The sequence below is a fragment of the Devosia sp. FKR38 genome (genome assembly GCF_005222805.1).
Taxonomy (GTDB): Bacteria; Pseudomonadota; Alphaproteobacteria; order Rhizobiales; family Devosiaceae; genus Devosia.
This window is the reverse complement of record NZ_STGC01000005.1, coordinates 2,127,256-2,236,422: the sequence shown is the minus strand read 5'-3', so window position 1 is coordinate 2,236,422 and position 109,167 is coordinate 2,127,256. Positions and strand designations below refer to the sequence as shown.

Sequence of the window (109,167 nt, the reverse complement as noted above, 5' to 3'; positions counted from 1 at the left end):
CGGCCAGCATGGCTCGTGGAACCGCAGCAAGCTGAGCGGCTACAAGGTGATCCTGGTGCCCTTCGCCAATGGCATGCCGAGCGGCCAGCCGATCGACCTGCTCGGCGGCTTCCTGGCCGAGGACGAAAAGTTCTCGCGCGGCCGCCCGGTGGGTGTCGCCGTCGCCAAGGATGGTGCGCTGCTGGCGGTGGACGACGTGGGCGACGCCGTCTGGCGCGTCACGGTCGCCTAAGCCGATGATCGCGACCACAATTTATGGCCCGGGTTCCCAAATGGGAGCCCGGGCCTTTTTTTGTCTGGTTGATGCATCGCCGACGAGGGCGTCAGTCGTCCTTGCCCAGGAGCTTTTTGAGCATGTCGGCCATGGGGCCAGTCTTGGGTACTTCGGCCTGCGGCTTGGCGGGGCGGGCCTGCCTGATATGGCTCTGGGCCTTGGGCGCGGGCTTGGCTTCTGGTTCGTCCGAACCTTTGGTGGCCAGCGCCAGCTTGTTCATGAAGCCGCTGTCATCGCCGGCCAGCAGCAGGCCAATATGCCGAGCAATGCCGTCCAGCAGGGGCTCGAGCCAGGACTGGTCGGCCTTGGCGAAGTCGCCCAGCACATGGTTGGTGACGTATTCCTTGCCCGGATGGCCAATGCCGAGGCGCACGCGCTTGTAGTCGAGCCCGATCTGCGGATCGATGGAGCGCAGGCCATTGTGGCCGCCATTGCCGCCACCGACCTTGACCCGCACCTTGCCGGGGGCGAGGTCGAGTTCGTCGTAGAGCACGATGATGTCTGATGGCGCGATCTTGTAGAACTGGGCGACCTGCTGCACGCTGTCGCCAGAGCGGTTCATGAAGGTCTGCGGCTTGAGCAGCAGCACCTTCTCACCATCGATGGTGCCTTCGGCCAATTGGCCGGCATGCTTGGCGCGAAACTGGGTGATGCCATGCTGGCGCGCCACGGCATCGAGCGCCATGAAGCCGATGTTGTGGCGGTTGCCCGCATATTGGCTGCCCGGATTGCCCAGGCCGACAAGCAGTTTCATGACCCACTCCGCAAACGAAAGAGGCGGCCCGAAGGCCGCCTCGAACTTGTAGCATAAACCGGCGGCGCGATTACTCGGCCGAGGCTTCGCCTTCGCCAGCCGACTTGAGGGCGGACGGGGCCACGATGGTGGCGATCGTCACGTCTTCTTCGTGGCTGTGGTCGACAGCGCCGGAGGGCAGCTTGATCGAAGAAATGTGGATGGTGTCGCCGATGTCCAGACCCGTCAGGTCGACGATGACTTCCTCGGGGATATTGTCGGCCGAGACGGTCAGGTCGAGCGTGTGGTGCACAACGTTGAGCGTGCCGCCGCGCTTGATGCCCGGGGAGGCTTCTTCATTGATGAAGTTCACATGCACCTGGACGTTGAGCTTGGTGCTCTTGCCGACGCGCAGGAAGTCGATGTGGATCGGGAAATCCTTGACGGGATCAAGCTGGTAATCACGGGGGATCACGCGGTGCTTGGTGCCGTCAACATCGAGCTCGATGATGTGGCTGAGGAAGCCGCCAGCGTAGATGTGCTTGTGCGCATCCTTGTAGGCGAGGGCGATGGTGACGGGGGCCTTCTTGTCACCGTAGATAACAGCAGGAACGAGTCCCTGACGACGCAGTTCGCGAGCGGCCCCCTTGCCAACTCCGTCACGCGCCTGTGCACTGAGCACCTTAGTCGTTGCAGCCATGGAAATATCCATTCTGGTTGGTGTATGCGTCACTACAACAGCATACGCGCCCGTCCTCCAGGGGTGACGAGCGCTTCATGGCGCGGGCTATAGCCCAAACGCAGGCGGTGGGCAAGCCAGAAGGCCTAGCCATCCTGCAGCGCGCTTCGCCGGGCAATCAGGTAGCGCCGCTCGGCCTCGTCAGTGGAGAGGCCCACGGCAATGTTGAACGCCTCCAACGCATCCTGGCGCTGGCCGGCGCGGGCTGCCAGATGGCCACGCGTAGCCCAATAGGGCTGATAGTCGGCCATGCGCGGGTCCGCGGCAAGACTATCGAGACTGGCGAGTGCAGCGTCCGCGCCCAAGGTTTCCGCCAGCGCGGCGGCGCGGTTGAGCACGACGACGGGCGAGTGGGTCAGTTCGAGCAACACCTCGTAGAGCGCGACGACGGCGTCCCAATGCGGCCGGCCAGAGAGACGGCCGGCAACATGGGCGGACTGGATGGCCGCCTCGATCTGGTAGCGGCCGGTGGGACCGGCACGGTTGGCGGCATGCAGCAGCGATTCTGCCGTCCGGATCGCGGCGCGGTCCCACAGGGCGGTATCCTGCGCATCGAGGGGCACAAAGGCGCCGTGGGCGTCGCGCCGGGCCGGGCGGCGGGCCTCGGCATAGAGCATCAGCGCCAGCATGCCCTTGGCTTCGGGCTCGTCAGGCGCCAGGGTCACCACCAGCTGGCCCAGCCAGATGGCCTCACCGGCGAGACGATCAGCGGCCAGCTCGCCGATCTGCGTCCAGCCCTTGGCATAGGCGGCATAGATGGCCTCGAGCACGGCATCGAGCCGCCCGGCCAGATCCTGCCGGTCGGGGATGGCGAAGGCGGCGCCGGCCTCGCGCAACCGCGCCTTGGCGCGGACGAGGCGCTGGCCCATGGTGGCCGGGGGAATGAGAAAGGCCGCCGCGATGTCGGTGGCGGTCAGGCCCAATATGGTCTGCAGGATCAGCGGCGCGCGCATGCCCGGCTCGATAGCCGGGTGGGCGCAGGCGAACATCAGGGCGAGGCGCCTGTCGGGAATGCTGTCCTCCTCCAGGGCGGCGTCATCGAGCTCTTCCCGCATGAGCTGGATATGCGCCTCGCCGGCGCGACGGGTCTGCCGGCGGCGGACGGCATCGGTCTGGCGGCGGCGCGCAACGGTCAGCAGCCAGGCGTCGGGATTGTCGGGGACGCCATCGCTCGGCCAGGACTGCAGGGCGCTGGCGAAGGCCTCCGCCAGCGCATCTTCGGCACCCGCGACATCGCGGGTGCGGGCGGCCAGATAGGCCAGGAGCCGACCATAGCTGTCGCGGGCAACCCGCTCGGCTGTCTGGCGCGCCGCCTCCAGGCTCATTGCGGCCGCGTCGGCCAGATCGGACGCACCTCGACCGTGCCATACTGCGCGCTGGGGCAGCGCGCCGCCCATTGCACAGCCTGCTCGATATCGGGCAGGTCCATCATGAAATAGCCGGCGAACTGCTCCTTGCTCTCCATATAGGGACCATCAAACAGTTCGGTGGTGCCATTGCGCTGGGTGACGGCGCGGCCCTTGCTGGCGTGTTCGAGCCGCAGGCCCGAGGTGCCGCCGGCCTTGGCCAGTGCCTGGTTAAAGGCGGCATAGTCGCCCCAGAGCGATGGCGGGGCGGCTGCCAGAAGGTCGTCGTCGTGGTGGATCAACATCATGAACTGCATGGCTTTTCTCCTCAGCTCTGGACCACGGGGCGCACTTCGATGGTGCCATGGCGGGACGCCGGGCACTGCAGCGCCCAATCCATGGCCGCGTCGAAGTCGGGCGCCTCGATGATGTAGAAACCGCCGAACTGTTCCTTGGTGTCGGCATAGGGGCCGTCGAGCACTTCGGTGCGGCCGTTGCGGATGCGGACGCTGGCGGCATCGGCGGTGGGGCGCAGGCGTTCGCCTGCCACCATGGCGCCAGCCTTGACCAGGGCCATGTTAAAGGCGGCATAGTCGGGCGTCATGCCGGTGGCGTCGGTGGGTGTCGCCTCCATCATGGCGCGTTCATTGCCGTGGATCAGCAGCATAAATTGCATAGGAAAGTCTCCTGTGGTGGCTCGGGTGCTCTCACTCCGATGCAACAATGTCGGAGAGTGCCCGAGCCTTTCGACTCTTCCAGCAGAAAAATGTCAGTCGGGACCAAATTACGGGTGATAGGGGCGAATTTCGATGTGGCCCCAGGTGGCGGCCGGGCACTGGGCGGCCAGAGCCGTGGCCGTATCCATGTCGGGCGCCGAGATGATGAAATAGCCACCGAACTGTTCGCGGGTGTCGGCATAGGGGCCGTCATGCACCTGCAACTCGCCGCCCTGGGTGGTGATGGTGCGGGCCGTATTGGTCATCTGCAGCGCGGCGGTGCCGACAAAGGCACCGGCCTTTTCGAGCACGCCCTGATAGGCCGCCATCTGGGCCATGAAGCCGGCCATCTGGTCAGGCGGGATGGCGCTGCCAGCCTTTTCGTCGGCGAAGAGCATCAGCAGGTAGTTCATGGTCGCGCTCCTTTGTGGGCAACATAGCCCGTCAGGGCAATGTCGCGCGAGATGGAGCGATTTCGACAGTTGGCTAGTCGAACAGACTGGAAACGCTCTGCTCGCTGGCCGTGCGGGCGATGGCTTCGCCGATCAGCGGGGCAATGGCCAGGCGGCGGATATTGCCGGCCAGGCGCTGGGCGTCGGTTTCCTCGATGGAATCGGTGACCACCAGCTCCTTGAGCTTGCTGGCAGCGATGCGCTGAGAGGCGCCTTCGGACAGCACGCCATGGGTAATATAGGCCGAGACCTGCTTGGCGCCGGCCTTGAGCAGGGCTTCGGCGGCGTTCACCAGGGTGCCGCCGCTATCAACGATATCGTCGATCAGGATGCAGGACTGGCCAGAGACATCGCCGATGATGTTCATGACTTCGGACACGCCGGCGCGGGGGCGGCGCTTGTCGACGATCGCGAGATTGGCGCCGATGCGGCTGGCGACATTGCGGGCACGGATCACACCGCCGACGTCGGGCGACACGATCATGACGTTCTTGACGTCGTAATTGTCCTGGATGTCGCGCACCATCACGGGGGCGGCAGTCAGATTGTCGGTTGGGATATCGAAAAAGCCCTGGATCTGGCTGGCATGCAGATCGAGCGTCAGCACGCGGTTGGCGCCGGCCTGGGTGATGAGATTGGCCACCAGCTTCGCCGAAATGGGGGTGCGCGGCGCCGATTTGCGATCCTGCCGGGCATAGCCGAAATAGGGCAGCACGGCGGTGATGCGACGGGCGGAGGAGCGACGGAGCGCATCGGTGAGGATGAGCAGCTCCATCAGATTGTCATTGGCCGGGAAGCTGGTCGACTGCAGGATGAAGGCATCCTCGCCGCGCACATTCTCATGCACTTCGACGTAGACTTCCTTGTCTGCGAAGCGCTTGACCGTGCAATCTGTCAGAGGGAGCTCAAGATAGCTGGCAATAGCCTGGGCAAGGGCCCGGTTGGAGTTGCCGGTCACCAGCTTCATGGGCGCGATCCTGTCTCAACCGGCCTCCGGGATCGAGGCCTTCCAGTTTCGCGGGCAGCTTTAGCGAGTCCCTATCAGACTCGCAACGCCGCAATTGGTCGATAGGTAAAGAATTATGTCAGCCCGATGATGGCGATCTGCCGGCCGGTGCGGGCGTGCTGGTGCGTGGCGCGGCGATGGGAGAAATAGTGCTCGGCATGGGCATAGGTGCAGGCGCCGGCGCGCTCGACTTGTCTGATGCCTGCGGCGTACAGCTGTTCGACGACAAAGCCGGGCAGATCGAAATGCGCCTGCCCGCCGGGCGGCACCGAGAAGTGGTGGGCCCCGCCGGGATGAAGGGCGAGAAAATCGCGCTCGAACTGGGCGCCGACTTCGTAATTGTCGGGATAGATGGTGGGGCCGATGGCAGCGACGATGCGGGCGGGGTCGGCGCCCAGTGCAACCATGGCGTCGATAGTGGTGCCGCAGATGCCGTCGACAGCGCCGCGCCAGCCGGCGTGGGCTGCGCCGATGACGCCGGCTTGCGGGTCGGCCAGCAGGATGGGCGTGCAGTCGGCCGTCAGAATGCCCAACGCCAGGCCCCGGCGATTGGTGACCATGGCGTCAGCGTCGATCAGGGGCTGCGGGGCGGTTGGGCCATCGAGTGTCAGCACGGTGGCGGAGTGGATCTGCCGGGCAAGGCAGAGGGTTGCCGTGTCAAAGCCGAGCTGAGTGGCCACCTCGGCGCGATTGGCGGCAACGGTCTCGGCCAGATCCCCGACAGTGAGCGACATGTTGTTGCCAGCGAAGTCGCCGGTCGAGTGGCCACCCTGGCGACCAAAGAAGCCGTGGTGCAGCCCGGCGATGGCGGCCAGCGCAGGCGATTGTTCAACGGGCGCGCTCATCATTCGAACCCCGGCGGCTGCAGGCCCGGGCTGGCGGCGCAGAAGGCCTTGAACAGATTGCCCATCTGTTCGGGCGCGATCAGGCGCGCCTTGGCGGCGGCGAGCTCGTCAGCCATGCCGGGATTGGCCGCGATCAGGGCGCTGGCGCGCTGGTTGATGCCCATGCGGGTGAGGAATTGGCCCTGCGTGGCCAATGGCTGCACGACAAGGCCTGCACCCTTGGCGACCGTGCCTAGCGCCTCGAAATCGACATGGGCGGACAGGTCCACCTCGCCGGGGGCGTCCAGCACGTCGGCATATTGATGGCGGCGGACGCCCTGGAGGGTTTCGCCGGTCTGGGTGCGGGCATAGCCATAGTCGATGGCCAGGATCGCGCCGCCCTGGGTGGAGATGGTGGTGGCCAGCCGGTTCATCACCTCGCCACTGGCCAGGCCCACTTCGAGCACGGCATTGGGCTCGGCATCGGCAACCACCTCGGGCATGGCCGACGCCGGAATCGGCGTGGGGTTGAGGCCGAAGCGGCGCTGGCCATCGGTGAGCCCCACCATGCGCTCGTGCCAGCCGTGTTCGCCGCGGACGAACTGGCGAATGGGCAGGGCATCGAAGAACTCATTGGCCACCACCAGCAACGGGCCGGGGCCGACCTTGTCGAAGCCGTCAATCCATTTGGCGCCATAGGCTTCAAGGCGGGCATTCTGCTCGGCGATGAGGGCCAGATTGGTTTCAAACAGGCGCAGGTCGAGGGCGTCGCGAAAGCCTTCGGCGCGGCAGGCCACGCGCAGGATATCGGCCATCAGCGTGCCGCGACCGGGGCCGAGCTCGAGCAGCGTGAATGCCTTGGGGCTGCCCATCTGCTGCCAGAGATTGACGAAGAAGAAGCCGATCAGCTCGCCGAACATCTGGCTGATCTCGGGCGCGGTGACGAAATCACCCGCCGCGCCGAGCGGGTCGGCATTGCGATAATAGCCCTTGGTGGGGTGTGTGAGGCACAGGCCCATATAAGTGGCCACCGACATGGGGCCGGTGGTGCGGATCTGCATGTCGATCAGCTCGGGCAGGCTGGGCTTTGGGTCAGTCATGAGCACCTTGATCAGTCACTTGCCGGGTCTGACCCCGGGCCGTCAGAAACCCCATCCGCGGGCCAAAGGGGCATGGACGGGCTTTCTGACAACAGTGGGGCACGCGCCGGTATTATCCCCGCAGGGCGCTTTGCTTGCGGGTGGCAGCATAGACAACAAGGCCCAGGCCGCCCAGTACCAGCGGCAGGCTGAGCACCATGCCCATGGTCAGCCAGCCGCCCCAGAGATAGCCGAGCTGGACATCGGGCAGGCGGACGAACTCGACGGCGATGCGGCTCAGGCCATAGCCGATGCCGAAGATGCCGGCGACGAGGCCCGGGCGACGCAGGCTGTAAAAGACATGGGTGAACACCCGGATCACCAGGAAGAGCAGCAGGCCTTCGAGCGCTGCTTCGTAGAGCTGGCTGGGATGGCGCGGCACCTGATCGGGGTCGGTGGGGAAAATGACGCCCCAGGGCAGGGCGGTGGGCGCGCCATAGAGCTCGGCATTGATGAAATTGGCGATGCGGACCAGGAAAATGCCGATGGTGGCAACCGAGGCAATCAGGTCGAGCGCGCTCAGCCAATTGCCGCCCTTGGAACGGGTGAACAGGATCGCCGCGAGCATCAGCCCGAGCATGCCACCATGGTAGGACATGCCGCCATCGAGTGTATTGATGATCTGGCTGGGATTGGCCAGGTAGAACGGCAGATTGTAGAACAGCACATAGCCGGCGCGGCCGCCGATGACGATGGCCAGCATGGTCCAGAAGGCAAAATCCCAGATGTCGGGCGCCTTGAAGGGCGGCTCGCCCTTGTGCCAGAGACGGGTATTGGCCAGAAGCAGATAGCCATAGGCCGCGCCCAGGCCGACGCCGAACAGATAGCCCAGCGCATACCAGCGGACGGCGAGGGGACCGATGGCAAAGGCGATCGGACTGATATCGGGAAAGGGCACGCTCAGGCTCCTGCGGCAATCGGGCGGACCATTGCCGCTTCGGCCTCTCTGGTCAAGTCGGCAGCCATCCCCTAAGTATCAAGACAACAATGCGAACCATACGGGGTATGCGATGAACCAGAGCAACAGGATCTTTGACGGGCTTGGCCGCGTCATGAACGAGGCCGCTGGCGTCGCCGATGGGGTGCGCCGCGAGGTGGAGACCGTGGTCAAGGGCCAGGCCCAGCGCCTGGTGGTGGACATGGACCTGGTCAAGCGCGAGGATTTCGACGCGCTGCGCGAACTGGTGCAGGTGCAGGGCGAGGAGATCGACGCGCTGCGCCGTGAACTCGCCGAACTCAAGAGCAAGCCCGCCACCGCTCAATAGGGCATGCGGCTCGCCATCATCTCGGATGTGCATGGCAATGTGCTGGCGCTCGATGCAGTGCTGGCAGACATCGCGCATATGGGCGTGGATGCCACGCTGTGCCTTGGCGACCACGTCAGCGGACCGCTCGATCCGGCCGGCGCAGCCGATCGGCTGATGGCGCTCGATGGTCCGGTGATCCGCGGCAATCATGACCGCTGGCTGATTGATCCGCAGGACAAGGGCCTGGACCCAGTGGATCGCTTTGCGCTGATGCGCATGAAGCAGGCGCACCGGGCCTGGCTGGCGGCGCTGCCGGCGACGGCTGTGTTCAATGGCGAGGTTTTCCTCTGCCACGGCACGCCAAAATCGGATGTGATGGCCTGGGTCGATGGCTGGTTTGAAGACCGCCAGACCATTCTGCCGGCGCTGGAAACGGTGACGCGGCTGGCCGAGGGGGTCGACTACCCGATCCTGCTGTGTGGCCACACCCATGTCGCCCGCTCGGTGCGGCTGCTCGACGGGCGGCGGATTATCAATCCCGGCGCGGTGGGGCTGCAATTGGTGCATGGGTCGCCCGATGCGCGCTATGCCATCATCGAGCGGCGCAATGGCGCCTGGTTCACCGATCTGCGCGTCGTGCCCTATGACCACATGGCAGCGGGCGAGCAGGCGCTGGCCAATGGCTTTGCGCCCTGGAAAGCCGCCCTGCAGACCGGCTGGGTCGACGCAACTGGCCTGTTTTGACGCATAAAGGCCTGTTGAGCGACAGTTTGCGTTAACGCTTCGTTAACCCTTCGGCCCCGATCATCATCCACAAGAGAATGGCGTTCCGGCTCTGCGTCGCGTCCCCTGAATCAGAAGGGACGTGTACGGTCTGAGCATTGGGACGATTCGTAAGCCCTTGTGCGGGCATTGAGTTCCCTGAGTACCCGACAGTTGCGCGGCCCATTGGGTCGCATCACTTCAAATACGCGTTGCCAGGACACAATACGTCTATGTCACTTATTCAAGTCGAGATTGATCGCAATGTTCACCCTGTGGACATTATTGAGCACATTGCCTCGATCAATGACTGGACATTCGAGCGCCAGGACGCCGACGAGATTTCCATCTCGGTTCGTGGCGGCTGGAGTGACTATCACGTGTCTTTCAACTGGATGGAAGATCTGGAGAGCCTGCACATCGCCAGCGCTTTCGATCTGAAGGTTCCCGAGGGCCGCCGGGCCGAGATCAAACAGCTGATCAGCCTGATCAACGAGCAGTTGTGGATCGGCCATTTCGACATCTGGAACAAGGAAGGCGTGGTGCTGTTCCGCAACTCCCACCTGCTGACCGGTGGCGCCGATGTGTCGCCGCAGCAATGCGAGGCGCTGCTGCGCTCGGCGACCGACAGTTGCGATCTCTATTATCAGGCATTCCAGTTCGTGGTCTGGGCCGGCAAGACGGCGGCGGATGCGCTGAGCCATGTGATGTTTGAAACCGTGGGTGAAGCATGAGCACCGCCCTCAATTCCATCGGCCCCGTCATGTTGGTGGGCGCCGGCAAGATGGGCCTGGCGCTGGCGAGTGGCTGGCTTGAAGCCGGCCTGTCACCCAACAATTTCATTCTGGTCGATCCATCGCCCGGCCCGGCCGCGCTGGAGCTGGCGGAGGACTATGGCCTGACGCTGAGCCATCAGGCGAGCGGTCTGATGCCCAATGTGCTGGTGCTGGCCGTCAAGCCGCAGATCATCGACGGGGTGATGCAATCGCTGCGCCCGGTGATCGGCCCACATACGCTGGCCATTTCCATCGCCGCGGGCATCGATATTGCCCGGCTGGGTCGCGGGCTGGAAACAGCCCGGATCGTGCGCGCCATGCCCAATACGCCGGCGCAAGTGGGCAAGGGGATTACGGGGCTGGTTGCCGGCGGCGATGTCAGCGCCGCCGACCGCGACACCGCCAATGCGCTGTTGCAGGCGGCCGGGCAGGTGGTTTGGCTGGACAATGAAGGGCAGATTGATGCGGTGACGGCCGTGTCCGGGTCCGGGCCGGCCTATGTGTTCCACATGGTGGAGGCTTTGGCGGCGGCGGCGCGGGCGCAGGGCCTGTCGGACGCAGTAGCCGAGCAGCTGGCGCGCCAGACGGTGATCGGTTCAGCTGCGCTGCTCGACGCCGATGCGACGGCGCCCTCGGTGCTGCGCCAGAATGTGACCTCGCCCAATGGCACGACGGCAGCGGGGCTGGCCGTGCTGATGGGTGAGCCCGGTCTCACCGAGCTCATCGGGCGGACCGTGGATGCAGCGCGAGTGCGCAGCGAAGAGCTGGGCCGCAGCTAGGGCAAGAAAAAGGGCGCGTTCCCTCCTACCGGACGCGCCCCAATTCCGTTTTCGGTCTCGTCAGCTCAAGCAGGCGTGAGATTGTCTGCAGCCGACTTGCCGGTCCGCTTGTCCTTGACGATCTCGTAGTTGATCTTCTGACCTTCATCGAGGCCGTTCAGGCCGGACCGCTGAATGGCGGAGATGTGGACGAAGACGTCCGCCCCGCCTTCGTCGGGCTGAATGAAGCCGTAGCCTTTTTGACCGTTAAACCATTTTACGGTGCCAGTTGCCATGATGCGCGTTCCCTCGTGCAGTCTGCTGGTAGGCAGCCAGGGCCACTATTGGTCCCGGCCAGTAGTGATATCGAAATATCGGAAATTGACGTCAGCAGAGGCGAATGGACGTTCGCAGGTTCAGATCGGTCGGCCGCAATATTCGATCTGGTAACTTTAGCGTCAAAAACTTCGCCGTTCAATACTCCGCCGGATCGAGACGATAGGGGCGGTTCGAACACAGTGCGCAGGCGTCCGGCGCCTGTCAGACATCAAGTAATCGCGCCTGATGGGCAAGACAAGGCGGGATTTGTGACAAGACGATGCCACCTATTGTGCCGTAGTTGTGCAGGGCCGGGCCTGAGGTGACAGACTAGCGGGAGAAACCGTAGCAGGCGCGGCAATGCTGCGCAGTGCGCCGTGCGGATGCGCCGGGGCGGCGGGGCCATCGCAAGCCCCTTGCGTTCCGCTGGATTTTCAGTCAAATCCGCGCGCCGGGCGATTGGGCCCGTTGCTCCCCGAGATCTTTCGTCTTGACCAAGGCGTTTCATTCTTCCGGCGATGTGATTGCCGACCGCCGCGCGGGCTATGCCAAGATGCTGGCTGAGAGCGGCGACCACACTGCCGCAGCCGAACTGATCTCGCAGGCTCTTGAAATTGTTCCGGACTGGGCGGCCGGATGGGACATGTTGGGCCTGTATTGCGACAAGGCCGGCAATGTGGCCGGGGCCATCTCGGCGTGGCGTCATGTCGAGGCGCTTGATGACCTCTGCGTGTTCGGGGCCAGCCTCAAACTAGCCTCGCACGGCGCTGGCCCAGCCGGTGTCGGAACAGCCGTTGGCTATGTCGAGGCGCTGTTCGATCAATATGCGCCCCAGTTCGAGGCGGCGCTGGTGGACCGGCTCGGCTACCAAGTCCCCGAATTGCTGGACGCCCGGTTGAGTACAGTGATGGCCAGCCTGGGGGTTGAGAGATTTGCCACCATGCTCGATCTTGGTTGTGGCACGGGTCTGATGGGCGCGCGCATGCGCGACCGCGTCGATTTTCTTGAGGGAATCGATCTGAGTGCCGCCATGATTGCGGAAGCTGCCCGGCAGCAGCGTTATGATCGGCTCGAAAAGGCGGAACTGGTTGCCTTTCTTGCCGGGCGTGAAGCGCAAACCGACCTGATTACCGCGGCCGATGTGTTCATCTATTGTGGTGCTCTGCCCCCGGTCCTGCGCGCGGCCGTTGGGGCCATGCGCCCGGGTGGTTTGCTGGCATTCTCGCTTGAGGCCCATGATGGGGAGGAGGCAGTGTTTCTGCGCCCCTCGCTGCGCTATGCCCATGGGATCGAAGCGACGCGACAGGCTCTGACGGATGCCGGGCTGGACATATTGCTGTTTGATACGGCAACCCTGCGAATGGATAGGGGCGCGCCGATCACCGGCCTGCTGATTGTCGCTCAACGTCCGGCGGACCGGGGCAATCTGATTTAAATTCTACCGCAAGTGTTATTCGAGTTGCGTTGATCTGGTTCCATGCTGGGTTTAGGCGACGCGGTATGAATGCGTTGCCGGCCGGGGAGCGTGCCGCTGCTGCTGCCGATGCCCCGTCTGGGAGAAACGGACATGGGTGTAGCTTCGATTGACAATGGCGCCTCTGCAATTCCAGTGACGGTCAACATGGCCCTGGCGCGGCTCAAGCACGAGCAGGCCGCGCGCAAGGTGGCAGAGCAGTTTGCCGAGAGCAAGAATCGGGAACTCTCGATTGCGCTCAAGGCGCAGGAGCAACTGCTACGGGGCGGGGTCAAGCTGATGACCGATATTCTGGCAACTGCCCGGCCAGAAGTGTTCCAGAAGGCGGCCAAGGTGCAGCGCTGGACACGACAAATCTCCCGTCACATGACAATCGACAAGGCTTGGGAACTCGATTTGGCGGCGCTGCTGTATCCGATGGGCGTCATCTCATTGCCCGATGATCTCGCGGCAAAGTATGCCGCCGATATTGCGCTGGACGAAGAGGAAGCTCTGCGCATCGAGGAAAGCGCTTTGGTGGCATCGCGACTGATCGCCAATATACCCAGGATGGATGGGGTGGCGCGCGCCGTGTTCTATGCGCGAAAGGGCTATGATGGCTCTGGTTGGCCGATCGACGGCCCCAGCGGCAACGAACTGCCGCAGGCAGCGCGGATTCTGAAGGTTCTGATCGACCTGGCCGATGCCGCAACAGGCGCATCGCGCACGCGTGACGATGCGTTCCGCAAGCTGGCGCAAAGTCATGCCCGCTATGATCCGGAGATATTTGCGGTAGCGCGCACCGTATTGATGGTCATTGAGCCGACACCCAGCGAAGGCATGGTTTCCATTCGGCCGATGCTGGCGCGCACCGGCGACGTGCTCGTCAAGGATCTGACCGATCAGGACGGGCGGCTGCTGCTCTCGGCCGGCACTGAACTGACCGAGCTGAGCGCACACCGGCTCTTGTCTCTGGCCCAGTCCCATGCCTTGCCCGCGAGCATTCTGGTTCTGCGCAACACCAAATCGAGCAATGTGTCGGAGGATCTGCCAAGCGAGGAGCTCTTCTAGGGCTGTCTAGCTACCATCGGTCGGTGGTTCAGCTATGGTTGCGCCATGTCACCTGCCGAAAGCCGCACCATGAACGCCATCCGCTTCGACTTCCGCTCCGATACCGTCACCCAGCCATCCCCCGGCATGCGCAAGGCCATGGGCGAGGCGGAAGTGGGCGATGATGTGTTTGGCGATGACCCGACGGTCAAGCGGCTGGAACAGCGGATGGCGACGATGCTGGGCAAGGATGCGGCCCTGTTCGTGCCATCGGGCACGCAGTCGAACCTGTTGGCCCTGATGAGCCATTGCGGGCGGGGCGATGAATATATCGCCGGGCAGCAGGCCCATCTCTATCACCACGAGGCCGGGGGCGCGGCGGTGCTGGGCTCGATCCAGCCACAGCCGATTGCGCATCAGCCTGACGGGACGCTGGCGCTGGCCGATATCGAGGCGGCCATCAAGCCCGATGACAGCCACTATGCCCGCACGCGGGTGATCGCGCTGGAGAACACCTTTGGCGGGCGGGCGCTGCCGATGGCCTATATGACCAGCGTTGCCGAGATTGCCCGGCGCCATGGCCTGGGCCTGCATCTGGATGGGGCACGGGCCTTCAATGCCTGTACGGCGCTGGGCGTCGGCATTGCCGAATTCACGGCGGCCTTCGACACGGTATCGATCTGCCTCTCCAAGGGCCTGGGGGCGCCGGTGGGTTCGGTGCTGGTTGGTCGGCAGGATCTGATTGATGCCGCGCGTCGCACCCGCAAGATGCTGGGCGGTGGCATGCGGCAGTCCGGCATTCTTGCGGCAGCCGGGCTCTATGCCCTGGACCACAACATTGCCCGACTGGGCGATGACCATCGTCGCGCCAAGCGCTTGGCCGAGGGGCTGTCGGCTCATCCGGCCATACGCCTCGCCATGCCGGACACCAATATCATCTTCGTGGACATGGACCCCGAGGTCGGCCAGCGCTTCATGGCCTTCCTCAAGGCGCGGGGCGTGGGCATCACCGGCACTTATGGCCAGCAGCGCTGGGTGACCCATCTCGATGTCGATGATGCCACGGTCGAGGGTGCGCTGGAGCAGGTCGCCGCCTTCTTCGCGGCTTAGGATGGCGGCCTGATCGCGGCGGGGCTTCAGCGCGGTTTTGTGGCCTGCATCAGCCAGACCTGGCCGATTACACCGATATAGCGGTAGGCCAGTTCGGACATGGAATCGTCGTTGAGCAGGGTTTCGTGCCAGTCCGTCGCGATGCTGTCGTCCTGACCCAGATTGCGATCGATGCCGATAAAGCGATAGGGCGTTGCGTCGCGTGCAGCCTCGGGGTGTTCGCCGCCGGTCCACTGATAGCTGCCCGATTCAGCGCTGGCCCAATAGCCCAGCACCGCAATCTGGGCGATCGTCGCGGCTGGGGTGGCAATCCCCGTCCCATCAGACGGGTAGAGTTCGGGCCAGCTTGGGAGTGTCCCGTCTATCTCCGTCCAGTCCATCGGGTGGTTGTCTTCGGCATCCAGCGCGAGGCAGGGCTGGCCAAGGCAATCATCCTTGGCCGCTTCCTCGGGCGAGATGACCCGCACGCTCGCCTCGACGAGTACAGCGACATTGTTCATCATCGGCTGGAACACGAAGCGCCAGGCCTTGTGTTCGCCTTCGCCGAAATCGGCGACATCAGCAGTGTCTTCCACACCATAGGCGTCGACGGTCTCGGCGTGGAGGGGCGCTGCCATATTATAGTGGCGCACTTCAATGAAGCTGACCGGCGTGCCGTCCTCGGCGATCACTTCGCCATAGCTGATGGCGCTGCGGGTCCGCGTGGAGCCGATGCCGGTTTCGGCGATCAGCATCGCCTTTTCCAGCGGTCCCACCGCGCCGCCCGGCGAGACGCTATCCTGATCGAGCCAGTTTTGGTCGAGCCGGTTATTCAGACCGGCGACATCCTGCGTCGCAAACCCGGGGGCGCCCACGAAGTTGACAATCTGCTCGTCCAGCGTCTGCGCGGCAGCCACAGCGGTGGTGGTGAGCAGCAGGCCCAGTGCGGCTGCGTATCGGATCATCGGATCGCCCTCGTCGTCTGAAAAGCTGCACGATGGCGAGATGCTCGCAAAAAAGCAACGGCCGCGGGGACTAAACACCGCGGCCGCGCTGCGCGTTCCAAGTGGTGGGCCGATGCGCCCGACCGCCGGACTGCTAGCCCTGGTCCAGAGCCAGGCGGATGGCGCGCTCGACCGGTGCATAGCGACCGTCGGCCCGCTTGATCGCAAGTGGCGCCTTGGGCAGCAGTGCCGGCTGAGCCATGAACTTGACTCGTGTGCCGCGGTTCATCTGAGCGGCATGAACAAGGAACGGGTGGCAGAGATAGACCGTGCCGGCCACCCCTGTTGCAAGCACCTCCCGCCCGGTGTCGAACCAGTCCGGGCGGTCCGTGATCATGTCGCGCAGCGAGCGTCCGGCATTGCCAGCCGGGGCCAGATAGCGCGCCACCTCGATGTGAGAGCCGACCCTGATACGGGTTGGCGCATCGTCCTCACCCACATCGGAGAACAGGAACAGCATCAGCAGAGCCCGCCCCCGGGAATGGACGTTCACACGCCAATCGAGAAAGTCTGGCGCCTCATAGCCAAAGCTGACATCGACGTGCCAGCCGGTGTCCCCGGCATCGATGGGTGATGGGAAGCGGATGGGGAAAGTGCCAAGGCTACCGCGGGGCAGCCAGCGGCCAGGGCCGACCAACTGGTTATAGGCCTGATGCAGGAGCGGGGTATTGGCGATCTGCTGAAAGATCGGCTGGGCGAGGTCACCCAGGCGCACGACGGGCTTGGTCCAGGTGCTGCGATCATCAGGATTGCAGCCGCTGGCGGACCAGAGGATGGCTCGGGCCTGGGCAGCCTGCTCCGGTGAAAAGGCATTGTCGAGGCGGACGAAGCCGTCAGCAATAAAGCGATCGATCTGCGCTGGCGTGAGCGCGGGCAAAGTATCAGGCATTTGAAGAGTCCATGAGTTCGCATGGTCGCAAAAGCGACCGGGCGAGCAGCGCTGCTGCTCAGCGGGCTGCGCTCGATAGCGCCGATCAGGCGCGCAAGTAGACGGCGAACATCATCATGGTCGGTGCAGTATCGATGCGACTGGTGGGGGTGTCAATTGCCATGCACCTGGCTATGACACGGCGGGCCGGGCGGCATTGCGGCCGCCTAGAACAGGCCGTCCTCGTCGGAGCGGAGGGCCTTGGCGATGAAGTCCTCGGGATCAACCGTGAAGGCCTTATAGAGCTGGAAATGATCGGTCCGGTCATATTGGGTTTCGAGCAAGCCCCTGCGCGTGATCTCCAGCAGGCGCGCGCCCGGTACGGCCATCAAGATGGGCGAGTGGGTGGCCATGATGACTTGCGAGACAGCGCCCTGCTGAACGCCATGGAGGATGCGCAACAGTTCAAGTTGGCGCTTCGGCGATAATGCGCTTTCTGGTTCGTCCATGAAGTAGATGCCCTGGCGGGCCAAGCGCTCTTCGAAGAATTTGAGGAAGCCTTCTCCGTGGCTCCATGACAGGTAGTCGGGCGGTGCTGCATGGGCATCCAGTGCGGCCTGGTCGAGATAGCGCGCGACAGAAAAGAAGGACTCTGCCTTGAAGAACCAGCCATTGGTCAGCTTGGGTAGCCAGGCCCCGCGCAGGGCCCGGGCCAGTTCGGCGCCGCTCTTATCCACAGCACCGGAATGGTCGATTGGCCGATAGCCCTTGCCGCCACCGGCCTCATCATAGCCGCTCAGCGCGGCGATAGCCTCAATCAGGGTGGATTTGCCGCTGCCGTTCTCGCCGATGAGAATGGTGACCGGGGTGGTAAAGCGCAGCTCGAACTCGGGGTCCTGCAACCAGGGCAGATCGAAGGGATAGGCGGTTGGCGCCTCGGGCAAATCGTGCCGTAGTGTGATGCAGCGCAGGAACGGGGCCGGCAGGCGGCTGGTGTGGGGCTTTCGCATCGGGCAAGTGTCCCTACTGGTGCCGCTCCAGTTGGCGCATGTCGTGCGATGGCGTCAAGGCAGGGATGGGCCATCGGCGCGGAACAGGCGCCGATGGCAAGGCTTATCACTCAGGCTGCGAAATAGCTCTGCAGCGAGTTGACGGTCAGGCTGCCCTTTTGCAGGGCGACGATGCCTTCCACTGCGGCCAGGGCGCCGTCGATGGTGGTGTAATAGGGGATCTTGGCCAGCAGGGCCGTGCGGCGGATGTCGCGGCTGTCGCTGATCGACTTCATGCCATCGGTGGTGTTGATCACCAGTTGCACGCCGCCGTTCTTCATGGAGTCCACGATGTGCGGACGGCCTTCGAGCACCTTGTTGATCTTGATGGCAGCAATGCCGTTGTCGACCAGATAGCGCTGCGTGCCGCCCGTGGCGATGATCTTGAAGCCGCCCTCGACCAGATGGCGGGCCATGTCGACGATGTATTTCTTGTCTTCATCGCGCACGGAGATGAACACCGCGCCGCTGGTCGGCACCTTGGAGCCGGCGCCCATCTGCGACTTGGCGAAGGCCATGGCGAAATCGGTATCGAGACCGATGACTTCGCCAGTCGACTTCATTTCGGGGCCCAGCACCGTGTCGACGCCGGGGAAGCGGTTGAAGGGGAACACGGCTTCCTTGACGGCGACGTGGCGGAAGGTCTTTTCCACCAGGCCAAAGCTGGCCAGAGACTCGCCGGCCATGATGCGCGACGCGATCTTGGCGATGGGCTGGCCGATGACCTTGGCGACGAAGGGCACCGTGCGGCTGGCGCGCGGGTTGACTTCGAGCAGGTAGATGACGCCGTCCTTGAGCGCATATTGCACGTTCATCAGTCCGCCCACCTTGAGGGCAAAGGCCAGTTCGCGCGTCTGACGCTTGAGTTCGGCCATGACCTCGGGGGAGAGGTTCTGCGGGGGCAGCGAGCAGGCGCTGTCGCCGGAGTGAATGCCGGCTTCCTCGATGTGTTCCATGATGCCAGCGACAAAGACGTCCTTGCCGTCGCAGAGGGCATCGACGTCGATTTCGGTGGCGCCCGAGAGATAGGCATCAAACAGCAGCGGATTGTCGGACAGGACCGAGTTGATCTGGCCGGTCTTGTCGTTGGGATAGCGCAGCATGATGTGCGGCGGGACCAGACCCGTCAGCGTATCCTGCACATAGCGCTCGAACTCGCTGGAAGAATGGACGATCGCCATGGCGCGGCCACCCAGCACATAGCTGGGGCGGATCACCAGGGGATAGCCCAGGCGCTCGGCGACCAGTCGGGCCTGTTCCAGGCTATAGGCAATGCCGTTCTTGGGCTGGGTCAGTTCAAGACGGTTGAGCAGCTTGGAGAAGAGGTCGCGGTCTTCGGCCAGGTCGATGGCGTCGGGCTGGGTGCCCAGGATGGTGACACCGGCCTTCTGCACGGCTTCGGCCAGGTTCAGCGGGGTCTGGCCACCGAACTGCACGATCACGCCATGCAGCGTGCCGTTCTGCTTCTCGCGCTCGAGAATCTCGATGACGTCCTCTTCGGTCAGCGGCTCGAAATAGAGCCGGTCCGAGGTGTCATAGTCGGTCGAGACCGTCTCGGGGTTGCAGTTGATCATGATGGTTTCGTAGCCGGCGTCAGCCAGAGCGAAAGCGGCATGGCAGCAGCAATAGTCGAACTCGATGCCCTGGCCGATGCGGTTGGGGCCGCCACCGAGGATCACCACCTTCTTGCGGTCGGACGGGCGCGCCTCGTCGGCAACGGTGCCGGCAAAGGGCGTCTCATAGGTGGAGTACATATAGGCGGTCGGCGAAGCGAATTCGGCAGCCGAGGTGTCGATGCGCTTGTAGGCCGGGCGGACCGCGAGGCTGTGGCGCAGGGCGCGCACATCGCTGGTCTTGATATTGGCCAGCTGGGCCAGGCGGGCGTCCGAGAAGCCCATGGCCTTCAGGCTCCGCAGATTGGCGGCGTCCTGGGGCAGGCCGAATTCGCGCACCTTGGCTTCGGTATCGATGATGCCCTGCATCTGCTCGAGGAACCAGGGGTCGATCTTGCAGGCCTCGTGGATGTCCTCAAGGCTCATGCCCAGGCGCATGGCCTCGGCGACATGCAGCAGACGGTCGGGCGTCGGGGTGCCGAGCGCGGCCTTGATGGCATTCTTGTCTTCGCCTTCACCGAGGCCGGGAATGCCGATCTCATTGAGACCGGTGAGGCCAGTTTCGAGCGAGCGCAGGGCCTTCTGCAGGCTTTCCTGGAAGGTGCGACCGATGGCCATGGCTTCGCCGACCGACTTCATCGAGGTGGTCAGGCGGTTGTCGGCGCCGGGGAACTTCTCGAAGGCAAAGCGCGGGATCTTGACCACGACATAGTCGATGGTGGGTTCGAAGGACGCCGGGGTCATGCCGCCGGTGATGTCATTATCCAGCTCGTCGAGCGTGTAGCCGACGGCCAGGCGCGCCGCGACCTTGGCGATGGGGAAGCCGGTGGCCTTGGACGCCAGTGCGGACGAGCGCGACACGCGCGGGTTCATCTCGATGACGACCATGCGGCCATCGGCGGGGTTGATGCCGAACTGCACGTTGGAGCCGCCAGTCTCGACGCCGATCTCGCGCAGCACAGCCAGGCTGGCGTCGCGCATGATCTGGTATTCCTTGTCGGTCAGCGTCAGGGCCGGGGCGACCGTGATGGAATCGCCGGTGTGGACGCCCATGGGATCGATGTTCTCGATCGAGCAGACGATGATGCAGTTGTCCTTCTTGTCGCGGACAACTTCCATTTCATATTCTTTCCAGCCAAGGACGCTTTCCTCGACCAGCACTTCGTTGGTCGGGCTGGCATCGACGCCGCTCTCGACGATGGCCAGATATTCCTCGCGGTTATAGGCAATGCCGCCGCCGGTGCCGCCCAGGGTGAAGCTGGGGCGGATGATGCAGGGCAGGCCGATCACTTCGAGCGCCTGCAGCGCCTCGATGGTGTTGTGCGCCAGCATGGAGCGCGGGGTTTCCAGCCCGATCTTCTTCATGGCGTCGCGGAACAGCTCGCGATCCTCGGCCTTGTCGATGGCCTCGGCAGTGGCGCCGATCATCTCGACGCCAAACTTCTCCAGCACGCCCATCTTGCGCAGGCTGAGGGCGCAATTCAGCGCCGTCTGGCCGCCCATGGTGGGGAGCAGCGCGTCGGGACGTTCCTTCTCGATGATCTTGGCGACCACTTCGGGGGTGATCGGCTCCATATAGGTGGCATCTGCCAGATCCGGATCAGTCATGATCGTGGCCGGATTGGAGTTCACCAGGATGATGCGGTAGCCCTCTTCCTTGAGCGCCTTGCAGGCCTGGGTGCCGGAATAGTCAAACTCGCAGGCCTGGCCGATGATGATCGGACCCGCACCGATGATGAGGATCGATTTGATGTCGGTACGTTTTGGCATGGTGCTCGCTCAACTGTGTCAATCTGTGTCGCACTTCCGAACCGGAACAGTGGGACCCACTTTTCCTGGAAGCACTCAGAGTGCCAGGGCGAGACGTCGGAATCGCCCGGACAGCACCTGTCTCGTGGCAAACCCGCGCTGCAACTGAGCGCTGCGGCGCGGTGGTAGGATCAGACATGGTGGTTAAGTGGGCTCTCTAGCGGAGATGGTCCGGAAAGGGAAGGGGGGCCGGCAATTGAGTTGCGGGCTTCCCCATGGTGTTGCCGATCCGGCGCAATGTGGCCGGAGCCGGGTCTCGGGGCGATACACGCCGGGGCATTATGGAGTGGGCGGCAAGTGTCTGATTTCCCGCGGTTTCGCTGCAAGGGTGCGACAATCGCGCGTCTCAATATGAGGCTCGGAGTTACGCGCTGTTAAGGCAAAGGGCTGATAGTGACGGCTGCGGGGCGCCAGGAGGCGCTTTGCGGCAAGTCGAATGGATCGACGTGGTGGATGGGGCGGCAAGCCCTTGACCGGCATCGTTCCGTCAGAAACTGGAAGCCCTAGGTATGCGTCTCATCGTCGGAATCCTGGTGATCTTTGGCTGCGTGTTCGGCGGCTACTCCGCAATGGGCGGACACCTTGAAGTTCTCTGGCAACCTTGGGAATACGTCATCATTCTTGGGGCGGCGATTGGTGCATTCATCATCGGCAATACCGGCCCGGTCATCAAAGGCACGCTGGGCGTGTTCGGGACGCTGGTAAAGGGCCCCAAGTACAACAAGGCTGCCTATATCGAACTGCTCGCCATGCAGTTCAGCCTCTACAAGCTGGTTCAGTCCAAGGGCATTCTTGCGCTGGAACAGCACATCGAGAATCCGCATGAGTCCACGCTGTTCTCGCGCTTCCCCACATTTGCCAAGAACCACCACGCGGTGGAATTCGTTTGCGACTATCTGCGCATGGTGACCCTGGGGTCCAATAATGTGCATGAGATGGAAGCGCTGATGGACGAGGAGCTCGAGACGCACCACCAGGAACAGCACCGTCTCGTGGCAGCCGTTCAGGCGCTGGCCGATGGTACGCCTGCCCTGGGTATCGTGGCCGCGGTGCTGGGTGTGATCAAGACGATGGGCGCCATTGCTGAACCCCCCGAAGTTCTCGGTCACATGATCGGCGGCGCGCTCGTGGGTACGTTCTTTGGCGTGTTCATCGCCTATGGCTTTTTTGGTCCTATGGCCCAGTCTCTGGGCAACATCTATCAGGCCGAATCCAAGTACTACTCATCACTCAAGGCTGGTCTTCTGGCGCACATTGGCGGGCAAGTGCCTGTGATGGCAGTCGAATTTGCCCGCAAGGCGCTGTTTGCCGAAGATCGTCCCACCTTCCTTGAAGTGGACGAAGCCACGTCCAACCTCCCAGCTGCCACCTAGAACTCCGGACAGATATAACCATGGCCGGATACGACCAGCCGATCATTATCAAGAAGGTCAAGAAGGGCGGCCATGGTCACCATGGCGGCGCCTGGAAGATCGCCTATGCCGACTTCGTGACCGCCATGATGGCCTTCTTCCTGCTGATGTGGCTGCTGGCCATGACGACGCCGGAACAGAAGGAAGGTCTGGCCAATTATTTCGCGCCGCCCAATGTGACGCTATCGACCAATGGTTCAGGCGGCATGATGGCGGGCACGGCCCTCGACACGACGGGCGCGCAGATGGCCGGTTCGGCCGTCGAAGCCCTGCGCGACGTGGCGATCTCGCCCGAGAACACCAGCAATGGCCAGCCTGAGGCGCAGAGTGGCGGCCGCGAGGGGGATTTGGGTGATACCCAGAGCGCGGTGGGCGCGTCCAATGCCGAGCTGCAGTCCAAGAGCGACGAGGCCTTCCATAGTGCCGCAGCGAGCATCCGCCAGGCCTGGCAGGCGCTGCCGGATATCACCCAGATGCAGGACAGCCTGCTGCTCGATGTGACAGACGAAGGGCTCGACATCCAGATCGTGGACCAGACGGGGCGACCGATGTTCCCTGAAGGCTCGAAATATCCCACTGAGGACGCCCGACTGGCGCTGGCCACGCTGGCGCCGATCCTGCAGTCCCTGGGCGCCCAGATCACGATTTCCGGTCATACCGCGGCCGGCGGCACCTATAGCAATCCGCGCTACGGCCCGTGGGAGCTCTCAAGCGACCGCGCCAATGTCGTGCGGGCGCTGCTGGGCGAATTCGGCCTGGCCGACGATCGCATCAAGTCGGTAAGCGGCCGAGCCAGCTCGGACCCGTTCTTCCCCAATGACCCCTACCAGGCGGCCAATGAGCGCATCAAGATTACAGTGGTGAGCGAACCACCACCGGTGCCGGCCGATCTGGGCCTATAAGGCCTATTCCTCCGGCTCGGTGGTAAAGAGCAGCGGGAATCCCATGCTGCGCGCCAGATCGGTGGCGCGCCCGGCCTTCTCCTCGGCGATCTCGCGGGTGAACACGGCCACGACACAAGACCCCTTGGTGTGGGCGGTCAGCATGATACCCATGGCCTGCGACTCGGGCACGCGGAACTCGGCCTTGAGCACGCGCACAACGAAGTCGCGCGGGGTGAAATCGTCATTGACCAGAATAACCTTGTGCAGCGGTGGCCGGGCGGTCTTGAGCGCGGTCTTGCTACGGGTCTTGGTGCCAGTGTCTGCCATGGGGCGTCCCCTGCCGTTTGGTCTGTGCAGCCCCGTGGAATGGGGGCGACGACAATATCGGCCAGTCTAGCGCCGCGGTCCGTCGGGGACCAGCGCCCTCTGTGGCGCCGGTCTAGAGATAGAGCTTGAAACCTTCGTGACTCTTGGCAAAGCCCAGACGCTCGTAGAAGCGGTGCGCATCGAGCCGCACCTTGTTGGAGGTCAGCTGCACCACGCCGCAGCCCGCCTCACGGCACTGCTCGATCGCCCAGGTGACCATCTGCGTGCCCAGACCTGAGCCGCGCTGGTCGGCGCGGATATGGACGTTCTCCAGCATGCCGCGTTTCATGCCGAAGTTCGGCATGCCAGGAACAAAGCTGAGCTGGATGGTGCCGACCACCTCGCCCTGCCGCTCGGCGACGACCAGCCGATGGTTGCGATCAGCGGCTATCTCATCGAAGGCCGCCCGATAGCGCGGGTCATCCAGGCTCGCCGGGTCTAGGGGCGGGGTGTCCTTGCCACGGGCGTCGCCGGCATGGCTGAGGCGGACGATGGTGGCGATATCGGCGGGCGTGGCATCGCGAAAAGTCAAGGCAGACGTCAGGTCGGACATGGAAGGTTTCCGGCAGAAAGGGCGCGGCAGCTCAGCTGCGGCGCGGGCTGAGCAGACGCGCCAGACCCAGAACGATTATAGCCATGACCGCAGGGGGCAGGGCAAGCCATGAGCCGGACGCCCAGATCGCGCCAGTCGCGGCCCACATGATGGAGGCGAAAGCTTCGCTGAGCGTTGCGGCGCGCGAAGCCACCTGGCGGCGGCGGAACATGGCGCGCCGCGCCACTGTGCGGAACCAGAGCTGGATGGCTGTGGCCGAGCCGGCCGAGAGGGTGACGCAGATGGCCGACACCAGGGCCATGCTGGGCGAGGCGAGGGCGAGGACGATCAGCAACGGCGCCAGGATGACGACAATGACGGCGAGGACCGCCTCGATCTTGGCCAGCAGCACGGTGCGCGGCGTCAGTGGCGCGGTCACCACCAAATCATGGGCGTCTTCGCCGGAAATAGCCAGCCAGGCCAGGCCGCCCGCCAATTGCCCTGCGGCCATCACCAGCACCGGGACGACCACGACATAGGCGCCGGCGCTGTTGCCGAAGTTCAGCCAGAGCAGCAGGGCCGGGGGCAGCAGATAGAGGATCTGCATCAGGGTCTGCGACAGCAGCCAGGGATCGCGCTGCAGCAGGCGCCATTCCTTTACCCGCAGCACCTGGCGCTGCGAGGCCGGGCGGAAGCTGTGGCGCGCCGGGCGGCGCTGGCTGCTGATGTGGCTCAGGCCAGCTGCGGATATGGCGTGGCGGCCATAGCTGGAAGCGGAGAGGGCAATGGCCAGCAGCAGGGCGCCGAGGCCGGTGGCCAGTATCAGCGCAAGCGCGGCAGCATCGCCCATCAGCGCCTTGGCCGGCAGCCAGAGTGGGCTGAAGGGATCGGGCGCTGCGGCGATGATGGCCGGCGACTGCAGCAGGGCAAAGCGGGACATATTGCCATAGTAGATGATGGCGGCAGCCTGGATGCCAATGACAAAGCCGGCGCCAACAATGGCCGCAACGATCTGCGCCACCAGCCGCGTCCGCCTTGGACCAACCAGGCGGAACAGGGCCATGGTGACGCCCAGGGCAAGGGCGGTGGCAAGCGAGCCCATGGCCAGAACCACGCCATAGCCCGCCAGCCAGCGAGGCCCGTCGAGAATGGTCAGCATGTTGAGCAAGGGGCTGGCGAGCAACCCGGCCAGCAGCACGGTGGTTATGCCCACTGCGGCCGTGCGTACGGCAAACAGCCGGCGCGACGAGGCGGGGGACGAGAGGATGAGGTCTAGGTCCGAGCGGGCGTAGTAGACGCGGGTGATTGATTCGAGCGCCTGCGAGAGCATCACCGTCCAGAACAGCAGGCCGCTGCCGGTGAGAAGGACCAGGGTGGCCTTGTCCGGGCGGATGCCGCGCTGCACCCAGGGGGCCAGAAGGCCATAGGCGAGCAGGTGGATCAGGGCGGCGGCCACGAGCAGGAACAGCACGATGGCAATGCGTCGACTGGTGCGCCCGCCTGTCATCATGGCCAGCCATTCGCGCCAGGCCAGGCGCAGCTCATGGCGGGCAAACCAGACCAGGCTGGCTGTGGGACGGGGGTGGTCCAGGGCCGTCATGCTGCCGGCTCGCCCTGGGCAACCAGATCAAGGAAGATGTCTTCGAGGCTCGATTGGCGGCCGAGGCGGTGGCGCAACTCGTCCAGCGTACCCTCAGCGATCAGGCGGCCATTGGCGATCACGCCGATGCGTTCGGCCATGCGTTCGGCGACTTCAAGAATATGGGTGGTCATGATGACGGTGACGCCGTCGCGCACCTTGCCGAGCAGCACATCCTTGACCTGGCGGGCCGAGCCGGCGTCGAGACCGGTCAGCGGCTCGTCAAGGATGATCAGGCGGGGATCATGCACCAGGGCTCCGGCCAGCGCGACCTTCTGCAGCATGCCCTTGGAGAAGCCGCCGCAGAGCTGGTTGGCATGCGGGGCCAGGCCCAGCCAGTCGATGAGCTCATGCGCCCGGGCGCTGGCGGTTGTGGCATCGACCTGCCAGAGGCCGGCGACAAATTCGAGATATTCCAGCGGTGTCAGGCGATCATAGACCATGGGTTCGTCGGACACCCAGGCGATCAGGCGCTTGGCGGCCACGGGATCGGCCAGGGCATTGATGCCGAAGATGGTGATGTCGCCGGCGTCGGGCTGCAGCAGGCCCGCGACCATGCGCAGAATGGTGGTCTTGCCGGCGCCATTGGGGCCGAGCAGAGCATAGAACTCGCCGGCGCGCACGGTCAGGTCCAGATTCTCGACCACCTTGCGGTCAAAGCTCTTGGAGAGGTGGGAAATGGTGAGGGCGGGGGCCGACATGTAATGCTCCGACGCGAGGGCGCGGAAAGTCTAGGCGCCGCGCCTTTCGGGGGCATGAATGGGCAGGCTTAAGAATTCCTGAGAGTCAGGCCAGGCGATCAACAATCTGCCGGGACGGCTGCGATGGGCTGACCGTGGATCTGTCGGCCAGGCTGCCGCCGAAGCTGACGGCTGCGCTGGTGGTCTTGCTACTATCGGTGGCCGAGGCTTCAAGCGGCGAGAGGGCGGGGTCGATGAAGCGCTTGGCCTTGGAGACGTCGTCGCAGTTGCGGCAGACATAGCCGTTGACGTTGATCGGACGGGGATAGTCGGAGCTGATGGCCATAACGGGTCTCGCGGCGGCTGTGCCCTGTCATTCGGTGTAACGCCAAAATAGTTACAGCCGCCTGCTGGATTGGCAGGCGGCTGTATCATCGTGGTTAATGAATGGTTTAGGCGACGGTCAGCTTGACGTCGACATTGCCGCGCGTGGCGTTGGAATAGGGGCAGACCTTATGGGCCTTTTCCACCAGGGCGACGGCTGCGTCGTGCTCGAAGCCGGGCAGGGTTACCTTGAGCTCGACGGCGATGTTGAAGCCGATGGCACCTTCATTGGCGTTCTCACCGAAGGAAACGCTGGCGTCGATGGTGGTTTCGTCGGGAACCTTGATCTTGTCGCCGCGGGCGACGGCCTTGATGGCGCCCAGGAAACAGGCGGAGTAGCCGGCGGCAAACAGCTGCTCGGGATTGGTGCCCGGACCATCATTGCCGCCCATTGCCTTGGGGGTATCCAGGGTCACCGCCAGGCGGCCATCGTCGGTCTTGCTGGTGCCGGTGCGGCCACCGGTGGTGTGGGCGTGGGCGGTATAGACTGCCGATTTGATCATGGTGTTGGTCCTTGGTCAGACGTTGCGGTGAAAATTACATAGCGCGCAATTCAATTGTGCGCAAGCAAAAATTGTGTCATAGAGTGGCAGTGGTGAGGAGAAGGCGGTGGAGACCATGACGGCACAGGATGACTCGCTGAAGCTGGATTCCATGTTGTGCTTCGCCGTCTATGCGGCGGGGCATGCGTTTACGCGGTTCTACAAGCCGCGGCTGGATGCGCTGGGGCTGACTTATCCGCAGTACCTGGTGTTTCTGGTGCTGTGGGAGGCCGATGGGCTGACAGTCAAATCCTTGGGAGACAGGCTATTTCTTGATTCGGGCACGATTACGCCGCTGATCAAACGGCTCGAAGCGCGGGGTCTGGTGCGGCGGCAGCGCGACGAGGAGGATGAGCGGCAGGTGCTGGTGTTCCTGACCCCTGACGGGCGGGGACTGCGCGAGAAGGCGCTGGCTGTGCCGCTGGCGGTCAAGACAGCGTTGGCCGGCGAGCGCGAGGCGGTCGATGCGCTGCGGCTGGGGCTGCATCAACTGCGGGAGAGCCTGGACGGCCAGGGGCAGCGCTAGCGCAGGCCGACCGGGTCGACCATGCCGGACGTACAGCCGCCATCGACCGGTGAGGCGTTTAGGATCAAGGCGTTGAAGTCGTCGGGGCCAATTATGGTGCCGGTGAGGCCGATGGTCAGCTCGGTGATGATCTGACGATTGCCATCGGGCTCGCAGGCCATGGCGACACGCAGGCCGGCGCCGGTGCCGAAGCTGGCGTCAAAGGCTGCGCGGACCTGGGTCAGGGTGATCTTGCGGCCGATGTTTTCGGCAAATAGTTCGGCCACGGCTGAGGTGTTGACCGCCAGCAGCATGTCCAGGGAACTCTTGAAATAGTGATCCGCGCTGGTGCCGAAACAGGTGCCGTGTTTGGTCCATTCGTGCCGCTCAAGGTTCGACAAAGTGCCGGGCATGGCCACCGAAAGGTCCGCTTCTACCGCCCTGCTGAGGGACAAAGGGGGCAAGTTGCGCCAATTGCCGGTCTCGCTGTCGCGCTGCTGCTCGGACGGCACATTGCAATAGGCGTTGGAGCGCGGCTGCGGCCAGAGGCCATGCAGGGTGAAATGTGTGGCCTCGAAACTGTCCGGACGCTGGCTGCGGCATTCGGGCTTGTTCGGACTGGCCTCGCAAAAGGCGGGCTGCCAGTTGATGGCAAGCACATATTGCGTGCCACGGAAGGTTGAGGGCGGCGCGGTGGGCGTGGGATCGGCGCGGCGACCTTCGGCGTCGGTGGACCGCTCGCCGCAGTCGACCGCGACCCAGCGACGGTCCGGCTCGGCGCCGGGAATGACGATCCAGTAGTGGCTGGCGCGGTCGGCATTGCCCGCCAAAAGATCATAGGCCGTGCCGGGACGCGTCATGACGTTGCCGGGATTGGTCTCGCGCCGGATGGACTGGAGGGCCGGGCAGGCCATGCTGGCGGTGAAATAGCCGGTGAGGGGAACTTCCGCTCGAGCGGGCAGCGCGGTCAGGGTCAGGACGATGGCGAGTAACAAACGGCGCATGCGATGGTCCCCCACGTAAACAATGAGGGAGCCATAATGGCCCCCTCATCGCAAGACCAGTGTTGGTAGTGGTTACAGCGTGATGCGGTAGAGGCCGAAGCCGTCGGCATTGGTGTCGCCGGTGGCTTCGATCTTGATGGCGGTGACATCGGCGACATGCTCGGCGGCCTTGGGCCCGGTGGCGAACAGCACGGTGGTGTCGCCGATGGGGGCGAGGGACCAATTGCTGTCAGCCTTGGGGTCGATCGTGCCCTGTTCAACAATGTAGCGCACGATCAGGTCGCGATTGGTATCGGGCCCCTTGAAGACGATGACGCTGGAATTGATGCCCGGGAAATTGCCGCCGCCGCCGGCGCGGTAGTTGTTGGTGGCGACGACGAACTTGGCGGCCGGGTCGATGGGCTTGCCGTCATACATCAGCTCGACGATGCGGTTGGCATCGGGATTGGTCTCTTCCTTGCCATCGGGCGAATAGCGCGAGGGCTGGGTGAGATCGATCTTGTAGGTCACGCCGTCGATGACGTCGTAATTATAGGACGGGAAGTCGGGGTTGATCAGCTCGGCGTCAACCGCGCCCTTTTCGATCTGGTTGAAGATACCGGCCGAGCGCTCCAGCCAGTTCTTGACGTCAGCGCCGGTGATGACCACGGCCTGGATGGTATTGGGATAGAGGTAGAGATCGGCGACATTCTTGATGGCGACCGGGCCGACGGGAACGTCGGTGTAATAGTCCGGACCACCACGACCGCCGGCCTTGAAGGGGGCAGCGGCCGAGAGGATCGGCAGGGCTTCGAACTCGGTGCCCTTCATCATCTGGGCGATGTACCAGGTCTGCGCCTGGCTGACGATCTGCACGGACGGATCATCGGCCACCAGGGCGAAGTAGGAGTAGAGCGGTGCCGCGGTTTCGCCGACCGGGCGGCGGATATAGTCGAGGGTTTCCTTGTGCTCTGCTTCGGCGGCGGCAATGATCCCGGCCTCGTCAGCGACCAACGGGTTCACCTTGCGCTCGACGCGCTCGAAGATCGGGCGGGCTTCGGAGGTATGCGAGACAATGGTCCACTTGCCGCTGGCATCCTGCTCGAGCAGCAGGTCGATCAGGCCCATGTGGCTGCCCCAGAAGCCGGCCATGACAGCAGGCTTGCCATTGAGCGTGCCGGCGGTGATGTCGGCGCCTTCAACGCCCTCATAATCGGGGCCGGGGAAGACCAGATGCTGGTGGCCGGTGAGCACGACGTCGATACCGTCAACGGCGGCCAGCTGCAGCGAAGCGTTCTCGGCGCCGGTGGTCTGGTCAGCGGCAATGCCGGAGTGCGACAGGGCGATGATGAGCTCGGCGCCCTCGGCCTTCATCTTGGGCACATAGGCGGTCGCGGTTTCGACGATGTCGCGGGTGTTGACCTTGCCTTCGAGGTTGGTGGCATCCCAGGTCATGATCTGGGGCGGCAGGAAGCCGATCAGGCCGATCTTGATGGTCTTGGTGACGCCCTGGCCGTCGACCAGTTCCTTTTCGACGATGATATAGGGCTTGATATAGGTGGTGTCGCTCAGCGGATCGGCGGCCAGTTCACCCTTGACCAGATTGGACGAGACGAAGGGGAAGGTGGCGCCCGAGATGGCCTTGTCGAGATAGTCCAGGCCGTAGTTGAACTCGTGGTTGCCCAGGGTGGCGGCCTCGTAGCCCAGGGTGTTCATGGCGGCGATGATGGGATGGATGTTGCCATCCAGACCCTTTTCATAGGCCATGTAGTCACCCATGGGATTGCCCTGGATGATGTCGCCATTGTCGATCAGCATGGAATTGCCGGCCTCGGCGCGGATGGAATCAATGATCGAGGCCGTGCGGGCCAGGCCCATGGTGTCGTTGGGCGCATCGGCATAATAATCATAGGCAAATACGGCCACGTGCAGATCGGTGGTCTCGAGGATGCGCAGATGGGCCTGATTGGCCTGGGCCATGGCGGCGAAGGGGTGCATGGCGGCCATGGCGCCAACACTGGCCGAGCCGACCAGGAAGCTGCGGCGGGAAAGCTTGGGCAGGAAGTTCATCAATCATCTCCGGGATGCGTTCAATAGGACAATCAAACGTCGGGGGGCATGGCGCTCCCGGACAGCCGAATCCGCTTCGGCTCATAACACCGCTGACGGGAGCGACAGTGTCATGCTGCACTGTCTTGCCGCCGCGAAGTGACGCCTGCGTGACAGCAGGCGACCGCAGGCTAGGATTTTCTGACCAGCTGGTCAAATTATGACAGTCGTCCTGTCAGCAAAGGCGCAACGGACCATATCGTCGGGCTGGCAGGCGTGATCCGGCGCGGTGCCGCGGTGCAGGAAGCAATTTCCATCGCGCCAGCGAGTTGCTAGGAGTGGAACAAAGCGGAGTACAGACTCAATGAAGTGGCGCGGTCGCGAACAGAGTTCAAACATCGAGGACCGGCGTTCCCAGGGAGGGTTCAGCGGCCGGTCCGGCGGTAGCCCGTTCGGTCAGGGTGGCGGCAATTTCCGCATTCCCAGCGGCGGCGGGCGCGGTTCGCGCGGCGGCATGGGCACGCTGATCGGCATCGTGGTGGTGCTGGGCATTATCTGGTTTGTCACCGGGCAGAACCCCATCGACATCCTGTCCGGCAATTCCAGCAGCGGCGGCTCGTCGGTGAGCTCGTCCAGCAGTGCGCCGGCGAGCGGCGATCAGGCCGAGCTGCGTGACTTTGTCGGCGTGGTGATCAAGGAGACCGAGGATCTGTGGGGCGAGGTGTTTGCCCAGCAGAATGAGCGCTATCCGGCACCCAAGGTGGTGCTGTTCAGCGGCCAGACCGATACGGCCTGCGGCGCAGCGGATTCCTCGACGGGGCCGTTCTACTGTCCGGGCGACCAGAAGGTCTATATCGACCTCAGCTTCTACGATCAGCTGCGCAACCAGTTCGGTGCGCCGGGCGATTTCGCCCAGGCCTATGTGTTGGCCCATGAAGTGGGCCACCATATCCAGAACATTACCGGCGTGCTGCCTGAGTTCAACCGCCGCCGCCAGTCGATGAGCCAGGAACAGGCCAATGCCTATTCGGTGCGGGTCGAGCTGCAGGCCGATTGCTATGCTGGCGTGTGGGCCAATTACGCCGGACAGGAAGACCTGCTCGACAATGGCGATATCGAGGAAGCCCTCAATGCCGCCAACCAGATCGGCGACGACACGCTGCAAAAGAAGATGCAGGGCTTTGCCGTGCCCAAGACGTTCAACCATGGCACGTCGGCGCAGCGCAAAGACTGGTTCGAGCGCGGCTACACGTCGGGCAATCCGGGCGACTGCGACACCTTTTCGGGCAGTATCTAGTGACGGGGCCCTATCGCGTGGCCGCAGACTTGGGATGGGCCCGTGCTCGGAATACCTGACAATGTAATGGTCCATATCCGGCGTTTCGGCTTTTCTGGAGCGCTGGCGGTGTCGCTGGTGGTGGTGATGCTGTTCGGGATCAACCCGATCACCGTGCTGACCGGACAGGTGGCCAAGCCGCTGCCCTACACGCCGCTGACAGCGCTGGCTGCCCTTGCGGCAGGCGAGGGGCAGCCAGCGGACCTGGTGGGTGCGCTGGAGCGCGAGACCGACGGCTTCTGGGCGCGCGGCTTCCGCAATGGGGCGACCTATTATCCGCCGAGCAGGTTGACCATGGTGGCGTCGCACGATGGCCTGGGCTGCGGGCTGGCGGGGTCGGATATCGGGACATTCTATTGCCCGGAAGACAGCACGATCTATGTCGACATGTCGGCCTATGCGGCGCTTGTGGCGGCCCATCCGCAGACGGGCCATCTGGCCGAGGCCTATCTGATCGGGCTGGCCTATGGCCATCATGTGCAGAATGCGCAGAAGCTCTATGACCCGGCGACGGAAGAGACTGCGAGTCTGCCCCAAGGTGAGCGCGAGCAGAGGCTCAGCGCGCAGGCGGCCTGCTATGCCGGGGCGTCGAGCAAATGGGCGGGGCTGCCGCAGATGCTGGATTCGCCCGACATCGTAGCCGCGATCACGGCTGGGCTCGCGGGCGGTGGGGATGTGACGCGGGCAACATCCCGGACCAATGTGCCGGTGCCGCGCGATTTCGCACCGGCGAGTGCCGAATTGACGCGGCAGTGGTTCAATGCGGGCTATGGCATTCCGGCGATCGGCACCTGCCGGTTCGACAGGATCACGCTGGCGCCGTAAGCAGCAGGCAGCGCCGCTGCCTGCACAAGCCTGAAGCACAGGCGGCTGGGCCGCCTGTGGGCGACCGAACGATCAGGCGGCGGGAGCGGCCTGTTCGGGACGCTGCTCGAGACCCTTCTGGGCGCGGACATGGTTGAGGAAGCGCGTGAACAGATAGTGGCTGTCGCGCGGGCCGGGGCTGGCCTCGGGGTGATATTGCACCGAAAAGATCGGCTTGCCATCAACGCTGAGGCCGGCATTTGACTGATCGAACAGCGAGATATGCGTCTCGGTGACGCCGGCGGGCAGGCTGGCCTTGTCCACGGCAAAGCCATGGTTCATCGAGGTGATCTCGACCTTGCCGGTGGTCAGATCCTTGACCGGATGATTGGCGCCGTGATGGCCCTGGTGCATCTTGGAGGTGGTGGCGCCCAGCGCCAGGCCAAGCAGCTGGTGGCCAAGGCAGATGCCGAACAGCGGCTTGCCGGTTTCCATCAGCTTCTGGATGGTCGGCACGGCATATTTGCCGGTGGCGGCCGGGTCGCCGGGGCCATTGGAGAGGAAGATACCGTCAGGGTTGTGCGACAGCACATCGGCCGCCGTGGCGGTGGCGGGCACGACGGTCACCTTGGCGCCCTGATCGGCCAGGCAGCGCAAGATATTGCGCTTGGCGCCAAAATCGATGGCCACGATGTGAAATTGCGGATCGGTGAGCGTGCCATAGCCCTCGTTCCAGGCCCACCCGGTCTGGTCCCAGTGATAGGTCTGGGCGGTGGTCACTTCCTTGGCGAGGTCAAGGCCTTCCAGGCCGGGGAAGGCCTTGAGCTCGGCCATGATCGAGGGCAGGTCGAAATGACCATCCTCGGCATGGGCGATGACGCCATTGGGCATGCCGTTCTCGCGGATCTGCGCAGTCAGGGCGCGGGTGTCGATACCGGTGATGCCGATGATATTGCGCTTCTTGAGCCAGGCATCGAGCTTTTCGACGGCGCGGTAGTTGGACGGATTGGTGATGTCGGCCTTGAGCACGACGCCACGGACGCCCGAGAGCGCGGCCATGTTGACCGTCTCGATGTCTTCGTCATTGGCGCCGACATTGCCGATATGGGGGAAGGTGAAAGTGATGATCTGGCCGGCATAGGACGGATCGGTCAGCACTTCCTGATAGCCGGTCATGGCGGTGTTGAAGCACACTTCGCCGGCCGCGTGGCCGAGGGCGCCGATTCCGCGGCCTTCCAGGCGCGTACCGTCTGCCAGGATCAGAACTGCGGTCGCGGGGGATTGCTGCCAGCCGGTCACGGTGGGCCTCCAGAATTGGTTTCAGATGGTCGCGCAGGTCGAGCGAAAAGGCCTGCACCTTTTCGCACTGCGCTCCGACAATGTCGATTGAGGCCTCGTCATAGAAGCCTGTTCCCGGCTGCGCAAGTGGCGGAACGGGATGATTGTGCCTATATGGGGCGACAAAATTGCATAGCCAGAGGAAACCAGCCCATGCGCGAACAGTTCAGCGAAGGTCTCAAGACGGCCCTGAAAGCCCGGGATCAGCGGCGCACGGCCACCCTGCGCGCCATTACATCGGCGATCAAGGACAAGGACATCGCCATCCGCCAGGAGAATCGCGGGCCGGCGACGAACGAGGAAATCCTCGCCATCGTGCAGAAGATGGTGAAACAGCGCGAAGAGAGCTTTGCCATCTATGCCCAGGCCGGTCGCGCCGACCTCGCCACCGTGGAAAAAGAAGAGATCGACATTCTCAACGAGTTCCTGCCCAAGGGGCTGAGCGAGGCGGAGGTGGATGCCGCCATCCAGGCCGCGATATCAAGCACGGGCGCTGAAGGGGCCAAGGACATGGGCAAGGTCATCGCCCAGCTCAAGGCGGATTATCCGGGGCGGATCGACTTCGGCAAGGCGAGCGCGCGGGTGCGGGCGGCGCTGGCAGGCTGAGCCAGGGCCTAGGCGATCTGCCGGAGCGGCATGGAGACCACCTGGTTGCGGCCGGCGTGCTTGGCCTTGTAGAGCGCGGCGTCGGCGCGGTTGAGCACGGATGAGAAGGTCTCGGCCGGGCCGCTGGTGGCAACACCGATACTGATCGTGGCCGGTATGGTTTCGCCCAGGGAACGGGCGGGCTGGGCCTCGAACTGGCCGCGGATATGCTCGGCGATAGCGCGTGCCACCTCGATGGGGGCATCGGGCAGGACGGCGCAAAATTCCTCTCCGCCCAGTCGCGCGACGATGTCGGACCGGCGGACCAGGCTGGTCAGCAGGGTGCCGAAATGGGCGATGACGGCGTCGCCGGCTGCATGGCCGTTGCGATCATTGATCTGCTTGAAGTGATCGATATCAAACATCAGTACGGCGGTGCCCGGCGCCAGATTGTCGGGGCCGAGGTGGTCAAAGATGGCGCGGCGGTTGAGCAGGCCACTCAGGGAATCAGTCTGGGCCTCGCGGCGGTGGCGGCGCGTGGCGCGCGACTGGCTCAACGTCAGTGAGATGGCGCCCAGACCGCTGAGGCCGGCGATGGCCATGATGGAGTTGAACTGCTCGGCCCAGTTGGTGGGCGGCGCGTAGAGCACCATCTGGCCCGAAGCGGCCAATACAGCGGCGCAGGCGAAAAATGAGATGGCTGTGAGCAGGAAAATGAGTGCGCCGGTGACCATGAGCACAGGCGATTCGTTGCGGCCGCTGAAGAAGTGGTAGCCGGACATGAGCATGAACACGGCACAGCCCAGGTTGAGCATGATGGCACCCAGGCCGGAATAGCCCAGGCCATAGGGAATGGCCACGCTGGCGAGCGCCAGGAGCCAGAGCCCGACCATCAGCTTGCGCCGGGGCGGCGCACCGCGGAACTGGCCTGAGCCATAGACAATCAGCGCCGTGCCGGTGAGCAGGGCCGAATAGGCCATAACCATGACGGCATTGTTGTAGCTGCCATCGCGCAGGGCCATGGCACCCAGGGCCAGGACAACAAAACCCATGCCGGTGGCCCAGCTGACCAGATAGCTGTCCTGTCGCGCATTGAGCCAGGCGATGATCAGCGTGCCCATCAGCGCGGCGCTGGAAGTGGCTATGGCTACCAGAAGGGTTGGATTGTCGATCGCTGCCATGCGCTGCTGTCCCCAATTGGCCAGCCGGCAGCGCGAGCCACTGATCTCAGCCGGCTCGGGCCACCGGAACCCTGACAGCAGCAATTGCCCCAAGATAATGACCAAATCGTTCCTGCGCGGCGTTTTTTTCGATCAACTATGTCGCAGGGCTGGGCAGTGGGCGAGGTGTGCGCAATTCGAGCATATAGGAGACGACGGCGACAGCGACCGCCAAGGCCAATGAAACGCAGCCGATCAATGGCAGGGCTCCATAGCCGAAGCCCCGCTCAAGCACGCTGGCGCCCAGAAGCGCGCCGATGGCGATGCCGATGTTAAAGCCGGTGGGAATGAGCGATGAGGCCAGGTTGGGCGCATCGCCGGCCCAGGCCAAGACGCGGGATTGCACGGGCGAGCCAAAGGCGAAGTTGACGCCACCCCACAGAAAGATGGAGACGGCCATGACAATGGGGAAGGGGCTGACCAGATAGATCAGGGCGAAGGCCAGGGTCTGGGCGCTGAGAATGCCGATGAGCGAGGGCATCAGGCGCCAGTCAGCCAGGCGCCCGCCGATGAACACGCCAATGGTGGAGCCCACGCCATAGAGCAGCAGCACCCAGGGGACGATATTGACATCGAGCCCAGTGACCTCGCGCAGCAGCGGAGCGATGTAGGTGAACAGGCTGTATTGCCCGATCATGGCCAGCACGACGATCAGCAGGGAGGTGACGATCTGCTGGCGGGCAAGAGCCTTGAACTCGCGTACAAAGCTGCCGGTGGTGGAGGCGGCGCCGGCCGAGCGGGGCAAAAAAAGCGCGATGGCGATGGTGGCAACAAGGCCCAGGGCGCCAACGGCCCAGAAGGTGGCGCGCCAGCCAAAGGCATTGCCGATGGCGGTGCCGCCGGGCACGCCCAGGATATTGGACACCGTCAGGCCAGAAAGAATGAGGGCGACGGCAAAGCCACGGCGGTCGACGGGGACCAGGCTCACGGCCACCACGGCGGCGATACCGAAATAGGTGCCGTGCACGACGGCGACTAGGATGCGGGCTGCAAGCAGGAACTCGAAACTGGGGGCTGTGGCGCAGAGCACCTGGCCAAGCGTGTAGATGGCCGCCAGCACCAGTATGACCGTCTTGCGCGGGTATTTCTTGGTGGCGACGGCGAGCAGCGGACCGCCGATGGCGATGCCCACCGCATAGGCGGTGACCAGATAGCCGGCAACAGGAACGGTGACACCCAGGCCCTGGGCGACTTCGGGCAGGACGCCGGCAATGACGAATTCGGCGGTGCCGAAGGCAAAGGCGGCCAGGAACAGGGCGAACAGGGGCAGGGTCATGACATGTTTCGCCAGCGGCGAGCCTCGCGTTGAGAGGTTCTCAAACCATGGGGCGCGATCGACTGCAATCAACAAAAACGCGCGGCGCTGCAGAAAAGCTAAAGCCAAGGTGGCTTGGCATTTTTTCTGTCTGGGCTAGTCTGTGCGCATGCGGCGCTGCGCCGCCAAGGAGAACGGTCGATGTCAGTTTCTGTTCAAACAAAACGGCGCTTTGCACTGGCGACGGCGCTGCGCGGAGCCTTCATGCTGCTGGCAGGGCTGTATGCGGTGATCTGGCCCGACCAGGCGCTGCTGGTCATGGTGCTGGCCGGTGGCATACTGCTGGCCGTTGACGGCGCACTGGGGCTGTGGAGCTTGACCTTTGGCGGCGGCAAGAGCGGCAATTTCTGGTTTGACGTGGCGGCCAATGCGCTGTCGCTGCTGCTGGGCATCTTGTTCCTGCTGCAACCCCTGATTGCCACCGTACTGACCGTCACGGTGCTCTCGACCATGGTCGGCATCGCGGCGCTGGTGGTCGGGGTGATGCAGATCGTGGTGATCACCCGCGAACGCGAGCTCTATGCGCGTATCTGGCCGGTGGTGCTGTCGGGCCTGTCCTATGTGCTGCTGGGCCTGGTGTTCCTGTTCTTCCCGCTGCTGAGCGCCTCGATTGGCGTGATCTTCGGTGGCGTGCTGCTGATCCTGTTCTCGTTCGGCCTGTTCGGGTGGGCCTGGCGGCTATACCAGCGCAGCAAGCAGGCCTGAGCGGGCAAGGGGCAGCACACGATGACCGCGATTTCGGCTCCCGGCCGCTGGAGCGCAGCGCGCGCCAATGCCTGGTATGACAAGCTGCCCTGGCTGGTGGGTGCCAATTTCGTGCCCTCCACCGCCTCCAACCAGCTCGAGATGTGGCAGCCAGAGAGCTTCCGGCCCGATGTGATCGCGCGGGAGCTCGACTGGGCGGCTGCTGTTGGAATGAACACCATGCGGGTGTTTCTGCACGACCTGCTATGGGCGGCCGATCCGGTCGGCTTCCGGCTGCGGATTGAGCAGTATTTGGACATCGCGGCCAGCAGGGGCATCCGCACCATGCTGGTGCTGTTCGACTCGGTGTGGAACCCCGATGTGGCGCTCGGGCCGCAGCCTGAGCCGCGGCCGGGCGTGCACAATTCGCAATGGGTGCAGGGGCCGGGCCGGGCGCTGGCCGACCCGAGCCAGTATGAGCGGTTACGCGAGTATGTGCAGGGCGTGGTCGGCGCCTTTGGCCAGGACGAGCGCGTGCTGGCCTGGGACATCTGGAATGAGCCAAGCAATCTCAATGGCGGCCGGTTCAAGGAGCTCGACAACAAGGTGGCGCTGGTGTCGGCGCTGCTGCCACAGGCCTTTGCCTGGGCACGAGCGGTGGCGCCAAGCCAGCCGCTGACCGCCGGGGTCTGGGCCGGCGCGACACTCTATGACGACCCGCATGCACGCATCCAGATCGAGAATTCCGACGTCATCAGTTTTCACGATTACCAGACGCCGGAGCGGTTCCTGGCGAAGTTGGCCGATATGCCGCGTGACCGGCCGCTGCTGCTGACCGAATATATGGCGCGCACGCCGGGCAGCACGTTCGAGGGCATTCTGCCGATCGCCAAACGCGAACGCATCGGCACTTATTGCTGGGGCCTGGTGGCGGGGCGTTCGCAAACGCTCTACCCGTGGGACAGCTGGAGCAAGCCCTATGTGGATGCCCTGCCGGACCCCTGGTTCCACGATGTGTTCCATGACGATGGCCGCCCCTATCGCGCCGACGAAGTGGCGTTCCTGCGCGAAATCACTGGTCGGGCCGGCAAGGCCTGATCAGCGATAGGTAACGGCAACGCCCGCCACCTCGGCATCCTGGCGGCGAATGTCCGCACCAGGCGCAATGGTGATGGCTATGGCGCTGGCATCGGTCCAGCTCGCGTCCAGACCGACGGCCTGGGCGATGACGAGGAAGCTGGCTGCGTCATCGGGCAGGCTGTCGCCGCTGGGGATGAGCGCAGCTTGAGTATTGGGCGACGTATCGCCGCCGCAGGCGCGCGAAAACACCAGCAGGTCATAGCGGGCATCGGGGCTGGTGAGGCGGGCGTGTTCGTCGACCACGCAGGCCGGCACCACGGCAGAAAGCGCCCAGAGCGCACCGCCGACCAGCAGGGCCGGCAGAGTGGCCAGCAGGACCAGGCTGCGGAAGCGGAAGGCATTGCTCTGTGCCATTTTCGGTCGTCCGGGCTGTGGAAAAGATGATGGGTCGTGACTTAGACCCTGCGAATGCTTACTTAACACCTCATGCGCTTTTCCGATCAATTTCTGGACGAAATCCGTCAGCGCCTGCCTATCACGCAGGTGGTGGGCGAACATGTGCTGTGGGACAAGCGCAAGAGCCAGCCGGGCAAGGGCGACATGTGGGCCTGCTGCCCGTTCCATGGCGAGAAAAGCCCGAGCTTTCATGCTGATGACCGGCGCGGCATCTATCACTGCTTTGGCTGCGGCGTGTCGGGCGATCACTTTCGCTTCCTGACCGAAAAGGCCGGGATGAGCTTTCCCGAGGCCGTGGAAAAGCTCGCGGGCATGGCGGGCGTGCCGATGCCGGCGCGCGACGCGGTGCAGGAAAAGCGCGAGGCCGAGCGCAAGTCCCTCACCGATGTCATGGAGCTGGCGACGCGCTATTTCGAGGCGGCGCTGAGCCACAATATCGGCGCGCGGGCGCGCGGCTATCTGCTTGAGCGTGGCGTGTCGGCGCAGAGCCAGACGCGGTTCCGCATCGGCTTCGCCCCCGACAGCCGCAATGGGCTCAAGGAGCACCTGGCACAGAACGGCGTCTCGGCGCAGGACATGATCGACACTGGCCTCGTCGCCACGCGCGAGAACGATCCGCTGCCCTATGACCGCTTCCGCAACCGGGTGATGTTTCCGATCACCGACTTCCGCGGGCGGGTGATTGCCTTTGGAGGGCGGGCGTTGTCTGCGGACGTGCCGGCGAAGTATCTCAACTCGCCCGAGACCGAGCTCTTTCACAAGCGGCAGACGCTCTACAACGGCCAGGGCGCACAAAAGGCAGCGCGCGACGGCAGCACGGTGGTGGTGGTCGAGGGCTATCTCGACGTGATCGCGGCCGTGGCTGCCGGCTTTGAAGGCACGGTGGCGCCGCTGGGCACGGCGCTGACCGAAGAGCATCTGCAATTGCTGTGGCGGATGAGCCCGGACCCGATCCTGTGCTTTGACGGCGACAAGGCGGGCCTCAAGGCTGCCGAGCGCTCGGCCGATATCGTTATGCCGCATCTCAAACCCGGCTTTACCGTGCGCATCGCCACGCTGCCCGAGGGGCTGGACCCGGACGATCTGATCAAGGCGCAGGGCAAGGCGGCCTTTGCCGATGTGCTGGACCGGGCACGGAGCCTGTCGGACATGATCTGGAGCATGGAGACCGGCGGGCTGGTGCCCGAGACGCCCGAAGCACGGGCGGCGCTACAGGCGCGCTTGCGCGAGCGGGCCAATTCGATCCAGGACTCCTCGGTGCGCTTCCACTATGCGCAAGCCTTTGACGAGAAGCTGCGGGCGTTCCTGGCGCCGATGCGGCAGAACCGTTTCGAGCCGCGCGGCGGCCAGCAGCGCTATGGCCAGAGCGGGGCCTATGGCTATCCGCGCGGCGGCACGCCAAAGCTGGTGGTGTCGGACACGCTGCGCAATTCGCGGCTGCTCAAGCCGGGGTCGATGGCCGATGCCACGCCGCGCGAGGCGGCGATAATCCTCAGCCTCGTCAACCATCCGGCGCTGGTCGAGGACAAGTTCGAACTGCTGGCGGCACTCGACTTCGAAACGCCGGCTGCCCAGAAGGTGATGGGCGAAATTCTGGGGCTGGCGGTGCGCCACCATGACATCAGTGCCGACGACATGAAGGCGGCGCTGGGCGTGCGTGGACATGGCCCGGCGCTCGACCGCATGGCCGATCTGCTCAACCGCCAGGGGGTCTGGCAGATCGCCTCAGAGATCGCCCTGACGGACGCCGAGACCGGATTGAGTCATGCCTTGGCCTTGCATAACAAAAAAGTTCAGCTAAATAGGGAACTCAAGGCAGCCGAAGCGGCGCTGGGCGAAGACCCGAGCGAAGAAACCTTTGAAAGGCTGCGAGACATCAAGAACCAGATTACCACTGTCGATGGCACAGAGGCATTGATCGAAGGATTTGGTTCGTTATCGGGGCGCGCGACACGCAGTTTTTAGGGATTTCCCTGAAAGCCAGCGAGTACGCGCGATTTTGCATATGACCATGTGCAAAGTTTTCCGAGGCGGGCCGGGGCTCTCATGCGACGTTAACGCTTGAGTGACCAAACCTTTACCTTGCTTTGAGGTGTCACCACTTAAAGCCTTACCCGGACCCGGACGCACACGGGTTCCGACGGAGTACCAGATGGCCACCAAGGCAGCTACCAAGACCACCAAGGAAACCGAGAAGCCAGAAGCCGGCGCCCCCGAGGCGACGAACGACAGCCCGTTGCTCGACCTTTCCGATGCCGCCGTCAAAAAGCTCATCAAAGTCGCCAAGAAGCGCGGCTACGTCACCTATGAAGAGCTCAATGCGGTTATGCCGTCCGAAGAGGTGAGCTCGGAACAGATCGAAGACTTCATGTCCATGTTCTCGGACATGGGCATCAATGTGGTGGACGAAGACGAGGTCGAAGAGACCGAAGTCGAAAAGGAAGAGGAAGACCAGGGCCAGGAGGTCGCCACCGCCACCGGCACGGCCGTTTCCACGACCTCGAACGCCAAGTCCGGTTCGGACCGGACGGACGACCCGGTGCGCATGTATCTGCGCGAAATGGGCTCGGTGGAACTGCTCAGCCGCGAGGGCGAAATCGCCATCGCCAAGCGCATCGAGGCAGGCCGCGAGACGATGATCGAGGGCTTGTGCGAAAGCCCGCTGACCTTCCAGGCCATTATCATCTGGCGCGACCAGCTCGCCGAAGGCGAAATCCTGCTGCGCGACATCATTGACCTCGAGGCCACCTATGCCGGCCCTGACGCCAAGCAGGCGGCGCCGGCACCGGATATGTCGAGCCTGAATGCTGCGCCCAAGCCGGAAGCGGCCGCCAAGCCGGCCCCGGCTGCCCGTCGCGCCAGCTCGGACAGCGAAGACGACTATGTGCCCGACGAGCCGCAGGCGCCGCAGGATCCGGCGCCCGATGATGACGACGACGAATTCGAAAACGCCCTGTCGCTGTCGGCCATGGAAGCCGAGCTCAAGCCGCAGGTGGTGGAGACGTTTGACCGCATCGCCAATGCCTATGGCAAGATGCGCGAAATCCAGGATCGTCACGCTCAGGATCTGGGCGCCGACGTCAGCGATGCCGACCGCAAGACTATCGATGCCTTCCGTGCCGAAGTGATCGCCGACGTCAAGTCGCTGTCGCTCAACAACGGCCGTATCGAGAACCTGGTCGAGCAGCTCTATGACATCAACAAGCGCCTGGTGAAGCTGGAAGGCCGCCTGCTGCGCCTGGCCGAGAGCTATGGCGTCAAGCGCGAGAAATTCCTCGAGAGCTATTACGGCCAGGAAGTGAATCCGGCCTGGGAAGCGGCCCTGGCCAGCTTTGAGGGCAAGGGCTGGAGCGAATTCGCCAAGCGCGAAGCCGACACCATCCGCGAAATCCGCAGCGATGTGGCCACGCTTGCCACTGAAGCCGGCCTGAACATCGGCGAATATCGTCGCATCGTGCACAAGGTGCAGAAGGGCGAACGCGAAGCCGCCATCGCCAAGAAGGAAATGGTGGAAGCCAACCTTCGTCTGGTGATCTCGATCGCCAAGAAATACACCAACCGCGGCCTGCAGTTCCTCGACCTGATCCAGGAAGGCAACATCGGCCTGATGAAGGCCGTGGACAAGTTCGAATATCGCCGCGGCTACAAGTTCTCGACCTATGCGACCTGGTGGATCCGCCAGGCGATCACCCGCTCGATCGCCGACCAGGCGCGCACCATTCGTATTCCGGTGCATATGATCGAGACGATCAACAAGATCGTGCGCACCAGCCGCCAGATGCTGCACGAAATCGGCCGCGAGCCGACGCCCGAAGAGCTGTCTGAAAAGCTGCAGATGCCGCTCGACAAGGTGCGCAAGGTTCTCAAGATCGCCAAGGAACCGATCAGCCTGGAGACGCCGATCGGCGACGAGGAAGATTCCAACCTGGGCGATTTCATCCAGGACGTGAACGCCACCCAGCCGATCGATGCGGCCATCCAGAGCAATCTGCGCGAGACCACCACGCGCGTGCTGGCCTCGCTGACGCCGCGCGAAGAGCGTGTGCTGCGCATGCGCTTCGGCATCGGCATGAACACCGACCATACGCTGGAAGAAGTGGGCCAGCAGTTCTCGGTGACGCGCGAGCGTATCCGCCAGATCGAGGCCAAGGCGCTGCGCAAGCTCAAACACCCCAGCCGGAGCCGCAAGCTGCGGAGCTTCCTGGACAACTAGGACAGCTGGCGATGCCGACGATCTCCTGGTTCTACGGCATCGCCATTCGAATGTACTGGAACGATCATTCGCCGCCGCATTTCCATGCGCTCTATGGCGACGACGAAGCGACAATCGCTCTGAGCGACCTGACAATTCTGGAAGGCTACATACCCAAACGGGCGCTGACCATCGTGTGTGAATGGGCAGCGCTGCATCGGGAGGAACTGGAAAGGGATTGGGAATTATGTCGATTGAAGCAGATGCCGGACAAGATCGCTCCCCTTCCGTAACCTCCCGGGTGCCCTGGCGGACAGCGTGGCTGGAAGTGCTGCCGGACTATGCGGTGCGCGTTGGCTTTCCGGATGGCACAGTTGGCGTGGTCCGGATGGCGGCGATGATCAACGATTCCGAGGCCGGCGTGTTTGCCAGCTTGCGAGATCCGGCTGTCTTTGCTCAGGCCTATCTTGATCTTGGGGCCGTTACCTGGCCGGGTGAGATCGACATAGCGCCCGATGCCATGTATCGCGAGATCAAGGCGAACGGAGAATGGGTTCTTTGAACCACTCCGTCCGCCTCAAGGTCACGTCCATCCGTGCCATCGTGCCGTTCAAGCTGGTGGTGACGTTTTCCGATGAGTCATCGGGGACGTTTGATGCGGCGGGGATGATCGGTGAGCGGGGCGAGGGTACCGAGCCGTTGCGGGATCGGGGCTTTTTCGGGCAGGTGAGCCTGGCCAATGGGGTGCCGACCTGGCCGAACCACTTCGATATCTCGCCAGCCTGGCTGCGCGAGGAAATGGAAAAACGCGGCGAACTGAAGCTGCCGCTGCCGGTCCGCCGCAGGCGCTGACCGAACGAAAAGGAGAGCATGCCATGTCGTTCTGGAAGACCCTGTTTGGCGGCAAAGCCGCCAGTGCCGAGCCCGCCGGGGACAAGGTGCTCGGCGAAGAGAGCTACAAGGGCTTTGTGATCAAGGCCATCGAGATGAAGGCCGGCAGCGAATTGCAGCTGGCCGGGACCATCGAGAAAGAGATTGGCGGCGAGCACAAGACTTACCGCTTTGTGCGTGCAGACCGCATGACCTCGCGCGACGATTTGATCGCGCTGGCCCTGTCCAAGGGCCGGCAGATCATCGACGAGCAGGGCGAGCGGATTTTCAACTAGCCTGACCGACACACGCAATCTGGCAGATGCCGGCGCATGCGGACCGCGAGGGTCTGCATGGCCGCCTGTCGTACTTGGAGAAAGACCATGGCAAAGAAGCCAACCGCCCGCAGTGAATTTGTGATGTTCGACGTGTTCTATGTCGACGGCAGCCAGCGCTCGAACCGCAAGGTGGATGCCAACCTGCTGGGTGGGCTCGACGGCGACGAGCCGGCCCGCGCCGCTATCGAGGAGCAGGACCGCCTGATCTCTGAAAAGTCGGGCCTGCCGCCGCTGGCGATCAAGTCGATCAAGCGCAGCGGCAAGTAAGATGAGCGCCGATCTGCAGCTGGGCCGGGTGGTGGCGACGCCGGACCGGCCGGAGGACGCGGTGCTCGACCCCGTGCCCAATCCGCATCCGGATGTGAACTATGTGGCGCGCTATGTGGCGCCAGAGTTCACCTCGCTGTGCCCGGTGACGGGGCAGCCGGATTTTGCCCATCTGGTGATCGACTATGTGCCTGACCAGTTCCTGGTCGAGTCCAAGTCGCTCAAGCTCTATCTCACCTCGTTTCGCAACCACGGGGCGTTCCACGAGGGCTGCACGATCGACATTGCCAAGAAGATCATCGCCACGATTGCACCGCGCTGGCTGCGCATCGGCGGCTATTGGTATCCGCGTGGCGGGCTGCCGATCGATGTGTTCTGGCAGACTGGGCCAGCGCCCGAAGGCGTGTGGGTGCCCGAGCAAGGCGTGCCGGCCTATCGCGGGCGCGGCTAGCGGCCAAAAGGCTTCTGCTGGGCAGCGATCGCCCAGGCTTGCTACAGGCCGCATCACCTCCCCCCGAAAGGGGAGAGGTCATAGTTCAATTTAGTCGAGCGCCTTGTCGACGGCCGGTTTGACCACGGTGCCATAGAGTTCGATGGCCTTCATGACCTTGTCGTGCGGCAGGGTGCCGACGCTGAGCTGCAGGCCGAAGCGGTCGTGCTTGAACCACTCGTGCTGCATGAGGATCTTGTCGATGATCTCCTGCGGCGAACCCATGAAATAGGCGCCGTTGGGCGTGGTGCTGGCATCAAACTGGGCCCGGGTGGTCGGCGGCCAGCCGCGTTCCTTGCCGATGCGGTTCATGGCTTCGCTATGGGCCGGGTAGGCGAGGTTGCGCGCATCCTGGCTGTCGGCCGCGATGAAACCATGCGAGCTGATGCCCACCGGAAGCGCCGCGGGGTCACGGCCGACCTTGGTGGCGGTTTCACGATAGAAATCGACCAGCGGCGCGAACTGGCGCGGCTGGCCGCCGATGATGGCGATCATCAGCGGCAGGCCATAATAGGCGGCGCGTGCCACCGAATTGGGCGTGCCACCGACCGCGATCCAGAGCGGGATGGGCTGCTGCACCGGGACGGGATAGATGGCAATGCCGGGGATGGGCTTGGTGTGCTGGCCTCCGGGCCAGGACACGGCGCCGGGTTCGCGGAGCTTGAGCAGCAGTTCGAGCTTTTCCTCGAACAGGGTATCGTAGTCGTTGAGATCGAGCCCGAAGAGCGGGAAGCTCTCGATGAAGGAGCCCCGGCCCGCCATGATTTCGGCGCGGCCATTGCTGAGATTGTCGAGCGTGGCGAACTGCTGGTAGACGCGGATCGGATCTTCCGAGCTCAGCACGGTGACGGCGGTGGAGAGACGGATCGACTTGGTGCGCGCGGCAGCGGCCGCCAGGATGGTGACCGGCGCCGAGGCGGTGTAGTCGGGCCGGTGGTGTTCGCCCAGGCCGTAGAAGGACAGGCCCAGCTGGTCGGCCAGCTCGATCTCCTCAAGCAGGTCGCGCAGGCGTTCAGCCGGGCTCTGCAGGGCACCGCCGTTCAGCGGATCGGGTGTGTTTTCAGCGAAAGAGTATAGTCCGAGTTCCATGGTGACCCCTTGGTTGGGTCACACATGGACTTGGGGGACGGGCGGATCAAGAACGCACAGTGGTGTAACTGCGCGTTCTTGCGCTGTGTCAGGATCAGACGTTGCTGCCCGAACCGGTGTAGTCGAAGCCGGCAACAGGCTGGGGCGCGCGGGCGCCCGCGGCCTTGTGCACTTCGGCGACGAGGCCCGGCGCGAGGCTGAGCTTGCTGGCCAGGGCGTCGAGATAGGCGCGCTCGGAGGCGGTGTCGGCGGTAATGGCGACCAGGGACGCCGCATAGACCTCCAGGGCCACTTCGGGCGTCTTGGCGCGGGCGACGACGGCGTTGATATCGAGCGGGCTCGAGAGCTCGTCAAACACCCAGGCCTTTTCCTCGGGCGAGAGGGTCATGGTCTCGAGGCGGGCAAAGATGGCGTCTTTTTCGTCAGCATCGATGCGGCCATCGGCCTTGGCAGCGGCGATCATGGCGCGGACCAGGGTCTTGCCCAATTGCTCCTGCGCCTGCTCGTCGCTGGCGGCGGGGATGAAGGCGTCCTGCGGGGCGGGGGCAGGGGCGCCGGACTGGGTCTTCTGGTAGTTCTGCCAGGCGTTGTAGGCGAGGCCCCCCACAGCGGCCACGGCGCCGATCTTGACGGCATTGCCGGCCAGCTTGCCCAGGCCGCCGCCACTGAGCAGCATGCCGGCAGCGAGGCCTGCAGCGCCAGTCATGGCCGTGCGCTGGGCGTTCTTGTCGGTCTGGAGGGCTTTGACGATCTGATCGATGTTGAACATGGTGGCTCCCATTTGCTTCGTTCAAGCAAATGGGGAGCAACAATGGCGACTGCAAGGCTGGCCGGAGGGGCGCTTTGACGCGGGCGCGGTGCTAGATGTCGGGCGTCTTGTCCTTGCCGGGCTTTTTGGAGATGCGGTCGATCAGGGCCAGGAAGAGCGCCGAGGCAATGAAGGTGATGTGCAGGATCGTGTACCACATGATCTGGTTGTCGACATATTTGGGTACGTTGAGAAAGACCTGCAGCAGGTGGATCGAGGAGATCGCCACGATGGTGGAGGCGACCTTGATCTTGAGCGAGCCGGCGTCGATCTGGCCGAGCCAGTGCACATCGTCCTCATTGTCGAAACGCGAGACGAAGTTCTCGTAGCCCGAGATGATGACCATGACGACCAGGCTTGCGATCAGGGCGGCGTCAATCAGGCCCAGCACCTTGAGGATGGTCTGGGTCTCGTCCATGCCGATCATGTGGCTGGCGAAGTCCCACAGCTTGACGCCGAAGCTGATGGCATAGAGCGCCAGCGCCAGGCCCAGGCCGATGTAGAACACCACCAGCAGCCAACGCGAGGCCAGGATGATGCTCTCGATGAAAACTTCCAGCTTCTTCATGGGGTGCTCCGGCACAGGGTGACGTTGAAATAGCAATTCCTGCGCCGCTGGCAAGGTGGCAGGGCGGCCCAATGCGGCAAAAACAAAAGGCCGGGCTTGAAAGCCCGGCCCAAGAGTGTGCGGCTGATCGGTCGCTTAGCGGGTATTGGCGACCGTGATCAGCGGCGTGATGCGGCGGATGGTGACGCGACGGTTCTCACGTTCGCCCTGTTCGGTGCGGATCTTGAGGTAGCGCTCGCCATAGCCCTGGGTGGCCAGGTTTTCCGGCGGCACGCCGTAGAAATCGGTCAGGATACGCGCAACCGTTGCGGCGCGCAGATCGGAGAGCTGCAGGTTGGAGATCTCCGAACCCACGGCATCTGTGTGACCTTCGATGAGGAAGGTTTCGCCCGGGTTGCGCGCCAGCAGTTCGAGCATGGCGTTGGCAACAGTGGAGAGCGAACCGACCTGGTCGCGGCCGATGGTGGCCCGGCCGGAGTCGAAGGTCAGGCCGCCGACTTCGAGCTTGCGCACGCTGTCACGAATACGGGCAGAGCGCTTGACCTCGTCGATGGAATACAGACGGGCGACCTGCTCGACCGGCGGCTGCTCGAAGAACACCTGGACTTGGCGTTCGTCGGCATATTCGGCATCCAGCACATAGTCACGCACCGGAATGTTGAGACGCAGCGGCGGCAGGTCGAGGCCCGGATCGCGCCAGGTGTCGAGGTCGGTGTCGTAGCGGTCATCGAAGTAGGCCAGCACATATTCACGGCCATCGGCATCGATGCGCGAGCGACGCAGGATATCGCCGTTGCGATTGCGCACGGTGATGATCTGGCTGCCATCAGGACGGGTGATGGTCTCGCGGACACGGCCATTGCTCAGGTTTTCGTAGAAGATCTCGTCTTCCTGGGCGTTGTAGAAGCGGTCGGTGTCCTGGCCGACGGAATTGACGATCAGCTGGGTGCCGACCTGCAGGATCACCTGGGTGATGGCCTGGCCGGGGTCGAGCGGCTGCACCGTCGTCTGGTTGATGGCGACATTGTTCTGCTGGCCGATATTGGTCTGCGAATTGTCGACGATGACGTTGTTGATGGTGGTGTTGTTGTTGACCGTGTTGTTGGTCGTATTGTTGGTGGTGTTGTTGACCGTGTTGTTGATCACATTGGTCTGGTTGATGATCGTCACGTTCTGCGGCACGACCTGGGGCTCAAGCGCGGTGGCCTGAACCATGACGCCCTGTTCTTCGGCGACAGGGGCAACCGCTTCCATGGCCTGGAAACGCGACTGCGCATCGGCGTCGGTGGTGGGGGCCGGCTCGGCCGGGGCTTCGGCAACCGGAGCGACCTGGGCGTCGCCAGCGACCGGCTGGGCCGGATCCTTGGCGCTATCGAGCACGGGCGCAACCTGTTCCTGGGTGATGCCCTGGGGCAGATCCTGGATGATTTCGACCGGCTGGGTCGGGTCAACAACGGCCGGGGCGATGGCCGGGTCAGGCTGGCCCATGTTGGGGACGGTCGGCAGGGCGAGGCCGTAGTTGGACAGGCAGGTGGTGACGTCAGTCTCGCCGACCTGGGCGCAGAGGGCAGCGATAGCCTGCTCGGCTTCGGCCATGCGGGCCTGGGAAGCGGCCATGTCGCCGCCAGCCATCATATCGGCCACAGCTGCATTATAGGCATCGACCTGGACCTGGAGGTCGGCGGTGATGTCCAGAGTGGGATCAACCTCGACCGGAGCAGGGTCGACGGTGGCATTGGCGGCCGGATCGACGGCAGGGGCCTGCTCGGCAGGAACTTCAGACAGCGCCATGCTGTAGTCGGACAGGCATTCCTCAAGGCTGCCATAGCCATCGTTGGTGCAGAGCTGGGTCATGCTGTCCTGGGCGCTGGCGATCTGCGCCAGCGCTGCATTGCGGTCGCCACCGGCCTCGATGTCGGCCACGGCAGCGTTATAGGCGTCAACCTGGGCCTGGAGATCAGCGGTAATGTCGACCGCAGGATCAGCCTGGGGCGCGGGCTCCGGGGCGACCTCGGTGGCCTGCTCGGCGGGAACCTCGGACAGCGCCATGCCATAATCGGCCAGGCATTCCTCAAGGCTGCCATAGCCGTCATTGGCGCAGAGCTGGCTCATGCCGTCCTGGGCGCTGGCGATCTGCGCCAGCGCTGCATTGCGGTCGCCACCGGCCTCGATGTCGGCCACGGCCGCGTTATAGGCATCGACCTGGGCCTGGAGATCGGCAGTGATGTCGACAGCTGGAGCGGGCTCGGGCGTGGGCTCGACAACAGGGGCTGGCTCCGGTGCCGGTTCGGGTGCTGCTACGGGTTCAGGGGCGGGCTCGGGGGGAATGGCAGCGAGGCCGAGGCCGTAGGTGGCCAAGCATTCATCCAGGCTGCCATAGCCGGCGTTGGCGCAGAGCTGAGCCATGCCATCCTGGGCGCTGGCGATCTGACCGAGCGCGGCGTTGCGATCACCACCGGCCTCAATGTCGGCGACTGCAGCGTTATAGGCGTCGACCTGGGCCTGAAGATCAGCGGTAATGTCGATGGCCGGCGCGGGTTCGGGCGCTGGCTCGACGACCGGGGCTGGTTCAGGCTCAGGAGCAGGCTCGACTGCCGGTTCGGGCTCGGCAGGCGCAGGTTCGGCAGCAGCAGCGGCAACTGCGGCCTCAAGCGCGGCAACGCATTCCTCGAAGCTGGCATAGCCATACACGATACAGGCTTCGGTCAGCTTGGCCTGGGCTGCGGCTGTTGCGTCCGCATCGCCGCTGGCCTGGGCCGTGGTGAATTCCTGGTAGACGGCGATCAGCTCGCCATCCTGGGCATGTGCGGCGACCGGGAGCATGGCGAGCATGCCGATGCTGGTGCCGGTGAGAAGCCAGTTTCTAAGGCGCATTGTTGTTATCCTTGCTTGGATTGGCATTGAGCCGACCATCGTGGTCGCCGCCTGAACACAGTGTGAATGGGGCTGTCAGGGCGGAGAAGGTTTGCGTCTTCCGTAAGATATTGTTGCGTATGAGGTTTATACGCGAGACGATTTGGGCATGACCACAAGAGGCGGTGCGAACATGGCACGAATGCGGCGGTGGGGTCCATCAGTGCCGCCGCACGCTGGCGAGGGGCGGCGGGTTCGTGCTAGGCCGGGGCATGCAACAGGCTATCGATAATCTGATCATACCCACCCGCGGGCAGGGGCTTTACGAAATCACACGGCCGGTGCGGGCCTTTGTGGCGCAGAACGATATCGCGACGGGATTGCTGACGGTCTATGTGCGGCACACATCGTGCTCGCTGCTGATCCAGGAAAATGCCGACAGCGATGTGCAGACCGACCTCGAAGGCTTCTTCGGACGGCTGGTGCCCGAGGGCATGGACTGGTTGGTTCACACCACGGAAGGGCCGGATGACATGCCGGCCCATATCAAGGCGGCGCTGACGCAGACCTCGATCGGCATTCCGATCAGCGAGGGCGTGCCGGTGTTCGGCACCTGGCAGGGGCTTTATCTGTTCGAACACCGGACGCGCCCGCACCAGCGCACTGTGGTGCTGCATGTGATCGGGGATCGCTGATGGATTGGGGCGTCTTGGCCGGCTATTGGCCCTTTGTGCTGGGGTTGATGGTGACCGGGGTGGCCTCGGGCCTGGCGGCGGGGCTGCTGGGTATTGGCGGCGGGGCGATCATCGTGCCGGCGCTGTCGCTGGCTCTCTCTGTGCTCGGCTATGACAGCGATGTGGTGCAGCATGTGGCCGTGGGCACGTCGCTGGCCATCATCATTCCGACGGGGCTCGCCAGTGCGCGTGCGCATTGGAAACGCGGGTCGCTCGACAGCAAGACATTGTGGCTCTGGGTGCCGTTCATCGTGACCGGCACCTTCATCGGTGGGCTGATGGCTGGGCTGTTCTCGGGCGATGTGCTGCGCATCGTGTTTGCCGTGATGGCCTTTGTGATTGCGGCCAATATCGTGTTCGCCTTCCAGACGCGGCTGATGGGCCATCTGCGCGGTTCAGCGCTGACGCATCGGATCGCCGCCTTTGTGGTGGGTTATATCTCGGCGCTGATGGGGATCGGCGGCGGTTCGCTGAGTGTACCCACGCTGGTGGCGTTTGGCGCGACGATGCATGCGGCGGTGGGGACATCGGCGGCCATCGGCGTGGCCATCGCGCTGTCGGGCACGCTGAGCTTTGCCATTTCGGGCTGGGGCGTGGCGGGGCTGCCGCCGCTCAGCATTGGCTATATCAATTTGGTGGCGCTGCTGCTGGTGGCGGTGCTTGCGGCGCTATTTGCCCCGTTGGGCGCGCGCCTGGCGCATCGGCTCGACCAGAAGACGCTGAAATATGTGTTCGCGGCGTTTCTGGTGGTGGTGGGCCTGAACATGGTCTGGAAGGTTCTGGCCGGATAGAATTCGGTTGGTGGGGACGGGTGACTACGGAGGACCGCCCCCACCGCCCAAGCCCCCTCAAAGAGGGGTATTGGAACGTTTATTTGCTGGTGTCAGCCAGTTCCCACTGAACGGTGACATTGATCGCGAAACTCATTTCGCCGGCTTCGACCGGCACCTTGGCGGCGTCGGACATCTCGGCCCGGGCATACATGGGGGCTGGCTGCGGCCCATTGAACCCCTGGCTCTCAGAAATCGACACGATGTCCTCGAGGCTGCTGCCGGCGGCCGTGGCATAAAGCTCGGCCTTGGTGCGCGCATCGGCGAAGGCCGCCTTGCGGGCTTCGTTGAGCAGTTCGGTGGGATCGGCGACGGCGAAGGTGACGCCATTGACTGTGTTGGCGCCCACGGTGACCGAGGTATCCAGGATCGCGCCGAGGTCGGCCAGCTTGCGCACGGTGACCGTCACGGTGTTGCTGACCTGGTAGCCATCGATCTTGGGCGGCTGGGAATAGCCATTGGCGTCGCGGGCGTCGGAATAGACATAGTTCGGATTGACGGCAAAGCCCGAGGTCTGGATGTCGCGGGACTCGATGCCGGCCTGCTTGAGGCTCTCGATCAGTGCGGCCATGGCGGCGGTATTGGCGTCAAGCGCCTCACGGGCCGTGGCCCCCTGGGTGGTGACGCCGGAGTTGATCTGGGCCATGTCGGGCGCCGCGGTGATCTCACCACGCCCGTCAATGGAGATGGTGCCGGCAAAGGCGGGCAGTGAAACGCCGGCCAGCAGGGCAAAGGGGATCAGGAAAGCAATAGGGCGCATTGAAAACTCCGAAGATCGGTGGGGGACTTTCTTCCCACCCAATGCGTCAGTAATGCGGCACAGATGAACCGGACTTGAACGGGGCTGTGGATCATTTTCCATCAAAAGTATGATTTATGACCTTCGTAGGCCTTGCGTGCCCGGTTGGCGGTGCGCTAGTCACAGCGCAGACAATTGAGGGGCAGAGCATGGGCAACAGGCACTATCCGGACGGCCTCCTTGTGGGGCGCGCCCGTATTCCCGGTCATGATCATCCGCGTGTGGTGACCGTTCGCGACGGCAATCTGGTCGATATCACGATCAAGGGCATGGCCACGGTGCGCGACATCGCCGAGAGCGGTCGCGCCGCCGAGCATGTGCGGACCGCTGCTGGTACAATTGTCGGGGCGACCGATACAATCATGGCCAACAGTGTCGCCGCTGATCACGATGCCGCATTGCCCAGTCTGCTCTCTCCCATCGATCTTCAAGCCATCAAGGCGTCCGGCGTCACCTTTGTGGTGTCGCTGCTGGAGAGAGTAATCGAAGAACAGGCCCGCGGGGATAAGTCGCGTGCAGACGCGCTGCGCGGGGAAATCCTGACGCTGATCGGCACTGATCTGAGCGAGCTGGTGCCAGGCTCAGAAACGGCCATGCGCGTCAAGGCGGCGCTGATCGCCAAGGGCGTGTGGAGCCAGTATCTGGAAGTGGGCATTGGCCCGGACGCCGAGATCTTCACCAAGGGCCAGCCGATGAGCTCGGTGGGCTATGGCGCCGAAGTGGGCCTGCATCCGGTGTCGAGCTGGAACAATCCCGAGCCGGAAGTGGCGCTGCTGGTGACCAGCGCAGGCGCCATCATCGGCGCAACGCTGGGCAATGACGTCAATCTGCGCGATGTGGAAGGGCGTTCGGCGCTTCTGCTCGGCAAGGCCAAGGACAACAATGCCTCGGCCTCGCTGGGGCCGTTCGTGCGGCTGTTCGATGGCGAGTTCACGCTGGCAACGGTCAAGCAGGCCGAGATTGCGCTGCGCGTGGAGGGCGAGGACGGCTTTGAGCTGGACGGCCATTCCTCCATGAGCCAGATCTCGCGCACGCCGGAATCGTTGGTGGCGGCGACCATCGGCGGGCATCACCAATATCCGGACGGTCTGGTGCTCTATCTGGGCACCATGTTTGCGCCGGTGAAGGACCGTGGCGGCGCCGGCAAGGGCTTCACCCACAAGCTGGGCGACACCGTCACCATCTCGACATCGGCGCTGGGCACCCTATCTAACAGGGTGAACCTGTCCACCCATTGTCCGCCCTGGACTTATGGCGCCAGCCATCTGCTGCGCGACCTGGCCAAGGCCGACCTTCTCTAAACAAAACCATTCACCCGAAAGGCATACCACATGGCTGAACTGCACAAGAACCTGATCGACGGGGAATGGGTCGGCTCGGACGGCATCGAGAACATCAACCCGTCCAACACCAGCGAAGTGGTGGGCGTTTATGCCCGCGCCACCGCTGAAGAGACCAAGCAGGCGATTGCTGCCGCCAAGGCCGCGTTCCCGGCCTGGTCGCGCTCGGGCATTCTCGAACGCCATGCGATCCTGTCCAAGGCCAGCCAGGAAATCCTGGCGCGCAAGGCCGAACTGGGCGCGCTGCTGAGCCGCGAAGAGGGCAAGACCCTGCCCGAAGGTATTGGCGAAGTGACGCGCGCGGCACAAATCTTTGACTTCTTTGCCGGTGAAGTGCTGCGCCTGGCCGGCGAAGTGCTGCCGAGCGTGCGCCCCGGCGTGGGCGTGGAAATCACGCGCGAGCCGATCGGGGTGATCGGCATCATCACGCCGTGGAACTTCCCCATCGCCATCCCAACCTGGAAGATTGCTCCGGCGCTGGCCTATGGCAATACTGTGGTGATCAAGCCGGCCGATCTCGTGCCCGGCTCAACCTGGGCGATTGTCGATATCCTCGTCCGCGCCGGCCTGCCCAAGGGCGTGCTGAACCTGGTGATGGGCAAGGGCTCGGTGGTGGGCCAGACCATGCTGGACAGCAAGGACGTCACCGCCATTACCTTCACCGGCTCGGTGGGCACCGGCAAGCGCGTTGCCGCCGCCTCGATCGAGGTCGGCCGCAAGTTCCAGCTCGAAATGGGCGGCAAGAACCCCACCGTCGTGCTCGATGACGCCGACCTCAAGGTGGCGGTGGAAACTGTTGCACAGTCGGCCTTCTTCTCGACCGGCCAGCGCTGCACGGCCTCGAGCCGTGTCATCGTGACCGAAGGCATTCACGACAAGTTCGTCGATGCGCTGTGCGAGCGCACCAAGAACCTGCGCGTCGGCGATGCCATGGACAGCAATACCGAAATCGGGCCGGTGGTTGACCCCAGCCAGCTCAAGCAGGACATGGACTATATCGGCATCGGCCAGGATGAAGGCGCCGAGTTGCGCGCCGGCGGCCACCGCGTCAATGCGCCGACGGAAGGCTACTTCCTGCAGCCGGCGCTGTTCACCGGCGTTACCAACCAGATGCGCATCGCCCGCGAAGAAATCTTCGGGCCGGTGGCGGCTGTGATCAAGGTGAAGGACTATGAAGAGGCGCTGGCAACGGCCAATGACACCGAGTTTGGTCTCAGCGCCGGCATCGTGACGACCTCGCTCAAGTACGCCACGCACTTCAAGCGCAATGCCGAAGCCGGCATGGTGATGGTCAATGTGCCGACGGCGGGCGTCGACTTCCACGTGCCGTTTGGCGGCCGCAAGGGCTCCAGCTATGGCCCGCGCGAGCAGGGCAAGTATGCGGCCGAGTTCTTCACTGTGGTCAAGACGGCCTATACCGCGGCCGGCTAAGCGCCGGGCAAGGTTTCACAATACTGGCGGCCCCGGGTGAACCCCGGGGCCGCTTTTGTCTGGGCTCAGGCGTTGGCTGCCTTGGCCATGGCGGTGTGGCCGATCAGCTCGCAGAGCTTGAAAATGCCCACTTCGATGCGGGCCTCGTCGCAGAGGGCGAAGCTGAGGCGCAGGGTGTTGCGGCCGGTGCCATCGGGGAAGAAGGCGCCGCCGGGGACGAAGGCGACATCGGCGCGAATGGCGCGCTGCAGCAGCTGGGCCGCGTCGATATGGCCGGGCAGTTCGAGCCAGATGAACATGCCGCCCTCGGGGCGCGACCAGCTCATGCCCGGTACGGCATAGCGGGTGAGGGCGGCCAGCATGGCGTCGCGGCGGCTGCGATAGACGGCGCGGATGCGCTGGACCTGATCATCAAAGCCGGCGGCGGCGACATGGTGGATGACCATCTGGTTGACCGTGGCGGTGTGCAGGTCTGCGCCCTGCTTGAGCATGGTGAGCTTGCGGATGAGCGCGGTGGGGCCGCAGATCCAGCCAACGCGCATGCCGGGGGCTAACGTCTTGGAGAAGCTGCCGCAATAAAGCGTGCGGGTGGCCTCGATGCTGCCCGTTGCCGCGGCGTCGAGGGCAGCGATTGACGGCAGCGGCTCGCCATCATAGCGCAGGGCGGTATAGGCGGCATCTTCGACGATGACGGCATTGGCCAACTGCGCCTGATCGAGCGCCCGGCTGCGGGCGGCGCGGGACATGGACTGGCCGGTGGGATTGGCGAAATCGGGCATGACATAGACCAGGCGCGGGGCATCGTCGCCGGCGGCCTGGGGCGCATCGAGCTGGGCAAAGCGGGGCTGATAGGCCGAGAAGGACTGCAGCGCGCCCAGATAGGTGGGGCGGGCAGTGAGCACGGTGCTGCCCGGATCGATCAGCAATTTGCCAATGAGATCAAGCGCCTGCTGCGAGCCGGTGGTCACAAGCACATTGTCGGCGCCGGCCGGCACGCCGAGCGACTGCATGTGGCTGGCAATCCACTGGCGTAGCGGCAGATAGCCTTCGGTGGTGGAATATTGCAGCGCCTCGCGGGCGACCTGCGGGCCGCCAAAGGCCTCGTGGCAGGCGGCCTGAAACAGGCCCAGATTGAACAGCGCCGGATCGGGAATGCCGCCGGCAAAGGAAATCATCGAGGGCTTGCCGACCAGCTTGAGCAGTTCGCGGATTTCGGAAGCCTTGAGTGCCAGGGCGCGGGCGGAGAGGCGAAAATCGGCTGGTGTCATTTTGTATCACCGTGTATCAATACGACAGATACAAACACCGAATAATTGTTATGTCAACTCTATTGACCTTGTTTGTGCCTTCGCGCAATGTGCGCGCTGTCAGCGGGGGGATAAGGGCCCTTCCGCTGGCAGATTTGGCAAAATGATCCCGCCCGACGCTACATGTGACACCAGTATAGCCTGCCCGGTGGGGGCGGGGAGAAAGGCAGACGATGAGCTTTGTAACCGACTATCCGGCCGCGCCGTCGGCTGTGGCCGAAGCGCATTTCGCGCAGCGGCTGGCGCTTGAGACCGACTGTGCCGATGTGCATGCGGCGCTGACGGCGGGCGATGTCGACTTCGTGCTGCTGCATGTGGTGGGCGCGCCGGAGGCCTTTGCCCGGCGGCATGTGCCGGGCGCGCTGCACCTGCCGCACCGGCAGATCACGGCGGAGCGCATGGCTGAATGGCCGGAAGATACGCTGTTTGTGGTGTATTGCGCCGGGCCGCATTGCAATGGCGCCGACCAGGCGGCGCTGAAGCTGGCGCGGCTGGGGCGTCCGGTGAAGCTTATGATCGGCGGGATCACCGGTTGGGCCGACGAGGGCTTTGCCTTTCGCACGGCAGACGAAACGTCCCATCGCATTGCCGCCAAGCGTTAGCAAAGGGCTGACCGAAATCATCACGCTTTGCTCACATGGTGACAAGGCCGCGCGGCCTCTACAGGCCGGGCGCGCGCTGTGCTAGTGTCTGCCGTATGAATGATACAATTCTTGAACTGACCAATACAATGCAGCTGGCGGACGACGATCTGCCGCTGCATGAGCGGGTCGCGGCGGCGGTGGAGGCGGCGATTGCGGCCGGGCAATACCCGGTCGGGGCGCGGCTGCCGACGCATCGCCAGTTGGCGCAGCAATTCTCGGTATCGATCGGCAGCGTGACGCGGGCGATCGATGCGCTGAGCGCGCGCGGCGTGGTGCGTGGCGAGATCGGGCGCGGCACTTTTGTGCTCGACCGCAGCGACGGCACGGGCGACGAGGCCGGGCCGGTGGACATGTCGATCAATGCGCCGACGCCGGTGATCAGCCTGGCGCAGATGGCGGCGGCCAGTGCCATCGCCAATCGGCAGGCGCTGGCCCTGCCCAATGGCGGCTATGTCGACCTGACCGGCACCGAGCGGCAGCGCAGTGTGCTGGCGGGATGGCTCAGCACGCATCGCACGCCGCTGGCGGCCGACGAGATCGTGCTGTGCAATGGCGCGCAGCAGGGGCTGCACCTGGCCTTTGCCGAGCAGCGTGCGCAATCGACCCTGATCGTGACCGAGACGGCGACCTATCCGGGCGCGCTGGCCGCGGTGGCGAGCTTGGGCATGCGCATGCTGCCGGTGGCGGTGGATGGCGAGGGCATGGTGCCCGAGGCGCTGGAGCGGGAACTCATCGTCAGCGGTGCGCGCACGATCTATACGACGCCGGTGTGCCAGAACCCGCTGGGCTTTGAGACCGGGCCGGGGCGACGACGGGCCTTGCTGGCCGTGGCCGCGCGGCATGATGCGATGATCGTCGAAGACGACATCTATGGCTTTTACGCCGGCAAGGGCGGGCCGAGCTACAAGGCCATGGCGCCCGAGCGCGTGTATTTCGTCACCAGCCTCTCCAAGAGCCTGACGCCGCTGGTGCGGGTGGGCGTGCTGGCGCCGCCGGCGGCGCAGATGCCGGCGGTGCGCAAGCGGTTGCGGGCCGAGGGCTGGGGCCTGCCGCCCTATGTGGCGGAAGTGGCGGCGGCGATGATCGAATGCGGGCTGGCCGATACGGCGATGACGGCGCTGCGGGCCGAGGCCAAGCTGCGGCTGGACATGGCGCAGGAGATTCTGGGGCTTGGGGCTTTGCTGATGCCGGATGGGGCGCCGCATGTCTGGCTGCCGATGGCGCCGCTGCGCGCCGAACAGGTGGCGCGCCGGGCCAGCGAGGCCGGGGTGCGGCTGACGCCGCCATCGGCGACGCAGGTGGGCGATGTGCCGGTGGCGGGGATCCGGCTGTGTCTGATGGCGCCGCCGCGGGCAACGCTGGCGCGGGCGCTGGGCGTGATCGCACGCATCCTGGCGACGGACGAGGATGTGATCGTCTAGACAGAAGCGATTGCCGCCGCGGACTTGTCAAAGCGGAGCGACAGGCCCAAGAGGGGCGAGTGGTTGACGTGATGTGAGGCGTGATGATGGGCGAGCGGGCATCGGTGCTGGCGCCGTTCCGGCACGAGACCTTCCGGCTGCTGTGGCTGGCGACGCTGGTGTCGAACCTGGGTGGTTTGGTGCAGTCGGTGGGCGCGGGCTGGATGATGACCACGCTGACCAGTTCGCACAATATGGTGGCGCTGGTGCAGGCGTCCTCGACGCTGCCCATCATGGTGTTTTCCATTGCCGCTGGGGCGCTGGCGGATAATTTTGACCGCCGCATTGTGATGATCATCGCCCAGATCGGCATGGCCGTGGTGTCGCTGCTGCTGGCGGCGCTGGGGCTGATAGGGCTGCTGACGCCCTGGCTGCTGCTGGTGTTCACCTTTCTGATCGGCTCGGGCACGGCGCTGTTCAACCCCAGCTGGCAGGCCTCGATGGGCGATATCGTGCCGCGCGAGGATCTGCCCGGCGCGGTGACGCTCAATTCGATGGGCTTTAACATGATGCGCAGCGTCGGCCCGGCGGTGGGCGGGCTGATCGTGGCGCTGGCCGGCGCGGCGGCGGCCTTTGCGCTCAATGCGGTGAGCTATGTGCCGCTGGTGGCGGCGCTGATCCGCTGGAAGCCTGACTATGCGCCCAGCCGCCTGCCGCGCGAGAGCTTCGGCAGCGCGATCCTGGCCGGCATCCGCTATGTGTCACTGTCGCCCAATCTGACCATTGTGCTGCTGCGCGGCTTCCTGTTCGGCTTTGCCGCCATTGCCGTGCTGGCGCTGCTGCCGAGCATTTCGCGCGACTATGTTGGCGGCGGCGCCATGGTCTATGGCACCATGCTGGGCTGTTTCGGGCTCGGCGCGATCGTCGGCGCCTATCTCAATGGCTGGGCGCGGGAGCGCTATAGCAATGAGCGCATCGTGCGGATCGCCTGCCTGGTGTTTGCCCTGGCCTGTGTCGGGCTGGGGTTCAGTCGCGATGGCGTGCTGAGCCATCTGGTGCTGGTGCCGGCGGGCGCCTGCTGGGTGATGTCGCTGAGCCTGTTCAATGTGTCGATCCAGCTGTCGTCGCCGCGCTGGGTGGTGGGCCGGGCGCTGTCGCTCTATCAGACGGCGACGTTTGGCGGCATGGCGGTCGGCAGCTGGATCTGGGGCATGAGCGCCGACGGCGTGGGGCCGGACTGGACGCTGGTGCTGGTGGCGCTGGTGCTGGTCGGCTGTGCGCTGTTGGGCCTGCGCCTGCCGCTGCCGCAGTTTGAGCAGCGTGACCTCAACCCGCTCAACACCTTCAACGAGCCGGTGCTGCAGCTGGACATGACGCCGCGCAGCGGGCCGATCATGGTGATGGTGGATTATCGCATCGCGCAGGGCGACATCCCCAAGTTCCTGGCGCTGATGACCGACCGGCGGCAGATCCGCTTGCGTGATGGGGCGCGGCAATGGGCGCTGCTGCGCGATCTGGAACAGCCGGACCTATGGGTGGAGAGCTATCACGTGCCCACCTGGGTGGACTATGTGCGGCACAATCTGCGGCGCACCAAGGCGGACGCCGAGAACACCAGCGCGCTGCGCCTGCTGCATCGCGGCGAGGGACCGCCGCATGTGCATCGCATGATCGAGCGCCAGACTGTGCCGCGCGAAGACGACATGCCACTGCGGGAAACGCCGGAGGTTTGAGGGCGGGGCGTGTCTGGCCAAGGGGGCTGGTTGCGACCCCATTGCGGTCGCTATCATCGGCGTGACGCTTCGCGAAGGCGGACACTGGTGTAGTCGCTCGCCCTTCTGCTGAGCGACTACACCAGTCCGAGAGCCCAAATGGCGAATCCAAAGAGCAGTAGTCCGCCTGCCATCAGCACCGCACGTTTTGGAGAGATGGACGCTGCAGGGTTCGCAATGATAGCGCCTGAGGGTTTTTCCGTTGTGAGCGCATTGATACACAGCGCAACCACTGCAATGGCCGCTGTACACAACAAGACTGTTGGCTTCATGGCGTGTTCAAAACCGTGGACTACACCAACGGAACACATTATGGCGACGGCAATGCCGGCGAAACCCTCAGCCTGAGCGATCAGCGCTTCGCGGTTCATTGTCATCTCCCATTCTGCTGCTACAGGCGCGAATTATTGTCTATGTGTCAAATATTTACGATCCGCATTGCCTTCGGTGGTTAACCTATTGTGGCGATGAACTACGCGATCGTAAGTTGGCGCTTTGGCCACCAATTCTCCAGACGCTGACTGGAGGCTACCCACCTCAAAACTACCGGGCGAAACCGACGCCGTTGCGGTCGTAAGGCCTCTGAAATCGCCAGCCCAATAGCTGCCATATACGGATGTTGGCGCCCCGCTGATTTTGGGACTTGCCAATTTAGGTTCTATATTCTAGTACTAGAATATGTTGAGTGTGACCCTTACAGATGCCGAACTCATGCTCCTCGGTCTCGTGTCCGAGATGCCCAGGCATGGATATGAGCTGGAGCAGGTCATCGAAACGCGCGGAATGCGCGAGTGGACCCCGATTGGGTTCTCATCGATCTATTTCGTGCTGGGCAAGCTGGAAAGGGCCGGGCTTGTAAAGGCCGAGGTCGCTGCTGGGGCCAAGGCGCGGAAGGTCTTCTCAATCACGGCGATTGGACGTGACGCGCTGCTTGACCAGACCAAGACCGCACTGGCGACTTTCCGTCCCACATTTTCATCGTTGTTGTTGGGGATGACACACTGGCCTGTGCTGACACGTGACGCAGCTTTGGAGGGTCTGGAACAGCGCAAAGCATCCATAGACGCCGAAGTCGAGCGCATTGAAGTTCTGAGGCGGCAGCGACAGCCCATGCCCGATCATGTCGAGGTTCTTTTCGATTTCTCTGCGGGCCAACTGGCCGCCGAGCGCATGTGGATCACCACCACCCTGAATTACATGAGGAGCAAGCCATGGGCACCAATGGAATGATCGATTTGACGCAAGACCGGGCTTTGCTCGCCGCGCTTTACGCCCCCAAGAAAGGCGATTTCAGTCAAGTAGATGTTCCCTTGCTGCCATTCGCCATTCTCGATGGCGCAGGCATTCCCAATGAACAAATCGTGGGTGCCGCGGTGAAGGCGCTCTATACCGCCATCTATCCGATCAGACGTGAGGCGCGAGAACGTACGGGCAAGGCGTTTGTCGAAGCGCCCTTGGAAATCCTGTATTGGGCTGAAGACATGAATGATCTTGCCGCTGGCCGTAGAGATAAATGGAATTGGCGCGTTCAGATAACACTTCCGGTTTGGGCTGACGCGGAGCGACTAGATGCCTCAGTTCTTGAGATGCGTTCCAATTTAGAAGAGGCAACTGCTCCCCGTTGGGAAGCGGTCGCAGAGGGGACGTGCGTTCAATATCTCCATGTTGGGCCGATAGACGAGCTCCAAACCGTGCTGACGGGCCTCTATGGCGATTACTTGCCGCAAGAGGGGCTTGAGCCAGCGGGTCCCTATCATGAGATCTATCTTGATGACTTCAATCGCGTGGCACCCGCGAACCGAAAAGTCATCGTCAGGCAACCCGTCCGACAAATAACCTGATCCAAGGCAGCTCTACCTGAATAGCCAGCCAAAAGCCGCCAGTCCGCAAACCACCCCGATGTCGCCATTACCTCCACCTGCGCGAGGCGTCCGCTTTCAGCCGGGTGGCAACTCCAGAACCGATGGCAATTGCAGCCAATTGGGTTATTGGCGTAGTCCTCCAGAGTGAGGACATGAGCATGGCGCATTTGCAGATCGGTACGAATGTCAAATGGCGCTGGGGCGCGCATTGGGCCCATGGACGCATCGAGCAGGTCTTTACGGAAAAGACCACGCGCACCATTCGGGGCACGCAAGTCACGCGACATGCGAGCCCGGAAGCGCCTGCCTATCTGATCACACAGCCTCGGGGTGGCGTGGTTCTCAAGAATGGCAATGAAATCACCGAGGAATAGGGGCTGGTGCAATGCCCCCACCTAACCTCCGCCTGAAGGGGGAGGGACCGCGTGGTGGTGGGGGCGCCAATCAAGGCAAGCACTGCGCTGCTCCTCCCCCTTCAGGGGGAGGTCGGGAGGGGGTAGGCTGAAAAGAGACCGATCTCACGCCACCTGGGCAAACCGTTCGTCGAAGGCGTAGCCGGCGCCGCGGACGGTGCGGATCGGGTCGGTTTCGCGGCCGCGGTTGATGGCGCGGCGCAGGCGGCCGATGTGGACGTCCACGGTGCGCTCGTCGACATAGACGTCATTGCCCCAGACGCCATCGAGCAATTGCTCGCGCGAATAGACGCGGCCGGGATGGCGCATGAGATATTCGAGCAGGCGGTATTCGGTGGGGCCCAGGTGCACGTCGCGGGTGGCGCGGCGGACGCGGTGGGTGGTGCGGTCGAGCTCGAGGTCGCCGACCTTGAGGGCGGCGGTGACCAGATTGGGATTGGACCGGCGCAGCAGGGCGTGGATGCGGGCGACCAGCTCGGGCACCGAGAAGGGCTTGACCACATAATCGTCGGCGCCGGTGGCCAGGCCGCGCACGCGCTCTTCTTCCTCACCGCGGGCGGTGAGCATGATGATCGGCACGCGGGCGGTTTCCTCGCGCGCGCGCAGGCGGCGGCAGATCTCGATGCCGGAGATTTCCGGCAGCATCCAGTCGAGCAGGATCAGATCGGGCAGCTTGTCTTGGATGGCGTGGGTGGCCTCGTCGCCGGTTTCTGCGGTGACGACGCGAAAGCCCTCGGCCTCCAGATTGTAGCGCAGGAGGATGGCAATATCGCCTTCGTCCTCGACGACGAGAATGGTGGCTGGCATCGACTAGACCTTGATCTGTGTCCGCTGCAGTTCTTCGACATCGGTCGACAGCTGCTTGCCGGTCTGCAAATAGTAGGCGCGCTCGGCGATATTGGTGGCGTGATCGCCGATGCGTTCCAGGCTCTTGGCGCAGAACAGCAGATGGGTGCAGGGCGTGATGTTGCGCGGGTCTTCCATCATATAGGTGAGCAGTTCGCGGAACAGCGAGGTGTGCATGGCATCGACCTCGTCATCGCGGTTGCAGACCTCAATGGCGCCCTGGGCATCACGGTTGGAATAGGCGTTCAGCGATTCCTTGATCTGGCGCAGCACCAGGGCAGTCATGTTCTTGACGCCATTGTAGAAGGTGGGCTGCAGGCTCATGCCGTCGAGCTTGAGCGAGCGGCGGGCCAGCTGCTTGGCCATGTCGCCGACGCGCTCGAGATCGGCGGCGACGTGGATGGCGGTGACGATGGCGCGCAGATCCGAGGCCATGGGCTGGCGACGGGCGATCATGGAGACGGCCATGTCGTCGATCTTGCGCTGCATGTCGTCGATGCGCTGATCGGCAATGATGGTGACATCGGCCAGCTCGCGATCAAGCGTGAGCAGGGCCTTGGTGCCATTCTCGATGGCCACTTCAACCTCGCCACCCATTTCGGCAATGGTCTGGGCCAGCGCGGTCAGTTCGTCATTGTAGGAAGATACGATGTGGTCGGGTGTCATGCTGTTTCCTCTGGACCGTGCCGGGGCGCGGCGATTAGCCGATACGGCCCATGATATAGTCCTGGGTCTGCTTGTTGACCGGATTGGTGAAGATGTCTTCGGTGACGCCTTCCTCGATCAGATTGCCCAGGTGGAAGAAGGCCGTGCGCTGGCTGACGCGCGCCGCCTGCTGCATGGAGTGGGTGACGATGACGATGGTGTAGTTCTCGCGCAGCTCGTCGATCAGCTCTTCGATGATGGCGGTGGCGATGGGGTCCAGGGCCGAGCAGGGCTCGTCCATCAGGATGACCTCGGGGCCAACGGCAATGGCGCGGGCAATGCACAGGCGCTGCTGCTGACCACCGGAGAGGCCGGTGCCGGGTTCGTTGAGACGGTCCTTGACCTCTTCGAACAGGCCCGCCTTGCGCAGGGAGGACACGACGATCTCGTCCATGTCGGTCTTGGACCGGGCCAGGCCATGGATCTTGGGGCCGTAGGCGACGTTCTCATAGATCGACTTGGGGAAGGGATTGGGCTTCTGGAAGACCATGCCGATGCGGGCGCGCAGTTCCACCACGTCCAGATTGGGATCGTAGATGTCGTCGCCGTCCAGCTTGATGGTGCCGCCGACCTTGGCGCCCTCAATGGTGTCGTTCATGCGATTGATGCAGCGCAGGAAGGTGGACTTGCCGCAGCCCGAGGGTCCGATGAAGGAGGTGACGGCGCGATCGGGGATGTCGATCGAGATGCCGTGCAGGGCCTGCTTGGCACCATAATGCACGGTGACGTCGCGCGCGGTCAGGCGGATCGGGCGTTCGAGGGCGTCGATGGGGTTCATGGTGCTGTTCACTGATTGCTGAGTCATTTTAACCTTGCCGGCGACCATATCCATTTGCGTCATCCTTGTGTCTGGTATCGCGATCAGGCGCGCTTTTCGAGGCGGCTGCGCAGGTAGATCGCGACGCCGTTCAAGCAGATCATCACCATAAGCAGGACGATGATCGCTGCGGCAGTGCGGGGTTCAAAGAAATTGCGGTTCTCATTGCCCTGCCAGAGGTAAATCTGGACGGGCAGGGCGGTGGCCTGATCGAAGGGGGTGACCGGGACGGACGCCACGAAGGCCTTCATGCCGATCAGCAGGAGCGGGGCGGTTTCGCCCAGGGCGTGGGCCACGCCCAGGATGGTGGCGGTCAGGATCGAGGGGAAGGTGACCGGCAGCACATGGTGGAACACCATCTGCGTCTTGGATGCACCCATGCCCAGAGCCGCCTGGCGCAGGGCGGGCGAGACGCCCAGCAGCGCACCGCGGGTGGCGATGATGATGGTGGGCAGGGTCATCAGCGTCAGCACCAGGCCGCCCACGATGGGGGCCGAGATGGGCAGGTGCATGTAGTTGATGAAGGCAGCGGCGCCGAGCAGACCGAAGACGATGGAGGGCACGGCTGCCAGATTGTTGATGTTGACCTCGATGAAGTCGGTCAGCTTCGACTTGGGGGCAAATTCCTCAAGATAGATGGCGCTGGCCACCCCGATCGGCACGGCGAGAACGATGACGATCAGCATCATGTAGAGCGTGCCGACGAAGGCGCCGAGCAGGCCGGCGCTGGCCGGGGCGGAACGGCTGTCCACATTGGTGAAGATCGACCAGGAGAAGCCATTGCTGATCTTGCCATTGGCAACCATGGTGTCGATGACGGCGCGGGCCGGGGCGGAGAGCTGCTGCTGGCTGTCGGGCAGGGAGCGGTCGATATTGCCCTTGATCCAGTTGGCGGCATTGGCCGAGGCGAGGACGTCGATGTCGACGGTCTGGCCGAGCAGGGACGGATCGGCAACGAAGCGCTCGCGCACTTCATGGCGGGCATCGGTCTCGGCGATGGTCAGCAGGTCCTTGCTGGTGATCTCGACGCCCGCCGGCACCATGGTGCGCAGGCTGGCCTCGATGACCTTGTTCCAGTTCAGCATGGCCACATCGCGCTGCCACTTCAGGTTGGCCGCCTGGAAATCGGCATCAGACTGGCCGGCGGCCTGAACCGGGGCCGGTTCAACGCCGATGATGGCCGGATCGAAGTTGACCGACAGGTGCAGGTTCGACTGGGTAAAGGCGGGGATGCCCTTGCGACCCACGTCGATGAACAGCAGGGCAACAAAGCCCAGGGCCAGGACGACCGCGGCCAGGCCGAGGCCGCGGAAAATCTTCTCGCTCAGGTTACGCCGGGTGAGGCTGGCGCGGATGAGCTTTGTCCGCTCGATGGACGACAGATGGGTGTTGGACACAGTAGCGGTCATGATTATTCGTACTGCTCCCGGAAGCGACGGACAATGTACAGGGCGAAGATGTTGAGGCAGAGCGTGATGATGAAGAGCGTCAGGCCCAGGGCAAAGGCAACCAGGGACTGCGGCCCGGCAAAGTCGCTATCGCCGGTGAGCTGATTGACGATGGAGACGGTGATGGTGGCCACCGGCTCGAAGGGATTGCCGCGCAGCACCGGGCTGTTGCCGGCGGCGAGCACCACGATCATGGTTTCACCCACGGCACGGCTGACGGCCAGCAGGAAGGCGCCGACGATGCCGGGCAGGGCTGCGGGCAGCAGCACATTGCGGATGGTCTCGGACTTGGTGGCGCCCAGGCCATAGGCACCGTCGCGCAGGGTGCGCGGCACCTGGTTGAGAATGTCGTCGCTGAGCGAGGACACGAAGGGGATGATCATGATGCCCATGACCACGCCGGCAGTCAGCGCGCTGGTGGCCTTGATGTCCAGGCCCACCAGATTGCCGAAATCGCGGAGGAACGGACCCACAGTCACCAGGGCGAAGAAGCCGAAGACGATGGTGGGAATGCCGGCCAGAACTTCGATGATCGGCTTGGCGACCGCGCGCAGGCGCGGATGGGCGTATTGGCTGAGGTAGATGGCGGCCATCAGACCCACCGGGACAGCGACCAGCATGGCGATGATGGTGATCATCAGCGTGCCGGCCAGCAGGGGCAGCAGGCCATACTGGCCATGGGCGCCCGTGTCGGTGGACGAGAAGCTTGGGTTCCACACCGTGCCGAAGAAGAATTCGATCGGGTTGACGAAGGAGAAGAAGTGGATGGCTTCGGTCAGCAGCGAGGCGACGATGCCTACCGTGGTCAGGATCGCCACAGCCGAGCAGGCGATGAGGGCGACATTGATGACGCTCTCGACAGCATTGCGGGCCCGCAGACGCGCCGTGATCCGGCTGCGCGCATAGAGCAGCGCGGCAATGCCGGCGACGGCGGCCAGCACGGTGACCACCACGAAGGTGATGAACTGGAAGGAACGCAGCGCATCGGCGGCGGCCTGCTCAAAAGGCTGCACATCGCCGGCCACGCCATAGCCGGTGGCCAGGGAGCGGATGCGGGCGACGGTGGCATCGAGCGCGACCGGATCAAGGCCGGAGAGCGTATCGGCCGGGATCTGGCCGGTGATGTAATTGGTGGTGATGCCCTCGCCGAACCAGCCCCAGAGGCCGAGAACGACAAGCGCGGGCAGCATGGCCCAGATGGCCACATAGGAGCCGTGGTACTGCGGGCGGGAGTGAACCTTGACGCCGGCAGTGGTGGCCAGGCCGCGGCTGCGCGACCAGCCGGACTGATATGCCAGGCCGAGCAGAACGAGCAGCATGCCGGCAATGATCAGGGAATTCATGGTTACGCGCCCTCGCCAACGGGAAATGGGCCGCGCCAGAGGCGCGGCCCAAGGAGTTTCTTACTTCGCGCCGGCTTCGAAAGCGGCGAGAACTTCAGCGGTCTTGTCAGCCGGCTGCGGGATCAGGCCAGCTGCCTCCAGCGAACCACCGGCGCCCGAGATGGCGTCGGAGAGGAAGAACGAGACGTATTCTTCGATGCCGGGGATCACGCCGATGTGCTGGCCCTTAACGTAGAAGAACAGGGGACGCGAGACCGGGTATTCGCCGGCGGCAACCGATTCAGCCGACGGAACGACGCCGTCGATGGTGGCAACCTTGAGGGTGTCCTTGTTCTGCTCGTAGAACGAGAGACCGAACACGCCAACGGTGTCCTTGTTGGAGCTCAGGCGCGCCAGGGTCTCGGTGTAGTCGCCAGCGATTTCGACAACGACGTCCTGACGGAAGGTGGTCAGGGCAGCCTTCTTCTCGTCATCGGTCAGGCCTTCGGGAAGGCCAGCAGCCTCGGCACCGGCGTTCACAACCTTTTCCTGGAAGACTTCACGGGTGCCGTGGTTGGCGCCCGGGATGGCCAGAGCGATTGCCTGGTCGGGGAGCGAAGCGTCGATTTCCGACCACTTGGTGTAGGGATTGTCGACGAGCTTGCCGTCAACCGGAACCTGAGCTGCGATGGCCTTGTAGACCTGGGCAGGGGTCAGGGCGAAGTCCGGGCCACCAGCGGCCGAAGCGAACACGATGCCGTCGAAGCCGAACTGGATTTCACGGATGTCGGTGACGCCAGCGGCGACACAGGCTTCCTTTTCGCTGTCCTTGATGGCGCGCGAGGCATTGGCGATGTCGATGGTGTTTTCGCCGACGCCTTCGCAGAACTGCTTCAGGCCGCCGCCGGTGCCGCCGGAGCCGACGACCGGGGTCTTGAACTCGGGGAACGCAGCGCCGAACTCTTCAGCAACGATCGAGGCGAAGGGCAGCACGGTGGACGAGCCAGCGATCTGGATGGTGTCGCGCGACTGGGCGAAAGCAACGGGAGTGCCGAACGCGACGAGCGCGATCACGGCAGCACTGGCGAAAAGTGCAGACTTCATGGGGAGTTCCCTTTCGGAATTCAGTTCAAACCTGGCTGGCCAATCCGGAAGGTCATTCCCCGGAGCCGCCCTTTGACGAGCCAGACCATATTGGCGCCGCACGACGGTTTTATTGCGTTTCAGTGACGCGTTTGTGACAGGTTAACGCGCTGTTTTATATGGATGATTTCGACAATATGTCGGAGAGGCCCCGGCTTTGTGACGGCTTTTTTTGGTGAGCGGCGTCACAAAGCTTGCTAACTCCACAGGCGCGTCCGTGTGGGGGCGGGCTGCGGGTGCGAACGTGCCAGCAAGCCCTCAATAGGCCGATTATGTGACAGCCATGCGATGGCTGGGTCAGCGCAGCAGCGGGCGCAGTTCGGCCTGGACCTTGCGCATGAGCGGCAGGAAATGGGCGATCATGTGCGAGGTCGAGGCACGGGCTGTCTGGGCGCCGATGTTGAGGGCCGCCACGGTGTGGCCCTGCATATTGTGCAGCGGCACGGCAATCGAGCACAGGCCCAGCTCAAGCTCTTCATCGATGACTGCAAAGCCCTGGGCGGCGACAACGGCCAGTTCGGTGGTGATGGAAGCCAGATCGGCCTTGGTCTTGGCGGTATAGGCGATCAGATCGGAGCGATGGAGGATGTCGGCGGCGGCCTGGGGGGGCATGGCGGCCAGCATGATGCGGCCCATGGAGGTGCAATAGGCCGGCAAATGGGCGCCGGCGCCCAGGTTGATCGACATGACGCGGCGATGGGAGGCACGGGCGATATAGAGGATCTCGGTGTTGTCGAGCACGGCGGCCGAGGAGGATTCGTGGACCTGGGCCGAGAGATCGTCGAGAAAAGGCTGGATCAGGCGCGGCAGCGGGGTGGCGGCGAGATAGGAATGGCCCAGATTGAGAATGCGGGGGGTGAGGCGGAAGAACTTGCCGTCGTAGCTGGCGTAGCCGAGATGGGTGAGGGTGAGCAGGCAGCGGCGGGCGGTGGCGCGCTCAAGCCCGGTGCGGCGGGCCACATCGGTGATCGAAAGGCTGGCATGTTCCTCATCGAAGCATTCGATAACCGCCAAGCCCTTGACCAGGCCGTTGATGATGTCGCCTTCGCGCATGGTTCCCCGGATGTTGGTGCGCATGCCGACACATGGGCGCAGAGCGCACAATAGGCAAAGGGGCGTGGCGCGACAATGGCGGGCGGTGGACGGAATGGGCGTCGGGCAGCTTGCCCGATGACCGGGGGGCGGGACATTGTCAGGCAGGGTCCGTTGCGTGCGGCGGCGATCAGCATAGGGGATAGGCATGAGCGGGACGGTGCAGGCTTTGGCGGAGGCGCTGTTTGCAGCGCGGCGGGATAGCCGGCAGATTGCGGCGGTGCCGGCGGACTGGATTCCCGGGAGTCTGGACGCAGCCTATGTGGTGCAGGACGCGGTGATGGTCCATGAGGGCGCCATCGGCGGCTGGAAGGTTTTGGCCGGGGACGATCCGGCGCCGATCTGTTCACCGATTCCGGCATCGCGCTTTCATGCCAGCGGCGTGCGGCTGGAGCGGGCCAGACTGATGATCCATCTCACGGAAGTCGAAGTGGCGGTGCGGCTGAGCCAGGCGCTGCCGGTGCGCAGCGCGGCCTATACCGATGCGGAGGCGGCGGCGGCCATCGGCACGGTGCATGCTGCGCTCGAGATGTGCGCGACGTCCTTTGCGCCGGAGGTGGGGGCGCCGCATCTGCTCAAGATGGCGGATTTGCAGAGCAATGCCGCCGTGATCGTCGGCGCGGGCGTGGCGGTGCCGCTGGCGGTCGACTTCGCCACACTGCCGGCCCAGCTCAGCTATGATGGCGCGGATGTCGAAGAGATCGCGGCGGGGGCCAGCTGGGCGCAGATCATCGCGGCGGTGACCTATATCGCCAATGTGGCCAGCGCGCGCGGGCATGGGCTCAAGGCGGGGGATGTGCTGATCACAGGTGCGCGGCTTAAGCATCCGGCAGTGGCGCCTCACCATATCGTCGGCACGGTGGCAGGCCTGCCCGAGGTGGTGCTGGAGCTGGCCTAGACGCCGCGCCAAGTGCCCTCGCCGGGCCATTTGACCGGCGCGGCAGGGGCATGCTACCAGCCCAACCATCGTCCGCACGCGGCACGATGGGCCTATAGCTCAATGGTTAGAGCCGACCGCTCATAACGGTCTGGTTCCAGGTTCGAGTCCTGGTGGGCCCACCATATTCTTCAATGGCTTAGCCTGATCCTCGGTTGGCGTCTCCACCGAAATCTCCACTTTATGCGTTCCGGCGAAAACCGAGACTGGCGCCTTTCAAGTGGTCTGGATGGTGATGACCATAGGTTCTCTCAACCATTTCTGGGGACATGCCGAGATAGCCGGCCGCTTCCCAGATGGAAACACCATTCTGCATGAGCCAGGTCGCAGCTGTGTGGCGCAACGTGTGGGGCGTGACGTCTTTACTCAAGCCTGCAAGTTCAACCGCACGCCCAAATCCGGTCTTGACGGACTGCACTGCCTTGCCGTTCCACACTACGAAGTGCTCCTGAGGATGGCCACCCAGAACTGGCTTGCCCCACCTTCTCATGTGGCTCAACAAGTTCGGTGGCAGTGGTACCGGCGGTTGCCTCTTGTTTGTGGCGCGCTTACCTCCTGCAAGTCGATAGAATATCCCCCGGTCGAGGTCGACATAAGATTTGCCGTCGCCCTTTTTCGGGGACGCAGAAGCGATCGCCGCCGCGCGGGTCCCCGTGTATAGCCCAATCAAGACGAAGCGAGCGATGTGGCGCAGCGGGTACCTTGTCGTCGCCAACGGCCTGCCCTTTTGTGTGCCGCGATGCCGAACCTGAATCTCCCTGGTTCGCCAACAGACCCAGAGAAGCCGAGCGGCTTCAGATCGAGTCAACCATCGTTCACGCGGCTGCCCCCTCTCTGGCAGCCACACGCCGACAACCCCGCGATGCAGGCCCTCTTTCGAGTGATGATTGATAGCCGCGCGCAAGTCTTCCAAGTCGCGTCTCGCTCCGCCTCTGGCCGTTTTGGGTGGTAGAGGCCGCTGACCGCGTCCTGCGCGCCTAACATTGGCCTCTCGCTGCCGTCTGTCTTCTTCTAGCGCACGCCAATCTGCATACGCCCGGCACGACACACCTGTGACCTCCGACAAGGTTTTGCCGCCCCACCATGTCGTAAGGCGTGCCATGCGCTCGTCGTGCTTTGCTTGGTTCGCAATCCCTGGCCGGCGGTCTTCGTCATAGATCGAGAGCACATCGGCGACATCGATTGTTTCTATATCCCGAACACGTCTCTCAGGGGCGTATTTGGAGGTGATATACTGGGCTAGCTTTTCTTCCGCGCGTTCAATTTCGCCAGCAACGCATCCCGTGGAGATACGTTCGGTCCCGTGGACGATGAACCACTGGCTGTTCGCAATCCGCTTTCCGGTCGACTTATTGATTCGCTCCTTTCGGAGCCAGAGATGTGCGCCTTTCCTGGCACGCGGCATGCGACCCTCATTGCTTCTATCGCCCTTAAACTGGTGAACTGTTTTCCAGCAATCACCTCGACCTGTAGCCGTCCCCGCGCAATCTCTCGTCGCAGTCCGGAGACAGTCATCCCACCCAGCGGAAATCCAAGCTTAACCGCGTCCGCGAGGCGCAGCGGTGTATCTGGATGAACGGCAACCGGGGGCTGGCTATTCGCGCCCTGAGCCTCGTCAGCGTGGGGCCCAGCCACTTTACTGGGAGACCAAGTTGTGCGCCGGCGGTGTCAGCTCCTGGCTCAATTCCCAACGGCCAGATGCCTTCACTTCGGTAGGGAGATTGGCTATGGAATTGTGAGTTGCGATTTCGAATATATAGTTCAACGATTTAACCTCAGCGTCACAGCCAGAGACCTGGCTCTGATTTGCGCTATAGCCATCGCAGATTTGGGATGCAGATTGTTTTTGCGGGAATAGAGAAAATTCTGAACCAGGCATGTCGCCTGTCAGACCCCGAGCAAAAGTCGGATGAGTTGTTCAGCAAGCAACGGCCCACCTATCCATGGCACATCAGCATGGGTTGCGAGTACGCGACTCGAGCGTGCTCGCAATGACGCGTTTCACAGCGAAGGCCGTCGAGCGGCATATCCGCAAGAACCATCCTGGGTGCCCAGACTTTGCCGTCACCTATATCGTAGAACGAATAAGCGAAAGGGACTGGCAAGGCAGGTCGCTTGGCGCTGCGGTGGGCACAACGATGCAGGGAATTCTTCGTCATGTCATGACCGACTATGACAGCCTGCTGTTGGCTGGCATCGACCGGATCGAAGCGCGAAAGAGAGTTCAACCGAGAATAAACGCCTTGCTGGCAGTCTGGTCTAAAGAACGTAAGAGGTCGCCCATTCCGAGTGACGAAAAAACGTCCCTCGAATAAAGGGCCTAGTCTCGATCTTCTGATCGTCACCAGACCGCTATTTGACCGGTCAGCGTTGGAACCATTCAGCCACCTTGGTAGTAGGGCCGTCCGCTATGCGCCCCAATTCGGACGTTCCGGCCGGCGTTGCGATTTCCGAAAAGCTGACGGTCCGCACAGGCACCCCCGCTACTCACGCCACCCTCAAGAAACTTCCTTTGGGTTTGCGCCTGGTCAAAGTGGGCTGATTACCGACGGATACAAAAAGGGGACCAAGCCTGAGCAGGAGTTTGCATGTCTGGGAACTTTTTGGGGATGGTCATGTACTTTGAGCGGGAGGAACTCCGAGCCTTAACCGTTGAGTTCAGCGACCGCCTTCGTCGGGATCCCGAACTTACCCCAGTGCTGACCCGTTTGGTCGGCAATCACTGGGCTGCCGCCGAAGCCGCTTTCCATCACTTTTTGCTGTCCCAACTCTTCGGCGACGCGCGACCGCATTTGGACCCAGTAGAGTTGGAGCGGGCGGCTGGCATACTGGACGCTACCTCGATTGATCGGCTAGTCGAGGTGTTGCTGGCGTCCGCGTTGTACTGCCTGCCGCTGCATAGCGCAGCGCGCATTGATGAGGTGGGAGAAGACATCGCACGGCTGTTGAAATCGCTGCTCCAGCACGACGGTGAGGCGCGCTCCGAGCACATCGCAACGGCTTTTGGAAAATTGTCCGCCGGGGCGCTTCAGAGTTCCCTATGACCTAGCGAAGTGTCCATCGGCAAGGGAGGCCACTGTATTAGGTCAACGTCGCTTGGTCGCACCTCGCTCAATATTCGCGCTGCGGACTTGGTAAAAGCGAACTCCATTCGTCGGATTTGCCCTTCCAGGTCCTCCAGCCTTCGCTCCAGACTCCTCCGGAAAAGGGCAGTCGTTTGACCCTCTACCTGGTCAAGCAACCAAGGGCCGAAGGGGCGTAGATTTGCGGCACTCGACCGGTGCAGCATGGTTACAAGGTTTCGGGCGAGAGGTGTTAGGGTTCTGCAGTCGTGCGGCAGCACAAAGAGTTCGCGCATCGCGTCCCCGACCGCGGACCAGTCGCCTGACGACACGTGGTGTATGACATTGCCAAAATGGCCGTGATCCTTGACCTGGATCACGATCAACTCGGCGAGGGCATTGATCAGCGTAGCACTGCCATCTTCAAGCAAGAGTTCAAATGCAGTGATCGATGCGTGTTTCATCGCGGCGCCCTGGGATGATGCCAATGACTATCTGGGATCCGGGGGCAGTTCTTTGCGCTTACACAAGTACGGCCCATTTCATGGGCTTCGACTTAATGGCAGACTTGGGGAACCTAGGGGCACTTCAGGAATGAGAACTCCAGCCGCTAGCCCCAATCACAGATGAAGTCATGATCGTTGTCTTTGATGGACGCGCCGGCTTGGCTTAAGGGGCGATGACGGCAGCGGGACCTGCTTAGCCTGTTATTGTTTCTTCTTGAGACCTGCCGGTAAATTGATCCAAGGCAAAGAACTGGGCCTGAATGGTCGCTACCGGTTCATTGCGACACTTCTGCACTGGTCGCGGGGTGACAGGCCATTGTAAGGCGGTTGCCAAATGAGGTGACCATGCCTTTCCGGTCGAGGAGCATCGCAAGAGAGTTCAGCAGCGCGGTCGCCGTGCTTGCGGTCTATCTCCTTGTTCTGCTTGTGCCCCTGCACCAGGCCGGCGGTCTCCAGCGTGATCTGGTCGAACTCGGCCACGCCGCCCCCTCGGCCTGGGCGCTCTGCGAGGCAGCGTCGCCCGGCACTGGCGGGGACGGTCCCTCTATCGGGATCAAGTGTCCTCTTGCCGGCGTCGGGAAGCAGGACCTCATTGCGGCCGAACCTGGTTCGCTGGAACTCGGCACCTTCCGACGCACCGCGACCGGGGTCAGCTACCCCTATCGTCCGGGCCCGCCTCGGCCGACTGTTGACCCACATGTCGGCCAAGCCCGCGCCCCTCCGATGACGGTATGACAACGCTCTCGGCACCTTACTGCCACCAGACCAGATTCTCATTGGAGATCATCATGATCCGCACTTTTGCCTGCGCGGCCGTCGCCGCCGCAACCCTCACTGCCGTCCCCGCCTTCGCCCACGCCACCCTCGAAGTGCGGCAGGCCGCTATCGGCTCCACCTACAAGGCCGTGCTGCGCGTCCCGCACGGTTGCGGCGCCGAGGCCACCAACGTCGTCCGCATCCAGATTCCCGAAGGCTTCTACAATGTTAAGCCCATGCCAAAGGCTGGCTGGACTCTGGAGACGGTGACCGGTCCCTATGCCCAGTCCTATGACAACCACGGCACGCCGTTGACAGAAGGCGTCAAGGAGATTGTCTGGAAGGACGGCAATCTGCCCAACGAGTGGTATGACGAGTTCGTCTTCCGCGGCACCTTTGCTGGCACCCTCGAGCCGGGCCGGTTCTACTTTCCGGCAGTCCAGGAATGCGCGAACGGCGAAGAAGCCTGGATCGACGTGACCGGAGCCGACAACGTCGAGATGCCGGCCCCCAGCCTCGAACTCGTCCCTGCGGGAGCGTCAGGTCACTAGCCAAGAAAGGGGCGCGGCTCCCACCGCGCCCTCCAAAACCAAGGAGAATGGCATGCGCATGCCTGCTCGCCTGTTGCTGCTTGGGGGGGGGTAGTGCTGAGCTTGGCACTGCCTTCCTCCGGGATGGCCTGGGTCCATGCCCAACTGCTTGCGACCGATCCTGGTGAGAACGCCGTCCTTGACGCAGCACCGGGGCAGGTCACGCTGACTTTCAACGAGCCAGTCAGCCCGCTGATGCTGATGCTGATCGGCCCTGACGGCAGTTCCTCTGACATCACCGGCGATGCCCTTGGCGGCGAGATCGTCACGGTAAGCCTGCCGTCCGTTCTCGATGAGGGCACTCATGTCCTGAGCTGGCGCGTGGTCTCCACGGATGGCCACCCTATCGGAAGCTCGCTCGTGCTCTCCATCAGCAGGGTGACCGGTGCAGTTGCGGTCAAAACCACCGAACCGGCAGTCGCAATCGCGCTCAGGACGGGCAAGGCGCTGCTCTTCGTCGCCATCTTCTTCGGCGTTGGTGGCGCGGTCGTCGCGACCTTGATTCCATTTCCCAATGGCCTACGCCTGTTAGCGGGTGCTCTTTGCATGCTCGGCTTGCTGCTGGTGCCAGCCACGCTTGGCCTGCATGGCCTGGACGCTCTCGCCTTGCCGCTCTCCTCCGGCTTCACTGGCAAGGCGTGGGGCGCAGCGCTCTCGACCAGCTATGGCGCGACAGCGGTCGTCGATGGCTTCGCTTTTGTCGCAGCCGCCTGCGTGCTCGGCATGCCCAGGGACCGCATGACCATTGGTCTCGGGCTGCTTGCCGGCACTTTGGCTGCGCTTTCGCTGGCCCTGAGCGGCCACGCAAGCGCAGCCGCGCCGCAGTGGTTGACGCGTTCTGCCGTCTTTCTGCACATATGGGGAATACTGTTCTGGGTGGGCGCGCTGTTACCGCTCTGGTCGCTGCTGCGCGATCCCGGCGAAACCGCCTACAGGGCGCTGGCTTCGTTCTCGCGCGCAATCCCTTATGCCGTCGCTCCCCTGGTGCTGTCGGGCGTGGCACTGGCAGTGATACAGATGGGCGCTCCGGGTCCACAATGGTTATCGCCATATGGCCTCGTCCTGGCAGCAAAACTCGGCCTTCTCGCCACGTTATTCGCGCTCGCTCTCTGGAACCGTCTCTGGCTGACAGGCCCCGCCCTGGCTGGTGAGGCCCTAGCAGACCGACGCCTCCGCCAGTCGATCGCTTTTGAGCTGGGGATTATTGTGGTCATTCTGGCTTTGGTTGCCGGCTGGCGCTTCACACCACCGCCCAGAGCGTTGGTCTTGGCGCCCGTCCAGTCAGCTATGGCCGAACCTATCCTGGTCCACCTTATGGATGCTTCTGTCATGGCTATGGTGACCATCTCCCCCGGGCAAGCCGGGCCGGTCACAGTCGATATAGCCGTGATGGATGTTCAAGGCACTCCCAAGGGCGCGCAATCGGTAGCCGTTACATTGCTCTCGCCTTCTCTCGGCATCGAACCGATACGGCGCGAGGCCGCTGCATTGGACGGTGGCTGGGTCGTCGACGGACTGACTATCCCCGTCGCCGGCGATTGGGAGCTCGAAGTCGATATACGTACCGGTCGCTTCGACCTCACAAGGCTTCAGACGGTGCTTGCGATTCCGTAGTTGCAGTCGCCGGGCTCCAGCCGGCTTACCTCCGTGCCGCCGTTGGCCGGGTCGCCACGTAGGCCGCGCTGGCCGCAAGCACCACCAGTGTTGCAACCTTAGCTATCGCTGGCAGGGCCGCTGAGGTCAGAACCACAATGCTGCTGACGACCATCGCTGCCAGAGCGAGGCGCTTTGCCGACTTTGGGATCGCCCGGGACTGTCGCCATGCTGATATGGGAGGGCCAAGCTTTGGATGCTCGACCAACCAGGTTTCAAAGCGCGCAGAGGATCGGGAGAAGCAGGCGGCTGACAGCAGCAAGAAGGGGGTTCCGGGTACAACGGGCAGGATGAGCCCCGCCAGGCCCAAGCACAGGGTGGCAATGCCAAGTGCGGCAAGCAGATATCTGATCGCCAGGCTCATCCGGCGCTCTCCTTGAGGATCGCGCGGAGGTCTTCAGCACCTGTACTGGCGTGCTGGGCGATATCGTCAAAAAGGTGGGCCAGTTCCGAGAAAACCGACCGGTCTGCCTCCTGCCAGCTGATTTCCTCGAGTTCGGCCAGCAGATCGACAAGTGCCGCTATCGCCGCCCGGTGCTGCCGAGAGGAGAGCAGATGACGACGGGTTTCGCGTTGCTGTTCCATTTCCGCGAAGCGGCCAAGGGCGTCGTTCACACGCTGGCGGCAGTCACAATCGAGCGCCACCGAACTGATGATGCTCTGGATGCGGTTGACCAACGCGTCGGGCTCCCGCGCTGCCTTGCCCTGGCCAAGCGGCTTCATGCTGCCACCCATTCCAGGCCGGCCCTGCCATGGGCGAAGCCATTGGCAAACGGCACCTGCGGATAGATCCGCGCGAGCTGCGCGACGGCCTCCCCGGGCGACAGATTGCCGTCGCGAACGGCAGCATAGAGTGCGGCTACAGCCACCATGTCGCAGTCTTGCGGGGACAGGCGGAGATGGGTGACGCCGGCCCTGGCCAAGAGGTCGAGGTCCGCCAGCAGCACCTGGCAGTGACGCGACATGGTCTGCACGCCATTGACCGTCAGGAAGGCCTGACCATCAAGGGTATCGACATCGAGCCCATCCGGCTCCTCTCCGCAGACAAACTGGCAATTGTCCTTGGAGAACCCTTTGGCGCGGGCATGGGCACATCGTGCTGAAATAGCCAGGGGCAGCCGGCCGAAGGCGATGACCTCGTATTCCAGTTCAGGCGCTCCGGCCACTATCGCACCCACCACTTCCAGCGGCAGTTCAGGCCCCAGGCAGATGCGGGTGGCGCCATGCCGGGCCAGCATTCGCGCCGTGGCGCCGTTGTAAACATTTACGAAAGGACCAACTAGATGCGGCTTTCCGGCAAGCAGGCTCAACGCGGAGAGGTCGTTGGCCTCCGCCATGTGGTCCTCGGAGGCCAGGCGCCGGGTCAGCTGGATTTCCCGCTCAAGCGTAACCAGGGCAAGGGAGGCCAGAGCCACCGATTTGCCGGACGCGATCAGGCGATCCAGCACCTCGGGCAGAAACGGGCGGGTAAAGTGATCCCGCTTGGAACACACCACTTCGCCCAGCGTGACGGCTTCGATATGCTCGCAGTCGGCAATGCCAAAGTAGAAATCTCGCCAACGCTCTCCGGACCAGAGAAACGGTACCGGGCCCATGGTGATCTTGAGGTCGGGCACGTTCATCGTTCACCGCCATTTCTTCTCATAGGCGCCGGACGTGGTCCGCTGGCCCTCGCTCAAACGGCGCAGTTGCACCAGCCTCTGCGCCCGCTCCGCCTTCGGGGCTGAAAGCGCTGCACGGAGGCTGGAAACCACCTCGGCGACATAGGCCTTGCCACGCTGCCGGCCCTCGATCTTGAGCGCCGTCACACCGGCGGCCTCAAGGCTGTCCAGGTGGTCCATGACATCAAGGCTAACGGGGTCCTCGAAGGCATAGGCGTCGACATCGGCGATATGGAACCGGCCCTTGCACAGCGTGGGATATCCCGCTGGCTCCTTGGCTCCGAACCGGTTGATGGTGAAGCCGCCAAGCTCGGACACCATGGTGGGACCATCCTCGCGGTAGGTCACATGGCTGGCGGGAGAACACACCCCCTGCATGTTGGGCGACTGGCCAGTAATGTAAGACGAGAGGGAACACCGGCCTTCCGCCATCACGCACAATCCCCCGAAGGCGAAGACCTCAAGTTCGCAGGCCACCTGCCGGGCTACAGCGGCAATCTCGGCGACAGTCAGAACGCGTGGTAGCACCAGGCGCTTTGCCCCAAAGCTTTCCACCAGGAAGTTGATGGCATCGGGATTGGAGGCGGAGGCCTGCACCGAGACATGAAGGCGCTGATCCGGATAGGTTGTGGCGACATAGTCCATCAGAGCCAAATCGGCCAGGATCAGGGCATCGGCACCCGCCGCCACAGCATCGTCGGCAGCCCTGTACCAGAGGTCCTCGGCGCCCGCGCGCATGAAGGTGTTGAGCGCCACATAGGTTTTTACGCCACGGGCATGCCCCAACGCCACGGCGGTCCGCATTTCCCATGGTGTGAAGTTGAGGCCAGGGAAATTGCGAGCATTGGTTTCATTGCGAAAGCCGCAATAGATGGCGTCGGCGCCCGCCTCGACGGCTTCACGATAGGCTGCAGGCGTACCGGCGGGGCAAATAAGTTCCATCTCTAGCCCAATCCTGCCAGCGCCCGTCGGCGCACCAGTTCTGCCAGTTGACGGAACGGCCCGGCAAACGGACCAGCCAGCCCTGACAGGTCTGCGGGAAGGTCAAAGCCGCAGTCATCGAGGGCATTGCGCAGTGCCAGCATGGCCTCCATGTCGCCGGAAACCGAGAGGCTCCTCGAGAAGAAGACGGCGTCCCCATCGAGGCGTCCCTCAAGCAGGGCAAGCAGGGTTAGCAGCGGGCCGGAGACCGATGCTGCGGCCACCGGGGCACTGGCCTTGCGATAGACGCGGATGCTACGGCTCGCCGGATGAACGAGGAAGCTCAGGTCGAGATCTGCCGGAGTGAAGCGGAAGCGCTTGCCTGCGGCCACGCCGAGCCGATCGAAGAGGTCAGGATGCTGCTGCAATGCCCGCTGGAAAATCCGTTCGGCCACCGCCTGAACCACTGGCAGGGGTATTCGGTCGAGTGCGAGGCTGAGCGGGCGCGGCAAGAGCATCGGAGGCTCCCTTGAGGTGTGGACGGCACAAGGCTTAGTCCGAGCCGGGGATGGCGTCATTGTTGCAGCGCAATGAACGCCGCCTGTGCCTGTGGCATTGCGTCAATCCATGCCAAGCACAGCCCTGCCACCGCTCACGCATCGCATCGCCAGCAGTCTGCGGGGCTTCGCGGACCAATTGGAGCATGAAGGGCTGCTTCACCGCATAAACCGGCCGGTCAGCATGCAGCACGAAATCACCGAGATTCACCGTCGGGTGCTCGCGGACAACGGGCCGGCGCTGCTGCTGGAGCAGCCTATGATGGCTGATGGAACGCGGGCGAGCATGCCGGTGCTGGTCAACCTGTTTGGAACAACCGAGCGGATTGCCATGGGACTGGGACTGGACGCTGGGGATTTGCCCAGGCTGGGGAAAGCCCTGGCCGCGCTCAGGGCGCCAAAGCCGCCACGCAACCTGAGCGGCGCCTGGGCGCATCGGGGGCTACTTCGCGCGGCGCTGAACCTGAGAATGCGGGAGGTGAGCAAGCCCCCCTGTCAGCAGACAATAGTGTCCGGCGCGGCCATCGATCTGACCAAACTGCCCATCCAAACCTGCTGGCCCGGCGAGCCGGCGCCATTGATCACCTGGCCATTGGTGATCACGCGCGCGCCCGACGACCCGTCGGACATCAATGTGGGCATCTACCGCATGCAGGTGCTCGGGCCTGATCGAGCGATCGTGCGCTGGCTGCCCAGCCGAGGCGGTGCGCGACACTTCCGGCAATGGCAGAAGCGCGGGAAGCCCATGCCGATAGCCGTTGCCATAGGGGCCGATCCGGCAATCTTGCTGGCTGCGGTCATGCCCCTGCCCGACGGGCTCAACGAGATGGCCTTTGCCGGCGTCCTGCGACGCAAGCGCAGTTCGATAGCCCGCGCCGTCACGGTCGATCTGCCCGTTCCGGCAGAGGCCGAGATTGTCCTTGAGGGGATGGTCGATGTGGAGGAAACGGCCCTGGAGGGACCCTATGGCGACCACACTGGCTACTACAACTCAGTGGAGCCTTTCCCGGTGGTGCGCCTGAGCGCGATCACCATGCGGCGCGACCCGATATTTCTGTCCACCTATACCGGACGGCCCCCCGATGAGCCTTCCCGGCTGGGGGAAGCCATGACTCCGCTGTTTGTGCCACTGGCGCGGGCGCAGTTTCCGGAAATCCATGACCTCTGGTTGCCACCTGAGGCCTGCTCCTACCGAACAATGGTCGTCTCCATGGACAAGCGCTATCCCGGCCAGGCAAGGCGGGTGATGATGGGCCTGTGGTCCATGCTGCCCCAGTTCAGCATGACCAAGCTGATCATTGCGGTTGACCCGGACATCGATGTGCGAAGCTGGGCCGATGTCATGTGGGCTGTATCGACGCGGTTCGATGCGCCCCGCGATCTTGTGGTCATCCCAGACACACCGATCGATTACCTGGATTTCGCCTCGGCCCGATCGGGCCTGGGGGGCAAGCTGGGCCTGGATGCGACCACCAAGATTGGCACCGAGACCGACCGGCAATGGGGCGTGCCCCTGGCGATGGACGAGGCAGTCGTCCGCCGCGTCAACGAAATCTGGCCAGAGCTGGGGTTTGACAGATGACCTGCCGCATCGTCCTGGCCCTGACCGGAGCGTCAGGGGCAGCACTGGGCTTGCGGATCGCGCAACGTCTGGCGGCCAGACCGGACGTGGAGACCGAGTTGGTCGTTTCCGCGGCTGCCCGACGAACCCTGGCGCACGAAGTCGGCCCAAAGGCATACGACCAGGTGACGTCCATGGCAACGCGGAGCCACGACCAAGCAGATATCGGCGCGAGCATTGCCAGCGGGTCGCTCGGAACCGCGGGCATGATCATTGCGCCCTGTTCGATGCGGACCCTTGCCGCGATTGCCGCCGGGATAACCGACAACCTCGTGACTCGTGCAGCCGATGTCCACCTCAAGGAGCGTCGGCGGCTGGTGTTGCTGGCCCGCGAAACACCGCTGCACCTGGGGCATCTGCGAAACATGGTGGCCGTCACCGAGATTGGGGCCATCGTCATGCCCCCAGTCCCCGCATTCTATCATCGGCCGGAAACGCTCGAAGACGTTGTCGACCACCTGGCTGCCCGAGCCATCGACCTCCTGGGCCTGCCGGGGAAGCCGGAGGCGAGGGCTTGGGATGGCGAAACCGGCTAAAGCGCCGCCATGGCCAGCGGGTCCGCTCCAAACAGGGCAGCGTGACCACCCGAAAGGAGCCAGATTGTGATCAGGACCGACAAGACCAGGGCAATGCCCATTTCCCGGTCAAATCTCAATCTGGCTCGGCCTCGCGCTATGGCGGCGAACGGCAGGATGCTGGACGATGACTGGATCTGGATCCAGTCTACTCCCAGGGTGCGGCGCTGTCGCCGTTCGACGATCCACATTCCGGCCGCTGAAAAGAGAGCCAGGGAACCGAAGAGCAGCAAGCTGCGCAGATCCCCATTGGCCAGCATATGGCTGAATGACCAGAGGAGGAAGCCCCAGAGGACAGGGTGACGAGTGATCGCGACAATGGCGCCGGGTTGGCCACCCACCCGTCGCATCGAGATTGAGGCCGGATTGCCACTGATCAGGCCGGCGGCGATCAGCAACGCGGAGACCGGCGACAGCAGGATTGCCGGCCAGGCCTGCCAGGGGGCGGGTGGCCACAACTCTATGTAATCCAGCGCGAATGCCGCGTGAAACACCCATGCAAGGCCGGCGATAGAGACCGCCGAGTAGCCGAGGAGGTAGGATTGGAAACCGAACGTGGCGATCAGTTGCCGTCGAACCCCCGGCATGGCCGGAATGGAATGGAGCGCGAGGAAGGCCGCGAGGGCAAGCGCGAACTGGGTCAATGTAGCACCCCGGCTGGCGGCATTCCCTCGAACAGCAAGAGCAACAGATCCTGCTCGGACCGCACATGACGGCGCACACTTTCGAAGAAGGACCGAAGCAGGTAGCCAATGGCGTCAGGCGAAAGCCCCGGAGCCCCGGCCACCCAGTCCAGCAAGGACTCCTCAATCTCCATCACAACCTGGCTATCGAAAACATGCTCTTGCCGAAGCCGCGTGGCAACGTTGCGCAGACCGACCTGGGTGGAGGAGGATAGTACTGGCAGAAGGACCGCTTCCTCCTCCCTGTGCGTTGCCGACAGCGCGTCTGCCAGCCGCCGGATCAACTGGGCGCATAGGGTTGCCGGGACCACACCCGGTAACCCGTCCGCGAAGGCTTCCAGCTCATCGCAAACTCCCAGCAGATCCTCGTAGCGTGATCTCAGTCTGTTCAGCGGCGAAGCAGGTTTCATGGGCAGCCCTGGATCCTGGAGTGTCCGAGCAACTTAGCAGGGCGGTCAGCGGCCACTTTGTCACCGATCAAACTGTGTCATCGCGGCGTGGGCGATCGGAGTCGTAGAGAATGCGTTCAGAGGCGCCCTCCAGGTCGTCGTATTGACCGTCCCGAAGGGTCCAGAGAAAGACCACGAGCCCAACCAGCCCCAGCAGGATCGACACCGGTATCAGAAAGAAGAAGTCTGTCATGCCAGCGCCTCCCGCATGGGAACGAGCCGATGTGTCCGGAAGGGATGCCAGCCCAGGCGCAGGGCGTTGAGCACCACGATTATGGAGGAAGCGGACATGGCAATGGCAGCGATGAAGGGATTGACCAGACCCGCTATCGCGACCGGCAAGGCGATGGCATTGTAGGCGACGGCCAGGCCGAGATTCTGTCGGACCAGGTCACGAGCCTCTCGCGCGATCATCATGGCGTGAAGTACGGCGCTCAGATCGTTCCGAAGGAACACGAAGTCGGCCCGGTTTCTGCTGATATCGGCAGCGCTGGCTGGCGCCATCGACACGTGGGCACGGGCCATGGCTGCGGTATCGTTCAGGCCATCGCCGACCATCAGAACGCGCCGTCCCTCTGCCTGAAGTGCGGCAATGCGGGCAAGCTTGTCGGCGGGCATTAAGCCGCCCTTACTCGCGATTCCGAGCTTGCGTGACAACTCGCCAACGATGGCTGGATGGTCTCCTGAGAGCATTTCAACCCGGCAGTCGACCTTGAGGCTACGTGCAACATCATGAGCACCGGGGCGCAACTGATCTTCAAAGGCGAATGCGGCCAGCACCTTTCCGTCGCGACTGAAGACGGTCCTGCCGTCGGCGTCCAGCGGCCCGGACCAGCCGGGTCGACCCAGGCGGTACACCTGGGCATCAAGGCGCGCCTCAATGCCCAGACCGGCATGCTCGAAGATCTCGGTCCAGGCGACAGGGCGATCCGTAGCGAAGGCGCGCGCGATGGAGCCTGAATAAGGGTGACGCGATAGACCTGCCAGGCTTGCGGCCATGGCAAGGTCTTCGGCGGAGCCTGAAAGCACCGCCGGAGCCGAAAGGCCCGTGGTCATGGTGCCGGTCTTGTCGAAGACCACGGTGTCGACTTCCGCCATCCGCTCGAGCGCACTGCCATCCTTGACCAGAATTCCGGCATCAAAGAGCCGGCGGGCGGCCACGACCTGCACCATCGGCACGGCGAGGCCCAGGGCGCAGGGGCAGGTGATGATCAGAACGGCAATGGCAACCGTCGTCGCATCATGCAGGTTGCTGCCGACCAGCATCCAGCCGAGGAACGCCAGTACGGCTGCCAGATGGACAACCGGCGAATACCAGGCCGCGGCGCGGTCCGCGATCAGCCGATAGCGCGTGCGACCGGATTCAGCGTCGTCCAGCAGCTTCACCAGCCGATGCAAGGTGGAGCCCTGAACATCCGCCGTGGTGCGCATGGTCAGGTCGCCAAAGAGGTTGAGGGCGCCAGCAGGTGCGAACTGGCCATGCGCAACCGGTTCCGGCAGGCTTTCACCGGTCAGCATGCTCCGATCGAGAGCGCTCTGACCGGCAATCACCACGCCGTCGAGTGGAATGCGGTCACCGGCCGCCACCGAGATCAAACGACCCGGTTCTATGTCCGCGAGCGGGAGGTAGGCCCGCTCGCCACCCTCATCAAGCACAAGTGCGCCCGCTGGCGACAAGCGAGCCAGCCCGCTGACGGCTGTGCGGGCGCGCTCGCGCATAGCGTGATCGAGTGTACGCCCGATGAGTAGAAAAAAGATCAGGGAAGCGACCGCGTCGTAGTACACCTGATCCCCGGCAAAGATGGTGTCATAAAGGCTCAGGGCGAATGCCAGCGCGATGCCGATGGTAATCGGCACGTCCATATTGGTATGGCCCGAACGCATTGCCGACCAGGCGGACTGGTAGAAGACACGTCCCGAATAAAGCAGGGCGGGCAGCGTCAACCCTGCGCAGATCCAGTGCAGCATCTCCCTGGTCCCACCGTTGGCCCCGGACCAGACCGATCCAGAAAGCATCATGATGTTCATCGAACAGAAGGCAGCCACGGCCAGCGCCCTCACAAGCGCAGCCAGTTGCGCGTCCCGACCGGTTGCCTCCAACGAGAACAGGTTGGGTTCGTACCCCAGCTCAACCAGACGTCGCACCAGTGGCGGGGCGACGACGCCATCGTCGCGCCAGCGCACCGTAACCCGCCTGCTCGAAAGATTGACCCGTGAACTGACCACGCCTGGCAAGGCATCGAGCGCGGTCTCGATCGTGCGAATGCAGGCCCCGCAGTGGATTGCCGGCACGGAGAATTCCGATTGGCGGAGGCCATCACCCAGGACACGACTGGCCAGCCGGACTTCATTGTCGGACGGACCACGGTTGGGGCCGCCCGCCAGAGCTTCAGCAAAGGCCGGCGAGGGTGCGCAACAGGTCACCTCAGCCCCCTACTCTCCCCGCACCGCGACATAAGCATGCCAGGTGGCATGGCCCAGGAGCGGGAAGATGATGATGAGGCCGACAAGGCCGGTGGCGACGCTCACCAGAACAAGACCGACGACGAGGGCGGCCCAGACCAAAGTGGCGGGCATGTTGTTGCTGACGAAGGACAGGGAAAGGCCCATTCCCGAGAAAGCGTCGCAATGCCGGTCGAGAACCAGCGGGATCGAGAAGGCGCCAATTGCAAACGAGAAGGCAGCAAACAGCCCGCCCACAAGCGTGCCCACGATCAGCAGCCAGAGTCCCGGGCTTGTTGTCAGCAGCATGCTGGGGATCTGGTCAAAGCCCGGGAAGGGGCGCCATCCGAAAAAGAGGGCATAGAGCAGAACGGCCGCGCGGACCCATACCAGCATCAGGCTCATGAGCACGGCGCCCACGAAGAGAAGATGCATGCCGCCACGGGGAAGCAGCATTGATAGGAACGAGGGCTGCTCCCCCAACCCCAGGCTGCGGCTCTTGACGTAGAGACCGGTCGCAAGCAGCGGGCCGATCACGAGAAACCCAGCCAGTGCGGGAAACAGTATCTGAGCCCAGCCGATGGTGAACATGGCGAAGACGACGCCATAGGATACGAGCGTCACGCCGATCCCAAAAGCAAGGCTCAAAGCAGGACGCGTCCAGAGGTCGCGCCAGCCGTCTGCCAGCCATTGCAGAGGTGCGCTGGCAGGCAAATGGCGATTGTGATCGATGGCCCGCGGCAGGGCTGGTTCGTATGGCGGCAGGGTATCGACAGGATGGGACATGGCTCTTCCGATTCTGATCAGCAGCCCGACTTGGCAGCGCGGAAATTAACCTGGCTGCCATCTGGCCCCTTGAGATGGGCGACGCAGTCTGGCTGCGACGTGAAGGCGGCGTAAACGAGGTGGGCATTCGCAAGAACGAGGATCGAAACAATGCCCAGACCCACTATCCAGCCAAGCGGCAAGCGTCGGCGATCACTGGAAATGCCCTCGTCCGTCCTCATGGCGTGGCGCTTCGCAGGTCGAGCACATACAGCGCCAGCATGCGGATCTGGGCGGTGGAGAGGCGTCCCTCCCAGGCCGGCATTGTGCCCTGGCGGCCGTTGTAAATCGAGCGGCGGATCGCGGCATGGTCGCCGGCATAGGTCCAGTACTCATCGGTGAGATCGGGCGCTCCGGTTTCCACCATGCCCTTTGCCGTCTCACCGTGACAGCCAGCGCAGTTATTGGCGAACAGTTCTTCTGCGGCAAGGCGCTGCTCTGTCGGCAATGCCGGCCCATGGCTGATGGACGCTACGTAGTCCGCCAGCAGCGTAACCTCTGCTCCGGCCAGCATCTGGTCACGACCGAAAGCAAGCATCTGCGCGAAGCGGGTCTCGGGATGGGTGGCATTGATGCCGACACGGATCGTTTCGGCAATCGTGTCGGCGTCCCCGCCCCACATCATTGGCGCTTCGGCGATGTTGGGGTAACCCGGATTACCTGTGGCCTCGACGCCATGGCAGGCAGCGCAATTGTCGATGAACAGGGATGAACTGGCCTGGCGCACCACAGCCATGATGTCGGCATCTGCCTGCAGGGTCGCCAGGTCCTCATTGACAAGGCGCTCGGTCCATCGGGCCTGATCGGCTGCGGCCTGAGCCAGGGTGAGTTCGACCGACTGGTGCTGGTCGGCACCCAAAAGGCCACGGAAGTAGCCATTGATCCCCGGCCAGCTCGGCATGAGAATGGTCCAGACCACGGCGAACAGGGCCATGGTGCCGAGAAAGGCCCAGACCAAACGGGGTACCGGAGTGTTGAGCTCCTTGATGCCGTTCCATTCGTGGCCCGTCGTCACCTGTCCCGAGAATTCGTCCCGCTCCTTCAGCGCCATGGCCGATCCTCCCCCTCGCTCACAGGCATTTGCGCCGCCTCATCGAAGCCCTTCTTGTTGGAGGGCCAATAGGTCCAGGCCAGACAGATGGAACTGAGGATGATGAGGTAGAACAGGCCGAAAGACTTCGCGAATCCGACGACCGTCTCGTGATCGAAGGGCATCATTCCACCTCGTCCGCTTGTTCTTCATGGGCGACGTCGGTGAGCGTGCCGAGCATCTGCAGGTAGGCGACGAGCGCGTCCATGTCTGTCAACGGACCGGTGCCGTCGAACAGGCGCACATTTGTGGCCGCGCCATAGCGTTCCATGACGCCCGATGCCTCGGCGCTGTCAGGGTTCGCCTGGCCGTAGGCGTCCTGCGTGGCGAAGGCGATCTGCTCATCGGTATAGGGAACGCCGACAGCACGCATCGCCGCCAGGTGGCCACCCAGGTCGTCGATCCTGAGCTGATCGCGGAGCAGCCAGCGATAGGCAGGCATCTTGGATTCGGGAACCAGGTCGCGCGGGTTATAGAGGTGAGCGACGTGCCAGGCATCCGAGTACTTGTTGCCCATGCGCGCCAGGTCGGGCCCTGTTCGCTTGGAGCCCCAGAGCTGAGGATGGTCGTAGCTGCTTTCCACCGCCAGGGAATAGGGACCATACCGGTCGACATCGTCGCGCAGGGTGCGGATCATCTGGCTGTGGCAGGCATAGCACCCTTCGCGGATGTAGATGTTGCGGCCGGCCAGCTCCAGGGGCGTATAGAGCCGCATGTCCTCGGCGATTTCGACGGTCTCGTCGATCGTGAAAAGAGGCGCGATCTCGATGAACCCGCCGATCGATGCGACCAGGACAATGAAGGCGACGAGCCCGATGGCGCTGCGTTCGAGACGATAATGGAAACCAAACATGGGGCTATTCTCCCGCCTGTAATGCAGGTGTGGCTGGCAGGTCACCCTCGGCGCCCAGCGCTGCACCTCGTGCGGGCATGCGGATGGTCATGATGACGTTGTAAAGAGCGGTAAGGGCGCCAAGCAGGAACAGCAGTCCGCCGAAGGCACGCGCGATGTAGTAGGGATGCATGGCCACCAGGCTCTCAATGAATGAGTAGCTCAGCGTCCCGGTCTCGTCATAGGTACGCCACATCAGGCCCTGGATGACGCCCGAGTTCCACATGGCGAAGACGTAGACAACGGTACCCGACAGGGCGAGCCAAAAGTGCACCTCCACCAGCCTCTGCGAGTAGATCCGCTCCCGCTTGAACATGGAAGGCACCAATGAATAGAGCGAACCAAAGGTAATCATCGCTACCCAGCCCAGAGCCCCGGCATGAACATGCCCAATGGTCCAGTCAGTGTAGTGGCTGAGCGAGTTCACGGCACGGATGGCCATGAACGAGCCTTCGAAGGTGGTGATTCCATAAAAGATGGCGGCCAGGGCCATGAATCGCAGCACCGCATCGTCGCGCACCTTGTGCCAGGCACCATTGAGGGTCAGCAGCGCATTTCCGGCCGAGGCCCAGGAGGGCACAAGCAGCACGATCGAAAAGGCCATGCCTAGCGTCTGCACCCAGTGTGGCAACGCCGTGTAGTGCAGGTGATGCGAACCCGCCCACATATACATGAAGGTAATGCCCCAGAAGCTGATTATCGACATGCGGTACGAAAAGATCGGGCGACCGGCGCGCTTGGGCAGGTAATAGTACATCATCCCCAGGAAGCCGGCAGTGAGGAAGAAGGCCACCGCGTTGTGGCCGTACCACCACTGGGTCATGGCATCCTGCACGCCGGCAAACAGGGAATAGGACTTGGCCGAGCCCAGCGAGACAGGCACTGCAAGATTGTTGACGATGTGCAGGATCGCCACGACCAGGATGAAGGCCATGTAGTACCAGTTGGCCACGTAGATATGGGACTCTTTGCGGCGCGCTAGGGTCCGCATGTAGATGGCGAAATAGACGACCCAGACCACCACCAGCCAGATGTCGGCGTACCATTCGGGCTCGGCATACTCCTTGGACTGCGTCAGCCCCATGAGATAGCCGCTCGCGGCAATCACGCAGAAGAGGTTGTAGCCCAGCAGCACGAACCACGGACTAATCGCGTCGGGGAGCCTTGCCCGGGTTGTCCGCTGCAGCACGTGGAAAGAGGTAGCGATTAGGGCATTGCCGCCAAATCCGAAAATCACGCCGCTGGTATGAATCGGACGTAGACGGCCAAAGCTGAGCCAAGCGACATCAAACGTCAGGTCCGGCCAGGCCAGGAGTGCCGCCACCCACACACCAGCGGCCATGCCGACCACGCCCCATGCTAGAGTCAGGATCAGGCCCAGGCGCGTCGGCGCGTCATAGTATTCGGAGTATCGTTCTGGCGTGGGCTCCGGCAGGTCGAACTGGCGCAGAATGGTAACAATTCCAGCCAGAGCGGCAGCGCACACGACCCAGCCATGGATACCTATCAGGTCGTTCCGGCCAACAATTGCCATCGCCAGGCCCACGACCAGCAGGGCGCCCAGTATGATGGATGCCGTGGTCCGCTCACCCCGTGTGAAATCTGCAAGCATGCCCCGAACCCCAACCTTGCCATTCGTGGGTCCGCCCCACCAGGCAGAAGCCCTAGCCCACCACGGCTGTCGATCTTTGATCCCGATCAAATAGCGGAGCGATTCCTGCCCGACGGCACTGCCTCTGCTGATCCGCCGAAATTTGCGCTGTGACAAAGTCCACGACCGGATCGCGCCCTAGGGTGATGCCGAGCGGGCCTGGGACCGGAGAGACAAATGCAGATGGCCACATTGTCGCGCTGGACGCTGACCTATTTTGCCTGTGCTTTGGTCGCACTGATGTTGGCACTCGGCATGATCGCCCTCGGCTATGGCTATCCTGCCGATGACCTGGCTGCCCCGCGCACACTGATCCTCGTCCACCTGGTTTCGATCGGCTGGCTGAGTACCCTGATGCTTGGCGCCTTGTTTCAGTTCCTGCCGGTTCTCGTCGGTAGGGACTTGGTCGGCGCAGCCCTTGCGCCCATGGTCCTGTTCGCAATCCTTGCCGGCCTGGCCTGCCTCGTATGCGGCTTTGGATCCCTTGAGGGGTGGCCCGGTACCAGCGGCGAGATGCTTCCCGTGGGAGGGGCACTGCTGCTTGCGGGCTTTGCCCTGGCCGCAGGCGTGTTGCTGGCGACGCTGCTGCAGGGCGTCGACCTCAACCTCCCGGCCGGATTTATCGCCCTTGCCCTGCTCAGTCTCCTGATGACGGCATTGTTGGGTGAAACCCTTGCATCCACGCTCGCTGGACTAGTCGGCGGCGCGTTTTCAGTGGCCATGATTACGGATGGACTGCCGCTCCATGCCAGCCTCGGCCTGGGTGGGTGGCTGACCCTGGCAGCCATCGGGGTCAGCTACAGACTCGTATCGATGTTCCTCGTCGCGCCCGAACGAACCGGGCCTCGCCCCAGGATTGTCCTTTGGCTGGCCTGTGTAGGCCTCGCAGGCCTTTGCCTTGCGGTGGCTTGGCTGCTGTTGTTCAATCTGGTCTGGTGGCCGTTACCAACCCTTTCTGGTCTTCTCGCACTTACGGCAGTCGCGGCCTATCTGGCTGATATGGTTGCGCTTTACAGGACCCGGCGAAGGGCAAGTCTGGAACTGCATATGCTTGCAGCGATCGGCGCCTTCGCCATGCTGGCCATTGGGGCAGCAGCCCTGATCGCAGCGCGATGGCTGGACCAGGACCGTCTGTGGGCGGCAGCTCTTTACATCCTGGCCCTCGGCTGGCTGGGCGGGCTTGGTCTGTCCATGTTGTACAAGATCGTCCCGTTTCTCACCTGGCTGGAATGTTTCGCGCCACTGATGGGACGGGCGCCGACGCCCCGCGTGCAGGATCTGGTGCGCGAAGACCAGTCGCGGTGGTGGTTTGCGCTCTATGGCGCCGCCACCCTGGCCGGCGGAGTGATGCTGTTGACGGAGCAGGCGTCACTCCTGCGCCTGGCGGCTGGGGGGCAACTTGTTGCCGTCGCTTTGGTGATCCACCAACTGGTGCGGGCTCGCAAGCTCGCCAACCTGCCCGATCCCTGGCGCAACCATCCGCGCCCTACTCTCCTGCTGCCCGCTTCACGAAGAAAGGCAACGTCATGACTGAAGCTCTGGAACTCGATGTCCGGCCAATCCTGCGCAATGGCGGCGAACCCTTCGGCGCCATTATGGGTGCCGTGAACAGCCTGAGGCCAGGTCAGGCACTACGCCTCATTGCCACATTCAGGCCCGAGCCCCTGTTCACGGTCATGGCAGCAAAGGGCTATGATCATCAGGCCACGCCTCTCGAAGGCGGCGATTGGCAGGTTCTGTTCACGCCCAACGTCGCAGGGGTTGAGGCCGGAACGTCCAGCCCGGACAATCCCGATACCTGGCCTGATCCGACCCGGTACCTGGACTGCCTGGACATGGATCCGCCAGAACCGATGGTGCAGATACTGTCCGCGCTCCAGGCCATGGAAGAGGGTGAGGTGCTGTTTGCCCTGCTGGGCCGCGAACCGCTGTTCCTCTTCCCGGAATTGCAGGCGCGTGGACATGCCTGGGTCGGGGAGTTCGATGCGGAGGCGACCAGCTATCGGCTGATGGTCAGAGCGGGCACAAAGGCATGATGCCGAGCCCGACAATGGAACTGGAGGCTGGTATACGCGCAGCCCTGCGCGACGTTATCGACCCCGAACTTGGTCACAATATCATCGACCTGGGCATGGTCTACGATATCGACGTGAGCACGGGTGGCGCCGTTACCGTACTGATGACGACAACGGCCCGCTTCTGCCCGGCCAGCGCCTTTCTGACTGAGGCGGTCACCGCCCGTGCCGGATCGGTTAGTGGTGTCAGTCGGGTCGATGTGCAACTAACCTATGACCCGCCATGGAGCCCGGACTTCATGGCACCCGAGATAGCTCTGCGCTTCTAGGACGACTCGGGGCGCGGCTTGCGCCGGAGCAAGAGGACGGGCGCGTATTCGGTCAGAAAGAGTACGAATGCCGCAATCCAGCTCAGCCCGCTGATGGAAATCAGCAGCGTGTACTGGGACGGCAGGAAACCAGCTAGCGGACGGAGTACCGCCGCCGCAAGCAGAAGTCCGTAGCTGATTGCAGTGGTAGTGGAGGCCGATAGCGCCAGGCCAGTATGGCCGCGGGTTGCCCTGCTCATGATCGCCAGAGTCATCAGCCCGATGGCACCCACCGTGAAGACATGCAGGGCTGCGGCAGGGTCGATGAACCCGAACGGTACTGCGGCAATGGCAAGAAAGCCCAGCGGAAGGCAGCCATAGGCCAGGTGCAAGACGAGAACGAGTCGCTCCTCTGCAGTCTGCCAACTCTTCCAACGTCCCAGCCTCACGGCGTGCAAGAGACCTGCAATCAGGCAGGGGACCGACGTCATCCAATGGTATGGTGCGACAAGCCAGGCCGCGAGGGCTACAAGGCCCGCCAGCAAGGCGACGGTATCGAAGCGCTGATAGGGTGCGGGCAGCGAAAGCACGTGACGCTTTGCCAGCCAGTTGCGGGTGAAGCTCGGAACAACCCGGCCACCGATTATGGCAATCAACATGACATAGGCCGAAACGGCCAACCGATTGGCCATGCCGTGGTCACCATTCATGAGCGTCAGGGCATGGTAGCCAATATTGGCCAGTGCGAGTGCCAGCACAGCCGCCAGCACCTTGAGGTCGCGCCACTTCTTGCCGGCGACGACTTCACGCAGGCAGATCGCCAGCAGGAGGGGCAGAAAGGCAGCGTCGATCACGACGGCCCAGTGCAGGCCAAGAGCATCTGGGTAGATCATGGCGACCCGGCCAGCCATCCATACGGCGACCAGCATCGCCAATGGCCGGCCAGAGACAGGCAACCGGCCGGTCCAATTGGGAATTGCCGTCAGCAGGAATCCCGCCAAGGCCGCGCTCGTATAGCCAAACAGCATTTCATGGGCATGCCAGGCCGACCCGCCATAGACACCGCCTATGGGGAGCCCCGTCACCAGCGCGGCAATCCAGAGGCCCACGGCCAGGATGGCCCATATGCCAGCGGCCAGGAAAAATGGTCGAAAGCCATAGGCCAGGATGACGGGCCCTGTGTGGGCAATACCGCGCGGCACCGGCTTGCGCTTGATGGGGTAGGTGTCAGTCATGGGAAACTCGGGCTTGGATGCATTCCGCCTAGCGCCCTCAAGGCTCATGTTCCTTGCGGGAGCGCAAGGAACGGCGAGAACTACTGCCCCTCGGCCAGAGCCTCTAGGCGGGCCCTGTCCCGGATCAGCAACTTTTGCCGACCGCCCTTGACGATCCCCTGGCTCTCCCAGGCGCTGAACAGTCGCGACACCGTGTGAAGCGTCGTTCCGGTCATCTCCGCCACGTCCTGGCGCGTCAGCGGAAAATCAATGTGTACGCCATCGCCATCCGCGTCCCGGCGGCCCGCCTGATCCATCAGCCGCAGCACGGCATGGGCGACTCGGCGCTCCACCTCCTCTGTGGACATCTCCCTGATTCGAGTATGGGCTTCCTGCAGGCGCTGGCCAATCGTGCGCATGGCATTGACGGCCAGGTTGGGGTTCTGCTCGACGATGCTCGCCCAGACCTCGTTCGGCCAGCAGATCACTACACTTTCCGCAGCAGCGATCGGCGTTCCGGGATAATCGTCACGCTGCAGCGCCTGGGCAAAGCCAAACAGGTCTCCAGGATGCACCACCCGGACGATGATCTGCTGACCCTCGGCCGTAACCTGGGTAACCTTGAGCCTGCCGTGCAGGAGCAGAAAGAACTGGGTGGCCTTCTGCCCCTGTTCGAAGACGGCCTCCCCAGGCGGGATCCGGCGCATTGCGGCTCGCGCGAGCATGCGTTCGAGCTCGACGTCAGCCATATTGGCAAAGAGTGGCAAGGAGCGCACGAGGCTCCGGTCGATGTCGGCCACGCTGCTATCCCCAACTTCCGATGCCCTCAGATACATCAAAAGTCTCTGGCGCGATATGCGCGCGGCGGTCGCACGCACCACCCATGCACCAATGCCAGGTCAGCGGCCAGGAAACATGTGGTCAAGGAGCGCTTCGTGCCAGGTGGGGCGGCGCACCAGACGGAAACCCAGATTGTCGGGCGGAACCCCCACTGAGCATCCGCCGCTCTTGGCATCGCGAATGAAATAGCTGGTAGCGGCCCGGTGCTTGCCCTCCAGGACCCGGATGGTGCAGGCGGGCGAGTCGGTGACGACGGCGCCAACCTCATCCACTTGGACACGCCGATGGCAGGTTTGCGTCCATTCCCAGACATTGCCAGCCATATCCATCACCCCGTTGGTGTTGACGCCGAAGCTGCCCAATTGGCGCGGCATCGGATCGGCAGTGCGGTTTCGGGCCGCCTCTTGGCGATAATTGGCGATCCATCTCAATGCCGGATTGGCGGGATCGTCCCCCAGGTTGAGCGCGTCGTCGACGAAGCGCTCGGCAGCCGCATAGGCCCATTCTGCATCGGTGGGTAGGCTCCAGTTCTGGCCGGTCCGCGCGCTGAGCCAGGCAGCGTAGTTCGTCGCATCCTCGAAATTGACGCCCGTTACCGGCACGTTGACGCCTACACCACCCAGGGCAGGCGCACACTGGCCATCGGCGACGCAACGCTCATAGTCGATGGCGGTAACCTGGTAGGTCATGATCTCCAGTGGCTGTTCAAGAGCCACCGTGATCATTGGCGCATCTATGGGATTGTTGTCCCGCAGGAAGTGACCCTCGGTGCGGTAGGTAAGGCTTCCCGGAGGCAGGATGACTGTTGCGGGAGACGCAGCGGGATCCAACCCGAACAGGGGCGGGAGCGGGCCGAGTTGAGCGGCGAGTGCTCCCAGTGCCAGGGCCAGGAGTGCCGATGGCAAAAGGAGGCCCCTCAGGTCGTTTGGATGCACCGCTTGGGCTGTCATGTCTGCCTCCGGGATGTGCCAGCCAGGAGCCTGGGCCGGCATTTTGAGGCGGGAGCCGCAGGGCGGCTCCCGCAAGATGAGAGGGCCTAGATGGGGCTTGGCGCCAGCACGCCGGTCATCAGGTCGTCGTTCCAGTCTCCTTCGACCACGAAGTGACCGGCAGCGCCGAACTCGAAGGCCTCGATCAGGTTGTGGTTGACATAGGCATAGACGCCCGGCTGCTGGAACGTGTAGATGGCGGCCCCCGCCGTGCCACCCGGAATGAACCAGGTTTCCTGGTCGACATCGGGCGGTGTGTGGAACTTGCCGGTGGGCCAGACGAAGTCGCCATGACCACCAATCAGATGGGGCCGCGTGTCGCGATTGGCCTGCGAATGCACGATCAGCACCGTTTCCCCGACACTGGCCTTGAGGGCATTGTCGCCGGTGAGCGCGCCCACCTTGCCGTTGAACACAATGTGGCTGGGCAGAAGAGTGCGCATGACGTCGATGGTATCGGCATAGCCGTCCCCGATGCTCTCGTAGGTCTTGTAATTGCCCTCGGCATCCTTGGGCACATAGAAGTCCTGCTCGCCCACATAGTAGACGCGGTCATAGGTGATCGCGTTGCCCTTGGGATCCTTCAAGCCATCCCGCGGCAGCACCATGATGGCGCCATTCATGCCCGAGGTGACATGCCAGGGAACCATCCCTTCGGGAGCGCAGTGGTAGACAAACACGCCGGCCTTGATCGCCTTGAAGCGCAGGATGGCCTTTTCGCCAGGATTGACATTGGTCAGCGCCGCACCACCCAGCGCGCCCGTGGCCGCATGGAAGTCGATATTGTGCGGCATCAGGTTGGTGTCGGGGTTGATCAGGGTCAGTTCGACATAGTCCCCCTCATGCACGACCATCAGGGGGCCGGGGACCGAGCCATTGAAAGTCATGGCCCAGAGCTCGACGCCGTCCTCCACCTCGTGTCGCTTTTCCTCGATCGTCATGGTGAATTCGACGATGCGGGGAGCACCGGGGGCGACCTGATCATGCGCGTGGACGAAGGGCGGCGGCACCAGTTCCACCTTGACCCGTTCCAGCGTGGTCAAATCGACTGTGGCGACCGCCGCGGACACTTCTTCTGCCGTCGTCGCCACAACTGCGGCCAACTGTGCGGCAGCTCCAATTGCAGCTGCGCCCACAAGTAATTCTCGGCGCGAAAGTGTGCTATTGCTTGCCATCGTCTTCTCCATGATATGGCACAACGCGACCTGTGCCGTCATGGAGACCTCTATACGGCGCCTGCGGAAGGTTCATTGATCGAGCGCAAATAACCGTCGCATTCACGCGATGTTGGCCAGACACAATATTTGTCCTGGATCAAAGACCGGTCGGACCCGTCCCCCTACAAGGGCGCCAACGGGTCAGCCGGACCCAGTCAAAGGAGAACTTCGATGCGCCTGATCGCAAAAACACTGATGACCATTGTCGCCCTCGGCCTGGCAGCCCCAGCCTTTGCGGCCGACTACGAGATCCAGATGCTCAACAAGGGCGAGGCCGGCACCATGGTGTTCGAGCCGAATTTCGTGGCCATCCAGCCGGGCGACACGGTCACATTCGTGCCTACGGACAAGAGCCACAATGTCGAAACCATCAAAGACATGTTCCCCGAGGGCTTCGAACCTTTCAAGAGCAAGGTCAACGAAGCCTTCACGGTGACGTTTGACCTGCCGGGCATCTATGGGTTCAAGTGCACGCCGCACTTCGCCATGGGCATGGTGGGATTGATCGCGGTGGGGGACGAGTTGCCCAACCTCGAAGCTGTCCGTGCCGTCAAGCTGCCAAACAAGGCGCAGGAGCGGATCGACGCCGCATTCGCCGGCCTCGGGCTCTGATCGCCCCACAAGACCAGCAGTATGCCCTCACAGTTGGTGTGGGGGCATTTTTCTGTCTGGTGGGTTGGCGTGCGGACAAATCTGGTTAGGTTGAGGCCCCTGACAACCCGGATTGGCCACATGTCGGATCCCGATACAAGTGCTTTGCTCGGCCAGGCCCGCAAGCTGCAGGCCATCCTGGAATCGGCCGTCGACGCCATCATCACTATCGATGGGGTGGGTATCATAACCACGGTCAACCCTGCGGCGGCGCGTCTGTTTGGCTACGCGCCCGCAGAGTTCATCGGGCGGAACGTCCATTTCCTGATGCCCGAGCCCTATCACTCTGCGCATGACGGCTACATTGCCAACTATCGTCGGTCCGGCACCCCCAAGATCATCGGCATTGGCCGCGAGGTAACCGGTCGCCGCCGCGATGGGTCGACCTTTCCGATGCATCTGGCCGTCAGCGAGTTCGAGATGGACGGCCGAATATTCTTCACCGGCATCATTCACGATCTTTCCGGCCAGAAGCAGACAGAGCAGGCGCTGCGGCAGGCCCAGAAGATGGAAGCCATGGGCCAGCTGACCGGGGGCATCGCCCATGATTTCAACAACCTGCTGACCGTGATCATCGGCAATCTCGAAATGCTCGAAGCCCGGCTCACCACGACTGCCCAGCGTGAGCTGACGACGGAAGCGCTGGAAGCTGCCGACCTGGGAGCGCGGCTGACAGCCCGGCTCCTGGCCTTCGCACGGCGTTCTCACCTTGAGCCCGAGGTCGTCAACCTCAACGATTTCGTGCTCGGCCTCACCGACTTGCTGCATCGCACCCTAGGCGCGACAATTGCCCTGTCCAACTCGCTGACACCCAGGCTCTGGCCCACGCGGATCGACCCGTCCCAGGTCGAGAGCGCCATCGTCAACCTGGCGGTCAACGCGCGCGATGCAATGCCCAACGGGGGCAGGCTGATCGTGGAAACGGCCAATGTCAGTGTCGACACCGCCATGTCCGAGCACCTGGATGGGCTACAAACCGGCGACTATGTGCGATTAAGCGTTGCAGATACTGGCCAGGGCATGTCGGCAGATGTGCGGGAGCGGGCCTTCGAGCCCTTCTTCACCACCAAGGAAAAGGGACGAGGCACTGGGCTCGGGCTGTCGATGATCTACGGTTTCGCCAAGCAATCGGGCGGACATGCCTCGATTTACAGCGAGCCCGGTCGCGGAACCACGGTCAATATCTACCTGCCACGCCATGGCGAGGTGGCCTCGACCGCGGAAGAGCCGGAATCGCACGAGCCGATCAGCACAGGCAAGACGGTTCTGGTGGTCGAAGACGATCCCCGCGTGCGCAAGCTCACGGTCAGCAGGCTGGAGGCGCTTGGCTATGCCACCCTGGTTGCCGCCGATGCGCACGAAGCCCTGCATATTCTTGCGCGGGAGATCGGCATCGACCTGGTATTCACCGACCTGGTCATGCCCGGCGGCATGTCGGGCTACGAACTGGCACACCGCATTGCGGTCGATTATCCCGGCCTGCAGGTCTTGCTCACATCCGGTTATGCAGATGAACTGGTGCGCCGGGATGCCGACGCCATCGCCCACCTCAAGGTTCTCGGGAAGCCCTATCGCCAGGCGGATCTGGCCAGGGCGATCGCCGAAGCGATCGAGAGCCCTACCGGTCCAGGCGCTGAGGGGTAAAGCAGTAGCCCGCGCCGCGCACGGTCTTGATGAGCTGGGGATTTCGGGTGTCGGGCTCGATCAGCTTTCGCAGGCGCGCCACCTGATTGTCGATGCTGCGATCGTTGGGCGACCAATCGTGTCCCTTGAGCAGGTCCATGATCCTGTCCCGGTTCAGAACCACATGGGCGTTGCCGACGAAAACAGCCAGCAGATCGAACTCGCCACTGGTCAGCGCTATGTCCCCGTCGGGTCCGGTAAGCGCGCGCCGGGCCGGGTCCAGCACAAAGCCGTCAAACCTCACGACCGTTGTCGCCTGGGCGGGCGCGTTGCTGCTCCGGCGCAGGACGCTGCGGATGCGCGCCAGCACCTCGCGCAGATGAAAGGGCTTGGCTATGTAGTCATCCGCCCCGATCTCCAACCCGACAATGCGATCGATCATGTCCCCTTTCCCGGTGATCATGATGATCGGAACATTGGACATCTGCCGCAGCTGGCGGGCGACCGACAGCCCATCCGCGCGTCCCAGGTTGAGATCGAGTGTGACCAGGTGGACGCCGGAGCGGACCGCCAGGTCCACATCCGAGCCATCGGCCGATTCGGTAACGCGGTAGCCTTCCTCTTCGAGGCTCCGGCGCAGCATGCGACGAATTTGTGCGTCGTCATCGACAACCAGAATGTGCTGCTGGCTCTCCGGCATCGGATTGTCCGCCGTTACAATTGGTTACAATCATCGGATAGGCCGATTACCTTGCCATGGTCAATTCCATTCCGCCCTAGGTAGAACCGAGCTGACCCATGTACCTCTTCCCCAACGCCGCCGCTCCTACCGGTCAAGATCACAGCCGCGCCCAGACCAACCTGGGGCGTGTCGTTGGCGCCACCACAGTCCTGTTTCACGAAGGTGACCAGGCGGGCGCGCTCTTCGAGGTGGTATGCGGTGTGTTCCGCGCCACCAAGGTCTTTCCCGATGGACGCCGGCAGGTGGTGGGCTTCGCCTATCCCGGCGACATTATCGGGCTGGGCCACGGGGCAAGCTATCGCTTCGATTGCGACGCCCTGACGCCGGCGCGCGTTGAAATCTCCACCCAGGGCGAGATGCTGGCCGCCGTGAGCGTCAGGCCCGAACTCGCGAGTCGCCTGATCGCGATGGCGGCGGCGGAAATCGGTGCCATGCATGACCTTTCCGTCCTGCTGTGCCGGAAATCGGCCATGGAGCGGATTGCGGGCTTCCTGATGTCCCTGGCCCGCAGGACCGGCAAGCTGGCCAATGACGAGCGCATCGCACTGCCCATGTGCCGCGCCGACATCGCAGACCATCTCGGCCTGACTATCGAAACCGTCAGCCGGAACATGACCAAGCTCAAGGTCCGTGGCATTGTCGATCTGCCAAGCCGCGGCTGCTTCGTCATCCGCGACATCGAGCGGCTGACCCAACTCGCCGAGAGCGACCCTTCTGTTCATTGAGGCCAGAATGCCCCAGCCCCATCGGGTCGCGGTCGCCTATTTCCGAAGTCGCGCCGAGGCCGACGAGGCCTGGATCCTGCTCGTTGGCCAGGGCGTCGATGTAGCCGCTATGCGGATCGAGCCAGCCAGTGCCTATGGTGCTTCTGCGTGCAAGCTCATTCTGATGCTCCCCACAGAGTCGGAACGCCGCTTGCTGGATATCCTGCTCACCAGTCCGGCCATCCGGCTCGACATCCACGACGCCAGGGATTGGCTAGACGGCGGCTGAATGCCGGGCGGCATTGCGCCCCAGATAGGCATCAAACCGTGAGGCGATGGTCCTGATGAAGGGACGGCCCCTTTCGGTCACGGCGAAGACGTCTCCCTCTATCCTGGTCAGCGCGTCACTATCGCCTTGCGCATGCGCTGCCGCCTCCTCCATCAACCGATCCCCCGCCGGGCCGTGATCGGCGAGGTCGGCCGGACGCAAGCGGAAGGTACAGAGCAGAGCGGCGATGGCATCCGCCCGCAATCGATCGTCGGGCGTCAGAGCAATCCCACGTACGGTCGCACCGCTTCCGGCAAGCACGGCGTCGCAATAGGCGCCGGTCGGCGTCAGGTTCTGGACGTATCCCTGCGGCAGGCGCCCGATGGCCGATGCGCCCAGCCCGATCAGAGCGTCAGCGGCGTCGTCGGTATAACCCTGAAAGTTCCGCTTCAGCCGGCCCAGGCGGCTCGCCTGCGCCAGTCGATCATCGGCACGGGCAAAATGGTCGAAGCCGACGGGCTCCAGTCCCGCACTCGACATGAGATCCGCTGCGAGTCCTGCCTGCCTGAACCTGGCATATCTATCCGGCAGGGCCGCTTCAGGGATCATCTTCTGGTGTGTCTTCATCCAGGGCACATGGGCATAGCCGAACAGGGCCACCCGATTCGGTGCCAAGGTCAACGCCAGGTTCACCGTGTTTGCCAGACCGGCCTCATCCTGGAAGGGCAGTCCATAGAGCAGGTCAAGGTTCACCGACGCGACACCACGCAAACGCATGGCATCGACCACCGCACTGGTCTGCTCGTAGGTCTGCATGCGGTTGATGGCTTTCTGGACGCGCGGATCGAAGTCCTGCACCCCGATGCTGGCCCGGTTGAGACCGAACTGCGCCATGGCGTCATAGCGCCCGTCATCGAGGTCGTTCGGGTCGATCTCGATGCTGATCTGGGCAAACGGATCGATATGAAACGCTGTTGACAGTTTCTGCTTGAGAACACCCAGATCCAGCGGGGTGAGAAGTGTGGGCGAGCCGCCGCCAAGGTGGATGGCTGTGACCCGGCCGCGCCCACCCAGTCTCCGGGCGACCCATTCAATCTCCTGATAGAGCGCCAGCAGGTAGGCCGCCACCGGCTCATAGCGGAGCGTGTGCTTGGTGTGGCATCCACAGAACCAGCACAGGCGATCACAATAGGGTATGTGCAGGTAGAGTGAAATCGTCGCGTCGGAGGGGAGTGCATCGAGCCACTGGCCGTAGGCGGCGGAATCAATGCCATCGTGGAAATGCGGTGCCGTAGGGTAGCTGGTGTATCGCGGCACCGGACCCGAATAACGCTCCACCAGTTCCCGCGCATCAAGCGTCATCAAGACCTCCATCAGACCTTTGCCGGCGTGGCCCTCAGCTTGTTGTATGATCCGAGCCCGTCCAGGCTTCTTTGCTCTGCAGCAATTCTGACCCCGATCCTGTCCGTGGGCCGCCGGCCAGACCTTGCGCTGACGCAAAGACGACAATCGTTCACTCGTCTAGGTCAGGCCGGTTCGCCCACCTCCGGAAACGAACCGTCCTAGACGCCAAAGCCGAGGTTGCGAACCATCGGGCCGTATGGCTCGAACTCGTCAACCAGCCGCCGTGCAACCGCGTTGCGGCAACCAAGAGGTAGATTTCCAATGTGCAGCGACTGCCAGTCCAGCGAAACAATCATCGATGTCCGAACGATCGCCCCGCGCCTGCGTCACCCGATGATCTTCAACACCTTCCAGAACCTGAATGCCGGCGAGGCGTTCCTGATCGTCAACGACCACGACCCCAAGCCGCTACACTACCAGTTCGCCGCCGAATATCCCGATACGTTCGAATGGACCTACGAACAACAGGGACCCGAAGTGTGGCAGGTTCGCGTGACGCGCACGGCAGCCTAGTGCTGCACTCTCTCCTCCACCGCCCACTCGAGCGGTGGAGGCCAGCACAGTCGAACGGGTCAGGGCGAAAGGCGCGAGGCAGACCAGGCTCCGTCCGCTTCAGACCGGCTGAACAGCAGGCGATCATGAAGCCTGTCGACCCCATCTTCCCAGAACTCGATTTCTGCAGGCTTGACGCAAAAGCCTGACCACCATGATGGCCGCGGAACGATACCGGCATACCTGGCATCAATCGCACTGACACGGTCCAGCAAGGCTGACCTGCTCGCGATGACCGTCGATTGTGCAGAAGCATGTGCACCGATCTGCGAGCCGCGAGGACGCGTGGCGAAGTATTCATCCGCAAAGGGCTCCTCCACCAGGGCGGCTCTGCCTCGGACCCGGACTTGCCTGCCCATTTCAGGCCAGTAGAAACAGAGGGCCGCCTTGCCGGACTGAAGCAATTGTCGACCCTTGGGACTGTCCAGGTTGGTGAAAAACACCAGTTCGCCGTGCCGTATCGCCTGAAGCAGGACCACCCTGACGTCCGGATCGCCGCTTGAGCCTACGCTGGCCAGGGCCATGGCGTTGGCCGCGAATCCGATTGCAGCCCTCGCCTCCCGCAGCCAGCGTTCCAGGGTGAACAAGGGGTCATCCTGAGAGCTTTCGCCTCGGGCAATGAAGATCGAGTCGACGGTTCCGGCAAATGCTTGTGACAAGGTGTGTCCTCTTGAAGTGACGATGTTACGGCTTCAGCGCACTCGGTCGCCGCGCATCTGGACATCGAGCGGGATGAAGAGCGCCTCGGGCGGCGGTGCATCGCGGTCGTCCCCGACGTTGGCCCCGCGTTCGGGACGGGCTCGATGGGACAATCCAAGGGCGGTTACCAGCAGCCAGGCGGAGAAGGTCAGCTCCCTTGCCAAGGTCCAGTCTTGATCTGGCGCGGAAGCGATAGTACCCAGCCCCAGACCTGCCAGGGCGGCGCCGATGGTCAATGTCCCGACCAGCACGTTGCCAAATCTGCTCGATGCGGGAAAACTCATGGCTATGACGGCCACGATGCCAGCGCTTCGGAGGCCGGACAAGACTGCCTGAGGACCGGCGGCAGTTGCCGCAGCCGACATCAGGGCCATGGCCAATCCACCGATGCCAACTGGCGCCAGGGCGATCAAGGATGGAAAGCTCAATCGCCGGTTGGGGTACAAGGCAAGCATGGCAGCGAACAGGGCGACGGCTACATTGCCACCAACCGCAGGCCCCACGCTTTCAACCTGTCCGAACCGGGCCATGGCCGCGGCGAGCGCAAGGAAGCCCGCACCACAGCAACCAGTCACCGCCACGCTCGCCGGGTCCAGGTGTAGTTGACGGCCCCTTTGCGAGGGCGGGCGTGATTGAGGGTGTTTCGACATGGCTTACTCCGAGGCGGAACGCACCATGCTCTCCTCGACCCTTCGTTGCGGCAGCGCAAACTCGCCAAAGATCAGTGCGGCGGCGCAACATCTACCGGAGCGTTCAGCGTTTGCTCGAAAAAGACCTGTGCAAGTCGCGAGCTACGCACGACTTTGGTCCGCTTTCTGATCCCGCTCAGCCAAAAGCAGACAGGCCGCTACCGGCCCCATTTCCGTCGTTCAACAGGACCCGGGCAACGGCAAGAATGGGGCCGTTAGCGGAATGGCTGGTTTTGGCTGGACCTGGGGCCAAAGCTGACGTTGACAAGACATAGTAGTGGTCATCGCCAGCACCAGAGGAGGCGCACATGCCAGTGGCTAAGCCATTTGCGGATCCCTGGTGGTCACCTGCGCGAGAAGCTCGTGGTCGCGGATCAAGGCGCGGAATGCAGCCAGGGGCACCGGTCTGGATACCAGGTAACCTTGGCCCTGGGCGACGCCTGCGATTGCCAGCGCTGCCCTTTGGTCTTCGGTCTCAATGCCCTCGGCGACCATCACTGCGCCCATGCGCTGCCCAAGTTTCACCAACACCTCAATTATGGCATCTGCGGCTTCGGCCGTGCCAGCGACGTCAACAAACTTCTTGTCGATCTTGATGATGTCCGGGCTGAGGTCTTGAATGTGCCCCAGGCCATTATGGCCAGCGCCGGTATCGTCCAGCGAAATGCGGTAGCCGCGCTTGCGGGCCTCGATGGTCACAGCGACAGCCTGTTTCATGTCAGGAAAGGCGCTACGCTCGGTTAGCTCGAGAACGATACAGCTCTTGGACGATCCGGCCTGAGCGACGATTTGATCAAGTGCCTCAAGAAACCCAGGCTGAGCGAAGTGGGCCGGATCGATATTGAAGGCAATCTTGAAATCGGGCCTGTCGAACAGAAGCGGCGCCATCTCGGTCAGCGCCTGTGCCACAAGCCGCTCCGTCATCGGGACGATAAGGCCGCTTGCTTCAGCAATGGGAATGAAGCGGTCGGGAAAAACCAGTTCGCCGTCCCGCCGCCGCCAGCGCACCAAGACTTCGCAGCCGACAATGCGAGACGTCGCCAGTTCAAAGATCGGCTGATAATAGGGAACCAGTTCGCCCCGGCGTATGGCCGACCGCAAGGCATCCACCGGGCTGGGTGGCCGCATGAAGGTTTGGGCGGCCAGCAACCCGATTATCGCGCCGGCGGTGGCCCCGATGGCCAGTACTGGGGCCAAGGGCCAAGGATTCCAGTTGCGAAGGCTGCCTTCGCTGGTGGCCAATGCGACGCTGACCGGGTAGCGATCCGAGGTTGCCGAAAAGGCCCGGGCGGTCTCGTTGGGCGCTGTGCTCGCCACATCGCCAAAGCGTGCGACCACGTCTTGCGGGCCAATGCGGATTTCGGCGAGTGCCTCGTCCCGCAATTGCGCGGGGAAAATATCAAACATCAGCATGTCGATATTGAGCGTAGCCGCAATCGAATGCGTCCCGCCAATGCGCCAGAGGACGCGAAAGAGCCCGCTTCCCTCGGTATGGCTTGGTTGCAGCACTATGGATGCGTTGCGCGATTCATACTCTGGCACCCGGGCACTCCCGGACGTCAACAAGTCGAACTGGACGGGCGCTGTGGAACACATCAATTGCCCATCCGGCGCCAGCACAGCGATGTCCTTGATGGCGCCGCGAATAAACGTCTGCTGTCTGAGGGCTCGGAGCGCGTCGATATTGCACAGGTCGTTGCTGGGCGCTGTATAGTCTCCAAGCGTGATGACCGCGTAGTCAATCGCCAATTCGGCACGTTGCAGCAGTTGACCGCTCAGTTCCTCGAGTTGTGCGAGGTTGCGTTGGGCGCGAAGGTTCTCCAGCCCGGCCCACCCCGCCCAGGCAAAAGCCAGCGCCGAGCTCACCACAACCAGGGCGCTCAGAACAGCACGGTAACTTCTCCTCGCTATCGTGACTGCCACGGCCAGCTCCGCATTTCCGTAACAAGAATTAGGCTGCAGAGACTTTCAATCGGTTAAGCAGCACGACAACGTGAAGCAGCAGTTCCAAAGGGGCGAGGCATGTCAGGTATCGATGAGAAGCAACCAAGCGCGCTAAAACTTGCCCTCAGCAGAAGGGTCATGGCGCAGTCTGCAGTCGTCGCAGTCATCGTTGGGACTGCACTGAACCTGATCAATCAAGGCGATGCCATGCTGGCGGGCACCGCGCTCAGTATCCCCAAGCTGCTATTGACCTATGCGGTGCCATTCCTCGTCTCCACTTATGGCGCCTGGAGCATGGCCACAGCCATGCACCGAAAAGGCGAGATCGCCTGATTTGGGGGGCTGAAGCATCTCTCCGGACACCGTGGACGGCACAGCAGAAGAACGCCCCCGCTTCTGGCCTCTTTGCGATCATCCCCGTCATGCCCTTTGTGCGTTTGGTCACGAGGTATGCGCGGCGTGCCGGGCTGGAGTGTGTCGGGTCATCACCCTAGCGAGCGCGTCGACCGATAGCCGCCCGCCGCCGAAGGCCATCAGGGCGAGGGCCATGGCGGCCCAGGGGAGGTGGAAGTTGATCAGGCCATCAGGGATGGTGAGCTGGATCACCAGTGTCATCAGCACAATGCCCAGGGCGGCATAGCGCGTGCCCAGCCCCAGGACCAGCAGCACCGGCAGGATGACCTCGCCCAGCCCGGCCAGAAAGGCGGCGGTGAGCGGAAAGGGATAGGCAATGGCATGCCCGAAAATATGCAGCTTGAACTCCTGCTGGAACAGGTAGCGCGCGCCGCTCGACAGGTTGAGGAACCCGTCCCATTTGGTCATGCCCGACCGCCAGAAGGGGATGGCCAGCGCAAAGCGCAGCGCAAGCAGGCCCAGGGAAGCGGGGATGGCGGCAATCAGCCGATCGCCAAGCTGATAGAAACGTCCGATAGTGTGCAGCATGATCGTGCCGCCTCCTACGGCAAAACAGCTTGGGAGAACGCGCCCAGCGAACAGAGCCCCGCCAGCGCGCGTCCAAAATCAAATCCGGAATGGCGTGTGAGCGTGCGCTCCACGGCCTCGCCAATGGGCAAGCCTTGCAACAGGTCCTGCGCGAAGGCGGCGTCTGCAACCGGGATGGCCGTCACTTTGACATCCAGGGCGGGGCGCGTGATCAGCACGGCCTCAGCGCCCGGGCGCACAGGGACGCCCGGCGCCTGATGGGCGGACCAGATCGAGCCAATCGGATGGGCGGAGCA

General features: G+C 63.4%; 117 protein-coding genes, 1 tRNA gene and 1 pseudogene (1 of these 119 only partly in view). 51 read left to right on the top strand and 68 right to left on the bottom strand.

Going from position 1 to position 109,167, the window contains the following annotated elements:
* Positions 1-232, top strand: partial view of a sorbosone dehydrogenase family protein gene (locus E8M79_RS15825; RefSeq protein ID WP_137152816.1) — the final stretch only. It extends 1,073 nt beyond the left edge of the window; the window shows 232 of its 1,305 coding nt (coding positions 1,074-1,305); the start codon falls outside the window, past its left edge; the stop codon is at positions 230-232.
* A gap of 91 nt (positions 233-323) precedes the next feature.
* On the opposite strand, the gene pth is transcribed toward E8M79_RS15825, so the two are convergent.
* The 10 genes from pth to lgt form a co-directional block, all read right to left on the bottom strand.
* A complete protein-coding gene (gene pth, locus E8M79_RS15820; RefSeq protein ID WP_137152815.1) occupies positions 324-1,028 on the bottom strand; it encodes an aminoacyl-tRNA hydrolase in 705 nt (234 codons plus the stop codon).
* Between the two features lie 70 nt (positions 1,029-1,098).
* On the bottom strand, positions 1,099-1,707 hold the full coding sequence (locus E8M79_RS15815; RefSeq protein WP_137152814.1) for a 50S ribosomal protein L25/general stress protein Ctc: 609 nt from the start codon (positions 1,705-1,707) through the stop codon (positions 1,099-1,101).
* 125 nt (positions 1,708-1,832) lie between these two features.
* Positions 1,833-3,071 (bottom strand): DUF6596 domain-containing protein, encoded by a 1,239-nt coding sequence (locus tag E8M79_RS15810; RefSeq protein WP_137152813.1) that lies wholly within the window; start codon positions 3,069-3,071, stop codon positions 1,833-1,835.
* Positions 3,068-3,409, bottom strand: a complete 342-nt coding sequence (locus E8M79_RS15805) for a YciI family protein (RefSeq protein WP_137152812.1) — start codon at positions 3,407-3,409, stop codon at positions 3,068-3,070. Before E8M79_RS15805 ends, E8M79_RS15810 begins: the two co-directional genes overlap by 4 nt.
* Positions 3,410-3,420: 11 nt before the next feature.
* Positions 3,421-3,768: a YciI family protein gene (locus E8M79_RS15800; RefSeq protein ID WP_137152811.1), complete on the bottom strand. Its 348-nt coding sequence runs from the start codon at positions 3,766-3,768 to the stop codon at positions 3,421-3,423.
* A 108-nt stretch (positions 3,769-3,876) separates the two neighbouring features.
* Positions 3,877-4,221: a YciI family protein gene (locus tag E8M79_RS15795; RefSeq protein ID WP_137152810.1), complete on the bottom strand. Its 345-nt coding sequence runs from the start codon at positions 4,219-4,221 to the stop codon at positions 3,877-3,879.
* A 73-nt stretch (positions 4,222-4,294) separates the two neighbouring features.
* Positions 4,295-5,227, bottom strand: a complete 933-nt coding sequence (locus tag E8M79_RS15790; RefSeq protein ID WP_137152809.1) for a ribose-phosphate pyrophosphokinase — start codon at positions 5,225-5,227, stop codon at positions 4,295-4,297.
* Positions 5,228-5,340: 113 nt separating this feature from the next.
* The gene (pgeF, locus tag E8M79_RS15785) at positions 5,341-6,111 is read right to left on the bottom strand and encodes a peptidoglycan editing factor PgeF (RefSeq protein WP_137152808.1); all 771 of its coding nucleotides are present in this window, start codon (positions 6,109-6,111) and stop codon (positions 5,341-5,343) included.
* Positions 6,111-7,190 (bottom strand): SAM-dependent methyltransferase, encoded by a 1,080-nt coding sequence (locus E8M79_RS15780; protein WP_137152807.1) that lies wholly within the window; start codon positions 7,188-7,190, stop codon positions 6,111-6,113. The genes pgeF and E8M79_RS15780 overlap by 1 nt, the downstream gene beginning before the upstream one ends.
* A gap of 112 nt (positions 7,191-7,302) precedes the next feature.
* Positions 7,303-8,133 carry a prolipoprotein diacylglyceryl transferase gene (gene lgt, locus E8M79_RS15775; RefSeq protein ID WP_137152806.1) on the bottom strand — a complete coding sequence of 277 codons (831 nt, stop codon included), beginning with the start codon at positions 8,131-8,133 and terminating at the stop codon, positions 7,303-7,305.
* Between the two features lie 106 nt (positions 8,134-8,239).
* Between lgt and E8M79_RS15770 the strand changes: the two genes are divergently transcribed.
* From E8M79_RS15770 to proC, 4 genes are all read left to right on the top strand, one after another.
* Positions 8,240-8,494 (top strand): accessory factor UbiK family protein, encoded by a 255-nt coding sequence (locus tag E8M79_RS15770; RefSeq protein ID WP_137152805.1) that lies wholly within the window; start codon positions 8,240-8,242, stop codon positions 8,492-8,494.
* Positions 8,495-8,497: 3 nt separating this feature from the next.
* Positions 8,498-9,220 carry a metallophosphoesterase family protein gene (locus tag E8M79_RS15765; protein ID WP_137152804.1) on the top strand — a complete coding sequence of 241 codons (723 nt, stop codon included), beginning with the start codon at positions 8,498-8,500 and terminating at the stop codon, positions 9,218-9,220.
* A 251-nt stretch (positions 9,221-9,471) separates the two neighbouring features.
* Complete coding sequence (locus tag E8M79_RS15760) at positions 9,472-9,972, top strand: YbjN domain-containing protein (protein WP_137152803.1); 501 nt, start codon at positions 9,472-9,474, stop codon at positions 9,970-9,972.
* On the top strand, positions 9,969-10,793 hold the full coding sequence (proC, locus tag E8M79_RS15755) for a pyrroline-5-carboxylate reductase (protein ID WP_137152802.1): 825 nt from the start codon (positions 9,969-9,971) through the stop codon (positions 10,791-10,793). The genes E8M79_RS15760 and proC overlap by 4 nt, the downstream gene beginning before the upstream one ends.
* Positions 10,794-10,858: 65 nt before the next feature.
* On the opposite strand, the gene E8M79_RS15750 is transcribed toward proC, so the two are convergent.
* On the bottom strand, positions 10,859-11,068 hold the full coding sequence (locus tag E8M79_RS15750; protein ID WP_137152801.1) for a cold-shock protein: 210 nt from the start codon (positions 11,066-11,068) through the stop codon (positions 10,859-10,861).
* Positions 11,069-11,580: 512 nt separating this feature from the next.
* Here E8M79_RS15750 and E8M79_RS15745 point away from each other — a divergent pair.
* The 3 genes from E8M79_RS15745 to ltaE all read left to right on the top strand — a co-directional run bounded on the left by E8M79_RS15745 (position 11,581) and on the right by ltaE (position 14,703).
* Positions 11,581-12,525 (top strand): methyltransferase, encoded by a 945-nt coding sequence (locus E8M79_RS15745; protein WP_137152800.1) that lies wholly within the window; start codon positions 11,581-11,583, stop codon positions 12,523-12,525.
* Positions 12,526-12,615: 90 nt separating this feature from the next.
* On the top strand, positions 12,616-13,614 hold the full coding sequence (locus E8M79_RS15740; RefSeq protein WP_171015890.1) for an HD domain-containing phosphohydrolase: 999 nt from the start codon (positions 12,616-12,618) through the stop codon (positions 13,612-13,614).
* A 45-nt stretch (positions 13,615-13,659) separates the two neighbouring features.
* Positions 13,660-14,703 (top strand): low-specificity L-threonine aldolase, encoded by a 1,044-nt coding sequence (gene ltaE, locus E8M79_RS15735; RefSeq protein WP_248305016.1) that lies wholly within the window; start codon positions 13,660-13,662, stop codon positions 14,701-14,703.
* A gap of 26 nt (positions 14,704-14,729) precedes the next feature.
* On the opposite strand, the gene E8M79_RS15730 is transcribed toward ltaE, so the two are convergent.
* The 4 genes from E8M79_RS15730 to carB form a co-directional block, all read right to left on the bottom strand.
* Entirely contained in the window at positions 14,730-15,647 is a 918-nt protein-coding gene (locus tag E8M79_RS15730) for a hypothetical protein (RefSeq protein ID WP_137152798.1), read from the bottom strand.
* Positions 15,648-15,780: 133 nt separating this feature from the next.
* Entirely contained in the window at positions 15,781-16,575 is a 795-nt protein-coding gene (locus E8M79_RS15725; RefSeq protein ID WP_137152797.1) for a phytanoyl-CoA dioxygenase family protein, read from the bottom strand.
* Positions 16,576-16,781: 206 nt separating this feature from the next.
* Positions 16,782-17,564, bottom strand: a complete 783-nt coding sequence (locus E8M79_RS15720; RefSeq protein ID WP_137152796.1) for an AAA family ATPase — start codon at positions 17,562-17,564, stop codon at positions 16,782-16,784.
* 110 nt (positions 17,565-17,674) lie between these two features.
* Positions 17,675-20,986: a carbamoyl-phosphate synthase large subunit gene (gene carB, locus E8M79_RS15715; protein ID WP_137152795.1), complete on the bottom strand. Its 3,312-nt coding sequence runs from the start codon at positions 20,984-20,986 to the stop codon at positions 17,675-17,677.
* Positions 20,987-21,534: 548 nt separating this feature from the next.
* On the opposite strand from carB, the gene motA reads away from it, so the two are divergent.
* Together motA and E8M79_RS15705 are read left to right on the top strand one after the other, a co-directional pair.
* Entirely contained in the window at positions 21,535-22,398 is an 864-nt protein-coding gene (motA, locus tag E8M79_RS15710) for a flagellar motor stator protein MotA (protein ID WP_137152794.1), read from the top strand.
* A gap of 20 nt (positions 22,399-22,418) precedes the next feature.
* On the top strand, positions 22,419-23,339 hold the full coding sequence (locus tag E8M79_RS15705) for a flagellar motor protein MotB (protein ID WP_137152793.1): 921 nt from the start codon (positions 22,419-22,421) through the stop codon (positions 23,337-23,339).
* A 3-nt stretch (positions 23,340-23,342) separates the two neighbouring features.
* On the opposite strand, the gene clpS is transcribed toward E8M79_RS15705, so the two are convergent.
* The 6 genes from clpS to E8M79_RS15675 form a co-directional block, all read right to left on the bottom strand.
* Positions 23,343-23,648 carry an ATP-dependent Clp protease adapter ClpS gene (gene clpS, locus E8M79_RS15700; protein ID WP_137152792.1) on the bottom strand — a complete coding sequence of 102 codons (306 nt, stop codon included), beginning with the start codon at positions 23,646-23,648 and terminating at the stop codon, positions 23,343-23,345.
* Positions 23,649-23,760: 112 nt separating this feature from the next.
* On the bottom strand, positions 23,761-24,240 hold the full coding sequence (locus E8M79_RS15695; protein ID WP_137152791.1) for a GNAT family N-acetyltransferase: 480 nt from the start codon (positions 24,238-24,240) through the stop codon (positions 23,761-23,763).
* 31 nt (positions 24,241-24,271) lie between these two features.
* A complete protein-coding gene (locus E8M79_RS15690; protein WP_137152790.1) occupies positions 24,272-25,819 on the bottom strand; it encodes a permease in 1,548 nt (515 codons plus the stop codon).
* A complete protein-coding gene (locus E8M79_RS15685; protein ID WP_137152789.1) occupies positions 25,816-26,559 on the bottom strand; it encodes an ABC transporter ATP-binding protein in 744 nt (247 codons plus the stop codon). The genes E8M79_RS15690 and E8M79_RS15685 overlap by 4 nt, the downstream gene beginning before the upstream one ends.
* 85 nt (positions 26,560-26,644) lie before the next feature.
* Complete coding sequence (locus E8M79_RS15680) at positions 26,645-26,884, bottom strand: hypothetical protein (RefSeq protein WP_137152788.1); 240 nt, start codon at positions 26,882-26,884, stop codon at positions 26,645-26,647.
* 106 nt (positions 26,885-26,990) lie between these two features.
* Entirely contained in the window at positions 26,991-27,425 is a 435-nt protein-coding gene (locus E8M79_RS15675; protein ID WP_137152787.1) for an organic hydroperoxide resistance protein, read from the bottom strand.
* A gap of 115 nt (positions 27,426-27,540) precedes the next feature.
* Between E8M79_RS15675 and E8M79_RS15670 the strand changes: the two genes are divergently transcribed.
* On the top strand, positions 27,541-27,990 hold the full coding sequence (locus tag E8M79_RS15670) for a MarR family transcriptional regulator (RefSeq protein ID WP_137153412.1): 450 nt from the start codon (positions 27,541-27,543) through the stop codon (positions 27,988-27,990).
* On the opposite strand, the gene E8M79_RS15665 is transcribed toward E8M79_RS15670, so the two are convergent.
* Together E8M79_RS15665 and E8M79_RS15660 are read right to left on the bottom strand one after the other, a co-directional pair.
* Positions 27,987-28,973 (bottom strand): ribonuclease, encoded by a 987-nt coding sequence (locus E8M79_RS15665; RefSeq protein WP_137152786.1) that lies wholly within the window; start codon positions 28,971-28,973, stop codon positions 27,987-27,989. The two genes, E8M79_RS15670 and E8M79_RS15665, sit on opposite strands and share 4 nt — an antisense overlap.
* A gap of 72 nt (positions 28,974-29,045) precedes the next feature.
* On the bottom strand, positions 29,046-31,022 hold the full coding sequence (locus E8M79_RS15660; RefSeq protein ID WP_137152785.1) for a bifunctional 2',3'-cyclic-nucleotide 2'-phosphodiesterase/3'-nucleotidase: 1,977 nt from the start codon (positions 31,020-31,022) through the stop codon (positions 29,046-29,048).
* A gap of 343 nt (positions 31,023-31,365) precedes the next feature.
* Between E8M79_RS15660 and E8M79_RS15655 the strand changes: the two genes are divergently transcribed.
* Both E8M79_RS15655 and E8M79_RS15650 read left to right on the top strand, forming a co-directional pair.
* Entirely contained in the window at positions 31,366-32,298 is a 933-nt protein-coding gene (locus E8M79_RS15655) for a neutral zinc metallopeptidase (protein ID WP_137152784.1), read from the top strand.
* A gap of 66 nt (positions 32,299-32,364) precedes the next feature.
* Positions 32,365-33,162 carry a neutral zinc metallopeptidase gene (locus E8M79_RS15650; protein ID WP_137152783.1) on the top strand — a complete coding sequence of 266 codons (798 nt, stop codon included), beginning with the start codon at positions 32,365-32,367 and terminating at the stop codon, positions 33,160-33,162.
* A gap of 72 nt (positions 33,163-33,234) precedes the next feature.
* Here the strand turns inward: E8M79_RS15650 and carA are convergent, their stop codons facing one another.
* Positions 33,235-34,440 carry a glutamine-hydrolyzing carbamoyl-phosphate synthase small subunit gene (gene carA, locus E8M79_RS15645; protein ID WP_137152782.1) on the bottom strand — a complete coding sequence of 402 codons (1,206 nt, stop codon included), beginning with the start codon at positions 34,438-34,440 and terminating at the stop codon, positions 33,235-33,237.
* A gap of 192 nt (positions 34,441-34,632) precedes the next feature.
* Here carA and E8M79_RS15640 point away from each other — a divergent pair, with 192 nt between their 5' ends.
* Entirely contained in the window at positions 34,633-35,085 is a 453-nt protein-coding gene (locus E8M79_RS15640) for a GatB/YqeY domain-containing protein (RefSeq protein ID WP_137152781.1), read from the top strand.
* 8 nt (positions 35,086-35,093) lie between these two features.
* Here E8M79_RS15640 and E8M79_RS15635 read toward each other — a convergent pair whose 3' ends face one another.
* Together E8M79_RS15635 and E8M79_RS15630 are read right to left on the bottom strand one after the other, a co-directional pair.
* The gene (locus E8M79_RS15635; RefSeq protein WP_137152780.1) at positions 35,094-36,245 is read right to left on the bottom strand and encodes a GGDEF domain-containing protein; all 1,152 of its coding nucleotides are present in this window, start codon (positions 36,243-36,245) and stop codon (positions 35,094-35,096) included.
* Between the two features lie 136 nt (positions 36,246-36,381).
* Positions 36,382-37,560, bottom strand: a complete 1,179-nt coding sequence (locus E8M79_RS15630; protein ID WP_137152779.1) for an MFS transporter — start codon at positions 37,558-37,560, stop codon at positions 36,382-36,384.
* A 180-nt stretch (positions 37,561-37,740) separates the two neighbouring features.
* Between E8M79_RS15630 and E8M79_RS15625 the strand changes: the two genes are divergently transcribed.
* Positions 37,741-38,304: a DUF308 domain-containing protein gene (locus E8M79_RS15625; protein ID WP_137152778.1), complete on the top strand. Its 564-nt coding sequence runs from the start codon at positions 37,741-37,743 to the stop codon at positions 38,302-38,304.
* A gap of 21 nt (positions 38,305-38,325) precedes the next feature.
* Complete coding sequence (locus E8M79_RS15620) at positions 38,326-39,381, top strand: endo-1,4-beta-xylanase (protein ID WP_137152777.1); 1,056 nt, start codon at positions 38,326-38,328, stop codon at positions 39,379-39,381.
* Here the strand turns inward: E8M79_RS15620 and E8M79_RS15615 are convergent, their stop codons facing one another.
* Positions 39,382-39,777 (bottom strand): hypothetical protein, encoded by a 396-nt coding sequence (locus E8M79_RS15615; protein ID WP_137152776.1) that lies wholly within the window; start codon positions 39,775-39,777, stop codon positions 39,382-39,384.
* 72 nt (positions 39,778-39,849) lie between these two features.
* On the opposite strand from E8M79_RS15615, the gene dnaG reads away from it, so the two are divergent.
* The 8 genes from dnaG to queF all read left to right on the top strand — a co-directional run bounded on the left by dnaG (position 39,850) and on the right by queF (position 45,937).
* A complete protein-coding gene (dnaG, locus tag E8M79_RS15610) occupies positions 39,850-41,784 on the top strand; it encodes a DNA primase (protein WP_137152775.1) in 1,935 nt (644 codons plus the stop codon).
* A 187-nt stretch (positions 41,785-41,971) separates the two neighbouring features.
* A complete protein-coding gene (gene rpoD, locus E8M79_RS15605; protein WP_137152774.1) occupies positions 41,972-44,032 on the top strand; it encodes an RNA polymerase sigma factor RpoD in 2,061 nt (686 codons plus the stop codon).
* An 11-nt stretch (positions 44,033-44,043) separates the two neighbouring features.
* The gene (locus tag E8M79_RS15600) at positions 44,044-44,304 is read left to right on the top strand and encodes a DUF4160 domain-containing protein (protein WP_137152773.1); all 261 of its coding nucleotides are present in this window, start codon (positions 44,044-44,046) and stop codon (positions 44,302-44,304) included.
* The gene (locus tag E8M79_RS15595) at positions 44,259-44,573 is read left to right on the top strand and encodes a DUF2442 domain-containing protein (protein ID WP_137152772.1); all 315 of its coding nucleotides are present in this window, start codon (positions 44,259-44,261) and stop codon (positions 44,571-44,573) included. The genes E8M79_RS15600 and E8M79_RS15595 overlap by 46 nt, the downstream gene beginning before the upstream one ends.
* A complete protein-coding gene (locus E8M79_RS15590; protein WP_171015889.1) occupies positions 44,570-44,863 on the top strand; it encodes a DUF2442 domain-containing protein in 294 nt (97 codons plus the stop codon). Before E8M79_RS15595 ends, E8M79_RS15590 begins: the two co-directional genes overlap by 4 nt.
* A 23-nt stretch (positions 44,864-44,886) precedes the next feature.
* A complete protein-coding gene (locus tag E8M79_RS15585) occupies positions 44,887-45,177 on the top strand; it encodes an HlyU family transcriptional regulator (protein WP_137152770.1) in 291 nt (96 codons plus the stop codon).
* An 87-nt stretch (positions 45,178-45,264) separates the two neighbouring features.
* Positions 45,265-45,486: a hypothetical protein gene (locus E8M79_RS15580; protein WP_137152769.1), complete on the top strand. Its 222-nt coding sequence runs from the start codon at positions 45,265-45,267 to the stop codon at positions 45,484-45,486.
* Position 45,487: 1 nt separating this feature from the next.
* On the top strand, positions 45,488-45,937 hold the full coding sequence (queF, locus tag E8M79_RS15575) for a preQ(1) synthase (protein WP_137152768.1): 450 nt from the start codon (positions 45,488-45,490) through the stop codon (positions 45,935-45,937).
* Between the two features lie 90 nt (positions 45,938-46,027).
* On the opposite strand, the gene E8M79_RS15570 is transcribed toward queF, so the two are convergent.
* The 4 genes from E8M79_RS15570 to E8M79_RS18490 form a co-directional block, all read right to left on the bottom strand.
* Positions 46,028-47,065: an LLM class flavin-dependent oxidoreductase gene (locus E8M79_RS15570; RefSeq protein ID WP_137152767.1), complete on the bottom strand. Its 1,038-nt coding sequence runs from the start codon at positions 47,063-47,065 to the stop codon at positions 46,028-46,030.
* 94 nt (positions 47,066-47,159) lie between these two features.
* On the bottom strand, positions 47,160-47,834 hold the full coding sequence (locus E8M79_RS15565) for a tellurite resistance TerB family protein (protein ID WP_137152766.1): 675 nt from the start codon (positions 47,832-47,834) through the stop codon (positions 47,160-47,162).
* Between the two features lie 91 nt (positions 47,835-47,925).
* Positions 47,926-48,441 (bottom strand): TIGR00645 family protein, encoded by a 516-nt coding sequence (locus E8M79_RS15560; RefSeq protein ID WP_137152765.1) that lies wholly within the window; start codon positions 48,439-48,441, stop codon positions 47,926-47,928.
* A gap of 135 nt (positions 48,442-48,576) precedes the next feature.
* On the bottom strand, positions 48,577-51,315 hold the full coding sequence (locus tag E8M79_RS18490) for an OmpA family protein (protein ID WP_248305015.1): 2,739 nt from the start codon (positions 51,313-51,315) through the stop codon (positions 48,577-48,579).
* A 251-nt stretch (positions 51,316-51,566) separates the two neighbouring features.
* Here E8M79_RS18490 and E8M79_RS15550 point away from each other — a divergent pair, with 251 nt between their 5' ends.
* The gene (locus tag E8M79_RS15550; RefSeq protein ID WP_137152764.1) at positions 51,567-51,989 is read left to right on the top strand and encodes a secondary thiamine-phosphate synthase enzyme YjbQ; all 423 of its coding nucleotides are present in this window, start codon (positions 51,567-51,569) and stop codon (positions 51,987-51,989) included.
* Positions 51,989-52,819: a sulfite exporter TauE/SafE family protein gene (locus E8M79_RS15545; protein WP_137152763.1), complete on the top strand. Its 831-nt coding sequence runs from the start codon at positions 51,989-51,991 to the stop codon at positions 52,817-52,819. Before E8M79_RS15550 ends, E8M79_RS15545 begins: the two co-directional genes overlap by 1 nt.
* Positions 52,820-52,898: 79 nt before the next feature.
* On the opposite strand, the gene E8M79_RS15540 is transcribed toward E8M79_RS15545, so the two are convergent.
* A complete protein-coding gene (locus E8M79_RS15540; protein WP_171015888.1) occupies positions 52,899-53,618 on the bottom strand; it encodes an SIMPL domain-containing protein in 720 nt (239 codons plus the stop codon).
* Between the two features lie 188 nt (positions 53,619-53,806).
* On the opposite strand from E8M79_RS15540, the gene E8M79_RS15535 reads away from it, so the two are divergent.
* Together E8M79_RS15535 and E8M79_RS15530 are read left to right on the top strand one after the other, a co-directional pair.
* Complete coding sequence (locus E8M79_RS15535; RefSeq protein ID WP_137152761.1) at positions 53,807-54,958, top strand: fumarylacetoacetate hydrolase family protein; 1,152 nt, start codon at positions 53,807-53,809, stop codon at positions 54,956-54,958.
* Between the two features lie 30 nt (positions 54,959-54,988).
* Positions 54,989-56,428 (top strand): aldehyde dehydrogenase family protein, encoded by a 1,440-nt coding sequence (locus tag E8M79_RS15530; protein WP_137152760.1) that lies wholly within the window; start codon positions 54,989-54,991, stop codon positions 56,426-56,428.
* Positions 56,429-56,493: 65 nt separating this feature from the next.
* On the opposite strand, the gene E8M79_RS15525 is transcribed toward E8M79_RS15530, so the two are convergent.
* Positions 56,494-57,696, bottom strand: coding sequence for a PLP-dependent aminotransferase family protein (locus E8M79_RS15525; RefSeq protein WP_137152759.1), 1,203 nt, complete (start codon positions 57,694-57,696; stop codon positions 56,494-56,496).
* A 212-nt stretch (positions 57,697-57,908) separates the two neighbouring features.
* Between E8M79_RS15525 and E8M79_RS15520 the strand changes: the two genes are divergently transcribed.
* The 3 genes from E8M79_RS15520 to E8M79_RS15510 all read left to right on the top strand — a co-directional run bounded on the left by E8M79_RS15520 (position 57,909) and on the right by E8M79_RS15510 (position 61,512).
* Entirely contained in the window at positions 57,909-58,337 is a 429-nt protein-coding gene (locus E8M79_RS15520) for a rhodanese-like domain-containing protein (protein ID WP_137152758.1), read from the top strand.
* A 95-nt stretch (positions 58,338-58,432) separates the two neighbouring features.
* Positions 58,433-59,800 carry a PLP-dependent aminotransferase family protein gene (locus E8M79_RS15515; RefSeq protein ID WP_171015887.1) on the top strand — a complete coding sequence of 456 codons (1,368 nt, stop codon included), beginning with the start codon at positions 58,433-58,435 and terminating at the stop codon, positions 59,798-59,800.
* Between the two features lie 86 nt (positions 59,801-59,886).
* A complete protein-coding gene (locus E8M79_RS15510; protein WP_137152756.1) occupies positions 59,887-61,512 on the top strand; it encodes an MFS transporter in 1,626 nt (541 codons plus the stop codon).
* Positions 61,513-61,628: 116 nt separating this feature from the next.
* Here the strand turns inward: E8M79_RS15510 and E8M79_RS15505 are convergent, their stop codons facing one another.
* Positions 61,629-61,922 carry a hypothetical protein gene (locus tag E8M79_RS15505; protein WP_137152755.1) on the bottom strand — a complete coding sequence of 98 codons (294 nt, stop codon included), beginning with the start codon at positions 61,920-61,922 and terminating at the stop codon, positions 61,629-61,631.
* Positions 61,923-62,229: 307 nt separating this feature from the next.
* On the opposite strand from E8M79_RS15505, the gene E8M79_RS15500 reads away from it, so the two are divergent.
* From E8M79_RS15500 to E8M79_RS15490, 3 genes are all read left to right on the top strand, one after another.
* Complete coding sequence (locus E8M79_RS15500) at positions 62,230-62,781, top strand: PadR family transcriptional regulator (protein WP_171015886.1); 552 nt, start codon at positions 62,230-62,232, stop codon at positions 62,779-62,781.
* The gene (locus E8M79_RS15495) at positions 62,763-63,392 is read left to right on the top strand and encodes a GyrI-like domain-containing protein (protein WP_205747920.1); all 630 of its coding nucleotides are present in this window, start codon (positions 62,763-62,765) and stop codon (positions 63,390-63,392) included. The genes E8M79_RS15500 and E8M79_RS15495 overlap by 19 nt, the downstream gene beginning before the upstream one ends.
* Positions 63,393-63,565: 173 nt before the next feature.
* Positions 63,566-63,787, top strand: coding sequence for a DUF2945 domain-containing protein (locus E8M79_RS15490; protein WP_248305014.1), 222 nt, complete (start codon positions 63,566-63,568; stop codon positions 63,785-63,787).
* Positions 63,788-63,931: 144 nt separating this feature from the next.
* Here E8M79_RS15490 and phoB read toward each other — a convergent pair whose 3' ends face one another.
* The 7 genes from phoB to E8M79_RS15455 form a co-directional block, all read right to left on the bottom strand.
* Positions 63,932-64,633 carry a phosphate regulon transcriptional regulator PhoB gene (gene phoB / locus E8M79_RS15485; RefSeq protein ID WP_137152754.1) on the bottom strand — a complete coding sequence of 234 codons (702 nt, stop codon included), beginning with the start codon at positions 64,631-64,633 and terminating at the stop codon, positions 63,932-63,934.
* A gap of 3 nt (positions 64,634-64,636) precedes the next feature.
* The gene (gene phoU / locus E8M79_RS15480; protein WP_137152753.1) at positions 64,637-65,338 is read right to left on the bottom strand and encodes a phosphate signaling complex protein PhoU; all 702 of its coding nucleotides are present in this window, start codon (positions 65,336-65,338) and stop codon (positions 64,637-64,639) included.
* A 34-nt stretch (positions 65,339-65,372) separates the two neighbouring features.
* Positions 65,373-66,155: a phosphate ABC transporter ATP-binding protein PstB gene (gene pstB / locus E8M79_RS15475; RefSeq protein WP_248305075.1), complete on the bottom strand. Its 783-nt coding sequence runs from the start codon at positions 66,153-66,155 to the stop codon at positions 65,373-65,375.
* Between the two features lie 83 nt (positions 66,156-66,238).
* Positions 66,239-67,603 (bottom strand): phosphate ABC transporter permease PstA, encoded by a 1,365-nt coding sequence (gene pstA / locus E8M79_RS15470; protein ID WP_137152751.1) that lies wholly within the window; start codon positions 67,601-67,603, stop codon positions 66,239-66,241.
* Positions 67,604-67,605: 2 nt separating this feature from the next.
* Entirely contained in the window at positions 67,606-68,985 is a 1,380-nt protein-coding gene (pstC, locus tag E8M79_RS15465) for a phosphate ABC transporter permease subunit PstC (RefSeq protein ID WP_137152750.1), read from the bottom strand.
* A 60-nt stretch (positions 68,986-69,045) separates the two neighbouring features.
* Positions 69,046-70,068: a substrate-binding domain-containing protein gene (locus E8M79_RS15460; protein WP_137152749.1), complete on the bottom strand. Its 1,023-nt coding sequence runs from the start codon at positions 70,066-70,068 to the stop codon at positions 69,046-69,048.
* Positions 70,069-70,404: 336 nt separating this feature from the next.
* Entirely contained in the window at positions 70,405-71,160 is a 756-nt protein-coding gene (locus E8M79_RS15455; protein WP_137153407.1) for an IclR family transcriptional regulator C-terminal domain-containing protein, read from the bottom strand.
* 187 nt (positions 71,161-71,347) lie between these two features.
* On the opposite strand from E8M79_RS15455, the gene E8M79_RS15450 reads away from it, so the two are divergent.
* A complete protein-coding gene (locus E8M79_RS15450) occupies positions 71,348-72,097 on the top strand; it encodes a hypothetical protein (protein ID WP_137152748.1) in 750 nt (249 codons plus the stop codon).
* A gap of 88 nt (positions 72,098-72,185) precedes the next feature.
* Positions 72,186-72,261 (top strand) — tRNA-Ile (locus tag E8M79_RS15445).
* A gap of 56 nt (positions 72,262-72,317) precedes the next feature.
* On the opposite strand, the gene E8M79_RS15440 is transcribed toward E8M79_RS15445, so the two are convergent.
* Positions 72,318-73,238, bottom strand: a complete 921-nt coding sequence (locus tag E8M79_RS15440; protein WP_248305074.1) for a tyrosine-type recombinase/integrase — start codon at positions 73,236-73,238, stop codon at positions 72,318-72,320.
* 889 nt (positions 73,239-74,127) lie between these two features.
* On the opposite strand from E8M79_RS15440, the gene E8M79_RS15435 reads away from it, so the two are divergent.
* Both E8M79_RS15435 and E8M79_RS15430 read left to right on the top strand, forming a co-directional pair.
* The gene (locus E8M79_RS15435; RefSeq protein WP_137152746.1) at positions 74,128-74,451 is read left to right on the top strand and encodes a DUF2293 domain-containing protein; all 324 of its coding nucleotides are present in this window, start codon (positions 74,128-74,130) and stop codon (positions 74,449-74,451) included.
* Between the two features lie 273 nt (positions 74,452-74,724).
* The gene (locus E8M79_RS15430) at positions 74,725-75,180 is read left to right on the top strand and encodes a hypothetical protein (protein WP_137152745.1); all 456 of its coding nucleotides are present in this window, start codon (positions 74,725-74,727) and stop codon (positions 75,178-75,180) included.
* Positions 75,181-75,971: 791 nt separating this feature from the next.
* Here E8M79_RS15430 and E8M79_RS15425 read toward each other — a convergent pair.
* Positions 75,972-76,184 carry a hypothetical protein gene (locus E8M79_RS15425; protein WP_137152744.1) on the bottom strand — a complete coding sequence of 71 codons (213 nt, stop codon included), beginning with the start codon at positions 76,182-76,184 and terminating at the stop codon, positions 75,972-75,974.
* 308 nt (positions 76,185-76,492) lie between these two features.
* Between E8M79_RS15425 and E8M79_RS15420 the strand changes: the two genes are divergently transcribed.
* Positions 76,493-77,011, top strand: a complete 519-nt coding sequence (locus tag E8M79_RS15420; RefSeq protein WP_137152743.1) for a DUF1775 domain-containing protein — start codon at positions 76,493-76,495, stop codon at positions 77,009-77,011.
* A 102-nt stretch (positions 77,012-77,113) separates the two neighbouring features.
* Complete coding sequence (locus tag E8M79_RS15415; protein ID WP_137152742.1) at positions 77,114-78,664, top strand: copper resistance protein CopC; 1,551 nt, start codon at positions 77,114-77,116, stop codon at positions 78,662-78,664.
* Between the two features lie 25 nt (positions 78,665-78,689).
* Here E8M79_RS15415 and E8M79_RS15410 read toward each other — a convergent pair whose 3' ends face one another.
* From E8M79_RS15410 to E8M79_RS15390, 5 genes are read right to left on the bottom strand one after another with little or no spacing between them, the layout of a single operon-like run.
* Positions 78,690-79,067: a YbaN family protein gene (locus tag E8M79_RS15410; RefSeq protein ID WP_137152741.1), complete on the bottom strand. Its 378-nt coding sequence runs from the start codon at positions 79,065-79,067 to the stop codon at positions 78,690-78,692.
* Positions 79,064-79,426, bottom strand: coding sequence for a hypothetical protein (locus E8M79_RS15405; protein ID WP_137152740.1), 363 nt, complete (start codon positions 79,424-79,426; stop codon positions 79,064-79,066). The genes E8M79_RS15410 and E8M79_RS15405 overlap by 4 nt, the downstream gene beginning before the upstream one ends.
* The gene (locus E8M79_RS15400; RefSeq protein ID WP_137152739.1) at positions 79,423-80,325 is read right to left on the bottom strand and encodes a U32 family peptidase; all 903 of its coding nucleotides are present in this window, start codon (positions 80,323-80,325) and stop codon (positions 79,423-79,425) included. Before E8M79_RS15400 ends, E8M79_RS15405 begins: the two co-directional genes overlap by 4 nt.
* A gap of 3 nt (positions 80,326-80,328) precedes the next feature.
* Entirely contained in the window at positions 80,329-81,306 is a 978-nt protein-coding gene (locus E8M79_RS15395) for a peptidase U32 family protein (protein ID WP_137152738.1), read from the bottom strand.
* A 2-nt stretch (positions 81,307-81,308) separates the two neighbouring features.
* On the bottom strand, positions 81,309-81,803 hold the full coding sequence (locus E8M79_RS15390) for an SCP2 sterol-binding domain-containing protein (protein ID WP_137152737.1): 495 nt from the start codon (positions 81,801-81,803) through the stop codon (positions 81,309-81,311).
* 109 nt (positions 81,804-81,912) lie between these two features.
* Here E8M79_RS15390 and E8M79_RS15385 point away from each other — a divergent pair, with 109 nt between their 5' ends.
* Both E8M79_RS15385 and E8M79_RS15380 read left to right on the top strand, forming a co-directional pair.
* Entirely contained in the window at positions 81,913-83,424 is a 1,512-nt protein-coding gene (locus E8M79_RS15385; protein WP_137152736.1) for a UbiD family decarboxylase, read from the top strand.
* Complete coding sequence (locus E8M79_RS15380) at positions 83,421-83,999, top strand: UbiX family flavin prenyltransferase (RefSeq protein ID WP_137152735.1); 579 nt, start codon at positions 83,421-83,423, stop codon at positions 83,997-83,999. Before E8M79_RS15385 ends, E8M79_RS15380 begins: the two co-directional genes overlap by 4 nt.
* Here the strand turns inward: E8M79_RS15380 and E8M79_RS15375 are convergent.
* The 9 genes from E8M79_RS15375 to ccoN form a co-directional block, all read right to left on the bottom strand.
* A complete protein-coding gene (locus E8M79_RS15375; RefSeq protein ID WP_137152734.1) occupies positions 83,996-84,682 on the bottom strand; it encodes an NnrU family protein in 687 nt (228 codons plus the stop codon). The genes E8M79_RS15380 and E8M79_RS15375 overlap by 4 nt on opposite strands.
* Positions 84,679-85,131, bottom strand: a complete 453-nt coding sequence (locus tag E8M79_RS15370) for a hemerythrin domain-containing protein (RefSeq protein ID WP_137152733.1) — start codon at positions 85,129-85,131, stop codon at positions 84,679-84,681. Before E8M79_RS15370 ends, E8M79_RS15375 begins: the two co-directional genes overlap by 4 nt.
* 67 nt (positions 85,132-85,198) lie before the next feature.
* The gene (gene ccoS / locus E8M79_RS15365) at positions 85,199-85,363 is read right to left on the bottom strand and encodes a cbb3-type cytochrome oxidase assembly protein CcoS (RefSeq protein ID WP_137152732.1); all 165 of its coding nucleotides are present in this window, start codon (positions 85,361-85,363) and stop codon (positions 85,199-85,201) included.
* A complete protein-coding gene (locus E8M79_RS15360) occupies positions 85,360-87,462 on the bottom strand; it encodes a heavy metal translocating P-type ATPase (protein ID WP_171015885.1) in 2,103 nt (700 codons plus the stop codon). The genes ccoS and E8M79_RS15360 overlap by 4 nt, the downstream gene beginning before the upstream one ends.
* Positions 87,463-87,603: 141 nt before the next feature.
* Positions 87,604-88,398 (bottom strand): DUF2189 domain-containing protein, encoded by a 795-nt coding sequence (locus tag E8M79_RS15355; RefSeq protein WP_137152730.1) that lies wholly within the window; start codon positions 88,396-88,398, stop codon positions 87,604-87,606.
* 217 nt (positions 88,399-88,615) lie between these two features.
* The gene (gene ccoP, locus E8M79_RS15345) at positions 88,616-89,488 is read right to left on the bottom strand and encodes a cytochrome-c oxidase, cbb3-type subunit III (protein WP_137152728.1); all 873 of its coding nucleotides are present in this window, start codon (positions 89,486-89,488) and stop codon (positions 88,616-88,618) included.
* On the bottom strand, positions 89,479-89,655 hold the full coding sequence (locus tag E8M79_RS15340) for a cbb3-type cytochrome c oxidase subunit 3 (RefSeq protein WP_349236045.1): 177 nt from the start codon (positions 89,653-89,655) through the stop codon (positions 89,479-89,481). The genes ccoP and E8M79_RS15340 overlap by 10 nt, the downstream gene beginning before the upstream one ends.
* Positions 89,652-90,380: a cytochrome-c oxidase, cbb3-type subunit II gene (gene ccoO / locus E8M79_RS15335; protein WP_137152727.1), complete on the bottom strand. Its 729-nt coding sequence runs from the start codon at positions 90,378-90,380 to the stop codon at positions 89,652-89,654. Before ccoO ends, E8M79_RS15340 begins: the two co-directional genes overlap by 4 nt.
* Before the next feature lie 4 nt (positions 90,381-90,384).
* The gene (ccoN, locus tag E8M79_RS15330) at positions 90,385-92,031 is read right to left on the bottom strand and encodes a cytochrome-c oxidase, cbb3-type subunit I (protein WP_137152726.1); all 1,647 of its coding nucleotides are present in this window, start codon (positions 92,029-92,031) and stop codon (positions 90,385-90,387) included.
* A 216-nt stretch (positions 92,032-92,247) separates the two neighbouring features.
* Here ccoN and E8M79_RS15325 point away from each other — a divergent pair, with 216 nt between their 5' ends.
* The 3 genes from E8M79_RS15325 to E8M79_RS15315 are packed head-to-tail and all read left to right on the top strand — an operon-like array spanning position 92,248 to position 94,414.
* Positions 92,248-93,600 carry a hypothetical protein gene (locus E8M79_RS15325; protein ID WP_137152725.1) on the top strand — a complete coding sequence of 451 codons (1,353 nt, stop codon included), beginning with the start codon at positions 92,248-92,250 and terminating at the stop codon, positions 93,598-93,600.
* Positions 93,597-94,106, top strand: coding sequence for a DUF2249 domain-containing protein (locus E8M79_RS15320; RefSeq protein ID WP_137152724.1), 510 nt, complete (start codon positions 93,597-93,599; stop codon positions 94,104-94,106). The genes E8M79_RS15325 and E8M79_RS15320 overlap by 4 nt, the downstream gene beginning before the upstream one ends.
* Positions 94,106-94,414 carry a metal-sulfur cluster assembly factor gene (locus E8M79_RS15315; protein WP_137152723.1) on the top strand — a complete coding sequence of 103 codons (309 nt, stop codon included), beginning with the start codon at positions 94,106-94,108 and terminating at the stop codon, positions 94,412-94,414. The genes E8M79_RS15320 and E8M79_RS15315 overlap by 1 nt, the downstream gene beginning before the upstream one ends.
* Here the strand turns inward: E8M79_RS15315 and E8M79_RS15310 are convergent.
* The 4 genes from E8M79_RS15310 to nirK form a co-directional block, all read right to left on the bottom strand.
* Complete coding sequence (locus tag E8M79_RS15310) at positions 94,411-95,628, bottom strand: NnrS family protein (RefSeq protein WP_137152722.1); 1,218 nt, start codon at positions 95,626-95,628, stop codon at positions 94,411-94,413. The two genes, E8M79_RS15315 and E8M79_RS15310, sit on opposite strands and share 4 nt — an antisense overlap.
* Positions 95,629-95,708: 80 nt before the next feature.
* Positions 95,709-96,356 carry a Crp/Fnr family transcriptional regulator gene (locus E8M79_RS15305; RefSeq protein WP_248305073.1) on the bottom strand — a complete coding sequence of 216 codons (648 nt, stop codon included), beginning with the start codon at positions 96,354-96,356 and terminating at the stop codon, positions 95,709-95,711.
* A gap of 150 nt (positions 96,357-96,506) precedes the next feature.
* Positions 96,507-97,397, bottom strand: coding sequence for an SUMF1/EgtB/PvdO family nonheme iron enzyme (locus tag E8M79_RS15300; protein WP_137152720.1), 891 nt, complete (start codon positions 97,395-97,397; stop codon positions 96,507-96,509).
* 86 nt (positions 97,398-97,483) lie between these two features.
* The gene (nirK, locus tag E8M79_RS15295) at positions 97,484-98,611 is read right to left on the bottom strand and encodes a copper-containing nitrite reductase (protein ID WP_137152719.1); all 1,128 of its coding nucleotides are present in this window, start codon (positions 98,609-98,611) and stop codon (positions 97,484-97,486) included.
* Between the two features lie 213 nt (positions 98,612-98,824).
* Here nirK and E8M79_RS15290 point away from each other — a divergent pair, with 213 nt between their 5' ends.
* Both E8M79_RS15290 and E8M79_RS15285 read left to right on the top strand, forming a co-directional pair.
* Positions 98,825-99,265 carry a pseudoazurin gene (locus E8M79_RS15290; protein WP_137152718.1) on the top strand — a complete coding sequence of 147 codons (441 nt, stop codon included), beginning with the start codon at positions 98,825-98,827 and terminating at the stop codon, positions 99,263-99,265.
* 120 nt (positions 99,266-99,385) lie between these two features.
* Positions 99,386-100,948 (top strand): PAS domain S-box protein, encoded by a 1,563-nt coding sequence (locus E8M79_RS15285; RefSeq protein ID WP_137152717.1) that lies wholly within the window; start codon positions 99,386-99,388, stop codon positions 100,946-100,948.
* Here E8M79_RS15285 and E8M79_RS15280 read toward each other — a convergent pair.
* The gene (locus E8M79_RS15280; RefSeq protein WP_137152716.1) at positions 100,923-101,627 is read right to left on the bottom strand and encodes a response regulator; all 705 of its coding nucleotides are present in this window, start codon (positions 101,625-101,627) and stop codon (positions 100,923-100,925) included. The genes E8M79_RS15285 and E8M79_RS15280 overlap by 26 nt on opposite strands.
* Before the next feature lie 98 nt (positions 101,628-101,725).
* On the opposite strand from E8M79_RS15280, the gene E8M79_RS15275 reads away from it, so the two are divergent.
* A complete protein-coding gene (locus E8M79_RS15275) occupies positions 101,726-102,394 on the top strand; it encodes a helix-turn-helix domain-containing protein (RefSeq protein WP_137152715.1) in 669 nt (222 codons plus the stop codon).
* A 7-nt stretch (positions 102,395-102,401) separates the two neighbouring features.
* Positions 102,402-102,662 (top strand): hypothetical protein, encoded by a 261-nt coding sequence (locus E8M79_RS15270; protein ID WP_137152714.1) that lies wholly within the window; start codon positions 102,402-102,404, stop codon positions 102,660-102,662.
* On the opposite strand, the gene hemN is transcribed toward E8M79_RS15270, so the two are convergent.
* A complete protein-coding gene (gene hemN, locus E8M79_RS15265) occupies positions 102,648-104,003 on the bottom strand; it encodes an oxygen-independent coproporphyrinogen III oxidase (protein WP_137152713.1) in 1,356 nt (451 codons plus the stop codon). The genes E8M79_RS15270 and hemN overlap by 15 nt on opposite strands.
* A 303-nt stretch (positions 104,004-104,306) precedes the next feature.
* Here hemN and E8M79_RS15260 point away from each other — a divergent pair, with 303 nt between their 5' ends.
* Complete coding sequence (locus tag E8M79_RS15260) at positions 104,307-104,558, top strand: DUF2249 domain-containing protein (protein WP_137152712.1); 252 nt, start codon at positions 104,307-104,309, stop codon at positions 104,556-104,558.
* Positions 104,559-104,617: 59 nt separating this feature from the next.
* On the opposite strand, the gene pdxH is transcribed toward E8M79_RS15260, so the two are convergent.
* From pdxH to E8M79_RS15245, 3 genes are all read right to left on the bottom strand, one after another.
* Complete coding sequence (gene pdxH / locus E8M79_RS15255) at positions 104,618-105,256, bottom strand: pyridoxamine 5'-phosphate oxidase (protein ID WP_171015884.1); 639 nt, start codon at positions 105,254-105,256, stop codon at positions 104,618-104,620.
* 33 nt (positions 105,257-105,289) lie between these two features.
* Complete coding sequence (locus E8M79_RS15250; RefSeq protein WP_137152710.1) at positions 105,290-105,877, bottom strand: hypothetical protein; 588 nt, start codon at positions 105,875-105,877, stop codon at positions 105,290-105,292.
* Positions 105,878-106,303: 426 nt separating this feature from the next.
* Entirely contained in the window at positions 106,304-107,908 is a 1,605-nt protein-coding gene (locus E8M79_RS15245) for an EAL domain-containing protein (protein WP_137152709.1), read from the bottom strand.
* Between the two features lie 99 nt (positions 107,909-108,007).
* Here E8M79_RS15245 and nrtS point away from each other — a divergent pair, with 99 nt between their 5' ends.
* Positions 108,008-108,262: a nitrate/nitrite transporter NrtS gene (gene nrtS, locus E8M79_RS15240; protein ID WP_205747919.1), complete on the top strand. Its 255-nt coding sequence runs from the start codon at positions 108,008-108,010 to the stop codon at positions 108,260-108,262.
* A 108-nt stretch (positions 108,263-108,370) separates the two neighbouring features.
* On the opposite strand, the gene E8M79_RS15235 is transcribed toward nrtS, so the two are convergent.
* Complete coding sequence (locus E8M79_RS15235) at positions 108,371-108,871, bottom strand: DoxX family protein (RefSeq protein ID WP_137152708.1); 501 nt, start codon at positions 108,869-108,871, stop codon at positions 108,371-108,373.
* Between the two features lie 14 nt (positions 108,872-108,885).
* Positions 108,886-109,167, bottom strand: a pseudogene (locus E8M79_RS18620) (DUF2063 domain-containing protein); the annotation flags it as partial.

Bases quoted from the DNA above. Each gene is read 5' to 3' on its own strand.
- pth (WP_137152815.1), bottom strand. From the start codon at position 1,028: ATGAAACTGCTTGTCGGCCTGGGCAATCCGGGCAGCCAATATGCGGGC.
- E8M79_RS15815 (WP_137152814.1), bottom strand. From the start codon at position 1,707: ATGGCTGCAACGACTAAGGTGCTCAGTGCACAGGCGCGTGACGGAGTT.
- E8M79_RS15810 (WP_137152813.1), bottom strand. From the start codon at position 3,071: ATGAGCCTGGAGGCGGCGCGCCAGACAGCCGAGCGGGTTGCCCGCGAC.
- E8M79_RS15805 (WP_137152812.1), bottom strand. From the start codon at position 3,409: ATGCAGTTCATGATGTTGATCCACCACGACGACGACCTTCTGGCAGCC.
- E8M79_RS15800 (WP_137152811.1), bottom strand. From the start codon at position 3,768: ATGCAATTTATGCTGCTGATCCACGGCAATGAACGCGCCATGATGGAG.
- E8M79_RS15795 (WP_137152810.1), bottom strand. From the start codon at position 4,221: ATGAACTACCTGCTGATGCTCTTCGCCGACGAAAAGGCTGGCAGCGCC.
- E8M79_RS15790 (WP_137152809.1), bottom strand. From the start codon at position 5,227: ATGAAGCTGGTGACCGGCAACTCCAACCGGGCCCTTGCCCAGGCTATT.
- pgeF (WP_137152808.1), bottom strand. From the start codon at position 6,111: ATGAGCGCGCCCGTTGAACAATCGCCTGCGCTGGCCGCCATCGCCGGG.
- E8M79_RS15780 (WP_137152807.1), bottom strand. From the start codon at position 7,190: ATGACTGACCCAAAGCCCAGCCTGCCCGAGCTGATCGACATGCAGATC.
- E8M79_RS15770 (WP_137152805.1), top strand. From the start codon at position 8,240: ATGAACCAGAGCAACAGGATCTTTGACGGGCTTGGCCGCGTCATGAAC.
- E8M79_RS15765 (WP_137152804.1), top strand. From the start codon at position 8,498: ATGCGGCTCGCCATCATCTCGGATGTGCATGGCAATGTGCTGGCGCTC.
- E8M79_RS15760 (WP_137152803.1), top strand. From the start codon at position 9,472: ATGTCACTTATTCAAGTCGAGATTGATCGCAATGTTCACCCTGTGGAC.
- proC (WP_137152802.1), top strand. From the start codon at position 9,969: ATGAGCACCGCCCTCAATTCCATCGGCCCCGTCATGTTGGTGGGCGCC.
- E8M79_RS15750 (WP_137152801.1), bottom strand. From the start codon at position 11,068: ATGGCAACTGGCACCGTAAAATGGTTTAACGGTCAAAAAGGCTACGGC.
- ltaE (WP_248305016.1), top strand. From the start codon at position 13,660: ATGTCACCTGCCGAAAGCCGCACCATGAACGCCATCCGCTTCGACTTC.
- E8M79_RS15730 (WP_137152798.1), bottom strand. From the start codon at position 15,647: ATGATCCGATACGCAGCCGCACTGGGCCTGCTGCTCACCACCACCGCT.
- E8M79_RS15725 (WP_137152797.1), bottom strand. From the start codon at position 16,575: ATGCCTGATACTTTGCCCGCGCTCACGCCAGCGCAGATCGATCGCTTT.
- E8M79_RS15720 (WP_137152796.1), bottom strand. From the start codon at position 17,564: ATGCGAAAGCCCCACACCAGCCGCCTGCCGGCCCCGTTCCTGCGCTGC.
- carB (WP_137152795.1), bottom strand. From the start codon at position 20,986: ATGCCAAAACGTACCGACATCAAATCGATCCTCATCATCGGTGCGGGT.
- motA (WP_137152794.1), top strand. From the start codon at position 21,535: ATGCGTCTCATCGTCGGAATCCTGGTGATCTTTGGCTGCGTGTTCGGC.
- E8M79_RS15705 (WP_137152793.1), top strand. From the start codon at position 22,419: ATGGCCGGATACGACCAGCCGATCATTATCAAGAAGGTCAAGAAGGGC.
- clpS (WP_137152792.1), bottom strand. From the start codon at position 23,648: ATGGCAGACACTGGCACCAAGACCCGTAGCAAGACCGCGCTCAAGACC.
- E8M79_RS15695 (WP_137152791.1), bottom strand. From the start codon at position 24,240: ATGTCCGACCTGACGTCTGCCTTGACTTTTCGCGATGCCACGCCCGCC.
- E8M79_RS15690 (WP_137152790.1), bottom strand. From the start codon at position 25,819: ATGACGGCCCTGGACCACCCCCGTCCCACAGCCAGCCTGGTCTGGTTT.
- E8M79_RS15685 (WP_137152789.1), bottom strand. From the start codon at position 26,559: ATGTCGGCCCCCGCCCTCACCATTTCCCACCTCTCCAAGAGCTTTGAC.
- E8M79_RS15680 (WP_137152788.1), bottom strand. From the start codon at position 26,884: ATGGCCATCAGCTCCGACTATCCCCGTCCGATCAACGTCAACGGCTAT.
- E8M79_RS15675 (WP_137152787.1), bottom strand. From the start codon at position 27,425: ATGATCAAATCGGCAGTCTATACCGCCCACGCCCACACCACCGGTGGC.
- E8M79_RS15670 (WP_137153412.1), top strand. From the start codon at position 27,541: ATGACGGCACAGGATGACTCGCTGAAGCTGGATTCCATGTTGTGCTTC.
- E8M79_RS15665 (WP_137152786.1), bottom strand. From the start codon at position 28,973: ATGCGCCGTTTGTTACTCGCCATCGTCCTGACCCTGACCGCGCTGCCC.
- E8M79_RS15660 (WP_137152785.1), bottom strand. From the start codon at position 31,022: ATGAACTTCCTGCCCAAGCTTTCCCGCCGCAGCTTCCTGGTCGGCTCG.
- E8M79_RS15655 (WP_137152784.1), top strand. From the start codon at position 31,366: ATGAAGTGGCGCGGTCGCGAACAGAGTTCAAACATCGAGGACCGGCGT.
- E8M79_RS15650 (WP_137152783.1), top strand. From the start codon at position 32,365: ATGGTCCATATCCGGCGTTTCGGCTTTTCTGGAGCGCTGGCGGTGTCG.
- E8M79_RS15640 (WP_137152781.1), top strand. From the start codon at position 34,633: ATGCGCGAACAGTTCAGCGAAGGTCTCAAGACGGCCCTGAAAGCCCGG.
- E8M79_RS15635 (WP_137152780.1), bottom strand. From the start codon at position 36,245: ATGGCAGCGATCGACAATCCAACCCTTCTGGTAGCCATAGCCACTTCC.
- E8M79_RS15630 (WP_137152779.1), bottom strand. From the start codon at position 37,560: ATGACCCTGCCCCTGTTCGCCCTGTTCCTGGCCGCCTTTGCCTTCGGC.
- E8M79_RS15625 (WP_137152778.1), top strand. From the start codon at position 37,741: ATGTCAGTTTCTGTTCAAACAAAACGGCGCTTTGCACTGGCGACGGCG.
- E8M79_RS15620 (WP_137152777.1), top strand. From the start codon at position 38,326: ATGACCGCGATTTCGGCTCCCGGCCGCTGGAGCGCAGCGCGCGCCAAT.
- E8M79_RS15615 (WP_137152776.1), bottom strand. From the start codon at position 39,777: ATGGCACAGAGCAATGCCTTCCGCTTCCGCAGCCTGGTCCTGCTGGCC.
- dnaG (WP_137152775.1), top strand. From the start codon at position 39,850: ATGCGCTTTTCCGATCAATTTCTGGACGAAATCCGTCAGCGCCTGCCT.
- rpoD (WP_137152774.1), top strand. From the start codon at position 41,972: ATGGCCACCAAGGCAGCTACCAAGACCACCAAGGAAACCGAGAAGCCA.
- E8M79_RS15600 (WP_137152773.1), top strand. From the start codon at position 44,044: ATGCCGACGATCTCCTGGTTCTACGGCATCGCCATTCGAATGTACTGG.
- E8M79_RS15595 (WP_137152772.1), top strand. From the start codon at position 44,259: ATGTCGATTGAAGCAGATGCCGGACAAGATCGCTCCCCTTCCGTAACC.
- E8M79_RS15585 (WP_137152770.1), top strand. From the start codon at position 44,887: ATGTCGTTCTGGAAGACCCTGTTTGGCGGCAAAGCCGCCAGTGCCGAG.
- E8M79_RS15580 (WP_137152769.1), top strand. From the start codon at position 45,265: ATGGCAAAGAAGCCAACCGCCCGCAGTGAATTTGTGATGTTCGACGTG.
- queF (WP_137152768.1), top strand. From the start codon at position 45,488: ATGAGCGCCGATCTGCAGCTGGGCCGGGTGGTGGCGACGCCGGACCGG.
- E8M79_RS15570 (WP_137152767.1), bottom strand. From the start codon at position 47,065: ATGGAACTCGGACTATACTCTTTCGCTGAAAACACACCCGATCCGCTG.
- E8M79_RS15565 (WP_137152766.1), bottom strand. From the start codon at position 47,834: ATGTTCAACATCGATCAGATCGTCAAAGCCCTCCAGACCGACAAGAAC.
- E8M79_RS15560 (WP_137152765.1), bottom strand. From the start codon at position 48,441: ATGAAGAAGCTGGAAGTTTTCATCGAGAGCATCATCCTGGCCTCGCGT.
- E8M79_RS18490 (WP_248305015.1), bottom strand. From the start codon at position 51,315: ATGCGCCTTAGAAACTGGCTTCTCACCGGCACCAGCATCGGCATGCTC.
- E8M79_RS15550 (WP_137152764.1), top strand. From the start codon at position 51,567: ATGCAACAGGCTATCGATAATCTGATCATACCCACCCGCGGGCAGGGG.
- E8M79_RS15545 (WP_137152763.1), top strand. From the start codon at position 51,989: ATGGATTGGGGCGTCTTGGCCGGCTATTGGCCCTTTGTGCTGGGGTTG.
- E8M79_RS15540 (WP_171015888.1), bottom strand. From the start codon at position 53,618: ATGCGCCCTATTGCTTTCCTGATCCCCTTTGCCCTGCTGGCCGGCGTT.
- E8M79_RS15535 (WP_137152761.1), top strand. From the start codon at position 53,807: ATGGGCAACAGGCACTATCCGGACGGCCTCCTTGTGGGGCGCGCCCGT.
- E8M79_RS15530 (WP_137152760.1), top strand. From the start codon at position 54,989: ATGGCTGAACTGCACAAGAACCTGATCGACGGGGAATGGGTCGGCTCG.
- E8M79_RS15525 (WP_137152759.1), bottom strand. From the start codon at position 57,696: ATGACACCAGCCGATTTTCGCCTCTCCGCCCGCGCCCTGGCACTCAAG.
- E8M79_RS15520 (WP_137152758.1), top strand. From the start codon at position 57,909: ATGAGCTTTGTAACCGACTATCCGGCCGCGCCGTCGGCTGTGGCCGAA.
- E8M79_RS15515 (WP_171015887.1), top strand. From the start codon at position 58,433: ATGAATGATACAATTCTTGAACTGACCAATACAATGCAGCTGGCGGAC.
- E8M79_RS15510 (WP_137152756.1), top strand. From the start codon at position 59,887: ATGGGCGAGCGGGCATCGGTGCTGGCGCCGTTCCGGCACGAGACCTTC.
- E8M79_RS15505 (WP_137152755.1), bottom strand. From the start codon at position 61,922: ATGAACCGCGAAGCGCTGATCGCTCAGGCTGAGGGTTTCGCCGGCATT.
- E8M79_RS15500 (WP_171015886.1), top strand. From the start codon at position 62,230: ATGTTGAGTGTGACCCTTACAGATGCCGAACTCATGCTCCTCGGTCTC.
- E8M79_RS15495 (WP_205747920.1), top strand. From the start codon at position 62,763: ATGGGCACCAATGGAATGATCGATTTGACGCAAGACCGGGCTTTGCTC.
- E8M79_RS15490 (WP_248305014.1), top strand. From the start codon at position 63,566: ATGAGCATGGCGCATTTGCAGATCGGTACGAATGTCAAATGGCGCTGG.
- phoB (WP_137152754.1), bottom strand. From the start codon at position 64,633: ATGCCAGCCACCATTCTCGTCGTCGAGGACGAAGGCGATATTGCCATC.
- phoU (WP_137152753.1), bottom strand. From the start codon at position 65,338: ATGACACCCGACCACATCGTATCTTCCTACAATGACGAACTGACCGCG.
- pstB (WP_248305075.1), bottom strand. From the start codon at position 66,155: ATGAACCCCATCGACGCCCTCGAACGCCCGATCCGCCTGACCGCGCGC.
- pstA (WP_137152751.1), bottom strand. From the start codon at position 67,603: ATGACCGCTACTGTGTCCAACACCCATCTGTCGTCCATCGAGCGGACA.
- pstC (WP_137152750.1), bottom strand. From the start codon at position 68,985: ATGAATTCCCTGATCATTGCCGGCATGCTGCTCGTTCTGCTCGGCCTG.
- E8M79_RS15460 (WP_137152749.1), bottom strand. From the start codon at position 70,068: ATGAAGTCTGCACTTTTCGCCAGTGCTGCCGTGATCGCGCTCGTCGCG.
- E8M79_RS15455 (WP_137153407.1), bottom strand. From the start codon at position 71,160: ATGCGCGAAGGCGACATCATCAACGGCCTGGTCAAGGGCTTGGCGGTT.
- E8M79_RS15450 (WP_137152748.1), top strand. From the start codon at position 71,348: ATGAGCGGGACGGTGCAGGCTTTGGCGGAGGCGCTGTTTGCAGCGCGG.
- E8M79_RS15440 (WP_248305074.1), bottom strand. From the start codon at position 73,238: ATGGCACGCCTTACGACATGGTGGGGCGGCAAAACCTTGTCGGAGGTC.
- E8M79_RS15435 (WP_137152746.1), top strand. From the start codon at position 74,128: ATGACGCGTTTCACAGCGAAGGCCGTCGAGCGGCATATCCGCAAGAAC.
- E8M79_RS15430 (WP_137152745.1), top strand. From the start codon at position 74,725: ATGTCTGGGAACTTTTTGGGGATGGTCATGTACTTTGAGCGGGAGGAA.
- E8M79_RS15420 (WP_137152743.1), top strand. From the start codon at position 76,493: ATGATCCGCACTTTTGCCTGCGCGGCCGTCGCCGCCGCAACCCTCACT.
- E8M79_RS15410 (WP_137152741.1), bottom strand. From the start codon at position 79,067: ATGAGCCTGGCGATCAGATATCTGCTTGCCGCACTTGGCATTGCCACC.
- E8M79_RS15405 (WP_137152740.1), bottom strand. From the start codon at position 79,426: ATGAAGCCGCTTGGCCAGGGCAAGGCAGCGCGGGAGCCCGACGCGTTG.
- E8M79_RS15400 (WP_137152739.1), bottom strand. From the start codon at position 80,325: ATGAACGTGCCCGACCTCAAGATCACCATGGGCCCGGTACCGTTTCTC.
- E8M79_RS15395 (WP_137152738.1), bottom strand. From the start codon at position 81,306: ATGGAACTTATTTGCCCCGCCGGTACGCCTGCAGCCTATCGTGAAGCC.
- E8M79_RS15390 (WP_137152737.1), bottom strand. From the start codon at position 81,803: ATGCTCTTGCCGCGCCCGCTCAGCCTCGCACTCGACCGAATACCCCTG.
- E8M79_RS15385 (WP_137152736.1), top strand. From the start codon at position 81,913: ATGCCAAGCACAGCCCTGCCACCGCTCACGCATCGCATCGCCAGCAGT.
- E8M79_RS15380 (WP_137152735.1), top strand. From the start codon at position 83,421: ATGACCTGCCGCATCGTCCTGGCCCTGACCGGAGCGTCAGGGGCAGCA.
- E8M79_RS15370 (WP_137152733.1), bottom strand. From the start codon at position 85,131: ATGAAACCTGCTTCGCCGCTGAACAGACTGAGATCACGCTACGAGGAT.
- ccoS (WP_137152732.1), bottom strand. From the start codon at position 85,363: ATGACAGACTTCTTCTTTCTGATACCGGTGTCGATCCTGCTGGGGCTG.
- E8M79_RS15355 (WP_137152730.1), bottom strand. From the start codon at position 88,398: ATGTCCCATCCTGTCGATACCCTGCCGCCATACGAACCAGCCCTGCCG.
- ccoP (WP_137152728.1), bottom strand. From the start codon at position 89,488: ATGGCGCTGAAGGAGCGGGACGAATTCTCGGGACAGGTGACGACGGGC.
- E8M79_RS15340 (WP_349236045.1), bottom strand. From the start codon at position 89,655: ATGATGCCCTTCGATCACGAGACGGTCGTCGGATTCGCGAAGTCTTTC.
- ccoO (WP_137152727.1), bottom strand. From the start codon at position 90,380: ATGTTTGGTTTCCATTATCGTCTCGAACGCAGCGCCATCGGGCTCGTC.
- ccoN (WP_137152726.1), bottom strand. From the start codon at position 92,031: ATGCTTGCAGATTTCACACGGGGTGAGCGGACCACGGCATCCATCATA.
- E8M79_RS15325 (WP_137152725.1), top strand. From the start codon at position 92,248: ATGCAGATGGCCACATTGTCGCGCTGGACGCTGACCTATTTTGCCTGT.
- E8M79_RS15320 (WP_137152724.1), top strand. From the start codon at position 93,597: ATGACTGAAGCTCTGGAACTCGATGTCCGGCCAATCCTGCGCAATGGC.
- E8M79_RS15315 (WP_137152723.1), top strand. From the start codon at position 94,106: ATGCCGAGCCCGACAATGGAACTGGAGGCTGGTATACGCGCAGCCCTG.
- E8M79_RS15310 (WP_137152722.1), bottom strand. From the start codon at position 95,628: ATGACTGACACCTACCCCATCAAGCGCAAGCCGGTGCCGCGCGGTATT.
- E8M79_RS15305 (WP_248305073.1), bottom strand. From the start codon at position 96,356: ATGGCTGACGTCGAGCTCGAACGCATGCTCGCGCGAGCCGCAATGCGC.
- E8M79_RS15300 (WP_137152720.1), bottom strand. From the start codon at position 97,397: ATGACAGCCCAAGCGGTGCATCCAAACGACCTGAGGGGCCTCCTTTTG.
- nirK (WP_137152719.1), bottom strand. From the start codon at position 98,611: ATGGCAAGCAATAGCACACTTTCGCGCCGAGAATTACTTGTGGGCGCA.
- E8M79_RS15290 (WP_137152718.1), top strand. From the start codon at position 98,825: ATGCGCCTGATCGCAAAAACACTGATGACCATTGTCGCCCTCGGCCTG.
- E8M79_RS15285 (WP_137152717.1), top strand. From the start codon at position 99,386: ATGTCGGATCCCGATACAAGTGCTTTGCTCGGCCAGGCCCGCAAGCTG.
- E8M79_RS15280 (WP_137152716.1), bottom strand. From the start codon at position 101,627: ATGCCGGAGAGCCAGCAGCACATTCTGGTTGTCGATGACGACGCACAA.
- E8M79_RS15275 (WP_137152715.1), top strand. From the start codon at position 101,726: ATGTACCTCTTCCCCAACGCCGCCGCTCCTACCGGTCAAGATCACAGC.
- E8M79_RS15270 (WP_137152714.1), top strand. From the start codon at position 102,402: ATGCCCCAGCCCCATCGGGTCGCGGTCGCCTATTTCCGAAGTCGCGCC.
- hemN (WP_137152713.1), bottom strand. From the start codon at position 104,003: ATGACGCTTGATGCGCGGGAACTGGTGGAGCGTTATTCGGGTCCGGTG.
- E8M79_RS15260 (WP_137152712.1), top strand. From the start codon at position 104,307: ATGTGCAGCGACTGCCAGTCCAGCGAAACAATCATCGATGTCCGAACG.
- nrtS (WP_205747919.1), top strand. From the start codon at position 108,008: ATGTCAGGTATCGATGAGAAGCAACCAAGCGCGCTAAAACTTGCCCTC.
- E8M79_RS15235 (WP_137152708.1), bottom strand. From the start codon at position 108,871: ATGCTGCACACTATCGGACGTTTCTATCAGCTTGGCGATCGGCTGATT.